This is a genomic window from Mesorhizobium sp. WSM4820 (assembly GCF_055811075.1).
Genome location: NZ_JBVVQN010000012.1, coordinates 56313 through 168859, shown reverse-complemented (window position 1 = coordinate 168859; position 112547 = coordinate 56313). Strand labels below are relative to the sequence as shown.

General features: G+C 62.9%; 107 protein-coding genes and 1 pseudogene (2 of these 108 cut by a window edge). 49 read left to right on the top strand and 59 right to left on the bottom strand.

Translation table 11 applies throughout. From position 1 onward, the window contains the following. Positions 1–1002, bottom strand: partial view of an ABC transporter substrate-binding protein gene (locus AC0L2R_RS20395; protein ID WP_473511125.1) — the 5' portion only. Its footprint begins 651 nt before the window's first position; only the first 1002 of its 1653 coding nucleotides appear in the window; it begins with the start codon at positions 1000–1002; the stop codon falls past the left edge of the window. Between the two features lie 722 nt (positions 1003–1724). Here AC0L2R_RS20395 and AC0L2R_RS20390 point away from each other — a divergent pair. From AC0L2R_RS20390 to AC0L2R_RS20380, 3 genes are read left to right on the top strand one after another with little or no spacing between them, the layout of a single operon-like run. Then, complete coding sequence (locus tag AC0L2R_RS20390) at positions 1725–2939, top strand: macrolide family glycosyltransferase (RefSeq protein ID WP_473511123.1); 1215 nt, start codon at positions 1725–1727, stop codon at positions 2937–2939. A 3-nt stretch (positions 2940–2942) separates the two neighbouring features. Further along, the gene (locus tag AC0L2R_RS20385; RefSeq protein WP_473511122.1) at positions 2943–3455 is read left to right on the top strand and encodes a hypothetical protein; all 513 of its coding nucleotides are present in this window, start codon (positions 2943–2945) and stop codon (positions 3453–3455) included. Continuing rightward, entirely contained in the window at positions 3452–4387 is a 936-nt protein-coding gene (locus tag AC0L2R_RS20380) for a hypothetical protein (RefSeq protein WP_473511120.1), read from the top strand. The genes AC0L2R_RS20385 and AC0L2R_RS20380 overlap by 4 nt, the downstream gene beginning before the upstream one ends. Positions 4388–4389: 2 nt before the next feature. Here AC0L2R_RS20380 and AC0L2R_RS20375 read toward each other — a convergent pair whose 3' ends face one another. Beyond that, entirely contained in the window at positions 4390–4593 is a 204-nt protein-coding gene (locus tag AC0L2R_RS20375; RefSeq protein WP_139172669.1) for a hypothetical protein, read from the bottom strand. 169 nt (positions 4594–4762) lie between these two features. Here AC0L2R_RS20375 and AC0L2R_RS20370 point away from each other — a divergent pair, with 169 nt between their 5' ends. The 3 genes from AC0L2R_RS20370 to AC0L2R_RS20360 are packed head-to-tail and all read left to right on the top strand — an operon-like array spanning position 4763 to position 8839. Beyond that, on the top strand, positions 4763–5419 hold the full coding sequence (locus AC0L2R_RS20370; RefSeq protein WP_473511118.1) for a (2Fe-2S)-binding protein: 657 nt from the start codon (positions 4763–4765) through the stop codon (positions 5417–5419). After that, positions 5419–7827 (top strand): xanthine dehydrogenase family protein molybdopterin-binding subunit, encoded by a 2409-nt coding sequence (locus tag AC0L2R_RS20365; protein WP_473511116.1) that lies wholly within the window; start codon positions 5419–5421, stop codon positions 7825–7827. Before AC0L2R_RS20370 ends, AC0L2R_RS20365 begins: the two co-directional genes overlap by 1 nt. A 22-nt stretch (positions 7828–7849) precedes the next feature. After that, a complete protein-coding gene (locus AC0L2R_RS20360) occupies positions 7850–8839 on the top strand; it encodes an FAD binding domain-containing protein (RefSeq protein ID WP_473511114.1) in 990 nt (329 codons plus the stop codon). A gap of 472 nt (positions 8840–9311) precedes the next feature. Here AC0L2R_RS20360 and AC0L2R_RS20355 read toward each other — a convergent pair whose 3' ends face one another. Both AC0L2R_RS20355 and AC0L2R_RS20350 read right to left on the bottom strand, forming a co-directional pair. After that, positions 9312–12494, bottom strand: a complete 3183-nt coding sequence (locus AC0L2R_RS20355) for an efflux RND transporter permease subunit (RefSeq protein ID WP_473490885.1) — start codon at positions 12492–12494, stop codon at positions 9312–9314. Further along, positions 12491–13702, bottom strand: a complete 1212-nt coding sequence (locus AC0L2R_RS20350; protein WP_473511112.1) for an efflux RND transporter periplasmic adaptor subunit — start codon at positions 13700–13702, stop codon at positions 12491–12493. Before AC0L2R_RS20350 ends, AC0L2R_RS20355 begins: the two co-directional genes overlap by 4 nt. 765 nt (positions 13703–14467) lie before the next feature. Between AC0L2R_RS20350 and AC0L2R_RS20345 the strand changes: the two genes are divergently transcribed. From AC0L2R_RS20345 to AC0L2R_RS20335, 3 genes are all read left to right on the top strand, one after another. Then, entirely contained in the window at positions 14468–16735 is a 2268-nt protein-coding gene (locus tag AC0L2R_RS20345; protein ID WP_473511111.1) for a 2OG-Fe(II) oxygenase, read from the top strand. 203 nt (positions 16736–16938) lie between these two features. Next, positions 16939–17223 (top strand): hypothetical protein, encoded by a 285-nt coding sequence (locus AC0L2R_RS20340; protein WP_091597632.1) that lies wholly within the window; start codon positions 16939–16941, stop codon positions 17221–17223. Then, positions 17213–17773 carry a type II toxin-antitoxin system VapC family toxin gene (locus AC0L2R_RS20335; RefSeq protein ID WP_473511110.1) on the top strand — a complete coding sequence of 187 codons (561 nt, stop codon included), beginning with the start codon at positions 17213–17215 and terminating at the stop codon, positions 17771–17773. The genes AC0L2R_RS20340 and AC0L2R_RS20335 overlap by 11 nt, the downstream gene beginning before the upstream one ends. A 290-nt stretch (positions 17774–18063) precedes the next feature. Here AC0L2R_RS20335 and AC0L2R_RS20330 read toward each other — a convergent pair whose 3' ends face one another. Both AC0L2R_RS20330 and AC0L2R_RS20325 read right to left on the bottom strand, forming a co-directional pair. After that, positions 18064–19278: an aldo/keto reductase gene (locus AC0L2R_RS20330; RefSeq protein WP_473511108.1), complete on the bottom strand. Its 1215-nt coding sequence runs from the start codon at positions 19276–19278 to the stop codon at positions 18064–18066. Positions 19279–19436: 158 nt separating this feature from the next. Then, a complete protein-coding gene (locus tag AC0L2R_RS20325; RefSeq protein WP_473511106.1) occupies positions 19437–20297 on the bottom strand; it encodes a helix-turn-helix domain-containing protein in 861 nt (286 codons plus the stop codon). A 290-nt stretch (positions 20298–20587) separates the two neighbouring features. On the opposite strand from AC0L2R_RS20325, the gene AC0L2R_RS20320 reads away from it, so the two are divergent. After that, positions 20588–21277, top strand: a complete 690-nt coding sequence (locus tag AC0L2R_RS20320; protein WP_473511104.1) for a hypothetical protein — start codon at positions 20588–20590, stop codon at positions 21275–21277. A 51-nt stretch (positions 21278–21328) separates the two neighbouring features. Then, entirely contained in the window at positions 21329–21544 is a 216-nt protein-coding gene (locus AC0L2R_RS20315) for a hypothetical protein (protein WP_287171293.1), read from the top strand. A 144-nt stretch (positions 21545–21688) separates the two neighbouring features. Here the strand turns inward: AC0L2R_RS20315 and AC0L2R_RS20310 are convergent, their stop codons facing one another. The 10 genes from AC0L2R_RS20310 to AC0L2R_RS20265 form a co-directional block, all read right to left on the bottom strand. Next, on the bottom strand, positions 21689–22705 hold the full coding sequence (locus AC0L2R_RS20310; protein ID WP_473511102.1) for a formate dehydrogenase subunit gamma: 1017 nt from the start codon (positions 22703–22705) through the stop codon (positions 21689–21691). A gap of 53 nt (positions 22706–22758) precedes the next feature. Continuing rightward, positions 22759–23355 (bottom strand): formate dehydrogenase FDH3 subunit beta, encoded by a 597-nt coding sequence (fdh3B, locus tag AC0L2R_RS20305; protein WP_027151217.1) that lies wholly within the window; start codon positions 23353–23355, stop codon positions 22759–22761. Positions 23356–23370: 15 nt separating this feature from the next. Continuing rightward, on the bottom strand, positions 23371–26283 hold the full coding sequence (locus AC0L2R_RS20300) for a formate dehydrogenase subunit alpha (protein WP_473511100.1): 2913 nt from the start codon (positions 26281–26283) through the stop codon (positions 23371–23373). A gap of 7 nt (positions 26284–26290) precedes the next feature. After that, positions 26291–26509, bottom strand: coding sequence for a formate dehydrogenase (locus AC0L2R_RS20295; RefSeq protein WP_029350210.1), 219 nt, complete (start codon positions 26507–26509; stop codon positions 26291–26293). A gap of 33 nt (positions 26510–26542) precedes the next feature. Further along, a complete protein-coding gene (locus AC0L2R_RS20290) occupies positions 26543–27214 on the bottom strand; it encodes a TorD/DmsD family molecular chaperone (RefSeq protein ID WP_473511098.1) in 672 nt (223 codons plus the stop codon). Positions 27215–27317: 103 nt separating this feature from the next. Next, positions 27318–28013 (bottom strand): DUF3306 domain-containing protein, encoded by a 696-nt coding sequence (locus tag AC0L2R_RS20285; RefSeq protein ID WP_473511096.1) that lies wholly within the window; start codon positions 28011–28013, stop codon positions 27318–27320. Next, complete coding sequence (locus tag AC0L2R_RS20280) at positions 28010–28522, bottom strand: DUF3305 domain-containing protein (protein WP_023797599.1); 513 nt, start codon at positions 28520–28522, stop codon at positions 28010–28012. Before AC0L2R_RS20280 ends, AC0L2R_RS20285 begins: the two co-directional genes overlap by 4 nt. Positions 28523–28535: 13 nt before the next feature. Continuing rightward, positions 28536–29552 (bottom strand): DUF6352 family protein, encoded by a 1017-nt coding sequence (locus AC0L2R_RS20275; protein ID WP_473511095.1) that lies wholly within the window; start codon positions 29550–29552, stop codon positions 28536–28538. Continuing rightward, positions 29549–30091 (bottom strand): DUF6505 family protein, encoded by a 543-nt coding sequence (locus tag AC0L2R_RS20270; protein ID WP_473511093.1) that lies wholly within the window; start codon positions 30089–30091, stop codon positions 29549–29551. The genes AC0L2R_RS20275 and AC0L2R_RS20270 overlap by 4 nt, the downstream gene beginning before the upstream one ends. Then, positions 30082–30819: a biotin/lipoate--protein ligase family protein gene (locus AC0L2R_RS20265; RefSeq protein WP_473511091.1), complete on the bottom strand. Its 738-nt coding sequence runs from the start codon at positions 30817–30819 to the stop codon at positions 30082–30084. The genes AC0L2R_RS20270 and AC0L2R_RS20265 overlap by 10 nt, the downstream gene beginning before the upstream one ends. Before the next feature lie 101 nt (positions 30820–30920). Between AC0L2R_RS20265 and AC0L2R_RS20260 the strand changes: the two genes are divergently transcribed. Both AC0L2R_RS20260 and AC0L2R_RS20255 read left to right on the top strand, forming a co-directional pair. Continuing rightward, positions 30921–32960: a 4Fe-4S binding protein gene (locus tag AC0L2R_RS20260; RefSeq protein ID WP_473511089.1), complete on the top strand. Its 2040-nt coding sequence runs from the start codon at positions 30921–30923 to the stop codon at positions 32958–32960. A 222-nt stretch (positions 32961–33182) separates the two neighbouring features. Further along, the gene (locus tag AC0L2R_RS20255) at positions 33183–34442 is read left to right on the top strand and encodes a GGDEF domain-containing protein (protein WP_473511087.1); all 1260 of its coding nucleotides are present in this window, start codon (positions 33183–33185) and stop codon (positions 34440–34442) included. A 9-nt stretch (positions 34443–34451) separates the two neighbouring features. Here AC0L2R_RS20255 and AC0L2R_RS20250 read toward each other — a convergent pair whose 3' ends face one another. Beyond that, entirely contained in the window at positions 34452–35738 is a 1287-nt protein-coding gene (locus tag AC0L2R_RS20250; protein WP_473511086.1) for a hypothetical protein, read from the bottom strand. 109 nt (positions 35739–35847) lie between these two features. Here AC0L2R_RS20250 and AC0L2R_RS20245 point away from each other — a divergent pair, with 109 nt between their 5' ends. Then, a complete protein-coding gene (locus AC0L2R_RS20245) occupies positions 35848–36054 on the top strand; it encodes a DUF6494 family protein (RefSeq protein ID WP_031254328.1) in 207 nt (68 codons plus the stop codon). Positions 36055–36096: 42 nt separating this feature from the next. On the opposite strand, the gene AC0L2R_RS20240 is transcribed toward AC0L2R_RS20245, so the two are convergent. After that, positions 36097–36972 (bottom strand): helix-turn-helix transcriptional regulator, encoded by an 876-nt coding sequence (locus AC0L2R_RS20240; RefSeq protein WP_128166296.1) that lies wholly within the window; start codon positions 36970–36972, stop codon positions 36097–36099. Between the two features lie 100 nt (positions 36973–37072). On the opposite strand from AC0L2R_RS20240, the gene AC0L2R_RS20235 reads away from it, so the two are divergent. Genes AC0L2R_RS20235 through AC0L2R_RS20215 form a run of 5 tightly spaced genes read left to right on the top strand, consistent with a single transcriptional unit; the run spans position 37073 to position 42485 of the window. Next, a complete protein-coding gene (locus AC0L2R_RS20235) occupies positions 37073–37765 on the top strand; it encodes an ABC transporter permease (protein ID WP_128173391.1) in 693 nt (230 codons plus the stop codon). 2 nt (positions 37766–37767) lie between these two features. After that, positions 37768–38490, top strand: coding sequence for an ATP-binding cassette domain-containing protein (locus AC0L2R_RS20230; RefSeq protein WP_128166679.1), 723 nt, complete (start codon positions 37768–37770; stop codon positions 38488–38490). Positions 38491–38537: 47 nt separating this feature from the next. Beyond that, positions 38538–39350 (top strand): ABC transporter substrate-binding protein, encoded by an 813-nt coding sequence (locus tag AC0L2R_RS20225; protein ID WP_473511210.1) that lies wholly within the window; start codon positions 38538–38540, stop codon positions 39348–39350. A 41-nt stretch (positions 39351–39391) separates the two neighbouring features. Further along, positions 39392–40522 carry a molybdopterin-binding protein gene (locus AC0L2R_RS20220; RefSeq protein ID WP_473511084.1) on the top strand — a complete coding sequence of 377 codons (1131 nt, stop codon included), beginning with the start codon at positions 39392–39394 and terminating at the stop codon, positions 40520–40522. Positions 40523–40529: 7 nt separating this feature from the next. Next, the gene (locus AC0L2R_RS20215) at positions 40530–42485 is read left to right on the top strand and encodes a molybdopterin biosynthesis protein (protein ID WP_473511082.1); all 1956 of its coding nucleotides are present in this window, start codon (positions 40530–40532) and stop codon (positions 42483–42485) included. On the opposite strand, the gene mobA is transcribed toward AC0L2R_RS20215, so the two are convergent. Further along, complete coding sequence (gene mobA / locus AC0L2R_RS20210) at positions 42482–43129, bottom strand: molybdenum cofactor guanylyltransferase MobA (RefSeq protein WP_473511080.1); 648 nt, start codon at positions 43127–43129, stop codon at positions 42482–42484. The genes AC0L2R_RS20215 and mobA overlap by 4 nt on opposite strands. Further along, positions 43119–44009, bottom strand: coding sequence for a formate dehydrogenase accessory sulfurtransferase FdhD (gene fdhD / locus AC0L2R_RS20205; protein ID WP_473511078.1), 891 nt, complete (start codon positions 44007–44009; stop codon positions 43119–43121). Before fdhD ends, mobA begins: the two co-directional genes overlap by 11 nt. Positions 44010–44190: 181 nt before the next feature. On the opposite strand from fdhD, the gene AC0L2R_RS20200 reads away from it, so the two are divergent. The 4 genes from AC0L2R_RS20200 to fdhF all read left to right on the top strand — a co-directional run bounded on the left by AC0L2R_RS20200 (position 44191) and on the right by fdhF (position 50498). Beyond that, positions 44191–45447 carry a molybdopterin molybdotransferase MoeA gene (locus tag AC0L2R_RS20200; RefSeq protein WP_023797618.1) on the top strand — a complete coding sequence of 419 codons (1257 nt, stop codon included), beginning with the start codon at positions 44191–44193 and terminating at the stop codon, positions 45445–45447. A gap of 130 nt (positions 45448–45577) precedes the next feature. Continuing rightward, positions 45578–45817, top strand: a complete 240-nt coding sequence (locus AC0L2R_RS20195) for a sulfurtransferase TusA family protein (protein ID WP_031254334.1) — start codon at positions 45578–45580, stop codon at positions 45815–45817. A 207-nt stretch (positions 45818–46024) separates the two neighbouring features. After that, positions 46025–47698, top strand: a complete 1674-nt coding sequence (locus AC0L2R_RS20190; RefSeq protein WP_473511077.1) for an NADH-ubiquinone oxidoreductase-F iron-sulfur binding region domain-containing protein — start codon at positions 46025–46027, stop codon at positions 47696–47698. A gap of 1 nt (position 47699) precedes the next feature. Further along, on the top strand, positions 47700–50498 hold the full coding sequence (fdhF, locus tag AC0L2R_RS20185; protein WP_473511076.1) for a formate dehydrogenase subunit alpha: 2799 nt from the start codon (positions 47700–47702) through the stop codon (positions 50496–50498). Between the two features lie 64 nt (positions 50499–50562). On the opposite strand, the gene AC0L2R_RS20180 is transcribed toward fdhF, so the two are convergent. From AC0L2R_RS20180 to AC0L2R_RS20155, 6 genes are all read right to left on the bottom strand, one after another. After that, the gene (locus tag AC0L2R_RS20180) at positions 50563–51312 is read right to left on the bottom strand and encodes a ribonuclease activity regulator RraA (RefSeq protein ID WP_473511074.1); all 750 of its coding nucleotides are present in this window, start codon (positions 51310–51312) and stop codon (positions 50563–50565) included. A 24-nt stretch (positions 51313–51336) separates the two neighbouring features. Continuing rightward, on the bottom strand, positions 51337–52500 hold the full coding sequence (locus tag AC0L2R_RS20175) for a mandelate racemase/muconate lactonizing enzyme family protein (protein WP_473511072.1): 1164 nt from the start codon (positions 52498–52500) through the stop codon (positions 51337–51339). Between the two features lie 82 nt (positions 52501–52582). Further along, the gene (locus AC0L2R_RS20170; protein ID WP_473511071.1) at positions 52583–53680 is read right to left on the bottom strand and encodes an ABC transporter ATP-binding protein; all 1098 of its coding nucleotides are present in this window, start codon (positions 53678–53680) and stop codon (positions 52583–52585) included. Between the two features lie 10 nt (positions 53681–53690). After that, complete coding sequence (locus AC0L2R_RS20165) at positions 53691–54581, bottom strand: carbohydrate ABC transporter permease (protein WP_023797625.1); 891 nt, start codon at positions 54579–54581, stop codon at positions 53691–53693. Continuing rightward, positions 54578–55537 carry a carbohydrate ABC transporter permease gene (locus AC0L2R_RS20160; protein WP_473511069.1) on the bottom strand — a complete coding sequence of 320 codons (960 nt, stop codon included), beginning with the start codon at positions 55535–55537 and terminating at the stop codon, positions 54578–54580. The genes AC0L2R_RS20165 and AC0L2R_RS20160 overlap by 4 nt, the downstream gene beginning before the upstream one ends. A 195-nt stretch (positions 55538–55732) precedes the next feature. Further along, positions 55733–57208, bottom strand: a complete 1476-nt coding sequence (locus AC0L2R_RS20155; RefSeq protein WP_473511067.1) for an ABC transporter substrate-binding protein — start codon at positions 57206–57208, stop codon at positions 55733–55735. 211 nt (positions 57209–57419) lie between these two features. On the opposite strand from AC0L2R_RS20155, the gene AC0L2R_RS20150 reads away from it, so the two are divergent. The 6 genes from AC0L2R_RS20150 (at position 57420) to AC0L2R_RS20125 (ending at position 64700) form a co-directional block, all read left to right on the top strand. Continuing rightward, positions 57420–58127, top strand: coding sequence for a GntR family transcriptional regulator (locus AC0L2R_RS20150; protein ID WP_027151244.1), 708 nt, complete (start codon positions 57420–57422; stop codon positions 58125–58127). 59 nt (positions 58128–58186) lie between these two features. Then, the gene (locus AC0L2R_RS20145) at positions 58187–59353 is read left to right on the top strand and encodes a mandelate racemase/muconate lactonizing enzyme family protein (RefSeq protein ID WP_473511065.1); all 1167 of its coding nucleotides are present in this window, start codon (positions 58187–58189) and stop codon (positions 59351–59353) included. A gap of 57 nt (positions 59354–59410) precedes the next feature. Beyond that, positions 59411–60760 (top strand): mandelate racemase/muconate lactonizing enzyme family protein, encoded by a 1350-nt coding sequence (locus AC0L2R_RS20140; protein ID WP_473511063.1) that lies wholly within the window; start codon positions 59411–59413, stop codon positions 60758–60760. 17 nt (positions 60761–60777) lie between these two features. Beyond that, the gene (locus AC0L2R_RS20135) at positions 60778–61977 is read left to right on the top strand and encodes a mandelate racemase/muconate lactonizing enzyme family protein (RefSeq protein WP_473511061.1); all 1200 of its coding nucleotides are present in this window, start codon (positions 60778–60780) and stop codon (positions 61975–61977) included. 86 nt (positions 61978–62063) lie between these two features. Then, on the top strand, positions 62064–62888 hold the full coding sequence (locus AC0L2R_RS20130; protein ID WP_473511060.1) for a 5'-3' exonuclease: 825 nt from the start codon (positions 62064–62066) through the stop codon (positions 62886–62888). A gap of 306 nt (positions 62889–63194) precedes the next feature. Further along, entirely contained in the window at positions 63195–64700 is a 1506-nt protein-coding gene (locus AC0L2R_RS20125; RefSeq protein ID WP_473511058.1) for an Ig-like domain-containing protein, read from the top strand. Here AC0L2R_RS20125 and AC0L2R_RS20120 read toward each other — a convergent pair. Beyond that, positions 64672–64929: a DUF6074 family protein gene (locus AC0L2R_RS20120; protein WP_473511056.1), complete on the bottom strand. Its 258-nt coding sequence runs from the start codon at positions 64927–64929 to the stop codon at positions 64672–64674. The genes AC0L2R_RS20125 and AC0L2R_RS20120 overlap by 29 nt on opposite strands. 113 nt (positions 64930–65042) lie before the next feature. On the opposite strand from AC0L2R_RS20120, the gene AC0L2R_RS20115 reads away from it, so the two are divergent. After that, positions 65043–65186, top strand: coding sequence for a hypothetical protein (locus AC0L2R_RS20115; RefSeq protein ID WP_473511054.1), 144 nt, complete (start codon positions 65043–65045; stop codon positions 65184–65186). 3 nt (positions 65187–65189) lie between these two features. On the opposite strand, the gene AC0L2R_RS20110 is transcribed toward AC0L2R_RS20115, so the two are convergent. Beyond that, positions 65190–66059, bottom strand: coding sequence for a LysR family transcriptional regulator (locus AC0L2R_RS20110; RefSeq protein WP_473511053.1), 870 nt, complete (start codon positions 66057–66059; stop codon positions 65190–65192). 236 nt (positions 66060–66295) lie between these two features. On the opposite strand from AC0L2R_RS20110, the gene AC0L2R_RS20105 reads away from it, so the two are divergent. After that, on the top strand, positions 66296–66451 hold the full coding sequence (locus AC0L2R_RS20105; RefSeq protein ID WP_473511051.1) for a YjiS-like domain-containing protein: 156 nt from the start codon (positions 66296–66298) through the stop codon (positions 66449–66451). Positions 66452–66496: 45 nt separating this feature from the next. Here AC0L2R_RS20105 and AC0L2R_RS20100 read toward each other — a convergent pair whose 3' ends face one another. The 7 genes from AC0L2R_RS20100 to bglB form a co-directional block, all read right to left on the bottom strand. Beyond that, a complete protein-coding gene (locus tag AC0L2R_RS20100; RefSeq protein ID WP_473511050.1) occupies positions 66497–67579 on the bottom strand; it encodes an ABC transporter ATP-binding protein in 1083 nt (360 codons plus the stop codon). An 8-nt stretch (positions 67580–67587) separates the two neighbouring features. Continuing rightward, positions 67588–68640, bottom strand: a complete 1053-nt coding sequence (locus AC0L2R_RS20095) for a carbohydrate ABC transporter permease (protein ID WP_473511048.1) — start codon at positions 68638–68640, stop codon at positions 67588–67590. Next, positions 68637–69662: a carbohydrate ABC transporter permease gene (locus AC0L2R_RS20090; protein WP_473511046.1), complete on the bottom strand. Its 1026-nt coding sequence runs from the start codon at positions 69660–69662 to the stop codon at positions 68637–68639. The genes AC0L2R_RS20095 and AC0L2R_RS20090 overlap by 4 nt, the downstream gene beginning before the upstream one ends. Positions 69663–69677: 15 nt before the next feature. After that, the gene (locus AC0L2R_RS20085; protein ID WP_473511044.1) at positions 69678–70940 is read right to left on the bottom strand and encodes an ABC transporter substrate-binding protein; all 1263 of its coding nucleotides are present in this window, start codon (positions 70938–70940) and stop codon (positions 69678–69680) included. Between the two features lie 79 nt (positions 70941–71019). Further along, positions 71020–73545 carry a hypothetical protein gene (locus AC0L2R_RS20080; RefSeq protein ID WP_473511043.1) on the bottom strand — a complete coding sequence of 842 codons (2526 nt, stop codon included), beginning with the start codon at positions 73543–73545 and terminating at the stop codon, positions 71020–71022. Continuing rightward, positions 73542–74378 (bottom strand): 5-dehydro-4-deoxy-D-glucuronate isomerase, encoded by an 837-nt coding sequence (gene kduI, locus AC0L2R_RS20075; RefSeq protein WP_473511042.1) that lies wholly within the window; start codon positions 74376–74378, stop codon positions 73542–73544. Before kduI ends, AC0L2R_RS20080 begins: the two co-directional genes overlap by 4 nt. Continuing rightward, the gene (gene bglB / locus AC0L2R_RS20070; RefSeq protein WP_473511040.1) at positions 74375–75463 is read right to left on the bottom strand and encodes a beta-galactosidase BglB; all 1089 of its coding nucleotides are present in this window, start codon (positions 75461–75463) and stop codon (positions 74375–74377) included. Before bglB ends, kduI begins: the two co-directional genes overlap by 4 nt. A 119-nt stretch (positions 75464–75582) precedes the next feature. Between bglB and AC0L2R_RS20065 the strand changes: the two genes are divergently transcribed. After that, entirely contained in the window at positions 75583–76626 is a 1044-nt protein-coding gene (locus tag AC0L2R_RS20065) for a LacI family DNA-binding transcriptional regulator (RefSeq protein WP_473511038.1), read from the top strand. 38 nt (positions 76627–76664) lie between these two features. Here AC0L2R_RS20065 and AC0L2R_RS20060 read toward each other — a convergent pair whose 3' ends face one another. Together AC0L2R_RS20060 and AC0L2R_RS20055 are read right to left on the bottom strand one after the other, a co-directional pair. Continuing rightward, positions 76665–77210, bottom strand: a complete 546-nt coding sequence (locus tag AC0L2R_RS20060; RefSeq protein WP_473511037.1) for a flavin reductase family protein — start codon at positions 77208–77210, stop codon at positions 76665–76667. A gap of 67 nt (positions 77211–77277) precedes the next feature. Then, the gene (locus AC0L2R_RS20055; protein WP_473511035.1) at positions 77278–78435 is read right to left on the bottom strand and encodes an LLM class flavin-dependent oxidoreductase; all 1158 of its coding nucleotides are present in this window, start codon (positions 78433–78435) and stop codon (positions 77278–77280) included. A 132-nt stretch (positions 78436–78567) separates the two neighbouring features. On the opposite strand from AC0L2R_RS20055, the gene AC0L2R_RS20050 reads away from it, so the two are divergent. Both AC0L2R_RS20050 and AC0L2R_RS20045 read left to right on the top strand, forming a co-directional pair. Further along, positions 78568–79245, top strand: a complete 678-nt coding sequence (locus AC0L2R_RS20050; RefSeq protein WP_473511208.1) for a GntR family transcriptional regulator — start codon at positions 78568–78570, stop codon at positions 79243–79245. 9 nt (positions 79246–79254) lie between these two features. Continuing rightward, positions 79255–80370 carry a Gfo/Idh/MocA family protein gene (locus AC0L2R_RS20045; protein WP_473511033.1) on the top strand — a complete coding sequence of 372 codons (1116 nt, stop codon included), beginning with the start codon at positions 79255–79257 and terminating at the stop codon, positions 80368–80370. 177 nt (positions 80371–80547) lie between these two features. Here the strand turns inward: AC0L2R_RS20045 and AC0L2R_RS20040 are convergent, their stop codons facing one another. From AC0L2R_RS20040 to AC0L2R_RS20010, 7 genes are all read right to left on the bottom strand, one after another. Further along, the gene (locus AC0L2R_RS20040) at positions 80548–81603 is read right to left on the bottom strand and encodes a 3-carboxy-cis,cis-muconate cycloisomerase (protein ID WP_473511032.1); all 1056 of its coding nucleotides are present in this window, start codon (positions 81601–81603) and stop codon (positions 80548–80550) included. Further along, positions 81600–82214: a protocatechuate 3,4-dioxygenase subunit alpha gene (gene pcaG / locus AC0L2R_RS20035; protein WP_473511030.1), complete on the bottom strand. Its 615-nt coding sequence runs from the start codon at positions 82212–82214 to the stop codon at positions 81600–81602. The genes AC0L2R_RS20040 and pcaG overlap by 4 nt, the downstream gene beginning before the upstream one ends. Continuing rightward, positions 82214–82972, bottom strand: coding sequence for a protocatechuate 3,4-dioxygenase subunit beta (gene pcaH / locus AC0L2R_RS20030; RefSeq protein ID WP_473511028.1), 759 nt, complete (start codon positions 82970–82972; stop codon positions 82214–82216). Before pcaH ends, pcaG begins: the two co-directional genes overlap by 1 nt. A gap of 2 nt (positions 82973–82974) precedes the next feature. Continuing rightward, a complete protein-coding gene (pcaC, locus tag AC0L2R_RS20025; RefSeq protein ID WP_128166359.1) occupies positions 82975–83373 on the bottom strand; it encodes a 4-carboxymuconolactone decarboxylase in 399 nt (132 codons plus the stop codon). Beyond that, on the bottom strand, positions 83370–84170 hold the full coding sequence (pcaD, locus tag AC0L2R_RS20020; RefSeq protein ID WP_473511206.1) for a 3-oxoadipate enol-lactonase: 801 nt from the start codon (positions 84168–84170) through the stop codon (positions 83370–83372). Before pcaD ends, pcaC begins: the two co-directional genes overlap by 4 nt. Before the next feature lie 5 nt (positions 84171–84175). Then, positions 84176–86068 carry a bifunctional sugar phosphate isomerase/epimerase/4-hydroxyphenylpyruvate dioxygenase family protein gene (locus tag AC0L2R_RS20015; protein ID WP_473511026.1) on the bottom strand — a complete coding sequence of 631 codons (1893 nt, stop codon included), beginning with the start codon at positions 86066–86068 and terminating at the stop codon, positions 84176–84178. A gap of 84 nt (positions 86069–86152) precedes the next feature. After that, entirely contained in the window at positions 86153–86839 is a 687-nt protein-coding gene (locus AC0L2R_RS20010) for a TetR/AcrR family transcriptional regulator (RefSeq protein ID WP_473511024.1), read from the bottom strand. Between the two features lie 175 nt (positions 86840–87014). Here AC0L2R_RS20010 and AC0L2R_RS20005 point away from each other — a divergent pair, with 175 nt between their 5' ends. The 6 genes from AC0L2R_RS20005 to AC0L2R_RS19980 all read left to right on the top strand — a co-directional run bounded on the left by AC0L2R_RS20005 (position 87015) and on the right by AC0L2R_RS19980 (position 92133). Continuing rightward, a complete protein-coding gene (locus AC0L2R_RS20005; RefSeq protein ID WP_091595713.1) occupies positions 87015–87923 on the top strand; it encodes a shikimate dehydrogenase in 909 nt (302 codons plus the stop codon). Between the two features lie 48 nt (positions 87924–87971). Continuing rightward, entirely contained in the window at positions 87972–88958 is a 987-nt protein-coding gene (dctP, locus tag AC0L2R_RS20000; RefSeq protein WP_473511022.1) for a TRAP transporter substrate-binding protein DctP, read from the top strand. Positions 88959–89031: 73 nt separating this feature from the next. Further along, the gene (locus tag AC0L2R_RS19995) at positions 89032–89550 is read left to right on the top strand and encodes a TRAP transporter small permease (protein ID WP_473511020.1); all 519 of its coding nucleotides are present in this window, start codon (positions 89032–89034) and stop codon (positions 89548–89550) included. Beyond that, on the top strand, positions 89547–90848 hold the full coding sequence (locus AC0L2R_RS19990) for a TRAP transporter large permease (RefSeq protein WP_473511018.1): 1302 nt from the start codon (positions 89547–89549) through the stop codon (positions 90846–90848). Before AC0L2R_RS19995 ends, AC0L2R_RS19990 begins: the two co-directional genes overlap by 4 nt. Positions 90849–90852: 4 nt before the next feature. Next, entirely contained in the window at positions 90853–91287 is a 435-nt protein-coding gene (locus AC0L2R_RS19985; protein WP_236390789.1) for a type II 3-dehydroquinate dehydratase, read from the top strand. A gap of 9 nt (positions 91288–91296) precedes the next feature. Next, on the top strand, positions 91297–92133 hold the full coding sequence (locus tag AC0L2R_RS19980; RefSeq protein ID WP_473511016.1) for a 3-oxoadipate:acetyl-CoA acetyltransferase: 837 nt from the start codon (positions 91297–91299) through the stop codon (positions 92131–92133). A 20-nt stretch (positions 92134–92153) separates the two neighbouring features. Here the strand turns inward: AC0L2R_RS19980 and AC0L2R_RS19975 are convergent, their stop codons facing one another. After that, positions 92154–93092 carry an NmrA family NAD(P)-binding protein gene (locus tag AC0L2R_RS19975; RefSeq protein ID WP_473511014.1) on the bottom strand — a complete coding sequence of 313 codons (939 nt, stop codon included), beginning with the start codon at positions 93090–93092 and terminating at the stop codon, positions 92154–92156. A 151-nt stretch (positions 93093–93243) separates the two neighbouring features. Here AC0L2R_RS19975 and AC0L2R_RS19970 point away from each other — a divergent pair, with 151 nt between their 5' ends. Continuing rightward, positions 93244–94119 carry a sigma-70 family RNA polymerase sigma factor gene (locus AC0L2R_RS19970; protein WP_473511012.1) on the top strand — a complete coding sequence of 292 codons (876 nt, stop codon included), beginning with the start codon at positions 93244–93246 and terminating at the stop codon, positions 94117–94119. Between the two features lie 249 nt (positions 94120–94368). Here AC0L2R_RS19970 and AC0L2R_RS19965 read toward each other — a convergent pair whose 3' ends face one another. Beyond that, positions 94369–94623: a nickel-binding protein gene (locus AC0L2R_RS19965; protein ID WP_128180888.1), complete on the bottom strand. Its 255-nt coding sequence runs from the start codon at positions 94621–94623 to the stop codon at positions 94369–94371. A gap of 25 nt (positions 94624–94648) precedes the next feature. Next, positions 94649–97732, bottom strand: coding sequence for an ATP-binding protein (locus AC0L2R_RS19960; RefSeq protein WP_473511010.1), 3084 nt, complete (start codon positions 97730–97732; stop codon positions 94649–94651). Between the two features lie 121 nt (positions 97733–97853). On the opposite strand from AC0L2R_RS19960, the gene AC0L2R_RS19955 reads away from it, so the two are divergent. From AC0L2R_RS19955 to AC0L2R_RS19940, 4 genes are all read left to right on the top strand, one after another. After that, positions 97854–98057 carry a hypothetical protein gene (locus tag AC0L2R_RS19955; protein WP_473511009.1) on the top strand — a complete coding sequence of 68 codons (204 nt, stop codon included), beginning with the start codon at positions 97854–97856 and terminating at the stop codon, positions 98055–98057. Positions 98058–98091: 34 nt separating this feature from the next. Beyond that, complete coding sequence (locus AC0L2R_RS19950) at positions 98092–98415, top strand: nitrilase-related carbon-nitrogen hydrolase (RefSeq protein ID WP_473511007.1); 324 nt, start codon at positions 98092–98094, stop codon at positions 98413–98415. Between the two features lie 854 nt (positions 98416–99269). Next, positions 99270–99839 carry an NADPH-dependent FMN reductase gene (locus AC0L2R_RS19945; protein ID WP_473511005.1) on the top strand — a complete coding sequence of 190 codons (570 nt, stop codon included), beginning with the start codon at positions 99270–99272 and terminating at the stop codon, positions 99837–99839. 38 nt (positions 99840–99877) lie between these two features. Continuing rightward, a complete protein-coding gene (locus tag AC0L2R_RS19940) occupies positions 99878–100366 on the top strand; it encodes a nucleotide disphospho-sugar-binding domain-containing protein (RefSeq protein ID WP_473511003.1) in 489 nt (162 codons plus the stop codon). 60 nt (positions 100367–100426) lie between these two features. Here AC0L2R_RS19940 and AC0L2R_RS19935 read toward each other — a convergent pair whose 3' ends face one another. Beyond that, positions 100427–101695: an adenylate/guanylate cyclase domain-containing protein gene (locus AC0L2R_RS19935; protein ID WP_473511001.1), complete on the bottom strand. Its 1269-nt coding sequence runs from the start codon at positions 101693–101695 to the stop codon at positions 100427–100429. Between the two features lie 651 nt (positions 101696–102346). Here AC0L2R_RS19935 and AC0L2R_RS19930 point away from each other — a divergent pair. Next, positions 102347–102955: a hypothetical protein gene (locus tag AC0L2R_RS19930; protein WP_473510999.1), complete on the top strand. Its 609-nt coding sequence runs from the start codon at positions 102347–102349 to the stop codon at positions 102953–102955. 551 nt (positions 102956–103506) lie between these two features. Here the strand turns inward: AC0L2R_RS19930 and AC0L2R_RS19925 are convergent. Together AC0L2R_RS19925 and AC0L2R_RS19920 are read right to left on the bottom strand one after the other, a co-directional pair. Continuing rightward, a pseudogene (locus tag AC0L2R_RS19925) lies at positions 103507–103707 on the bottom strand (sigma-54-dependent Fis family transcriptional regulator); the annotation flags it as partial. Positions 103708–103817: 110 nt separating this feature from the next. Continuing rightward, positions 103818–104402: a GNAT family N-acetyltransferase gene (locus tag AC0L2R_RS19920; protein WP_473510997.1), complete on the bottom strand. Its 585-nt coding sequence runs from the start codon at positions 104400–104402 to the stop codon at positions 103818–103820. Between the two features lie 196 nt (positions 104403–104598). On the opposite strand from AC0L2R_RS19920, the gene AC0L2R_RS19915 reads away from it, so the two are divergent. After that, the gene (locus AC0L2R_RS19915; protein WP_473510995.1) at positions 104599–105318 is read left to right on the top strand and encodes a DUF899 domain-containing protein; all 720 of its coding nucleotides are present in this window, start codon (positions 104599–104601) and stop codon (positions 105316–105318) included. Positions 105319–105455: 137 nt separating this feature from the next. On the opposite strand, the gene AC0L2R_RS19910 is transcribed toward AC0L2R_RS19915, so the two are convergent. Beyond that, complete coding sequence (locus AC0L2R_RS19910) at positions 105456–105872, bottom strand: GFA family protein (protein WP_473510993.1); 417 nt, start codon at positions 105870–105872, stop codon at positions 105456–105458. A 22-nt stretch (positions 105873–105894) separates the two neighbouring features. Then, positions 105895–106371, bottom strand: a complete 477-nt coding sequence (locus AC0L2R_RS19905; RefSeq protein WP_473510991.1) for an SRPBCC family protein — start codon at positions 106369–106371, stop codon at positions 105895–105897. A gap of 104 nt (positions 106372–106475) precedes the next feature. Here AC0L2R_RS19905 and folP point away from each other — a divergent pair, with 104 nt between their 5' ends. Continuing rightward, positions 106476–107309: a dihydropteroate synthase gene (gene folP, locus AC0L2R_RS19900; RefSeq protein WP_473510989.1), complete on the top strand. Its 834-nt coding sequence runs from the start codon at positions 106476–106478 to the stop codon at positions 107307–107309. A 91-nt stretch (positions 107310–107400) separates the two neighbouring features. Here folP and pqqE read toward each other — a convergent pair whose 3' ends face one another. The 4 genes from pqqE to pqqB are packed head-to-tail and all read right to left on the bottom strand — an operon-like array spanning position 107401 to position 110505. Further along, positions 107401–108522, bottom strand: coding sequence for a pyrroloquinoline quinone biosynthesis protein PqqE (pqqE, locus tag AC0L2R_RS19895; protein ID WP_128180874.1), 1122 nt, complete (start codon positions 108520–108522; stop codon positions 107401–107403). Next, positions 108519–108815, bottom strand: a complete 297-nt coding sequence (gene pqqD, locus AC0L2R_RS19890) for a pyrroloquinoline quinone biosynthesis peptide chaperone PqqD (RefSeq protein ID WP_287119370.1) — start codon at positions 108813–108815, stop codon at positions 108519–108521. The genes pqqE and pqqD overlap by 4 nt, the downstream gene beginning before the upstream one ends. Beyond that, positions 108812–109570 carry a pyrroloquinoline-quinone synthase PqqC gene (pqqC, locus tag AC0L2R_RS19885; protein WP_473510987.1) on the bottom strand — a complete coding sequence of 253 codons (759 nt, stop codon included), beginning with the start codon at positions 109568–109570 and terminating at the stop codon, positions 108812–108814. The genes pqqD and pqqC overlap by 4 nt, the downstream gene beginning before the upstream one ends. After that, the gene (pqqB, locus tag AC0L2R_RS19880) at positions 109567–110505 is read right to left on the bottom strand and encodes a pyrroloquinoline quinone biosynthesis protein PqqB (protein ID WP_473510985.1); all 939 of its coding nucleotides are present in this window, start codon (positions 110503–110505) and stop codon (positions 109567–109569) included. The genes pqqC and pqqB overlap by 4 nt, the downstream gene beginning before the upstream one ends. Before the next feature lie 220 nt (positions 110506–110725). On the opposite strand from pqqB, the gene AC0L2R_RS19875 reads away from it, so the two are divergent. After that, positions 110726–110863, top strand: coding sequence for a hypothetical protein (locus AC0L2R_RS19875; protein ID WP_023797673.1), 138 nt, complete (start codon positions 110726–110728; stop codon positions 110861–110863). A gap of 50 nt (positions 110864–110913) precedes the next feature. On the opposite strand, the gene AC0L2R_RS19870 is transcribed toward AC0L2R_RS19875, so the two are convergent. The 3 genes in view from AC0L2R_RS19870 to AC0L2R_RS19860 are tightly spaced (at most 10 nt apart) and all read right to left on the bottom strand, a layout consistent with a single transcriptional unit that may run on beyond the window. After that, entirely contained in the window at positions 110914–111471 is a 558-nt protein-coding gene (locus AC0L2R_RS19870) for a PQQ-dependent catabolism-associated CXXCW motif protein (protein WP_027151291.1), read from the bottom strand. 10 nt (positions 111472–111481) lie between these two features. Next, positions 111482–112345, bottom strand: coding sequence for a quinoprotein dehydrogenase-associated putative ABC transporter substrate-binding protein (locus AC0L2R_RS19865; RefSeq protein WP_473510983.1), 864 nt, complete (start codon positions 112343–112345; stop codon positions 111482–111484). Position 112346: 1 nt separating this feature from the next. Then, positions 112347–112547, bottom strand: partial view of a c-type cytochrome, methanol metabolism-related gene (locus AC0L2R_RS19860; protein ID WP_023797676.1) — the 3' end only. It continues 321 nt past the right edge of the window; 201 of the gene's 522 nt are visible here — the last part of the coding sequence; its start codon lies beyond the right edge, outside the window — the gene reads right to left on this strand; its stop codon occupies positions 112347–112349.

Genomic DNA, 112547 nt, shown 5'->3' with positions numbered 1-112547 from the left:
AACGGCATTGCGGACCTCCGCGTCGTCGAGCGGCGAATGCGGCTTAACGAAGAGATAGTACGGTATCATGCTCGGGGCGGCAGTGATCTCCAGCCCCCCCGGCAGGCTGGTGAGTTGCGCGAACGGATAGTCGATCGGCACGGCATCGATCGTACCGGCTTGCAATTGAAGTATCTGCTGGCTGATATCGGGCACGACCGAAATCTGGATCTGCCGGAAGAACGGTCGGTCACCCCAGTAGTCGTCGTTGCGCTCGAGCCCATAGCGCTGACCGCGTTTGAATTCCGACAGTTTGAATGGACCTGTGCCGATCGCATGCTCATTGAGCCAGGTCGTCGCAAAGTCGCTGTTGTCATGCTCGGCGAGCGCCGTCGGGCTGATGATCTTGGGTCCCCACGGACTGGAAAGGGTATCAAGGAGCGACGGCTGAGGATGACCCAGCGTGAGCACGACCGTCGAATCGTCGGGCGCCCTCATGTCCTTCACGTTGGCCAGGAAGTAGCTCAGGATCAGTCCACCATCGCGGCGGCGCTTGAACGACTGTATGACCGCCGCCGCATTGAATGGAGTGCCATCATGGAACTTGACACCATCGACTAGGTGAAAGGTGTAGGTCAGCCCGTCGTTCGAGATCTCCCAGCTCTTGGCGAGCAGACCAACGATCCTGGTCGAACCCGGCTCGTATTCGACGAGCCCTTCATAGACATTGTTGATTGCGCTGATCCCGCCGACCTCGAAACCGTTGTCCGGATCGAAAGTGCCGATATCGGCCACGTAGGGTATGCGCAGCACCTCTTGTGCGTAAACCGGCGCAATCCAGACCAGCAGACCGAGGGCGAGTCCCAGCATGCGCAGCCCGAAGCTGCGTTTGTAAGATCGCTTGGCCCGGTATGCGTATATCTCCATCAAGAATTCCCGTTGGCCTGGTACTTCACTACGGACTGCGGGAAGGCCACCCGCAGTCAATTCCTGGCCAACGAGGCATTCCACGCTCTTGTCCAAGTCATCGTCACCGATGCCATCAAGGTATTCTTGCGGCGCTTGGCATCGATGCGGACACTCGGACATTTTCGCCACGGTACCTCAGCCCGCTGATCGCGGTCTATGAGCATCAAGCAGAGGTCACCCTATCCCCAGGGTATAGATCGTAGCGCCCCGGACAGGTATGTGAACGCTTGCAGACGCGCATCCGCTAAGAACGCGCTTGCAACCGACTAAGCCCAGACGGGAACGCTGGCTGCTGCAGGAATTGACCGAGTCCTGGCAGGCCGCGTGGAGTGCTGACAGGACTGCCTATGTGTCGGTAGTCGAGTCGTAGCCGCGCTCCGGCGTGCCTCAAAAATTCACGGCGAACACAAAAATGCGGATGGGCGCCCAGTGCGACGAGAACTTGCCGGACCGGTATGCTCGCAATAGTGCCCGAGCAGGCCGGCAAGCTGCTGGCATTATGAGGCGGGCTGGTGGCGGTCCTCGATATAGCTTTTGACTTGCGCCATCCCATCCCAGCGGCGCCGGGCTTAGCCGTCGCACCCGACCGAGCAGAGCGTCCTAGAGGTAGGTCATAGTCTCCCATACTTCGGCATCGTCCAACCGATCCTACCGTTTGATAGGCTGGTGCCGCGGGTTCCACGAACATTGGCTGCATCGGACGGCGGCCCTTGCCGGTTTGGCAGGGGGTGCGTCCAGCCACCCCCTTGAATCTCCCGACCACCCCGGAGGCGTCGATGAGCACCGTCTCTTTCCTCAACATCGGCATGCACGGCTACATCAACCCGACGCTCGCGGTCGTGGCAGAGCTCGCCCGGCGCGGTCACACGGTGACCTATCACACCTCCCCTGCGTTTGCGGCCCAGATTGAGACCGTTGGTGCGAAGGTCTACCTCTACTCTGGGGGCGACCTGCCCTTGCCGGATCCGCCGATCCCCCTCGCGATGCTGGAAGAACTCGCTCGGACCGCCCTCGGCCTGTTGCCCGGCGTGCTCTCGGATCTGCGCGCCATACGGCCCGACCTGATCGTGCATGGGGCGGCCTGTCCATTGGGCGCGGTGGCCGCGCGTGAGCTCGGTGTGCCGGCGGCCGCCACGTTCACCACGTTCGCCTTCAACGGGCAGGTGCCCAGCCCCACCCGCCTCTCCCGTGACTTGGTGGCCGCCGCAGCCGCCCGTCCTCGCATCGGCTGGAGCTACGTTTGCGCGCGCTGGGCCCTGCACCGCGGCTACGACACCGGCGGGCTGCCCCTGATCGATCTGATGAACGCCCGCGAGCCGCTGAACCTGGTCTTCACATCCAGCGCGTTCCAGCCTGGAGCCGACGCGTTCGACCCCTCGTACCGGTTCGTCGGGGCGAGCGTCGGATCCCGCCTGACCGATCCGGGATTCGACGCCGCCCGGCTGGAGGACCCCGTGCTGTACGCTTCGCTGGGCACGGTGTTCGATGGGGGGCCCGCCCTGCTGCGGACCTTCGCGACCGCGCTGGCACCGCTGGGCGGCACCGTTGTCGTCTCGACCGGGTCCACGGAACCGGCAGACCTGGGTCCGCTGCCAGCCAACGTGCTGGCCCGCCGATCCGTGCCGCAGCTCCAGGTGCTGGACCGGGCGGCGCTCTTCGTGACCCACGGCGGCATGAACAGTGTCAACGAGGCGATGCGGACCGGGGTGCCGACACTCGTCGTGCCACAGGGGGCAGACCAGCCAATGGTGGCGCGGCGGGTTGTAGAGCTCGGTGCCGGCCTCGAGCTCCGCACGGACGACGCCACTGCAGAGACGGTGCAGGCGCTCGCCCGGAGTCTGCTGGACGAGCCGCGCTTCCGCGAGGCAGCAGCCGCACAGGGCGCCGCACAAAAGCAGGCCGGCGGCGCCCGGCGTGCCGCCGACGAGCTCGAGCGGTATCTCGACGACGTGCTCGGAGGCATCGCGACCGATCGAGCACAGGGGCGCTGAACCATGTCGACGACGGTCGCCGTACTACTGGTCCTCGCCGGGCTTTCCGAGAGTGCCGGGCGGGTGCTGCCCCTGGTGGCGCGCAGGCCCAAGCTGTCCCCGCGGCTCGTGGCCGGTCTGATGGTGACCGGCACCGTCGTCGAGGGCACGGTGATCGCGCTGTGGCCCCTTGCCACATGGACCGTCGCCGACCTGGTGCAGCCGGTCGTGGCGCCTGACGCGGCCCCGCTGCCCAGCACGACCGGGCTGGCCTGGACACCCGCCCTGGTCGCCCCGCTGCTCCTGGCCGCCGTCCTCGCGTTCCCGCTCCTCGGGCCGTTCCTGCACATGCTGCTTATGGCCGGTGTCGGAGCAGGGCTGGCCGGCCCACTCGCCGCGGCGTCGGGACTGGGCTGGTGGACCGCGGTCGGGTGCATCGCCGTCGCGGGGGTCGGGCTCGCGGTCACGGTCGAGGTTGTCCGGCGGCTGATCGCCAGGATCATCGCCGGCGCGCGGGAGCGGGAGTCGATCGTGTGAGCGAGCACCTCCTGCTCGTCGCCCTCTTGGCGCTCGGCCCTTTCCTGCTCGCCGAGGGCCTGCTCGCCCGCTACGAACTCATGGTCTATACCATCGGCCGGCGCGCACCGGCCGCCACGCTCCCACCGGAGGTGCCCTACGCCAGGGGGGCCGATCCAGGGCGGCCGCCGGACGCCTACGTGGTCTACCTGGACGGGATCGGCAAGCGCCGTCTCACCGATACGCGCGATGGCGGCCAGCTCGTCAAGGCCATCATCGCCGGAGCACCGGAGTTGCGCGTGCTGGGCCAGGTCCAGCCCTACTCGCCCCTGGCGGACCCGCTCGTAGGGCGCCCGGTGTGGGATTGGCTACGGCGGCACGTCGGTATTACACTGTTCCTGCACAACGTCATGCAGACCTTTGTGGCCGCCGATCGCCGATACCGCCCGCTGTACAACCGGGCAGTGGGTGCCCAGATCGTCGACCAGCTCCGGCTCGCAGGGTACGAGCCCGCTAGCGGCATACCGGTCGTCCTGCTCTGCTACAGCGGTGGTGCCCAGGTGGCCACCGGCGCGGTCGAAGAGCTGTTCGCCCAGCTCCGCGCTCCGCTGTTGCTGATCACGCTCGGCGGTTTCCACAACGGCGCCAACGACCTCACGCATGCGCTCCACCTGTACCGGCTCACCAGCGCGAACGACTGGATCGAGCGGGTGGGCATCGGACTCTTCCCCCAGCGTTGGCGCCTGTGGCGGCGCAGCGCCTGGAACCGGGCCCTGGACGCCGGGAAGATCACGGTGTGTTCGCTCGACCCGGCAACGCACGTCGGCCCGCAGAGCTACATCAGCCCTACGGCGCGGCTCGTCGACGGGCGCAGCTATCTCGATCGCGCTACCGAGATCGTGATTGAGATCATCCGGCGCGACTGCACAACGAAAATGCTCGGAGGGAGATAAAGCTACGAATCGAGGCTGAAACCTTCCTCGACGAGAGCTTGGTTGGGCCCACCATTTTTCTTTGTTATCAATAGGTTATAATGGGTGCTGCCAAGCCGATTTGGCAGCATTTGGCAGCGCGCCGGCAGCAACGAAAAAGGGCGGCCCGCGCCGCCCCGGTTTCTTTGCTGACGATCCGCAGCGGCGGCGCTGCCGCCGGCGATCATGGTAAGCCTCAAGCCGCTTTGTGCCCTCGACGGCATGCCCAGCGTCGCGATCGCCTCGACGGTCACTTCGTTGTGATGGCGTCTGGCACGAACCGATCGGTCCCCTAGCTTGGTGCTGATCCGATCACCCTAGTTTTGGTAACCGCTGTAGCAAATCCGGAGGTACAGCATGGCAGAATTGAGCCGCAGTCAAGTTCCGGGATCCACGAGATTGGGCATCTCTCGTCGGACGTTCCTGAAGCACGGTGGCACCTCGGCCGTAGGGGCGGCGTTGCTGGAAGCAGGGGCAGCGCAGGCAGCCGTTGATGGTTCTATGCAGGACGATGCCAACGAAGTGCTTGGCCCTGGTCTGATCCCGATCGATCTCACGATAAATGGACGACGGGTCCCGGTGCATGCGGAACCCGCCACCACGCTGGTCGACGTCCTCCGCAATCACCTCGGCCTGACCGGCACCAAAATCGGCTGCGATCGCGGAGCCTGTTCTGCCTGCACGGTCTGGCTCGACGGTCAGCCTGCCAGCAGTTGCATGACGCTGGCGCTCGACGCCCGGGGCAGGAACATCACCACGATCGAGGGGCTGGCCGAGGGCGGCAAGCTTCATCCGGTCCAGCAGGCGTTCATCGAGCATGACGCCCTTCAATGCGGATTCTGCACGCCCGGAATGGTAATGAGTTGCGCAGCGCTCATAGATCGTAAACCCGACGCCGGCATCGACGAAGTGAAGGCCGCGATAAGCGGTCACTTGTGCCGCTGCGGCACCTATCCGAACATCTTTGCGGCAGTGCTCGCCGTCGCCGGCGAGAATCGGAGGAGGGGCACCTGATGGCTACCGAAAATCAGGCACGGGCCGACCGGCCTTCGTTACGGTCCCAGTCCTTGCTCTACGGTATCGTCGGGCAGGAGATGAGGCAGGTGACTCGGCAGGTGCCGGACGATGAGCCGCCGCAGTTGCCAGTGAACGCCGAACTGCGCTCCATCGGCAAGTCGATCCTGCGGCTCGATGCCGTGCAGAAGGTGACGGGCGCGGCGAAATACACATTCGACGTGCAACTGCCGGGAATGCTCTACGCACGGCAGATCGTCTGCCCATGGCCGCATGCCAGGGTGATCTCGATCGACACCTCGGCGGCGGAGCGTCACCCCGGCGTCCGTGCTGTACATGTGCTCGAGACACTGCTGCAATCCGCCAGGCTTCGCGATCCGGAGGCCGAGGCCCGCAACAAATACCCGACGGTCCGCTTCGCCGGCCAGACCGTTGCCGCGGTCGCCGCCGAGACGCAGCGGATCGCCGACCAGGCGGCGAAGCTCGTTAAGGTCGAATACGAGCGCTTGCCGCATGTCACTGACCTCGATGCGGCAATGGACGATGAGGCACCGATCGTCTTTCCAGGACCGGTCGAGCAGCCATCAACGGCCGGCGGCGGCGGCGCACCGGAAGGCTTGCCGCAGAAGGGCAATGTGCGCGGTCCCAACTTCGGCATGCCGGGTATGACGCCCACGGGCGATATCGACCAGGGCCTGGCGGAGGCGGACGTGATCGTCGAGGCCGAATATCGCACGCAGGTTCAGACTCATGTGCCGATGGAAACACATGGCATCGTCGCGGATTGGCAGGATGACGGGCTGACCATTTATGCCTCCACGCAGCACACGCACAGCGTGCGCGATGAGGCCGCCGAATATTTCGATCTGCCCAAGAGCAAGATCCGGGTAATCAGCGACTTCACCGGCGGCGGGTTCGGCGCCAAATATGGGATCAACAATTTCGGCCTCCTCGCCATTCATTTGTCGCAAAAGGCCGGCGCGCCCGTGCGCATGATGCTGGACCGCCGTGAAGAGCATGTTTCGGCGGGCAATCGACCCAACAGCTTGCAGCGCGTACGGATCGGCGCCAAACAAGATGGCACCCTTACCGCCATCGACGTCATAAGCTGGGGCACTGGCGGCATCGCTGGGGGCGCCGGCATAGGCTTCTGCTACAATGCGCTATATCCGTGCCCGAACATGCGCACCGAGCAGTATGACGTGTTCACGAATGCCGGCCCGTGCGCGGCTTTCCGCGCACCCGGACAGGTGCAGGGCATCTTCTCGCTCGAGCAGGCGATGGACGAACTCGCGGATCGGCTGCAACTCGATCCGCTGATCCTGCGCGATCGCATCGACACAAAGCCCACCGACGACATGCTTGCACGGGCACATGAACGCAAGGTCGCGGCCGAGCGGTTCGGCTGGAGCCGCCGGCGTCCGCCGAACGCCGACGCCGGGCCGATCAAGCGGGGGATCGGCATGGCGCAGGCGCAGTGGGTGTATGTCGTCAGCCCTCCGACGACGGTGGAGGTGCGGGTCGCCGATGACGGGTCGGTCTCCGTCTACAACAGCACGCAGGATGTCGGCACCGGCACGCGGACTGTGCTTGCCCAGGTGGTTGCAGAGGAGTTCGGCCTCAATGCCGAGGACATCGGCGTCTTTATCGGCGACACGCGGTTCCCGTGGGGACCGCCGTCCGGCGGCAGCCGGGTGACTGCGTCGGTGACCGCGCCTGCCCGCAATGCGGCCTATGCGGCGGCACGCGACCTGGCCGCGCGCCTCGCACCGCTTTTCGACGACGCCGATCCCGATGACATTTTCTTCGCCGACGGCAAGGTGGGCGTCCGCGGCAAGGAAGGGGCCGCAAGGCCGCTCAAGGATGCAGCCAAGGAAGCCAAATTCGGCGAAATCTCGAAACTCGCCAAGCGGCACGACGACTATGAGGGATTTGCGGTGCCGGGAGAGCTCTCCATCAGCCGGCATGGGCTGGGCGGTGTCCAATTCGCCGAGGTGGCGGTCGATGTCGAGACCGGCGTGGTCAAGGTCGAGCGCATCGTCGCTGCCAGCGATTGCGGCAGGCCGATCAACCCCAAACTGGTCGAGAGCCAGGTGATCGGCGGCATCATCCAGGGTGTCAGCTACGCGATCTACGAGGACCGCATCATGGACGCGGCGAGCGGCCATCAACTCAACGCCAACGTCGATCAATACAAGATGGTCGGATCACGCGAGACTCCGGCGATCGAGGTGCTGCTCATGGAGCAGATCGGGGCGCAGTCGTCGACCGACGCGCGAGGCATCGCCGAGGCAAGCAATGTGGCGACCAGCGCCGCGATCGCCAATGCATTCTACAACGCCACCGGAAAGCGGATCCGCACTTTGCCGATGAACCCGGCAAATGTGCTGGCGACGCTCAGCGCCTGAGATCGGCCAGAAGGAGTCCATCATGGCCATGAACAGCTTCGAATGGGTGGATGCCACGACGATCGAGCAGGCAGCAGGTCTGCTTGCCGAAAGCACCGAGCAACGCCCCGTCATCGCCAAGGCGGGCGGGATCGACCTTCTGGACTTGATGAAGGAAGGGATTCTAGCGCCGATGCGACTTGTAAATCTGAAGACCATCCGCGGTCTCGACGAAGTCGACACGGAAAACGGGCTGTCGCTCGGCGCGCTTGTGACGCTGGACCGCATCGACAACGATCCACAGATCCGCGCGCGCTACTTGGCGCTGTCGGATGCTGCCGGACATGCGGCGACGCCGCAGGTCCGCAACGCCGCAACGATCGGGGGCAATCTGCTGCAGCGGCCGCGCTGCTGGTATTTTCGGCACGATCATTTCCATGGCGAAGGTGCAGATGAGATGGGGAGCAGGGGCGCTGACGAGAACCAGCATCACGCGATCTTCGACAACGACAAAAACGCGATGGTCCAAGCCTCGACGCCGGCAACGGCACTGGTCGCCTATGATGCAAGCGCCGAACTTGCCGGCGGCGCCAACGGCTCACGCGTCGTAAAGCTCTCGGATTTCTTCTTGCCACCCGAAATGCAGCGCGCTCACGATGCCAGGATCGAGACTGGCGAGGTTATGACGCGCGTAATCGTTCCGCCGCTGAACGCCGGGGCGAAGGCCGCCTACCGCAAGCAGACCGAGCGCGACAGCTACGACTGGCCGATCTGCGATGTGGCGGTGGTGCTGACGATGGAGGGCCAGACAGTGCAAAATGCTTCGATCGTGATGGGATGGGTCGCACCAACGCCTCGCCGCGCCGTCGAAAGCGAACGTCTCCTCATCGGCAACAGGCTTACCGACGACTTGGCGCGACAGGCGGCCCGTGCCGCGGTGGCCGGCGCTACCCCGCTGGCGAAGAACAGCTACAAGGTGCCTGTGCTGGAGACGGTCGTTCGCCGCACGATCCTGGCCGCTGCCGCGGGCTAGCGTCCTGGGGGCGTCCAAAATGGGTTCGGCAACTTCGCAGCCACACGCGGCGCCGGCAGTCTGCCGACGGTTGCGCTCCAAGGGCGCACCCGGGACAGGTTACGGGAGCGGCGTCGACTTCAACGCAGGCTACAGTTCGACCGCAACATTCTGGTGTACCGCCACGGCCGGCGTCGTCGGGCCTGATGACTCCTACGTCCATCCGCACGTATGCATAAGCGCTCGGATATGCTTCCTGAGTCCTTCAGAGCAGGATCAAGTTTCATGATATTTGTGGAGAAGGCGACAGCCAGCTGTTGTGGGTTTGATTAACTCAACTCTGGGTAGCAAGTCGTCTCTCTATGTGAGCGCCGTGACGACGGTTGGCACGCGGCTCACGGCAACCGGCCATTGAGCGTGCATGGTGTCACCGAGACTCAGGAACCCGCTGGTTCGGCTTCAGCCTGAATCCGGCGCCTCATCGGCTCGGCGTCTACTCGGCTGCGCCGCTCTCGGAAGCCAGGGTCGGGCCGGCTTCAGGCCGCCTGCGCCGGAATGTCCTGCGCAGAGCAACGTAGAAGACCGGCGTCAGGAAGAGGCCGAACAACGTCACGCCCAGCATGCCGGAGAACACGGCCGTGCCGAGCGATTGGCGCATTTCCGCGCCAGGCCCGCTGGCGATCACTAGTGGCACCACGCCCAGGATGAAAGCGAACGCCGTCATCAGGATCGGCCGCAGCCGCAGCCGGCAGGCCTCGACAGCCGCCTCGACGGCGTCAAGGCCGCGCTCCTCACCTTGGCGCGCGAATTCGACGATCAGGATCGCGTTCTTCGCCGCCAGGCCGATGAGCACGATCAGCCCGATCTGCACGAGGATGTTGTTGTCGAGACCGCGGAAGGCGACGCCCAAGAGGGCGGCCAGTACGCTGAGCGGGACGATAAGCACGATGGCGAAGGGCGTAATCCAGCTTTCGTATAGCGCGGCGAGCACCAGAAAGACGAACAGAACCGACAGGCCGAAGATGAAGACCGCCGTGTTGCCGGTCTGCCGCTCCTGGAAGGCGAGTTCAGTCCATTCGAAGGAAGTGCCCTGCGGCAGCGATTCGGCTGCGATCCCCTCCATCAGGTCGAGCGCCGTGCCCGTGGCGACACCGGGCGCTGCATTGCCCTGAAGCGGCACGGAGACATACATGTTGTAGCGCTGCACGAGCGAGGGACCGGTGACGTCGCGGATCTCGATCAGTGTGCCGAGCGGCACCAGGTCGCCGGCCGCCGAGCGCACCTTCAGCTTCAATATGTCGTCGCGATCGATGCGGAAAGCCTGGTCGGCTTGCGCCCGCACCTGGTAGACACGACCGAAGGCATTGAAATCGTTGACGTAGGCGGTGCCTAGATTGATCGACAGCGTCTCGAAGATGTTGGGGATCGGCACGTTCAGCATGCGCGCCTTGTCGCGGTCGATCGCCAGGAAGAATTGCGGGCTGGAGGCCGAGAAGGTGGTGAAGACGCCCATCAACCCGGGCGTCTGGTTGGCCTTGCCGGCGATTTCGTTAGCCAGCGCCAGAATCGGCCGCATGTCGGCGCTGTTGCGCTCCTGGAGCATCATCTTGAAGCCGCCGGAGTTGCCGATGCCCCGCACTGGCGGCGGCGGCAGCGCGATAATGAAGGCCTCCTGGATGCTTTGCAGGCTGCCAAACAGCGTGCCGATGATCTTGTCGGAAGTATCGCCGCTCTCGAGCCGTTCCTCGAAGCTCTTGAATGGCGCGAAGATCACGCCGGAATTGCTGGCGTTGGTGAATGTCGCGCCGTTGAATCCTGCGAAGGCGACGGCGTTGGCGACACCCGGGGTCCCGCGGATGATATCCGACGCCTTCTGGATGATTGCGTCCGTTCGGGCGAGCGAAGAGCCCTCCGGCAATTGCACGACGACGATCGCATAACCCTGGTCCATGTTCGGGATGAAGCCGCGCGGCACCGTCTGCAGCATGTGATAGGTCGCGTAGAGCAGGCCTGCGAAAACGAGCAGCATGGCGGCAAGCGCCAGGGTCGTGCCGACCAGTCTGTGCACCAGCCAGGCATAGCCGTCCGCCATCCTGTCGAACCCGTTGTTGAACCCGTTCGCCAGAGCGCGGCCGAACCTTGCCAGGAAGAAGTTCGAATGTTCCTCGCTGTGCGGCTTGAAAAGCACGCCGGCGAGAGCCGGCGAAAGCGTCAGCGAGTTGAATGCGGAGATTGCGGTCGAGACCGCGATGGTGATGGCGAACTGCAGGTAGAACTGGCCGGAAATCCCGGGAATGAAAGCCGCCGGAACGAAGACGGAGATCAGCACCAGCGAGATCGCGAGGACCGCGTTTCCCACTTCATCCATGGTCTTGTGCGCAGCGGCGCGCGGAGCGAGCCCCAGCCGGATGTTCCGCTCGATATTTTCCACAACCACGATGGCGTCGTCGACAACGATGCCGACCGCCAGCACCAGCCCGAACAGAGTGAGCATGTTGAGCGAGAAGCCGAAGGCGAGCAGCACGGCAAGCGTGCCGATCAGCGAGACCGGTATCGCCACGATCGGCACGATCGCCATGCGCCACGACTGCAGGAACACTATGATGACGATCACCACCAGCAGGATCGCCTCGGCGATGGTGACATAGACCTCGTTGATGGATTCGGCGATGAACTCGGTCGGATTGTAGATGATCTCGTAGGCCAGCCCCTTCGGGAAATCCTTCGAAAGCTCCGCGATGGTCGCCTGGATTTCTTCCGCCGAGGCCAAGGCATTGGTGCCCGGCCGCTGGAAGATGCCGAGCGCCACCGCGGCCTTGTTGTTGAGATAGGAATTGGTGACGTAGTCCCTGGCGCCGAGCTCTATGCGCGCCACGTCCTGCAGGGAGATCAAGCGGCCGTCCTCGGCCGACTTGACAATGACGTAGCGGAAGTCGCGTGCGTCTTCAAAGCGCCCTTGCGTGGTGACCGTATACTGGAAGGCCGAGCCGTCGCCAATCGGCGGCGCGCCGATCGAGCCGCCCGATACCTGGACGTTCTGGTCGCGCAGCGCCTCGACTACGTCGCCTGCGGTCATGCCGTAGGCGGACAGCTTTTCCGGGTCGAGCCAGACGCGCAGCGAATATTCGCGCTCGCCGAAGATCTGCACGTCGCCGACGCCGTCCAGTCTCAGCAGGACGTCGCGCACGCGCGAACGCGCATAATTCGAGACGTAAAGCTGATCATATGTGTCGTCGGGCGACAGCATATGGACGACCATCATCAGGTCGGGCGAACTTTTCGCCGTGGTGATGCCGAGCCGGCGCACCTCTTCCGGCAGGCGCGCTTCGGCGATCGAGACGCGGTTCTGGACCAGCACCTGCGCCGCATCGAGATCGGTGCCGGGGCGGAAGGTGATGGTGAGCGACATCGAGCCGTCGCCGGAGGAATAGGACGACATGTAGAGCATGTGCTCGACGCCGTTGATTTCCTGTTCGATCGGCGTCGCCACGGTCGCGGCGACCGTCTCGGCGTCGGCGCCCGGATAGGAGGCGCGCACCACGATGGTCGGTGGCGCGATTTCGGGATATTGCGCGACTGGAAGCTGCGTATAGGCGATGCCGCCGACGAGCACGAGCACGATCGACAGCACCGCCGCGAAGATCGGGCGGTTGACGAAGAAATGGGCGAAGTTCATTGCGTCTGCCCTTCGGCTTCAACCTTGGGCGGCAATTTGGTCATCTCGGACTTGACGGTGACGCCCGGCCGCACTCGCACCAGCCCGTTGACTACCACGGTCTCTTGGCCGGTGAGGCCCTCGCGGATAACGCGATAGCCGTCGATGCGCGGGCCGGTGCGGACCGGCTTGGCCGAGATCAGGCCTGCCTGGTCGACAACGAAGACGATGCGGCGGTTCTGGTCGGCGCCGATCGCCTCGTCAGGCAGAAGCACGCCCGGATGCGGCAACGAGCCGGGCACGTTGATGCGGCCGAACATGCCCGGCTGCAGCACGCCGTCCTTGTTGTCGAAGCGCGCCCTGGCCCGCATCGTGCCGGTAGCTTGGTCCAGACGGTTCTCGGCGAAGTCGAGCTTGCCCTTGAACGTCGCTTCATCACGGTCGGCGACACGGACGACAACGTCGACGCCGCCGGCGCCCTCCTGCATGACGCCGCCGCGCTCGCGGGCGTCGCGCGCATAAGAGAAGTAGGTCCGCTCATCGATGTCGAAATAGAAGTTGATCGGGTCGATCGAGACGATGGTGGTCAGCACGGTCTGGTCGGCCTGCACCAGATTGCCCGGCGAGATTAGCCGGCGGTCGACCCGGCCGGAAAACGGCGCCTTGATCTCGGTGAATTCGAGATCGAGACTTGCGTTTTCAAGTGCCGCCTCCGCGCCGTCCAGTTGCGCTTGGGCGGCGAGATATTCGCGGCGGCGGTCGTCCAGTGTCGAAACCGGTATGTTGCCTTCGCGCGACAGGGTCTCGGCGCGTTCGAACTGCATCTTGCTGAATTCGACCAGGGTCTTGGCCGAGTCGACCTGCGCCTGCGCCTGGTTCAGCGCCGCCTTGAACGGCCGCTGGTCGATGGTGAACAGGAGGTCGCCCTGCTTGACCAGCGTACCGTCCTGGAAATGGACCTGGTCGAGATAGCCGCCGACGCGGGAGCGTAGCGAAACCTGGTCGACGGCTTCGAAACGGCCGACGAACTCATCGTCCTCGACGATATCGCGCACCAGCGGCTTGGCTACCGTGACGACGGGCGCGGGAGGCGCTTCCTGCGCCTGTGCGGCCGGGGCCGCGAGCAAGCCGAGCGCCGCGAAGGCCGCGGCGGCGAGCCATTTTGCAGGGACGTTTCTGCTGGAGGGGGCGGCCAGAGAATCGTGGCGGAGACGTGCAGTGTGAACCATGGTTACCCCTCGTAATCGGTCCTTCATGCGAAGTCCGTAACATCTAGGCAGCTTGTGTGCCGCACAAATCAATTTTTTGTACTGACCACCACAACTGACAGCTTGCTATTGAACAAACATCGAACATCGTCAATCTTGACAAGGAAGCGGCTAACCGGGGAGCGCGAACGCACATCTCGCGTTTATCCGCTGCGTAGGCATCGCCATGTGCTCGAGCCAAAGCGGATCTGACAAGCCATTGCGCATCCCGACGTGCGGCGGTTCTGTCGGGAGGAACAGGGCCGCTCTCGCATAGAGGTCCGACCTGCTTCTCATTCTGCGGTTATAGGCGGCGATATAGGCTTCGATAAAATCGGCAGATTGGACATTTGCTACAGTCCGAAAACGCTATTGCACCATTGCACCACTCGCATAGCACTGGGACGTGACAACCGCACGTCCGCACGTCTCCTGCAGTTTGGAAAAAAGATCGTCGATAGGCGGCGCATGTATGGCGCGAACGAGGGTGAGGTCGAACAGTTCAAGCACCTTATCGGAAGCGTGCCCGGAGCGGCGGCTGCGCCGCGGAAATTCTCTATCGTGGCCCTCCATAGGGCGCTCCACAGCGCTGCTGGGCCGATTTTCGGGTTTTGATGAACGAGAAGGGCCATCTCTCAGATAAGGCAACGACAAGTATCGGGTGTCTTGCTGTGCAAAATTTCTTGAGAGGCCGACGGGCCGGGTCTAGGTAAGGTTTTCCATAGTGTTCATTTCCAGACTGTCGGGATGCCCATCTCGTCGATCGCCGCCGCCCTGCCTGATTGCCTGCGCTCGGTCGAGCGCCCCGGCGACTTCTGCGTCGGTGGCCTGCGGGAAATCTTCATGCCGACGATCGACGTGGAGAGCGTGGGCAGGATCGCCTTCCCGCTTCCGGAGGCGCAGGCCGAACGGCTGGTCGCCGTAGCCGATGCGGCACCCCATGGACGCGGCGAGGAGACGGTGCTCGATCGCGACGTGCGCAGAACCTGGCAGATCGACCCGCGCAGGATCCAGATCGGCGGGCGTAGTTGGGAGACGACGCTGGCCGAGCTCGTAACCGACGCTGCCCGCGGCCTTGGCGTCGAAGAGCCGGTCGAGGCGGAGTTCTACAAGCTTCTCGTCTATGACGCCGGCAGCTTCTTCCTTAATCACCGGGACACCGAAAAGACGCCCGGCATGTTCGCGACCCTGGTGATCGTACTTCCCTCTGCTCATCGTGGCGGCGAGCTGGTCGTGCGGCACCTGGGTCGAGAGGTGATGTTCGATCTGCACCCCGAAGATCCGTCGGAAATCGGATACGCCGCCTTCTATGCAGACTGCTTGCATGAAGTGCGCCCGGTCATCATCAGACATCGCCTGATCCTCGTCTATAATTTGCGCTTCCTCGGCAAGAGACGCACACTGCGGGCCCCCGACTATCGCGCGGTCGAGGCGCACGTCGCGGACCTGCTGCGCGGCTGGGCCGGCTCGGAGGACGAGCCCGACAAGTTGATCGTGCCGCTCGAGCATGCCTACACGCCGGCGGAGCTGTCGTTCGACACCCTCAAGGGGGCCGATGCGGGCGTGGCGTCGGTGTTGATCGAGGCGGCAGCGGCGGCGGAGTGCGATCTCCATCTTGTCCTGGTATCGATCGAGGAGAGCGGCAGCGCCGTGCACACCGGCAATTATCGCCGCAGGCGCTGGGATCGAGACGACGAGGGCGATGAAGAATTCGAAGTCGCGGAGGTTTTCGACAGCTCGCTGACCCTGTCGGCGTGGCGGCGTCCGGACGGCGGCGAGGTCGGGTTTCACGACTTTCCATTCAATGAGGAGGAGCTCTGTCCGCCCGATGCGTTCGAAGATCTGAGGCCCGACGAGCAGCATTTCCACGAGGCGACGGGCAACGAGGGCGCCTCTTTCGACCGTACCTATCGCCGCGCCGGTCTGGTGCTGTGGCCGCGCGCGCGGCGGCTCGCGGTGCTTAACCAGGCCGGCCTCGGGGCGACGCTGCCGTATCTCGAAGACCTGGCGAAGCGCTGGGAGACGAGCGACACCGCCGCCAAGCGACAGTTGTGGGGGGAGGGCGATGAGCTTTCGGGACACATGCTGCGCTCCTGGTCCCGTGAGACATGGCGCAGGGAGGACGATACCGATGCCGGTCGGATGCTCGACTTGCAGGTTCGGCTGAGCAATGCCGCGCGCATCGACGAATTTGTCGCGGAGTTGTCGGCCAACGGCCACTACGCCGCGTCCGATAACGACGCCCTCGTGCGCGCCGCCGCGCTCCTTCCACGACCGCGGGCCACGGACTTGCTGGTCGAGATCGTCAGACGCAATGCCGCGGCCCACCTCGGCGCCTGCGCCGATTTGCTGATGCGTTGCGTAGCGGCGCCGACCGAGTCCGCTGGCGACGCCGCGAAGATCGGCGCAGCTTTGATCGACGTCTTGCCGGGTGACCCGGCCAAGCGTGCCAAGCTCGACCCCTGGACGCGACCTGCGTCCGTACTGCCTGGCTTCGTCGTCGATCTCCTGACGGCGACGAGCAAGATCGACGCCGGGCTTGCAGCGCGCGCGATCGAGCACCTGCTGGCCTGGCCCCGGACCTACACGCCGGACGCGGTGCTCGTCCCGGCGGCACTGGCCTTCGCCAAGCGGGCGGAGAGCAGGGCATGGCCGGCCATCGGCCGGCTGCGTGAGGCGGCTCTCGACCATCTGCGCGGTCGCATCGCGCTGCCGCTGGAGGCCCCGCGGGACTGGTCGCGAACCAATCCGCTCAAATGCACATGCGACGACTGTCGCGCACTCGGCGCATTTCTGATTGACCCTCATCAACAGCAATGGCGCCTGAGGGCGGCCCAGAACCGGCGGACCCACGTCGAGGAGAGCGTCCGAAACGCCGTGTGCGACCTTGACCTCGCCACCGAAAGGCGCGGCAGCCCGCACACGTTGATCGCGACCAAGAACCAGGCCAGTTACGAGCGACGCGCCAAACAGCGCCGGCAGGATCTGGAACATGTATCGGCGCTTGGTGGATGAAGGACGATCTCGAGCACCTGGCGGCGGGAGAGTCCGAAGGACAGCCGCAAGGGTGAAGGGCCGCTCCGGATCAGTGTTCAGGGGAAGGTTTCAGACCGGTCCGAACTGCTGCGGGCGCGGCGGTGAGCGCGGATCAACAGTCCGCATCCGCGTCTTGAATCTGTTGGCCAGAATCGCTATTTTGTCTAACAAGGAGATCCTTGATGCCGTCCCATGAAACTCAGCCGCCACCGATTCAGGCAAGTCTGCGGCGGCGGACGGTCATTGATACGGCGCGGCAGCTCGGGCTGCTTGAAGGCGAGAATGGCCGGATCGGCGGTCGGATTCGACGCGACCTCATAGCGGCTGCCAAGGAAAAGTCCGGCATTACCACCGATACAGAACTACTGGAATACGCCTTGGCGAAGGTCGCGCTTGAGGACGACTTTGGGGTGAAGGTGGTCCGCCGGAAGGGCCGGGTCGCGAAAGAAATCGACCTTGAGTTTTGATCTGTCCCGTGCGCTGCGGCGGATCAAGCCGCAACGCAGCACAGATACTATCCAACGCCGCTCGGCCGCCGATCTGCCTATTCTTCGGAAGCCGATTTCAGCTGGCCTTGAGCTGTTGCTCGATAGCTGCGTCTATATCGACGTACTCCAAGGGCGTTCTCCCGTAAGCGTGGACGAACTGCTTGAGACCCGGATCGTCAATCACTCCACCGTTTGCCTGGCTGAGCTGACGCACCTGTTCGGCCGCCTCGATCCGTCGCACCCGGCCACGAAGACCGTGTTACGCGAAATCCGGCGTACCCTCGAAGACATACCAGGCCACCGGCTCTTTTCCCCATCGGAGACCGCCATGGGCGAGGCCGGAATGCTGGCCGGCTTGGTGACGTGTCTGTCAGGCGCTGCCCGCGGCGAGAGCCTGCTGAACGATGCGAGCTTATATCTCCAGGCGCTGGAACGCGGCTGGATTGTTCTCACACGCAATGTGCGCGACTTCGACTATTTCGATCAGCTTCTGCCAGCGGGTCGTGTTCTTTTCTATGAGCAGGGGTAGCCGGCTTGGGCCCATTGGGTGGCGATATGTGTCGCCGACCGACAAGTACCCGAGAATTTGCGGTTTCATGGCAAGCCGCGGAACCGGGCAGTACAATACGGGAAGATTTCCAATTCTGGCCCAGGAAAAAGACAATGAAATCAGTGCCGTGAACACGTCCTCCGTCCTCCGGGCCACCAAAGTCCATGAATCAACCACTTATGGTCAGTTTCGCTTTGAAGTGGGGCCAATTCAGATTCGCTATGTCCCACGACTCAGGTGCATTCACCTTGAGCAGGCGGTCACCCGGACTAAGCCTTGGGTGGGGCCTCCACGCCGGACATTGCGAGAACCGCAGGAGGAAGCCGAGCGCCTTCGATCTTGACCGCAGCCACGTCAGCATTGAGCTGATGCAGCTCGTCCTCCGTAAAGGTGATGGCAGCGGCCGCAATGTTCTCGTCGAGGTGGGCGGCCTTCGTTGTACCGGGGATCGGCACGATGAACGGCTTCTGTGCCAGCAGCCAGGCCAGCGCCAGCTGGGCGGGTTTGACCTCCTTGCGTTGCGCCCACGTCCGCACGACATCGACGAGCGCCATGTTGGCCGCCAAGGCATCCTCAGCCATGCGGGGAACCCAGGCGCGAAAGTCTCGCTCGGGGTCGTCGCCAAAGCGGGTTTCTGCCGTAATCGTGCCGGTCAGGAAACCATAGCCCAGCGGAGCCCAGCTCACGAAGCCGATACCCAGTTCCTCGCACAGAGGCAGCACGTCGGCCTCGGGACCACGCCAGACCATCGAATATTCGTTCTGGATGGCGGCGAGCGGCAGAATCGCGTGTGCGCGTCGGATGGTCTCAAGTCCCGGCTCCGAGAGCCCGAAATGCAAAACCTTGCCCTCGGCGACGAGATCCTTGACCGCGCCGGCGACGTCTTCGATCGGCACAAGCGGGTCGACGCGGTGCTGGTAAAGCACGTCGATGCGGTCGGTGCGCAGGCGGCGCAAGCTGCCTTCGACGGCGCGCTTGATGTGCTCGGGCCGGCTGTTCCGGCCCTCTCCGATCTTGCCGGTCTCAAGATCAACGTTGAACCCGAACTTACTCTCCAGAACGACGGTCTCGCGCAGCCCCTGCAGCGCATCGCCAACGATCTCCTCCGAAATGAAGGGTCCATACACTTCCGCCGTATCGATGAGGGTGACGCCTTGGTCTACCGCGCGCCTGATAAGCGCAACGGCGGCGGAGCGATCTATGCGGCTGCCGAAATAATCCTGGGCGGTGCGCTCGTCAGGGCCAGGTTTCCACTGGCATCCGAGCCCCACGGGAAACACTTCGAGGGCGCCCAGCTTGCGGCGCTGGCTCGCGGGTTGCGGGCTGGCCGTTTGCGCCGCCGCTTCGCCAAGCGAAGACAGCAGCCAGGGCGCAACGCCGAGACAAGCTGCCGACGCCAGAAATTGCCGGCGCTGCGGGTTGTCAATGTTCGAGGGAGACTGGTTGTTTGAGGGAGACTGGTTGACTCGGTGAGATTTCGTCATGTCACGATCCTTGGCTCGCCATGAGGCCGGCGCGGATGTTCGGTCGCCGGCCTCAAAGGGTGGTTTGCTGAAAATAGGCACGGCCGGCGCCGCGGACAGGGTCGATTCTTGCTCACTTCGTGGATCGCCGGGTTCAGGCGAAGCTGTCGCCCGAAGCCCTATCGGTGCCGGATGGACTGAGCCCGCGCCTGCCTGCCTATGTCCGATGGCGGCACGCCGTACTGCCGCCGGAACAGTTGACGAAAATGATGCAGGTTCGAGAACCCCGCAGCCGCAGCCGCCTGCGGCACGGTTGCCTGGGTCGACCGCAGAGCGTGAAACGCTCGATCCAGCCGACTTGCAGTTACAAAGCGATGCGGCGGCATGCCGAAGGTGTTGGCAAAACTGCGCGCGAAGTGAAACGGGCTGAGTGCGGCCGCCTCGGCAAGATCTCCCAAGGTCAGCGGTTTGTCGGCGGTGTCCAGCACCAGTTCCACCACACGCTGACGCCGCCGCGCGTCAAGCGTTCGCCGGATAAGATCGCGTCCACCGAAGTGCCGCCGCAGCACCTGGGCATAGGCGGCGCGAACCAGTGTCTCGGCCTCCATGTCCGACATCGGTATCCACCCGCGCAGGGCGGCGCGCAGTCTGGTCTGCACCGCCTGGATGATCGGGTCCTGCCAGCCATGCACGTCATCGAGATCGGCGTGGCCTTCGACACGCATGTCCCGCGCCATCTCGCGGCGCAGCCCGGTCGCCCCGGTGATTTCCAGAACGTCGGAGGGAGAGTCCGTCTCCAACCAGGCGATCGGCGTGTCGCCGCCAAGCCCGATTGTCATAGGCGGCACGGGCCGTGGCCTTGCAGTGCCATCGGCTACGCGCACAACGGCAGCCGCCTGGCCGGTGAAAGCCATGCCGATCGACCCGGGCGCCGACGTCGACTCGATCTCGCCGTCGCGCCATGCCGGCAAAAGGCAATGCGCCAAACGGAAGGTCTTGCTTTCCCGGCGGATGATCTCGGGTTGCGCGCGGCTGGTCATCCTTCGGCTTTTCCCGCTGATGTGGTGGGCGAAAACGGCCGCCTGAGCGGCTTCGCGGCTAAAGTACGCCGCTGATTTGCGGCATTTTTCCGTCCGCGGCCGATCGCCCTCGCGATGTCGACTGCCATCGGTTTTCCGTTGGCCTCGCGCATGTAGTCGTCAGTCATCTCATCGAGGACAGTGATGGCCGAATTGCGAGGCAGGCCTCGCAATCCCATGGATCGTTCTGGCACCTCTGACGTTATGTTGTCGCCGAGGCGGGTGATTTTCATCACGGAAGGAGCAAGGCGATGAAAAAAATGCTTCTCGCAGGGATCGTTGCCTTGTCGGCGTCGACGTCGCTGGCGCAGACGAGCACTGCCCCCGAGCCCGCGCCTCCAGCGGCTGCAACGCCTGCTGCCCAGCAGGCAGGCGGGCCTGCAAATCTCTGCCAGGAGCTCCTCGCCTTCATGAAGGCGCCTGCCGAAGCGGCCAGCCCGACCGCGGCTGCCCCGGCTCAGCAGTCTGGCACATCTTCCACCAGCGCAGCCGCGCCCGCCAAGCCCGAGACCGGGACGGGCTCGGCGCAGAAAATTACCGGGCAGGCTGGGGTTGCCAGCGATGCTCCACAACCGAGCAAAGAGAAGGTGGCCAGCGGATCGGCGACGAACGCGCCCCAGAAGGAAAGCAGGGCCGCGCCGGTGCCTCCCTCCGATACGTCGAGCACTCCCAAGGATTCCGTGATCAATGCCGCGAAAGCGGAGGAACTGGCCGCCGCCAACGACATTGCACAATGCCAGAAGACCGCGCGGGAAATGCGAGTGGCCGGCGTCGCCATGCCGCCGCCGTTGCTTGCACTGGCCGCACTCGACCTGCAGTATCAGCAAAAGTCCGGTGCGGCCCCTCAGGGATCTGGCAATCCATCTGTGACGGGGCGGGATCCAGCGCCGCAGACTCCAGCGCCGCAGACGCCACCGCCACAGACGCCACCGCCACAATGAGTGCATGACTGCGGAACTTTGAGCAGGTGAAAGGGAGAAGGCGGGATGGGTATGATCTTGACCGGAATTGTCGTTTCGATCGCGATTGCGATCGGGGCCGGCTATTTTCTTCTGAGCGCGCAGCAGCAACAGCCAGCATGGCAGGTCTACAGCAGCGAGAGCACTCGCGTCGGCGATCCGGGGCACAATCTGGTCGGTCAAAACTGGACGGGCGAACCGGGCGACAACTCTACCGCAGCCGCGGAGGGCGAGGAGACGCCTTCGTAGTATGAGATATTGGGGGCTAGCCCGGATATAGGCCTGCGCTAGCTGGCGTGGATTTCGAGGCACGCTCGCGCAATGAAGCCTACCAGCACGCCAAGAAAATGCCCGGACCAATGGCCCGGGCATTTCGATTGTGCGCAGAAGCTATTATTCGGCCGCTTCGGCCGCCGAGCGCGGCGGTATCGCACCTTTGGCCTCCTGTCTTTCGACCCAAAGACTATGATGCTCCTTCGCCCAGTTGATATCGACCGTGCCCGAGCCCATTGCTTCATAGGCGCCTTCCATGCCGAGCGTGCCGATATAGATGTGAGCGATAATAACAGCGATCAGGATTATGCCGACAGTCGCATGAACATACTGGGCCGTCTGCATGCCGTTTATGTCGGTGAATGCGAACGGGAACAGCATGAATATGCCGGATACCGAAAGCGCAATTCCACCGAGCACGACGGCCCAGAAGATGAGCTTCTGACCGGTGTTGAAACGTCCGGCCGGCGGATGCGTCCTGTTGGATTTGTCGAAAAAGCCGCCGCCGACCTTGAGCCAATGCGCGTCATGGCGATCGGGAAGGTTGTCCCAGGCCCATGTCACCAGCATGACCAATATGCCGAGCATGAACGCCCAGGAGACGAAGTCGTGGGCATATTTCGCCCAGATCGACCAGGTTGAAAATGCATCGGCCCCGATCAGCGGCATCAACAGACGCTTGCCGAAGATAAAGTTCAAGCCGGTGATGGCCAGGATGATGAACGCCGTGGCAGTCATCCAGTGGGTCAGCCGCTCCAGAGCACCGAAGCGCAAAATCCTTACGCTCGATTCGGGCGCCAGTGTACGGATGCGGCCCCTGTAGACATAGAACAGCGCCAGCAGCAGCAAAATTCCTGTTATCGCGATGCCGCCGATCCACGGCAGCCAGCCCTCGTGGAAGCCGCGGTAATCGCGGCCTTGCGGTTGCTCGAGCAAGCCGGCGGCGGTATTGGGCAGGGTGACGCGCCCCTCGATCTTCCGCAGCTCATCAAGAAGCTGCTGTTCGTTCACCGCCTGAGCGGTCGGGTTGCTCCCGGATGGGGCTTGCGCGTACACGGGCGCCGCGACCAGCAGCGTGAGCGTCATGAACGCCGCGATAGCCTGCGGAATCAGTCGACCAAGCCTGTTGTCCGGCATTTCTCCGTCCTCCCTGCTAGCTCCGTTGCGCGCGAGACGAGCCCAACTGCCTCCTACACGTCGATTGTTTCCCGATAGGCCGTCTGCCAGCCCCAGGCTCCCGAACCATAGCCACGCTGCGTCACACGCTCCTTGTAGATCGCCGCGATGATCTCCCCGTCGCCGGCCAGGAGCGACTTGGTTGAACACATTTCGGCGCAAAGCGGCAGCTTGCCTTCAGCCAGCCGGTTGGCTCCGTACTTGGCATATTCAATTTCGGTGGAATCACCTTCCGGGCCCGCGGCGCAGAAGGTGCATTTGTCCATCTTGCCGCGCGAACCGAAGTTGCCGACACGCGGATATTGCGGGGCGCCGAACGGGCAGGCGTAGAAGCAATAGCCGCACCCGATGCACAGGTCCTTGGAGTGGAGCACCACCGCGTCGGCCGTGGTGTAGAAGCAGTCGACCGGACAGACCGCCGCGCAAGGCGCGTCGGTGCAATGCATGCACGCCATCGAGACGGAGCGTTCGCCGGGCTTGCCGTCATTGATGGTGACGACGCGGCGCCGGTTGATGCCCCATGGCACGTCGTGCTCGTTCTTGCAGGCGGTGACGCAGGCATTGCACTCGATGCAACGATCAGCGTCGCAAAGGAATTTCATCCTGGCCATTTCTGTTCCTCCCGTTCACGCCGCAACGATTTGGCAGAGCGTGCACTTCGGCTCCTGCATGCCCGTCACCGGGTCGTAGCCGTAGGTGGTGATGCTGTTGACGCTCTCTCCCAGAACATATGGATCGGTGCCCTGCGGATAGTGGGCCCTGAGATCCTTGCCCTGGAACCAGCCGCCGAAGTGGAAGGGCATGAACGCGACGCCGCGGCCGACGCGCTCCGTGACCAGCGCCTTCACCCGCGCCTTCGCGTTGTTCTCCGCACCATTGACCCAAACCCAGGTCCCATCGCCGATGCCGCGTTCGGACGCGTCGGCCGGGTTGATCTCGACGAACATCTCCTGCTGCAACTCGGCCAGCCATCTGTTCGACCGCGTTTCCTCGCCGCCACCCTCATATTCGACGAGCCGGCCGCTGGTCAGGATCAGCGGGAACGTCTCGGCGATGCCCTTTTCCACCGCCGCCTGCTGCACGCTGAAGCCTATGTTCGGCAACCGGAACTGCGTGGCGTCGGGATAGGTCGGATATTTTGCGACCAGATCCACCCTCGGCGAATAGATCGGCTCGCGATGGGTGGGTACCGGGTCGGGCAGGTTCCACGCTACTGCGCGCGCTTTGCCGTTGCCGTAGGGATGGCAGCCATGGCTGAGCACGACGCGCTGGATCCCGCCTGACAGATCCGTCGACCACGAGACCTTGTTGATGTCGTCGCCGATCTTTTCGATCACGGCGCGTTCTTGCGCCGTCAGATCCTTGTCCCAGCCGAGTTTCTTGAGCACGGCCATGGTGAACTCCGGATAGCCGTCGGTGAGTTCCGAGCCTTGCGTGTAGGAGCCTTCCGCCAATAGGGTCTGGCCGTTTCGTTCGACGCCGAAGCGGGCGCGGAACGGGCTGCCGCCGTCCATGACATGCAGGCCGGTGCTGTAAAGATTGGCCGTACCCGGGTGGCGGATCTCAGGCTTGCCCCAACATGGCCACGGCAGGCCGTAATAGTCGCCGCCGACCTCGGGATCATCCTTCGGAGCCCGCATCGTCACCAGGTCGAACTTGTGCTGGTTCTTCATATGCGCCTTGAGCCGCTCTGGCGACTGACCGCAATAGCCCGTCGACCAGCTGCCGCGGTTCATCTCGCGCAGCACGTCCTCCGGCACCGGACGGTCGCCCTCGACGGCTATCTTCTTGAACATCTTGTCGGCAAGCCCGAGCTTCTTCGACAACAGATAGATGACCTGGTAGTCGTCCTTCTGCTCGAAGCTCGGCTTCACGATCTGCTCACCCCACTGGATGGCCCGATTTGAGGCGACGCGCGAGCCTGACGTCTCGAATTGCGTGCAGACCGGCAACAGATAAGTGTTGTCCTTTCGCCCCGCCTCCACCGCCAGCGATGCCCAGGTGGTGGGATGGGGATCGGCGACGACAAGCAGCTCCAGGCCTGTCAGGCCTTTCATCGAATCCGGGATACGGGTGATACTGTTGCTGGCGTGGCCCTGAATGAACATGGCGCGCATGCTGTCGCGCTGCGCTATCTTGTCCTTGGGCAGCGAGACGGAATCGAACCACCTTGTCAGCGGTATGCCCGGGGTTTCCATGGCATCCTTCGAGTCGAACTGGCTCAGCAGGTCCTCGTAGGGGATCTCCCAAACGCGCGACCAGTGCTTCCAGGCGCTTTCCGTCAGCCCGTAATAGAAGGGCAGGGTGACCACATCGAGCCCGATATCCGTCGCGCCCTGGACGTTGTCATGGCCGCGGAAGATGTTCGCGCCCGTCCCCGGCTTGCCAACATTGCCGGTGGCGAGACACAGTATGCAACTTGCGCGTGTATTGGCCGTGCCAACTGTGTGGTGTGTCTGGCCCATGCACCAGATCATCGTCGACGGCTTCTGCGTGGCGAATAGCTCGGCGACACGCTTCACCTGATCGCCAGGCACGCCGGTGATCTGTTCAACCTCCTCCGGCGTGTATTTCGCGACTTCCTTGCGGACCTCATCCATCCCGTAGACGCGCTGGGCGATGAATTCCTTGTCCTCCCAGCCGTTCTCGAAGATGTGCCATAGCATGCCCCACAACAGCGCTATGTCAGTGCCGGACCGGAACCGGACGTACTCGGTCGCATGGGCGGCGGTGCGCGTGAAACGGGGATCGATGACGATCAGATTGGCCTGGTTGAGTTCCTTGCCTTCCAGCAGATGCTGCATCGCTATCGGATGCGCCTCAGCCGGGTTGCCGCCCATGATGATCATGGTCTTCGAATTGCGGATATCGTTGAAGGAGTTCGTCATCGCGCCGTAGCCCCAGGTGTTGGCTACGCCGGCGACGGTCGTCGAATGACAGATGCGGGCCTGGTGGTCCTGATTGTTTGTTCCCCACAGCGCCGCGAGCTTGCGGAAGAGATAGGTTCCTTCGTTGGAAAACTTGGCCGACCCCATCCAGTAGACGGATTCCGGGCCGGACTTTTCACGGATCTCGAGCAGTTTGTCGCCAATCCCATTGATTGCGTCGTCCCAGGAGACACGCTCCCACTGCCCTGCGGTGAGCTTCATCGGGTATTTCAGCCGGCGGTCGCTGTGCACGAGTTCGCGCACGCTTGCGCCCTTGGCGCAATGGGAGCCGCGGTTGATCGGGCTGTCCCACGAAGGCTCCTGACCGGTCCAAACTCCGTTCTGGACTTCGGCGGTAACGGTGCAGCCGACCGCGCAATGCGTGCAGACGCTTTTCTTCAGTTCGATGGGCACGCCCGGCTGCGGCGGACTGATAGCCGCCGCCTTCTGAACGGTGCCGAGCTGGAACGACCCGAGTGCAGCCATTCCGCCGGCCGCGAGACCGGAACGGCGAAGGAAGGTTCGCCGGTCGATGGGAGCGGAGGCGACCGTGCCCATCAGTGTGTGCAATCTTGTGCGGCTCGCCTGACCGCTCTTGCGCTTGGTCAGCATGGCGCCCTCATTTCTTCAACGTCTCATAACCGTTCACACGGTAAAATGCCTTGACGTGCTCGGTCTCGCGGTAGCGAGCCCTCGTCTCCTCCTCACCAGGATCGTAAGCTTGCGCTTCTCCTGGGGTGAGCGTCACGGCGGCGGCGGCCACGGCGGTGGTGGATGCGCCGCCGAAGGCGCGAAGGAAATTGCGGCGGTTCATTGCCGTCTGTTGCTTTTCCTGCATCTGCCTTCCTCCCTATGCGTCGACGCGATCAGGTCACGAGCTTGGTCGCGCCTCCATGGCAAAGCCTTCGGCTTCGATGTCGATGAAAATCCGCCCCAATGCGCCGACCGCCCGGTAAAACCTGGCCGAGGCCGCGTTTTCCAGATCGGCCAAGAAACGGCTCGCCCACGGCGCGATGTGACGTTCAAAGAAGTCCCGCTCCTCGCCGGCGGGAACCACGAAATGGGTGGCGGCAAAGCCACTCATGATCTCGAACAGCGTGCCGAGATGATCTTCCGGGTCAAAATGACCGTCCGCGCGTTCAAGGCCGAGGCGCCTCATGTCCCCGCGCAGGCGGGCAAGCGGCCGTTCGTTGAGGAAGCCGGTCAGGTAGTAGGAGGCGTAGGGAACGAGTTCGCCGCGCCCGACCCCGATGAAGAGCTCGAAATACTCGCGACTGACGGCAACCGGAGAGGCCGAAGAAGCGGCCTGGCCGAGTGCGGCATGAGCCTTGCCGAGCGGGGTCTCGGCGTCGCCTCGCAACCCGGAAAGTCGCGCCATGAGGTTGGCATCCGGAGCGGCCAGGAGAAGCGTGGCGAGCAGCGCGTACTCATCCGCGCGTGCGCTGTTCACGTCGTTGACGTCAGCATCATCTACGCCGGAAACCAGAGCGTCAGCTCCGCACGACGTGCCGATTGCCTCCTCCAGGCGCAAGTCTGGGTTCATCTACTGACCTCGACCGTGCCCCTCAGCGAGTGGGTAAAGTGAATACTAGTGCCCCGCCCGGCAATTGCAACAGCGACTGTGCCAAAATGGCAACAAATCCAGATCAGCGCGGCATGGCGCCGCCATGGCGTCGCTGGCGATCGATCGGCGATGATTCCGCGGCGCCGGCGCCTTCGTCGCGGTCGATGGCGGTCCCGGCGCCGTCGGCCGAAGGAGATTCGGGGTTTGCCGGTTCGATCGAACTGTCAAGCGTGACAGAATCCGACCCATCGGCTGAGGCGTTCACGCCCTCGTCCGCGAAAACGGCGCTGGTCGCTGGCGCCTTCTCCGGCGCCTGCGAAGCCATGGCGGCGGGTGCCGGATCGGTCGGGTTGCCGCCGTTCGACAGGAAATCCACGACAGCTTCGCTGGATGCTTTCAAGGGGCCGAATCCCGCCATGGATCCAGGGCTGTTGAAGTCCCAGGCATATTCGGAAGGCCCGATATGATCACGAATTGCCGGATCGAGCGACCACATCTTGCGCAATGCGGCGCGCTTCAACATTTTGGGCACGCCTTTGCGCAGGAAGGCTGAGAGATCGCTTTGAGCGGTCAGATCCTCGAGGCGCGGGAGGGGCTCGGCGGGCTCGGCGGCCTCCGGCTCGACAATTGCTGGTGCAAGCTGCTCACCAGTATCGGCTGGCGCCGCAACTTCGTCAGGCGAAAGCTGATCGTTCTGCGGCCCCGCAGTCGAACTGTAACGCGCCGCCTGTTTCAGGCGCGACCAGCGGGCGAAGACATTGTCGCGTCCCGCGCTCATTCGGCATCATCCGTCGTTCCGGAACGAGGACCGCGCCTCGCCAGGGCATCAGGGTCCGCCCGATCGCGCTTGCGCTTGATGAAAGGACGCTCGACGTGATGCGTCTCGACAAAGGCGGCCAGCCATTGCTGAAGCTCGATCGGCATCGGCACGGCCTCGATGATGTCGGGGCCAGCCTCGGTCAGCGACTCGCCCTCGAAAGGGTCAGCGGTCACCAGGTGCAGCACAACTCCGGGTGGAGCATCGCTCGACCGGAGGGCGATCCACAGGCTAGGCCGCCCCGAACGGAGGTTGTCCCGGTACATGCCCGTGTCGCACCCGAAGAGCTCAAGCTTGAAAGTTCCGGCATAGAAGCGCGTCACGCCGTCTGATTCGTGCAGCACCGACCATGGCGCCGCGCTCGGCGCGCCCGCCAGCACGGCCACGGGAACCCAGACATGGTCGATCCACGGGTTGTCCAGAGCCCGTCGCTCGACGATCACCCCGACTTCCGCCGTCTCCCGCACCATGGCACCAATCCTCCTAGTTCACCGTCCCTGGGGCGCGAAACGGCAGGCCTGCGATGAGGTTCTGCGGCTTCATGCGGATCGTTCGGTCAGGGGTCATGGCCATTATGAGCCAGACGGGCCTGGCGCCCACCTGCGGCAGTACTTCGCCTGTGTCGGAGAAGGTGAGCCGGAACAGTGCAATCAAGCGCTGTGCAGCCTCCGGGTCAAGTTCATCGCCGGCCCAGAGCGTGTTGCCGATGCGGGTCGCTTCGGCGTCGAGGCCGACGAACCAGGCCCAGTCCTCGTCCTCGATCCGCTCCACCGGCTCGATCTCCACGTCCACCGCAAGTAGATGGCGAACCCAAATCTCCATTGCTGTGGCAAGGCCGCGCCGGGTCCGACTGCGCGCGCTGCCCAGCTTGAGCACCATATCGAAAGCGTCGCTCCTGGCGAAGTAACGCTCGGCATTGTTCTCGTCGAGTATCTCCAGTTCGGTGACGGCTGGGCCACCAAGCATGTTCAGGAGTGGCGAGGCATGGCGGTTCTGTTCATGCAGCTCTATGGTTTCGGCATCGGCGAGAAGCACGGCGCCCTCGTTAGACGTCACCCGTTGCGGCCGATAGAACAGCTCCGCGGCTCGCACGACGCAGGCGTCGTGCTGACCATCCAGCGCATTGCGCAGGACGACCTGCGCAAGCTGGTTCATGAACAGCGGCGGGATAGTTTCGGCCGAGCCGCGCGCCAGCGCGAGATATGCGGCCTCGAGTGAGGGAGCGGCCAACACATGGTCGCGAAAGGCGATCATGAACTCCCAGTTCTCGCGCGCATCCGGGTCCTCCAGGGCGGCGATCTCCTGCTTCGCGACCGGCCGGCGCGGATGATGCATCAAAAGCTCGTGATGCAGGCGCAGCTCCGCCGGGCAGGCCGTTTCGGGAGGGAGAAGCTCTGGCCGCGCAAAATATGCCTTCAGAAAGGAGTCGGTCACCAGCAGGCGCCCGGCCTCATCCCTGTCGAGAAGGTGATGACCTGAGGAAACCCAGAAATCCTTCACTTCTGCCTCCCGGCCAATGCAAGGAGATCGAACTTTTCCGTCGACGCGTCCTCGCCCTCGATTTCGACAAAGCGGAATGCCGTTGCCGGCTCCAGCCGGCTCGCCTTGCGATGCAGGGTGCGGAAACACTCCCGGGTGCCGGCCTGTTCGCTGGTGCGGTTGACCGCAATCAGCGTGTTTGGCGGGTGGTCGCACAGCGATTGCGCGAATTCTATCTCCTCTTCGGCGGCGGCGCGCGCCGTTTCGGTGTCCGGCGCACCGCATCGCACCACAAGCTGCTCGGCCAGCCGATCGACGGCCGCCGCGCGATCATGCACGGTCGCGTCCGTGACCACGACGAGGGTGGACCAGCCGAAGCTATCAATGCCGAGGAACCCGGCGCGGAACGCCTGCCGTTGCTTGCCGGAAAGCCTGGCCACATCGGCGCCGAAGAACAGGAAGGTGCCGGTCACCGCCCATTCGCCCGGTTCTGCAGCGCGCGAATAGACAAACGTATCCGATGGATCGAGGCGGATCGTTCGCGGCAGCTTCAAAGCCATGGCGTGCCCGTCATCGGATCGAGCCACGAGGGCCTGGCAAGCGCCTCGGGCAGGCTTCTTCGCTCGCGAAGCCCGTGAGAGGCCGTGTCGGAAATCAGCAGATCGCCGTTGCCGGCAAGCTCTGCATGCTCATCGCCCTTTCGTGGCAGCCGGTCGAGCCAGCGGCTGGCGATCGAACCGAAGCCGGTATCGCTCCATTCGTGGAATGCGGCCATCAGATGGCGGGAGAAGCTCGCAACGATCTCACCGGCATCGAGCGCCACGAAGCCGAGTTCGTCAAGCGCGCCAAGCAGCGGCCGCAGACCGGGCTCGCCGGCGCGGATGACAGCGGTGCGGATCATGCCGGAGAAGACGATCCAGTCGGGGATTTTGTTCTCCCGTGCCCCTTCCGGCCAGCCCAGGCGGGCGCCGCCGACGAGAACCCCGTCGACGCGAACAGTGTCGGGCCAGTCGAAGGTGATGGGCCGCGACGGCGGAGCATGGACCGCAAGCGCATCGGCAAGTGCGTTCATGCCGGCATAGATCGCGCGACGCGCATCCTCCAGCGGCTCTTCAGGCTCGAGCACCACTGCGAATTCGGCCAGATCGTAGCGGCGCACCCAGGCAAGCGTGCCTGCCCCTTCGTCTGCCGCAATCGCGCAGGCGTGCGCAAAGGCGTCACCGGCCTCTCTCAGCGGCACGAGGCTGTAAGGCGGTGGCAGTTGGATGTCGCTGACAGAGGGCCGCATAGGCCGATCCATATTTTGATGACGGCGACTGTAATGTCTTTATAATACTTCCAAGCAAGAGGCGCTACCGCGTGGACAAGGAAGATGCCACGGGAGTCGGAATGAGCCTGGACAAACGACGCACGGTCCTTGTCTGCTCCTGCGAGCGGAGCATGCCACGCTTCGGCGCCAGCGTCGCGCGCGGATGCAAGGGCGCACGGGTCGAGGCGGGGGACCAGTTCTGTGGCGCGGAACTCGACCGGGTGCGCAGCGCCCTGAGCGGCGGCGAAGCAGTCACCATCAGCTGCACGCAACAGGCGCCGCTTTTCGGCGACCTCGCCGAGGAACTCGGTTTCGCAGGCGATCTGGTTTTCGCAAACATTCGCGAGACGGGCGGCTGGTCGCAGGATGCTGCTGCTGCCGGCCCGAAAGCGGCGGCTCTGCTCGCCATGGCGGCCGAACCCGCTTCGTCACCCGCGCTCGTTACCCTTTCGAGCAATGGTGTCGTCCTGGTCTATGGCTGCGACGCGACGGCGATCGATGCGGGCCGGCAACTCGCCGAAAAGCTGGATGTCACTGTGTTGCTTAGCCGTCCGCGCGATATCGCGCCGCACCGGGTCTGGGATTTTCCCGTCATGCAGGGAACGATCCGGCAAGCGCGCGGCCATCTTGGCGCCTTCGAATTGACAGTCGACGATTTCGCGGCGCCCAATCCATCTTCGCGCGATCGGCTTGGCTTCGGGATATCGCGGGATGGAGCGGTCTCGAACGCCGACATCATCCTTGATCTCTCCGGCGGGGTTCCACTTTTCCCTGCTCATGAATTGCGCGACGGCTACGTGAAGGCCGATCCCGGCGATCGCGCCTCCGTCGCCGTTGCGATCGCAAGGGCAGCCGATTTGGTTGGCGAGTTCGACAAGCCGCGCTTCATCGATTTCTCCGCCGATCTGTGCGCCCATTCGAGATCGCGCATCACCGGCTGCACGCGGTGCCTCGATCTGTGCCCGACAGGGGCGATAGCGCCTGCCGGCGACCACGTCGCGATCGATGCGGAAGTGTGCGCCGGCTGCGGCAGCTGCGCGGCGGCATGTCCCACGGGTGCTGCCGCCTACGCCGTGCCGGATGCCGAGTCGCTGCTTCGGCGGCTGCGGACGCTTCTTGTCACCTATCGTGAGGCGGGCGGCCTGGATGCGATTGTGCTTTTCCATGATCTCGGCCATGGCGAGCCGCTGATCGACGCACTTGCCCGCTTCGGCGCGGGTCTGCCCGCAAATGTCCTGCCGGTCGCGGTGAACGAGATAACCCAGTTAGGGGTCGAGGCGTGGACCGCGCCGGTCGCCTGGGGCGCTTGCGCCGTAAGGGCGCTGTCGTCGGCCAAGCCAAGGCATGAGCTTACCGGAATTGCCGCAAACGTCGCAATCGCCAATCTTTTGAGCCGGTCTCTCGGTTATGGCGCGGAGGTCTGCGGATTGATCGAAGTGGACGATCCCGACCTCCTCGCCTCGGCGCTCGACCTGATTACTCCAGATGTTGCGTCGCGGCGCCCGGCGGCATTCCTGCCGCTCGGCAAGAAGCGCAGCTTGCTGACGAGCACCATGCTCGAGCTGCATCGAGCCGCGCCGACGCCGGTCGACCGCGTGGCGTTGCCTGCTGCAGCTCCGTTCGGCGGCCTGGACGTCAATGTCGAAGGCTGCACGCTCTGCCTCTCTTGTGTCTCGGCCTGTCCAACGGGGGCGCTTTCCGATAGCGAACAGCAGCCGGCTTTGTATTTTTCCGAGAGCGCCTGCGTGCAGTGCGGCCTTTGCGCCGCGACCTGCCCGGAGAAGGTCATCACCTTGACGCCGCAGGTGGATTTCCAGGCATGGGGTGCTCGCAGCCGGGTCGTGAAGCAAGAGGAGCCGTACAACTGCATCCGCTGCGCAAAGCCGTTCGGCACAAGGAGCACCGTCGAGCGGATCGTCGCCAAGCTCGAAGGCAAACACTGGATGTTTGCAGGCGAGAACGCACGGCGGCTCGACCTTGTACGGATGTGCGACAATTGCCGCGTCGATGCGGCGATGAATGAGGGCTTCGATCCTTATGCAGGCCCTGGTCGCTCGCCGCCGCGAACCACTGAAGACTATCTGCGGGAGCGCAAGGCCTCGAGCGACAAGGCGGTCTGAGCCCTCGGTCTGAGCCCTCGCTTTGGACTGCCCCTCGACATAGGTCGGGTGCACCGCCTTACCGGCGTCAAGCGGAGAGCCGGCTTCGAGGGTTGCAATCAACACGCAAATAAACGGTTTCAGCAATCAAATCTTAGGCATAGCGTGACATGCTTGCCGCTCGGCTGACCACCGGGTGGCTCGAATGGATGTATGGGAAAGGGGGGCTTCAGGGCCCGTCGATTGGTAGATCGAACGCACCTCGACAGGCAGGACGATCCTGCCGTCACGGCGGAAGTTGAGCGACTTCTGGCGCAGCGCACGCGCGACATCCGGCTCAAAGGCGAGATCAAGCGCCTGTTTCAGGCACGTGTCTGGTCGCAAACGGCCAAGATCATCCGCGCCTGGATGACATGGGTGGCGTTCCTGGATGTCCTGACGCTGGCGCTCAACCTGGTGATGCTTCCAAGGTCGATCGCGCTATCCATGCTCTTGCCTGGCGCCATCATCCCTCCCGTCGCTGCAGCCGTGGTCCTTGTCTGGCGAAAACGGCGCCCGTCCTGGGTCCAGGGGGTTTCCCTGATCACAGGCATGTTCCTCATCCTGTTGTCGATCGTATTGGTCGGCGCAAGCGCCGGCGGCGAGTTCTACGAACGGCACTTGAACATCATGCTGTTCGTAGCGATTACCGCCATCATCATCTTCGGCGTCCCTCAGGCATGGACCGTGACGGTCGCGGCTTTGGCTCTCGGTCTCTATCTCGTCTTCCAGGTGCAGAACCCGGGCCTTGAGATTGGCAATGCGGTGGCTGCCACGTTGTTTTTTGCCAGCGGCATTCTCGCTACGGTCGCCGCGCGGCGTACGATGACAATTCTGGCTCAGAAGACTTTTCTGTTCGAGCTTCGAGACCGACACAGGGTTGCCGAACTGGCAGAAGCGAACGATCGGCTGGAGCTTCTGGCGAGAACCGATCCGCTGACCGGCGTCGACAATCGGCGCCGGATGACGGAAACGCTCGACCACGTCTGGGGCGGTGGCGGCAAATGCCCCGGCGGCGCCGCCATGCTGATGTGCGACATCGACGACTTCAAGAAGCTCAACGATCGTCTCGGTCATGCCGAGGGCGATCGTTGCCTCATCGAGGTCGCCCGCTTGATCCGGGAGAACGTGAGGCGCGATCGCGATCATGTTGCGCGCTACGGCGGTGAGGAATTTCTCGTGCTGCTTCCAAGTGTGAACGAGCAGGAGGCCGCCATTGTAGCCGAGCGAATTCGCGAGTGTGTGGAAGCTGCTCGTCTTCCTAATCCTGGATCCCGCGTGTCCCGCTATATCACCCTCAGCATCGGCGTGGCGGTCCAGGCGCCGGACCAGGCCATTTCGCCGGAGCAGCTCCAGCGCCAGGCCGATGAAGCACTCTATATTGCCAAGCAGACTGGCCGCAATCGGGCGGTGTTCCACAGGCTGGAGTCATCGAGCCTTTTGGGCGCTCGGTCGATGCGGTGATGTCGAAGTTCAGTCGGTGCGTGTCTCGGCCTGAAGAAAGCGGATCAGGGCTGCCCGATCCTCGGCATTGCTGATCGTCTGTTCAGGCATCTTGGTGCCGGGGGTGTAGGCGTTCGGACCCAGCTCGAACAGCTCTGACACGGTTTCCGGTGTCCAGACGATGTCCATTTTCCGGAAAGCGGGCGAATAATGGTAACCCGGCACGGACGCTATCTTGCGCCCGAAAATACCATGCAGCGTCGGCCCGGCTCGATGGCCATCGTTCGGGTCGAGCGTATGGCAGGCAACGCAGGCGCGAAATACTTCTGCGTCCGGATTGCCTGCGTATCTGGCCATCGGATCGGTCCTGCCTGCTGTAGCGGCTCCAAGGCGCTCGCCCGTCTCGACGTTCCATTCCCGCACCAGATGGTCGGCGCCGCCAGCCAGAAGCGTCTTGCCGCCAGCCGCGAACGCAAGCGACCATACCGCCACGCCGGAGGTGTCGAGCGTGCGGATGGTGGAGAGGCTGATGGCGTCCAGCAACAGGATTCCATCACCGATGCCGGCGACGGCGAGATAGTTCGCGTCTGGGGTGGCGGCGAGAGCAATCACCGGTTTGCCCAAGACCGGAACTTCCACCTGCACTTTGCCGCGCCGGTCGAGCAGCCGCAGCTGCCCGTCAGCACCTGCGACGAACAGGCGGTCGCCGGACGCTCTTGCTAGCGCGTTGAGCGGCGTCGGCATGATGGCCCGAAGCGGAGCCGCCCCAGCCTGGCTCGGCCAAAAGATGACTGTCGCGTCATAGCCGGCGCTGACGAGGGTTGCGTCCGCCAAGAAGGCGAGCGCATTGACGTTTGCACGATGGCCTTCGAGGACGCGCGCTGGCCCACCGGCAAGCGGCCAGAGCCGGACGGTGGTGTCCCAGGACGCCGAAGCCAGCATCGATCCGTCGGGTGACAGTTCGAGGTCGGCGACAGGCCCGGTGTGGCCCTCCAGGATGCGGGCCGGCTCGCCTCGACCGATTTGCCAGATCGCGATGCGACCATCCGTACCGGCACTGGCAAAGCGCCCGTTCGGCAATGCAGCGACGGCAGTTACCTCACCTTCATGAAAGAGCAGCACGTCGCGTGCTTCGCCGGTCTCAAGCGACCAGATGATTGCCTTGGTATCAAAACTGCCGGTTGCCACCGTCTTTCCGTCCGGCGCCACGGAAATCGCCCGCACCGGACCGCCATGCCCGCGCAGTTCCGCACCATGTGCCGTCGCGCCGGCGAGGAAAACAGCAGCGAGCAAAGCTGTTGCGAGCGTCTTATGCATTGCGCATCATACGTTTCCGTGTTCCGCTGGCGGGCAGCGTCTTTGCCGGGGAACAGCATGCGATCGCGACCCGACCAGCCGCACAGTCCAAGCTATTAGAGGCAATCCTATGACTCAAAACATGGAAACCGATGCCTTCAACGTGTCGATGCGCAAGTTCCTGAAGCAGGTCGGCGTCACCTCGCAGCAGGCGATCGAAAAGGCCGTGGCGGATGCGGGACTGAAAGGGCAGGGGCGCCTGACCGTGAGGGCCGTGATCACGGCCGAACGCGCGGGTCTGCACCACGTCGTCGAAGGCGACATCGACCTTGGCTGAACAGGTTCGGCGGTGCGCCCGGCGCTCCATCGACACCCCACATCAATGGAAGAATCGGACCTGCCCGGCCGGGTCGGTGTCATAGCCCGTAAGTTCTGCGGCGCGCTGGGTGAAGCTGTCCTCGGCCATGAGGCGGATCAGCGCCTGGATCGAAGGCTGGAAATAGGTTCGCTGCCGCATCAGCAGATCGAAATTCTCCCACGCCAATGACACGAATTTGAGGCCGGCGGCGCGCGCGGCGGCGCGTGTGGCGATGCCGCAATCGGCCCTGCCGGTCCGGATCGCGGCAGCGAGTTCCGGCCCTGTCAGGCATGGCGGCTCGAGCCGGTTCAACCGCCTCTGGCTGGCGCCGGCGCGGGCGACCAGGACATCCAGCAGCATTTGGGCTCCGGCCCCGACCTGGCGCATCGCGATCTTGGCGCCGCTTTCTAGGACATCGGCCAGGCTGTTGAGCGATCGGGGGTTGCCCGGCGGCAGCAGCAGCCCTTGTTCGCGCCGCGTGAAACCGATCAGCACCGCATCGTGCAGCCGCGGCATGGCGCGCGCGGCCTCCACATTGGGGTCGGCGGCATCACCGTGGAAATGGATCGCCGCAGCGGCAATCTCGCCACGCAAAAGACGCGCAACGCCGCCTGCCGTCCCCTCGGTAAGCGAGGCGAGGCCAGAGCCCGCCTGGCGAAGGCTCCATTCAAGCAGGTCGTCCTGGCTGCCGCCGACTATGGGCGGCGGCTCGGGCGCAATCATTCCGTCGGGACGCGCCAATCCCGACAGAACCCACCGGTCGAGCTCGTTACGCGGAAACAGCCATTTGCCCGTCACTTTGCTGCACGGGATGCTGTTTTTGGCGACCAGCTCGTAAAGCTTGCGTTCGCCAAGGCGCAAATAGTCTGCGGCTTCTGCAGTCGTCAGCAAATCCATCCTGCAATCTTATGCATATTCCTGCGTAGGTTCAATTGTTTGACGAATGCGGAGTAAATGCAGCAGAAATAGCAGGACGACGCAGCGCAGGTGAAAGGGTATGTCAGAAGGCCTAAATGCATGGCAGCTTATCGCGAGTGGCGACGCGACGCTGATCTCGATAGTGCGGCTTTCGCTGACCATTACCCTGGCCGCCGTTGCAGTTGCGGCCGTCGTGGGACTGCCGCTCGGGGCGTTGCTGGCACTGACCCGTTTTCCGGGACGTTCCGCGCTCGTCGTGCTTGTCAACGGCTTCATGGGCCTGCCGCCCGTAGTCGTCGGCCTGACCGTTTACCTGCTGTTGTCGCGATCAGGGCCGCTCGGCGCGTTTGGCCTGCTGTTCACACCGGCCGCCATGGTCATCGCGCAGGCGCTTCTCGTCCTGCCGATTATCGCGGCTCTGACGCGCCAGACCATCGAGGATTTGTGGCGCGAATATCGCGACGAACTGACGGCGATGGGCGTCGGCCCGACAGGCCGGGTGGCGACGCTCTTGTGGGACAGCCGTTTCAGCCTGATCACCGCAATGCTCGCCGGCTTCGGCCGGGCGGCCGCCGAAGTCGGCACGGTCATGATCGTCGGCGGCAATATCGAGGGCTTTACCCGAACCATGACCACCACGATCGCGCTCGAAACATCAAAGGGAGACCTGCCGCTCGCGATCGGGCTCGGCGTCATCCTGATCGGCCTCATTCTTGCCATCAATGCCGCTGCCTGGGGCCTGCGATTGTGGTCGGAGCAACGGGTGGCTTGATGATGCGGGCCGCGCTGACCGACCTTCCTCTCGTTCTGGACCGGGTCTCGCTCAGCGCCGGCGCCACGACCATGCTCGACCGCCTGAACCTGGCGATTGCTCCCGGTGCGCCGACACTGGTGCTCGGTCCCAATGGCGCGGGCAAGACGTCACTGCTTCGGGTTTGCATGGGACTTGCCGCGCCTTCCGCAGGAACTGTGAGCTGGGGTGGGCGCACCGATCGCGGCCTCGGCCGCCGGGCAATGCTGCTCCAGAAACCGGTGATGCTGCGCCGCTCCGTCGCCGCCAACGTGGCTTACGGACTGGCGCAAGCTGGCTGTCCGCGCCATCGTCGCGCGACACGCACCGAGGAACTTCTCGATCGTGTGGGCCTTCTGGGCCTGGCGGCGCGACCTGCGCGGCGCTTGTCCGGCGGCGAGCAACAGCGCGTGGCGCTTGCCCGCGCACTGGCGCGCGAACCCGAGGTCCTGCTGCTCGATGAGCCCACCGCCAGCCTTGATCCCGCTGCAACCCGCCATGTCGAAGAGATCATCCTCATGGCCTCCCAATCGGGCACCAAGATCGTCATGGCTTCGCACGATCTCGGTCAGGTGCGACGGCTCGCGGGAGATGTCGTCTTCCTCGTTCGCGGCCGACTGTGCGAGCACGCCAGCGCCGGTGATTTTTTCGATCGCCCCGCATCCGCAGAAGCTGCAGCCTTTATCCATGGGGAACTCGTTCTTTGACTGCGGAAATGGAGCTTCCAGTGCTGAACCGTCGGCAGTTTACCGCAATTGCGGTCATTTTGACCTTCCTCGCCTCCAGCGGCGCATCGGCCAGCGCACAGGAACAGTCGATCGTGGTGGCCTCGACGACGTCGACGCGGGATGCCGGCCTTTTCGACCACATACTGCCGTTGTTCACCACGAGGACCGGTATCGAGGTGAGGGTGGTCGCGCAGGGAACCGGCCAGGCGCTCGACGCCGGCCGCCGGGGAGACGCAGACGTGGTCTTCGTCCATGCCAGGGCGCAGGAGGAGAAATTCGTCGAGCAAGGTTTTGGCGTGAGACGCTTCGATGTGATGTACAATGATTTCGTCCTGATTGGGCCCAGAAGCGACCCGGCCGGCATCAAGGGTTCGCCGGATATCGCAGTCGCCTTGACATCGATCCAGAGCAAAAAAGCTGTTTTTGTTTCCCGCGGCGACAAATCCGGAACCCACTTTGCTGAACTCGGACTCTGGAAGGCGGCAGGTGTCGATATCGCGGCGGTGGGGGACCCCTGGTACAAGGAGATAGGGCAGGGCATGGGCGCTGCACTCAACACAGCCAGCGCCATGGATGCCTATGTGCTTTCCGATCGCGCCACATGGCTGGCGTTCAAGAACCGCGGCGAACTGGAGATCGTGGTCGAAGGCGACAAAAAGCTGTTCAACCAGTACGGCGTCATCCTGGTGAACCCCGCGAGGCATCCGAACGTCAAGGCCGAAACCGGCCAACGCTTCATAGATTGGCTGATCTCGCCGGAAGGACAGCAGGCGATCGGCGCGTACACCATTGACGGCCAGCAACTCTTCTTCCCGAACGCTGAGCAGCAGCGCTCCTGAAGTCGGTTGCAAAGCGGTTCGCATCTGCCCCATCATCGGACATGATGAGAATGCAGCCTTCCATCGGCGCGCTGACCGGTCTCGAAGCGGCTCTCGCCGCACTCCTCGACGGAGTGGAGCCGGTCGCGCCCACTCTTTTGCCGCTTGACCAGACGCCTGGGAAGATCGGCGCCGCCATGCCGCCCCTGGCACGCGCGCAGCCGGTCCGCGACACGGCAAAGACAGATGGCTGGGCGTGCCGCGCGCTCGATCTTGCCGGTGCGTCGGCCTATTCGCCGCTGCCGCTGATGGCATTTCCGGTCTGGATAGAAGCAGGCGGCGCCATGCCGGAGGGATGCGATTGCGTTCTCGAGGCCGATCTCATCGATTGCAGCGGCCCGATGCCCCAGGCGCTCGATGAAGCAGCTCCGGGCCAGGGCGTGCGACGCGCTGGCGAGGACATGGCGGCGGGCCGACCGCTGATCATTGCTGGGCACAGGCTGTCGGCCGCGGACCTCCTGACCGTGCGAAGTGCAGGGATTGGTGAAATTGCGGTGCGGATGCCGCAGGTGCGCCTGATCGATATCGCCGCCCCAACGAGCGATACTTTCACGGGCCATCTTGTCGCCGACCTCGCAAGAGCTTCTGGCGCGACGGTGTTCGATATCGAAACGGTTTCGCGCGACGCCAAATCCGTCGCCCAGGCGCTTGGCAATGCAGCCGGCGATCTGATCATCCTGATTGGAGGCACTGGTGCGGGGCGCGCCGACGCTACAGCCGACGCGCTTGCCGCGCGTGGGGCGCTCATCGCCCACAACATAGCGCTACAGCCCGGCCGAACCGCGGCGATCGGACGGCTCGATGCGGTCCCGATCATTGCTCTGCCCGGCGCGCCCGATCAGGCTCTTGCCGCCTTTCTGGCGCTGGTTCAGCCGGCTATCGATCGCCTGACGGACAGGAGCGCCCGGCGACAGACGGTCCTGGCGCTGGAGCGGAAAATCTCGTCCACGGTCGGACTGGCCGAGATCGTCCTGCTGAAGCAGGAACAAGACAGATGGCGGCCGCTTGCGATAGGAGATTTTTCGCTGGAGGCGATCCGCCTGGCGGATGCATGGCTTGCCATTCCAGGGGGCAGTGAGGGTTGGGCCGCGGGAACAGCTGTCGGCGCCTTTGTGTTCGACGATCCCAGATGAGTCGGTGATGACCAGATCCACCCGCCCAGATACCGGCCAGGAGCATACCGGCCAGGAGCAGTTCCTGACGGTCCTGTCGCGCGACGAGGCGCTCGCCCGTTTCGAGGCGGTGCTATTTCCCAGGACGACCCCGACCGAAGAACTGATGCTGGCGGATGCGCTTGGGCTGCCGCTTGCCGATGATGTCACGGCTCCGATCGACGTGCCGCCCTTCGACCGTTCGAACGTCGATGGTTTTGCCGTGCGCGCCGCCGACATGGCCACCGCGTCGGAGGCGCTTCCTGCCAGGCTCCTGCTCAACCGCGAAACCATCGCCTGCGGTGTCGCCCCGCAAATCCCTGTGCTCGCAGGCACCGCCACCTCGATCGCGACGGGCGGGCCGGTGCCGCGCGGCGCCGATGCCATCGTCATGGTGGAGCACACACACCCAGCCGAAGGCGATGCCATCGAGGTCAGGCGCGGAGCCTCGCCCGGCCAGTTCATCTCGCATGCCGGATCCGACATTGCCCGCGGTGAGGTTCTGCTGCGCGCCGGAACGGTGATCGGCTCGCGTGAAATCGGCATGCTTGCCGCCTGTGGAATTGCGCTGGTGACGGTGGCGCGCAAGCTGCGGGTGGCGGTTTTGTCGACCGGCGACGAACTTGTCCAACCAGGCGACACCCTGCGACCCGCCGGCATTTACGACGCCAATGGCGCAATCGTCAGCGCCGCGATAACCGAAAATGGGGGCCAGGCGAGCTTTCTCGGCGCCTATCCGGATGACGAAGCCACACTCGAAGCCGCCATGCGCGAGGCGCTGGCGGCGCATGACGTGCTGATACTGTCGGGTGGGACGTCCAAGGGCGCGGGTGATGTCAGCCACCGCATCGTGAACCGTCTCGGCGCGCCCGGCATCGTTGCCCATGGCGTGGCGCTGAAGCCGGGAAAGCCGCTTTGCCTCGCCGTCTGCGACGGCAAGCCGGTCGTCGTGCTGCCGGGATTCCCGACTTCGGCCATGTTCACCTTCCACGACATGATCGTACCCGTGCTGCGCCGCATGGCGGGCCTGCCGCCTCGGACCGAAGCGAAGGTCGCTGCAAAGGTCCCACTGCGCATTCAGTCCGAACTCGGCCGCACGGAGTTCGTGATGGTATCGCTGGTCGAGGGTGAGCAGGGACTGGTCGCCTACCCCACAGGCAAGGGCTCGGGGGCGATAACGTCCTTTGCCCAGGCCGACGGCTTCATCAGCATCGAAGCTCTAGCCGACAATATGCCTGCCGGAAGCGAGGCGTCGGTGACGCTGTTCACGCCGCACGTCCGTGTTCCCGATCTCGTGGTGATCGGCAGCAATTGCACCGGCCTCGATCTTGTCGTGGGCATTCTGTTTCGCGCCGGCCTGACGGTGCGGTCCATCGCGGTCGGCAGCCTGGGCGGCCTTGCCGCGGCCAAGCGGGGCGAGTGCGATATCGCGCCCATCCATCTCTTCGACACCAGGACGCAAAGCTACAATGCGCCGTTCCTGAGCGAAGGCCTCGAACTCGTGCCGGGATGGCGACGCATGCAGGGCATCGTCTACCGACCGGGCGACCTGCGCTTCCACGGGACCGACCCAGAGGAGGCGGTGCGAGCCGCACTCGCCGATCCCAATTGCATGATGGTCAACCGCAACCAGGGCTCGGGTACGCGCATCCTGATCGACCAACTGCTTGGTGCGGCGCGTCCCGACGGATATTGGAATCAGCCCCGCTCGCACAATGCCGTCGCGGCGGCCGTGGCGCAGAACCGAGCAGACTGGGGCGTCACCATTGCGCCGGTAGCGCACTCAGCCGGGCTCGATTTCATTGCTTTGAAGGAAGAGCATTATGATTTCGCGCTGGTCTCTGCCCGCAAACAGCGACCCGCGGTGCAGGCCTTCCTTGCCGCGCTCGCTTCGCCTGAATTCAACGAGGCGGTCGAGCGCATGGGTTTTTCCCGACCGGGTTAAGGGTCGGCAAGGTGCCCAACCAGCCGTTCGGCCTCGGCAAAATCTTCGACCGTGTTGACATTGAAGAAGGGATCCACCGGCTTGTCCGGCCAGGACTGGGTTGCAACCTTGTAGCGAGCCGTCCACAGGTCGATCTTGCGAACGCCCTCTTCGACCAGTGCATGGCGTAGCGCATCTCGCATCGCCACTTGCCACAGCCCGATGACAGGATGCGTCCGACCCGCTGACATCGCCACCGCTAGATCCGCAGCTTTCGCCATGCGCGCCCGATGCAGCCGTTCGACGAGGTCGCGCGGCAAGAAAGGACAGTCCGCTGCGACGCTGACGATCCATTCGACATCGGGCCTGTTCGCCGCGGTCCAGTCGAGGCCCGCAAGCACACCGGCAAGCGGGCCCGGATAATTCTCGACCGGGTCGGCGACGACTGGTAGGCGAAAGCGGTCGAAGCGGGCAGGGTCGCCATTGGCGTTCAGCAACAGCCCGTCGCATTGCGGGCTGAGGCGCTCGAGGACACGCTCGAGGATGGTGAGTCCGTCGATCCGACGCATCGATTTGTCGCCACCACCCATGCGCCGGGCGAGCCCGCCGGCGAGAACGACGCCCAGGGTCGGCACCTTCTCATTCGCCATCGGCTCATTCGCCATCGGCAGCTCCCTTGCGTCTGTGACGCGGTGCTTCCTCGTCGACGGAAGCGAGGTCCTGGTCGAAGACGATGCGGTCCGCGCCCGATAGCACGGCGAACCGCTTGCCGCGCGCCCGACCGACCAGCGTCAGGCCGGCCTGACGCGCCAGATCTACTCCCCACGCGGTGAAACCCGAGCGCGAGACGAGGATCGGAATGCCCATTCGAACCGTCTTGATCGTCATTTCCGACGTCAGCCTGCCCGTCGTGTAAAGGATCTTGTCAGCGGCATCGATGCCGTGGCGATACATCCAGCCGGCGATCTTGTCGACGGCGTTGTGGCGCCCGACGTCCTCCATGTAGCAGATCGGCGTGCCTTCCTTGCAAAGCACGCAGCCATGAATCGCGCCAGCTTCAAGATAGAGCGACGGCGTCGTATTGATCGTGCGGGTCATTTGGTAAAGCCAGGAGGTGTGCAGCGCGGCTGGCGGCAGAGTGATATCGAGCGCCTCGAGAAGATCGCCGAAAGCGGTCCCCTGCGCGCAGCCTGAAGTCTGCGTCCGTTTTCTAAGCTTCTGCTCGTAATTTGTGTTGCGCTCGGTACGGACGACCACGACCTGCACGTCGTCGTCATATTCGACCTCGGTTACGACGTCGTCAGATTTAAGCATGTTCTGATTGAGGAGGTAGCCCAGCGCCAGATATTCGGGATAGTCGCCGATCGTCATCATCGTGACGATCTCCTGGGCATTCAGATAGAGCGTCAGCGGGCGTTCAACGGGGACGCGGATTTGAATAGCGGCGCCCGTATGATCGATGCCGCTGACCTGTTCGGTCAATCGGATGTCATCCGGGCTCGGCATGATGATGGCGGGGTCTGGTCTGGTTTTCATCTGTTGCATGGCGCTCTCTTGAAATTGCAATCCCGCTCGCCGGAGTGGACGCGTTACCTCCGGCTTGACCTGCACTATATAGCCTGTTCAAACCGATGCCGGTCCACAAAAGCGCGCACAGGCGCAGACTGGGTTTGCCGGATGGCGCCGAGCTGCCGGCTCGGCCAGATCCATAGAGGCTGAAGGCTCGATGGCGCAACTTTCAGATGACTGCTTCGCTTTCGGCGGCCCGATGCGATCGCTCGATGATACAGCCGCACTGATTGCTTCACGGCTGACCGTTGTCGACGAGACCGAAACCGTCCAGCTGGCGATTGCCGATGGGCGCGTCCTGGCGAGTGATCTGGTGGCGCCGCTGCCCCTGCCGCCTTTCACCAACTCAGCCGTCGACGGCTATGCACTGCGCGGCGACGACCTGCCGGGAACCGTTGAAAAAGCCTTGCCGGTGAGTGGCAGGATCCAGGCTGGGATGGCGCCGGATCGGCACGCCGCGCCCGGACAAGCCATACGCATCTTCACCGGCGCTCCGCTGCCGGAGGGGGCAGACACGGTCTACATGCAGGAAGATGTCCGTGTCGACGATACCGGCAGGGTCATTCTTCCGCCCGGCCTGAAAAGAGGAGCCAACGTGCGGCCGGCGGGCGAGGACGTCGCAGCAGGCAAGGTGGTCCTGCAGGCCGGCCAGCGCATGCGCCCGCAGGATGTTGCGCTCGCCGCGGCGCTCGGCATGACGCAGATCGATGTGCGGCGCAAAGTTCGCGTCGCGATCTTCTCGACCGGCAACGAGATCGTCGCGCCGGGAAAGGTCCGGGGACCGGCCCAGCTTTTCGATTCGAACCGCTTCATGCTGATGGCCATGCTGGCAAGATTGGGCTGCGAGACCACCGATTTGGGCATTCTGATCGACGACAGCAGGCTGATCGCGGATGTGCTGAGCAAGGCTGCGCCAGGACAGGACCTGATCCTGGCGTCCGGCGGGGTCTCGACCGGGGAGGCCGACTGCGTCAAGGCCGCCGTCGAAAGTGTGGGCACCCTGGTCTTCTGGCGGGTGGCCATAAAACCCGGCCGGCCGGTCGCCATGGGGGTGATCAGGGGAACAGCCTTCATTGGGCTGCCCGGCAATCCGGTGGCGAGCTTCGTCACATTCGCCCATATTGCGCGCGCCGCGATCTTTGCACTGGCCGGCGCACGGCAGCAGCCACCAATTTCGCGGCCGGTGCGGGCCGCCTTCTCCTACCGCAAAAAGCCGGGGCGACGCGAATATGTGCGGGTAAGCCTGCGTGGGACGCAGGATGGCACATATGAAGCCGTCAAATTCCCGCGCGAGGGCGCTGGCATGCTGTCTTCTTTGGTTCAAACGCACGGCCTTGTCGAACTCGGCGAGGAAATAGCCGAGGTCGAGCCGGGCCAGACCGTTCAGTTCCTTGCCTATTCGGACCTGTACTGACGAACGCCGTCGAGCCGGTGGGCATGCAGTATGCCAAAATGCGGTGCGACGCCTGGCCGCTCTCAACTGCAGTATACCCTGGGTCGGCGACCGTTGACGACCGGTAAGCGGTCCGCCATGGTGCGCCACCATGACGACGAGACAGCTCGATCTGACGGGATTGAAATGTCCCTTGCCGGCGCTGAAAACCCGCAAGGCGCTCAGCGGCATAAGCCCAGGCGAGCGCCTTGAGGTCCGTTGCACCGATCCGCTGGCAGCCATAGACATTCCCAATCTGATCAACGAAATGGGCGACCGCCTGGAGGCGATGCAACGGCAGGGAGACCACATCGTTTTTTTGATCGAGAAGGCGCAAGCTGCCCCGGTATAGGCCGTGCGACAAATCAGGGCGCAGATCAGTTCTGTCGCGGCGCCCCGGCCATGCTAAAATTGTCAAACCGGCATTTGGTTCAACTTGTCTGCCAAGTCGATTTGTGTGCCAAGTCCTTGATCCAAGGTGCGCCGGGCTGAGGGAGCTCACAACCACATTGGTGGCGGGAGCCGCCTTCCTCAGACGAAGGGTCCGGGAGGAGAGAGGATGACAATGCAGCAACGGCGATCTCCCGATCGCGGACCCAAAGGGCGGGCGCTGGATGATGTTGCCCTGGCCGAGGTCCGGGAACTTCTTGGCCATCGCGAACGGCGCCGGGATCTGTTGATCGAATTCCTGCATCTGATCCAGGACCGCTACGGTTGTCTGTCGGCCGCGCATCTGCGAGCGCTTGCCGAAGACATGCGCCTGTCCCAGGTGGAGGTTTACGAGGTCGCGACCTTCTACGACCATTTCGATATCGTCAGGGAAGGCGAGGCGAGACCCGCGCCGCTGACAATCCGGGTGTGCGAATCGATAAGCTGCATGCTGGCGGGCGCCGAACACCTGATTGGCGAACTGGCCGCCAAGGCCGACCCAAACACGGTCCGCGTCATGCGTGCGCCCTGCATGGGCCGCTGCGCCGCAGCGCCCGCGGCGCGCATTGGCGACCGTGAGGTCGACCAAGCCAGCAGCCATATCCTCATCGATCTGGCTCGCTCGGGCGATACGAAAGTTGTCGTGCCCGATTATGTTGGCCTCGATGCCTATCGGGCCGCTGGCGGCTATCAGCTTCTCCGGAAGGTGAAGGCGGGCGAGACCGGCATTGACGCCATCATCGAGATCATGGAGCACGCCGGTCTGCGCGGTCTCGGCGGCGCCGGCTTTCCGGCCGGCAAGAAATGGAACTTCGTGCGCGGCTATCCAGGGCCGCGGCTGATGTCGATCAATGGCGACGAAGGCGAACCTGGCACTTTCAAGGACCGCATCTATCTTGAAAAGGATCCGCACCGCACCTTCGAAGGCGCGATTATCGCCGCCCACGCGGTCGAGGCCGAGCGCATCTATTTCTACATGCGCGACGAATACCCTGCCGTGCTCGCCATTTTGCGCGCCGAGATCGCGGCGCTCGAGGCAGCCGGCATCGTCAAGCCCGGTTTCATCGACCTTCGGCGCGGCGCCGGCGCCTATATTTGCGGCGAGGAAAGCGCGATGCTGGAAAGCATCGAGGGCAAGCGCGGCATGCCCCGCCACCGGCCTCCCTATATTGCCGAAGTCGGACTTTTCGGACGCCCGACACTCAACCACAATGTCGAGACGCTGTGGTGGATTCGCGACATCGTGGAGAAGGGACCCGAATGGTTCGCCGCGCAGGGCAAGCCCGGCCATCAGGGAATTCGCTCCTGGTCGGTTTCCGGGCATGTGAAGGAGCCGGGTGTCAAGCTGGCCCCGGCTGGCGTCACCGTGCGCGAACTGATCGAGGATTATTGCGGCGGCATGGCAGACGGGCATGAATTCAAGGCCTATCTGCCAGGTGGAGCCTCGGGCGGCATCCTTCCGGCGTCGATGGGCGACATTGAACTCGATTTCGGCGGCGAACTCGCCAAACAGGGCGCCTTTGTCGGCTCACATGCGGTGGTCGTGCTTTCGCAAGCCGACAACATCAGGGATGTGACCCTCAATCTCATGAATTTCTTCAAACATGAGAGTTGCGGGAAATGCACGCCGTGCCGGGAAGGAACCGAAAAGCTGGTAACGCTCTTGAAAGAGAAGGGCGTGCCGAATGAGACGGCGATGCGCGACCTTGAAACAGTGATGCGCGATTCCTCCATTTGCGGTCTCGGCCAGGCGGCGCCCAATCCGGTCAATCACCTTTTGACGCATTTTAGGGATGATCTTTGAAATGGCAGATGGCGTCATTTTCACCCTCGACGGCAAGACGGTCACAGCCGCTGACGACGAGACGATCTGGGACGTTGCAAAGCGCGAAGGCACCAGGATACCGCATCTGTGCCATGTCGACATGCCCGGCTATCGGCCAGACGGCAATTGCCGCGCCTGCATGGTCGATGTCGAGGGCGAACGGGTGCTTGCCGCCTCCTGCATCCGCAAGCCTTCCGCCGGAATGGTGGTGAAGACGGATACCGAACGGGCTACGAAATCGCGCCAGATGGTGTTCGAGCTTCTCGCCAGCAACATGCGGCCGGCGGCCGACGGCCCGGATCAGCAGTCGATGTTCTGGCAGTGGGCTGGTTCGATGGGCATTTCCGGCGCTCGCTACAGCTCGAAATTCGCCACCGATGATGTCCGGCCAGAATTCGACATCACCAATCCCGCCATTGCCGTCAATCTCGACGCCTGCATCACTTGCGGCGCCTGTGTCCGGGCCTGCCGCGAGGTCCAGGTCAACGATGTGCTCGGCATGGCCGAGCGCGGCAATCATTCGCTTCCCGTCTTCGACATGCACGATCCGATGGGCCTGTCGACCTGTGTCACCTGCGGTGAATGCGTGCAGGCCTGCCCGACCGGCGCGCTCTACGAAAAGTCGCTGATGGATGAGGCAGGCAAGACCCGGGTCATCCAGGAATTCGACAAGGTCGTCGACACGCTGTGCCCGTTCTGTGGCGTCGGTTGCCAGACCAGCGTTGCGGTCAAGGACAACAGAATAGTCCAGGTCGATGGCCGCAATGGCTATGCCAACGAGAACCGGCTCTGCGTCAAGGGTCGTTTCGGCTTCGATTATGCGATGTCGCCTGAACGCCTGACCAGGCCGCTGATCCGCCGCGACGATGCGCCGAAGTCGGGCGATGCCGATATGCGCGGCGTCGATCCACTGACCGTTTTTCGCGAGGCTAGCTGGGAAGAGGCGCTTGCGCGTGCCGCCGGCGGGCTGAAGACGATCCTCAGGGATCATGGCGGGCAGGCGCTGGCCGGTTTCGGCTCGGCGAAAGGCTCGAACGAAGAGGCGTATCTGTTCCAAAAACTGGTGCGCCAGGGTTTTGGCACCAACAATGTCGACCATTGCACGCGGCTTTGCCACGCATCTTCGGTGGCGGCGCTGATGGAAGGCGTCGGTTCGGGTGCGGTTTCGGCACCCTTTAACGACGCGCTGAAGGCCGAATGCATCATCGTCATCGGCGCACGGCCGACCACCAACCATCCGGTCGCCGCGACCTATTTCAAGCAGGCGGCCAAGCGCGGCGCCAAGCTGATCGTCATGGACCCGCGCGGCCAGGATCTGATGCGCCATGCGTCGCATTCGCTGCGATTCAAGGCTGGCAGTGACGTGGCCATGCTGAACGCGCTGATCCACGTCATCGTCGAGGAAAAGCTCTACGACGAGCAGTATATCCAGGCCAACGCTTCCGGATTCGAGGCCCTGAAGGCCAAGGTGAAGGATTTTTCGCCCGAGGCGATGGCCGAGGTCTGCGGCGTCGAGGCGAGCGTGCTGCGCGACGTCGCCCGCACCTACGCGACCGCCGAGCGGTCGATCATCTTTTGGGGCATGGGCATTTCCCAGCACACACACGGAACCGACAATGCGCGCTGCCTTATCGCTCTGGCACTGATCACCGGACATGTCGGCCGGCCGGGAACAGGCCTGCACCCACTGCGCGGCCAGAACAACGTGCAGGGCGCATCCGATGCCGGGCTCATCCCGATGTATTTTCCGGACTACAGATCAGTCGAGAATGTCGACATCCGCGGCCAGTACGAGAATTTCTGGGGCCAGACGCTCGACCCGAAACGGGGCCTGACGGTCGTCGAAATCATCGACGCCATCCATGACGGCGAAATCAAGGGCATGTACATACTGGGCGAGAACCCGGCCATGTCCGATCCGGACCAAACCCATGCCCGGCAAGCACTGGCCATGCTCGACCATCTGGTGGTGCAGGACATCTTCCTGACCGAGACCGCCTGGCACGCAGATGTGGTGCTGCCGGCCTCGGCGCATGCCGAAAAGCTCGGCACCTACACCAACACCAACCGGCAGGTGCAGATCGGCCGGCCGGCGCTCGACATGCCGGGCGAAGCCCGCCAGGATTGGGAACTGATAGTCGAACTGGCGAGGCGCATCGGTCTGGACTGGAATTACGGCCATGTCTCGGATGTTTATGCGGAAATGGCTGATGTGATGCCGTCCTTGAAACATATCTCCTGGGACCGCATCGAACGCGAGGGATCGGTTATTTATCCGGCCGACGGTCCCGACAAGCCTGGCAATGAGATCATCTTCTCGTCCGGATTCCCGACTGCGGACGGACGCGGCCGCATCGTGCCGGCCGATTTGCTGCCGCCTGACGAAGTGCCCGATGAAGAGTTTCCACTGGTGCTCACCACCGGCCGCCTGCTTGAGCATTGGCACACCGGCTCCATGACCCGCCGGGCGGGCGTGCTGGACGCGATCGAGCCACAAGGCATCGCTGCGATGAACCCTTACGAGATCAAGCGGCACGGCCTGCGCCAAGGAGAGATGATTGCGGTCGAGACCCGGCGCGGGACGGTAGACGCCATCCTGCGCGCCGACCGGGAGGTCGCCGACGGCATGGTGTTCATGCCGTTCTGCTTCAACGAAAGTCCGGCCAACATGCTCACCAATCCGATGCTGGACCCCTACGGCAAGATCCCGGAGTTCAAATACTGCGCCGCGCGAATTGCGCCGGCGGCGAGGGCCGAAGCTGCCGAAGCTGCCGAATAAACCAGTACCGCGCGCCATCTGTGAACGGTTGCCCGCTGCCGCCCGCCACGGGGTAATCCATGCGCTAACCGGGGTTCTCCAAGCGGTTTGTCTTGCGCCACTCCTCGTACTCCCCGCGGGCATCGTCATGCAGCGGATAGTAGCGTTGCAACGGCCCGCCCTCCATCAGCTTCACTCGCGAGAACTCCTCCCAATCGTGATGCTTCTGTGATTCTTCGATTACCGCCGGGGCCATTGCGACAGGAAGCACCACCACCCCGTCGTCGTCGGCGACGATGATGTCACCGGGGATCACCGTGACACCGCCGCAGGCAATCGGAACGTTGACGGCATTGGGATAGATGCTGGTCTGGACGTGATAATTCGGCGTCCAGCCGCGCAGCCATAGAGGCAGATCGAGCTTTTCAACATTGGGCCGGTCGCGCATGCATCCATCGATGACGATGCCGGCGCCGCCCCTGCCTTTGAAATACGTCGACATCATATCGCCGAAGACGCCCGAGCTCATGTCGCCGCGCGCGTCGACCACGACCACATCGCCCGCCTGCGCGTGATAAAGCACGTGCCGATGCAGCTGCGTCTCCGGATCGGCATATTCTCCCTCGGTGAAGAGGTCCGGCCGTTGTGGCATGAACTGCAGCGTCAGCGCCGGCCCGACGATCGACTTGCCGTGGTTCTGCGCCACCGGTCCGACCATGTGCGGATTGCGAAAACCCATGTGGCCAAGCGTGCCGGCAACCGTCGCGGCGCCGATCCCGCTCAGCGCGTCGATCAGGTCTTTTGGCGGCCGCGTGATGTCGGGAGCATGTGTCATGGTGGACTCCGGTTGAATTGGCAACTACCAGTTCGTAACAGAACCGTCGCGGCGCTTAAGGTGAGGCGCTTCCCAGAAACGAAAGCTCGCCGCCTGGATCGCCGCCTCGTTGACCTCGACGCCGAGCCCCGGCAGGTCGCCGACCGGATAGTCGGTCCCGTCGAGCCGTGGTCGCACGGGGAAGAAGTCGGAATTGTCGAAGCCAAGCTTAATTTCGGGTTCCCTGGTCTCGAGCCACGCGAAGTTGGCTACCGCGGCGGCGAGATGCACGGTCGCGGCCGTGCACACCGGACCAAGGGGATTGTGCGGCATCAGGTCGACATAGTGCGCCTCGCTCCAGCCAGCGACTTTCATCGCCTCGGTAAGCCCGCCGACATTGCAAACATCGAGCCGGTTGAACTGATGAATGCCGCGCTCGATGTAGGGCAGGAACTGCCACTTGCTGGAAAACTCCTCGCCGATGGCAAAGGGGATGTCGGTCATCGTACGCAGCGATTCGTAGGCCTCCGGTGTCTCGTCCCGGATCGGCTCCTCGAGGAAATCAATCACGCCGCGGCCGAGCTTGTTGCAGAAGCTCGCCGCCTCGGCCACCGACAGCCGATGATGATAATCGATGCCGAGGACGACGTCGTCGCCCAGCGCCTCGCGCGCCCTGTTAAGGATGCTGGCGGTAGCGCCGATCGACTCGCGCGGCTCGAAGATGTCCCTGCTGTTTTGCCCGGCGGGGAAGAAGCGGATCGCCTGCCACCCCTGTGCGCGCAACTCGCGGGCGCGTTCGATGGCAGCGTCACCTTCGGCCTCGTCTCCGGTCGAGGCGAAGGTGGGGATGCGGTGGCGCTGCTTGCCGCCTAGCAACTCGTAGACCGGCACTCCCAGCGCCTTGCCCTTGATGTCGTGAAGGGCGATGTCGATGGCGGAAATCGCCGCCTGCAGAACACGTCCGCCTTCGAAGTACTGGCTGCGATAAAGCTCCTGCCAGGTCCGGCCGATCTGCATCGGGTCGCGGCCGATGAGAAACTCGCGATAGTGCTCGACCGCGCCGGCCACCGCCTTCTCCCGACCACTCAAGCCGCTCTCGCCCCAGCCGAAGATGCCCTGGTCGGTCTCGACCTTGACGAGCATCTGGTTGCGCGTTCCTACCCACACTGGATAGGGCTTGATCGCGGTAATCTTAAGCTTCTCAGTCATCCACGCCACGTTCCAAACGCATCCCCCTGTTTCAGTTGGCGCCCTGTTTCAGTTGGCGCCCTGTTTCAATTGGCGCCTTGTCTCAGTCGGCCTTGAGGGCCATTTCGGTTTCGGCGTCGAACAGATGCATCCGCTCCTGGTCGAACTCGAGCCAGATCTGTTCATCGGGCGCGACGGCAATGTTCGGCGGCACGCTGATGTTGACGATGGCGCCGGACAGGAACGCCTGCACGAAGGTGATGTCACCGGTCGGCTCCACCGTGTAGGCCTTGGCCGGAATAGCACCGGGGATCGCGCTGTTGCGCAGCTTGATCGTCGAGTGACGTGCGCCGAGCACGACTTTCCCGGTCGTCGCCCTTGCGACCTTCCGGGCGTTGCGCGGCGAGAGCTCAAAGCTCCAGCCCTCCGCGCTGGTCAACACAGCGTTGCCGTTTGCCGTCGATGCCTGCAGCGGAATAAGGCTCATCGCCGGGCTGCCTATGAAGCTGGCGACGAACATGTTGACGGGATGGGCAAAGACCTGCGCCGGTGAATCATATTGCTGCAGGTAGCCGCCGTTCATCACCGCCATCTTGTCGGCCATGGTCACGGCTTCGAGCTGGTCGTGCGTCACATAGATGATCGTCGCCTTGAGGTCCTGGTGGAAGCGCTTGATCTCGGACCGCATCTGCACGCGCAGTTTGGCGTCGAGGTTGGAGAGCGGCTCGTCCATCAGGAACACGGCGGGGTCGCGGACAAGCGCACGGCCCAGGGCCACCCGCTGCTGCTGCCCGCCCGAAAGTTCGCGCGGCTTGCGCTCGAGCAGGTGCGTCATGTCGAGCACTCGCGCCGCTTCCTTGACCTTCTTGTCGATCTCGTCCCTGGGCAGTTTGCGCATCTGCAGCGGGAACGCCAGGTTCTTGTAAACAGATTTCTGCGGATAGAGCGCGTAGTTCTGGAACACCATGGCGATGTCCCGGTCTTTGGGGTCGAGGTCGTTGACCACCCGGTCGCCGATGACGATGTCGCCCGATGTCATCGGGATCAGCCCCGCGACGAGATTGAGCGTGGTTGTCTTGCCGCAGCCTGAAGGGCCGACGAGCGCAACGAACTCGCCGTCATTGACCGTCAGCGACACGTCGTTGACAGCCTTGAAGCTGCCATAGGACTTGACGAGATCTTTGAGGACCACGTGGGCCATCGGCAACTCCCTAGTGCTTGACCGCGCCTTCTGTAAGGGCGCGTACGAAGTATCGTTGCAGGACGAGGAACAGCACGACGACGGGCACGCTCATCATGAAACTGGCCGCCATCAGGCCCGGAAAGTCCGTCGTATTTTCCGAGAAGAAGCGCTGGATGCCGACCGGCAGTGTCAACTGGTCGTTCTTGGTGAGGAAGGTGTAGGCGTAGATGTACTCGTTCCACGCGCCGATGAACGAATAGATCGCGGTGGCGATGATCCCCGGCGTCGAGAGCGGCATCACAATCAAGATGAAGGCCTGGAACCGCGTTGCCCCATCGATGCGCGCCGCCTGCTCGAGCTGCACCGGAATGTTGTCGTAAAAGCCCTTGAGCAACCATATCGCCAGCGGCAGGCCGAAGGTGAGATAGGTGAGAATCAGCGAGCCATGCGTGTTCATCAACCCGAGCAGGCGCATCAGGATGAACAGCGGCACGAGAAAGATCACCGCCGGGAACATGTTGCGCAGCAGCACGGCGAAGAACAGGAAGTTCCGGCCGGGGAAACTGAAGCGCGAAAACGCGTAGGCCGCAGGGACGGCGACGATCACCGAGAGGATTGTCGTGACGGTCGACACGAAAAGGCTGTTCCAGAAGAAGCGGAGGAAGTCCTGGCCGACGCTGTTCTGGGGATCGAGCAGCTTCTCGTAGCTGGCGAGGGTAGGTTCGTCCGGCCACCATTGCGGCGGGAATTGCAACGCCGCGAACCCGGACTTGATCGAGGTGATCAGCATCCAGATCATCGGCACCGCGGTGTAAAGCAGCATGAACGCGAGGAAGATGCGCCCGGTCCACCGCCATCCGTCGACGCGCATCCGGCGACGGCTCAGGGCTCGCGGGGCGGTCTCGGCAGTCGTGCTCATGCGCTCCCCTCCTGCCGCTCGTTACCGCTTAGCGCACGGACGTAGAAGTAGCCGAGCGTCATCAGGGTGAGGAACAGGAGCACCGAATAGGCAGATGCCACGCCCCAGCGCTGCCGGCCGAAGGCGAGCTCATAAATGTGGGTGATCCAGATATGCGATGCGTTGGACGGCCCGCCGCCGGTCATGATCCAGGGGATGATGAAGGAATTGAAGTTGGCCACCGCGAGCAGCAGGATCGTCACCGTCGAGACGTTGCGCAAGTGCGGGAAGGTGACGTGCCAGAAGCGCTGCCAGGCGCTGGCGCCGTCGACCTGCGCGGCGCGCAGCAACTGCTCGGGCACGGTCTGCAGGCCGGCCATCATCATGATCATGGCAAACGGAAACTCGCGCCAGATATTGACGACGATCAGGGAAGGCAGAACCGTGTTGACGCTGTCGATGAAATTCGGCGGTCGGTCGGCCAATCCGAGGCCGACCAGCACCGCGCCGATGATCCCGAAGTCCGAATGATAGATCCACTTCCAGATATAGGAGGCGGCGACCGCGCTGATGACCCAGGGAATGATCAGTATCGCGCGCAGAACACCGCGGCCGACAAACTCGCGGTGGAGTGCCAGCGCGGTGGCAAACCCCAGGACAAAGGCAATCAAAGTCGAGCCCAGCGTCCAGATCAGAGTGTTCCAGGTGACTCTCCAGAACACCTCGCTGGTGAGGATGGTCGTGTAGTTGTCGAAGCCGATGAAGGTCTTGTCGCGAAGCTGCAGGCCAGGCGGCGTCTTGAAGAACGACAGTTCGATCGTGTAGTAGATGGGGTAGGCGATGACGATCAGCATCACGACGATCGCAGGCAGCACGTACGCGTAGTCGGCGCGATGCTCCCAGATCTGGCGTAACGCGCCGGACCTGCCGGATTGCAATCTTCGGCGAGCCTCGGCCTTGCCGGTCACGATCGTCACTGTGGCGCGCCCTTATTTCTTCTGAACGAACCGGCTGCACTATCGGTGCAGCCGGTCAGGCCTGGATTAAAGCGCGTCGCGTTTGATCGGCCTCACGCGACGCGCTTTAGGTTGCTATTTTATGCATGTCGTTATCGCAAAACCGCTGCACACCCTCGGGTCCAGGCCCGAGGGCATGCTTTTGCGCGACATGCATTAGAGTCCGCCCATCAGGTCTCTTACCCTCTTGGCCGCGTCGTCCGCTGCCTCGTCGACGGTCATCGCTCCGGTCAGGGCATTCTGCAGCATGTCCGGGACGATGATGTTCATGATCTCGGGAGCCTGCGGCAGCGCCGGGAACGGGATGCCGTATGGCAGCATCGAGGTCGTCACGTCGAGGAACTTGATGTTGTCCAGGCGTTCCTTCATCCATTTGGTCTTGAAGCCGTTAAGGTTGCCGGGGTTCGAGCCGGCATAGGCCATCTTCAGCGACCATTCAGGGCTCGTCCACATGCAGACCATCGCCTTGGCAGCCGGCTCGTCGACCTTGCCGCCCTCGACATATTCAGGCTTCAGGATGTGAATGTTCGAACCGCCGAAAACGACTGCGCGCTTGCCGTCGGGGCCAGTTGGAATCAGGCCGTAGCGCATGTTGTCGATGACGGTCTGCGCCTTGTCCTTGTCGGCGCCCGTCGCCTTCTTCTGCAGGTCGAGCATGACGTCGTAGTCGGACGGGTGCGAGATCATCATGCCGAGCTGGCCGGCGAGGAACAGGGGCTGGTTATCGGCCTGCTGGTTGGTGAGCGCGGAAACCGGAACCGACTTGTCGCGAACATACATGTCGTACGAGGCTTGCAGGGCGGCCTTGCTCTGCGGGCTATCGAGCTGGACATCCTCATAGGTCGGGTTCGCGGTGGCTTCGTCGAAGACGCCGCCGCCATGGGCCCACAGCTGCGGCATGAAGCGGTACGGCGTATTGCCGGCATTCTTGCGAGCCACGAGGCCGTAGCCGGCAATGCCGAGCTTGTCGTGGATCTGCTTGGAATACTTGACGACGTCGTCCCAAGTTGCCGGAGCCTTGTCCGGATCGAGGCCCGCACGCTTGAAAATGTCGGCGTTCCAGATGAACGCCATCGTCTCGTTGTTGGTTGGAATGCCGTAAGTCACTCCCTCCCAGGTCACGGCCTTCATGGCGCCGGGCCAGAAGTCCTCGGTGGAATACCCGACATCCTCGGGTTTGAGCGGCTCCAGGTAGCCTTTTGAGGCGAACTCGGTACCACCCAGGATTTGCAGGCGGACCGCCATCGGCGCGGCATTGCCGAGGAGCGCCGTGCGGAACTTGTCAAGAAGGTCGTTATAGGTGAGGGCTTGTTCCTCGAGCTGGATGTTCGGATAGGTCTTGCGGAAGGTCTCGAAGAAATCCTTGTAGTACTGGCGCAAAAGGTCGGGGTCGCCCTCGAACACGCCCTGATACCAGAAAGTCAGTCGCCCCTTGTAGTCGAGCGGGGTGACCTTGGCGCAATCGGCCGCGGTGTCAAAATCCTCTGTGCCCGCAATGGTGCGCACATATTCCGGCGACCACTTGCTGAGGTCGACGGGCGCTCCGAGCGCCGATGTCGACATCAGCGATGCCATCAAAGCAGTGGCGACAGTGCCGCGCAGGACCGCACTGCCGAGCGTAATCCTCGTCATAGGTATCCTCCCTGGTTCTCCATGCCGCCCTGCGCCGAGGCAAGGCGGTCTAGCTCGTTCGACCGCGGGACGCTTTCTGTTCTATGTATCCCTTCGATCATTTTGTACGTTTTCAGATCGTGGATTGCCTGTCAACGCGCTGGATCGTACATTGTTTGTGAAATCCGTGTGTGATATCGGGCAGGGTATGTGTTGATCAGGGGAGCCGGTCTTGGCCGAAATAGATGATTTTAAAGCCATGCCACCGGTGGAGACTGACCCCATGGCCTCCAGCGAGGGCGCCTCGCTTTATGAACTGATCAGGGAAGACATCATCGAGGGACGGCTCGCCGCCAACGAACGGCTCGTGGTCACCGATCTCGCCCGGCGTCACGGCACCTCGACAAACCCCGTGCGCGAGGCCCTGCAGCTCTTGCGCGGGGAGGGCTTTGTCACCTTTCTCCCCAACCGCGGGGCGCGCGTCCGACCCATAGATCAGGATTTTGTCCGGGATATCTATGAAATCGGTGTTTTGATCGAGCCGGCGCTGACTCGATGGTTTGTGAACATGGCGACCGGCGAGGACATCGCCGAACTCGAACGTCTCCAGGGCCTGATTGAAGAGAACAACTTTGCCGACACCTTCAGGCACAGCGAACTCGATACCGCTTTCCACACCGTGATGTACCAGCGGCACTATAACCGCCATGCTGCCGAACTTTGGTGGAAGCATCGCGAAGTGCTGCGAGCCGTGAGCCGGCGTTTCAATTTCACGCTGGCGCGGCGTGCCGCGATCATTCGCGAGCACCGCGAACTCATCGCGCACGTAAAAGCGGGAGAAGCCGACAAGGCGGCCGAACTCGTTTCCCGCCATGTCGAGGGTTCCGGCCGGCATATCCTCGAACAGATGCGCGCGCGCAACGCCGCTCGGGCCGGATAGGAACGAAGGTCCAGTCTCGAACACCGTTAGCCCTAAGCATTTCAGATAAAGGGATTGAGATGAAAATCACGAGCATTCGGCCGTGGCTGATCAAGTCCGATGCTTCTTATTGGGGAGAGTTCCTGTTCGTCGAAGTGACGACCGACGAGGGGGTGAGTGGCTGGGGAGAGATCACCACCACGACAAGGCTCGCCAACCGCGCTCTCTGCACGATCCTGCGGCAGATCGGCGTCGCCGTGACAGGCGAGGATCCAGCGCGTATCGAGCATCTCTGGCACAAGATCTTTCGCAGCTTCACCTATATGGGCAGCCGCGGCGCCGCCGTCGAATGCGTGAGCGCCATCGATATAGCCCTCTGGGACATCCGGGGCAAAGTCCTCGGCAAGCCGATTCATGAGCTGCTGGGCGGACCAGTACGCGATGAAATCGCGCTCTACACCCATCCCAACCAGGCCAAATTCACCAGCAAGGAGGCTGTGGTCCGCGAAATTCTGGACATCGTCGAGTCCGGACACACTGCGCTCAAGTTCGATCCTTTTCCCCACCAGGGTCGCAGCGCCGATGGCCTGTCCCGCGAACAGCGGGACGGCTACCTTGATGGCAGCATGACCCGCAAGGACGAGCGCGAAGCCGCCGAACTCACGGCGCTGATCCGCGAAACGGCGGGGCCTGACGTCGACATTCTCATCGACGCGCATGGCCGCTTCGACGTTCCCACCGCCATTCGCCTCTGTCGGAGCCTCGAGGAAGCCGGCCAGATCGACTGGTTCGAGGAGCCCTGTCCGCCCGAAAGCCTGAACGCCCTCAAGCAGGTGCGTGAAAAAGTCAGTGCCGCCATCTCGTGGGGCGAGCGCGGCCACACGAAGTGGGATTTCGTGCCGATACTCGAGAACAGGCTCGCTGACTACATCATGCCTGATATCACCTGGACCGGCGGCATTACCGAGCTCAAGAAGATTTCTGCCCTATGCGAAGCCTACTACATCCCGGTCTCGCCACATGACGCCGCGGGACCGATCAACGTGGTTGCGGGAGCGCAGGTGATGATGACCGTTCCTAACTTCTACAGGCTCGAAACGTCGGAGTGGAACCTGGGCAAATACGATCACCTCATCGACAGACCGCTCGATGTCTCGAACGGCAGCCTCAAGCTGACGCAGAGGCCTGGTCTCGGTATTGAGATGGACCGCGACTACCTGCAGGCCCACGAGATCGAGCTGGCCTAGCAACGCTCCATGCCGGCGCGGCGTGCGGGCGACAAGCCACCAGAACGAGGACAAGTCATGGCAAAGACGGCCGACGAGGCGCTCAATCGGGTGAACGCAAACTCCAAGCCATCCGAGCTTCGCATCACCGATATGCGGGTAGCCGAAATCGTCGGCGCGCCGTTCACCTCGACCCTGCTCAAGATTTACACTAACCAGGGCGTCGTCGGGCTTGGCGAGGTGCGCGACGGCGCCAGCGCCACCTATGCGCTGATGCTGAAGAGCCGGCTGCTTGGCGAGAACCCTTGCAACATCGATCGCCTGTTTCGCCGGATCAAGCAGTTCGGCGGGCACGGCCGGCAAGGCGGCGGCGTCTCGGCGGTCGAAATCGCGTTGTGGGATCTCGCCGGCAAGGCCTATGGCGTGCCCATCTACCAGATGCTCGGCGGCCGGTTTCGAGAGAAGGTGCGCCTCTATTGCGATACCGACGCCACTGTGCCGGCCGAGACCGGCAAGCGCCTCAAGCAGCGCATGGCGCTCGGCTTCACGTTCCTCAAGATGGATCTGGGATTGATGCAGATCGCCGATGTCCCCGGTGCGGTCGTGTCTCCTGCCGGCTCTCTTGATGGGTATCGCGTCCAGCCCGGCCGCGGCCAGGTCAAGTCCCTTGAAGAGCGGCGCGCCCGCAACGCCGCCTACGATTTGCACAACGTCCCCCACCCGTTTACCGGCCTCCACTTTTCCGACAAGGGCCTCGACTTGCTTGAGCAGTACATTGCCGAGGTTCGCGAGGTTATCGGCATGGATATTCCGCTCGCCATCGACCACGTCGGCCACATCTCGCTGCAGGACGGTATTCGCCTCGCCAGGCGGATTGAAAAATATGTGCCGGCCTGGCTCGAGGATGTGATCCCATGGCAGTACACCGAGCAGTACCGACAACTGCAGGACGCCACCACGGTGCCGATCTGCACCGGCGAGGACATTTATCTCAAGGAGGGCTTCGAGCCTCTGCTCAAGAGCGGCGGCCTCTCCATTATCCACCCGGACCTGCTCACCAGCGGGGGCGTCCTCGAAACCAAGAAGATCGGCGACATGGCGCAGGACCACGGCGTCGCTATGGCCATCCATATGGCAGAAAGTCCGATCGCGGCAATGGCCGCGGCACATGTCGCGACTGCGACCGAAAACTTCATGGCGCTCGAATACCACTCTGCCGATGTCGACTGGTGGGACGATATCGTCACCGGCGTTGCCAGGCCGCTCGTGAAGGACGGCTTTATCACCGTTCCCGACAAGCCGGGCCTGGGGATTGACGACGTCGTCGACGAGGTGATCTCGCAGCATCTGCAGCCGGGTGTCACCGGCATCTGGCAGCCCACGGATCACTGGGACAACGAGTATTCCTGGGATCGCACCTGGAGCTGAGGCGAAAAGAACCGAAGATGAAGATCACCGATCTCCGTTGCGCCGTCATCGGCAAGCATCCCATCGTTCGCATCGTCACCGACGAGGGCTTTTATGGCCTGGGCGAGGTCGAGTACACCAAGCCCTACCTCAAGCCCTGGGTCCTGCATTTTCGCGAGGCGCTGATCGGCGAGGACCCGACCGACGTCGAGCGGGTGATGCTGAAGATCCGCCAACGCGGCTCTTTCAAGCCCTATGGCGCGGCGGTAAGCGCCATCGAGCATGCGCTGTGGGATATTGCCGGCAAGGCCGCAGGCGTGCCGGCCTACAAACTGCTCGGCGGCAAGGTGCGCGACCAGGTGCGCGTCTACAACGGCTCGATCCGCAGGAAACGCACGGGCGACCGGCCACAGGATTACGCCGCTGACGTCAAATGGATGATGGAGCAGCCGCAGAACTTCTTCATGATCAAGCAGGGAATCTCGTTCCACTCCAACATGAAGGACACCATCGAGGGCTTCCATTACGGCGTGACGCAGAAGCAGGCCGGCTATCACGGTGCCATGGATCAAGGTGTGATCAGCGAGCGCGGTTTCAATCACATGCTCGATTGCGTGATCGCGATGAAGGAAGTACTGGGCGACAAGGTGAGCCTGGCGCTCGACTGCGGCCCGGGCTGGATGCTGCCCGATGCGATCAAGTTCGCTCGCGCGGTCGAAAAATACAATTTGATGTGGCTCGAGGACATGCTGACCGGCGACTATGTGCCGTGGGTCAATCCGCAGGCCTATCGGGAGCTGACCACCTCGACCTCGACGCCAATCCATACCGGCGAGCAGATTTACCTCAGGCACAATTTCAAGGAACTGATCGAGACGCAGGCGGTGCGCGTCATCGGCCCCGATCCTGCCGATATCGGCGGCATTGCCGAGCTCAAATGGGTCGCCGAGCACGCCCATATGCACTCAATCCTGATGGCGCCGCACGGCACGGCGAACGGCCTGCTTGGCCTCGGCGCGTTGATCAATGTCTGCGCCACCTTGCCCGCCAACTACATCGCCTTCGAATATCCGAGCGCCTCCGACCCCTGGTGGGAGGACCTCGTAATCGGCCTGCCGTCGCAGATCGTGACGGACAGCATGGTGGACCTGCTGGAAGCGCCGGGGCTGGGCCTCGATATCGACGCCGAAGCAGCCCGAAAGTATCTCAGGGAAGAGGATGCGGGCTTCTTCGACTAACCACCCCTGGGTGCCAGCCAGCGGCCTGGCTTGCAGATGGATTGGCTTTGCAGACTGGGCCGGATGCTGTTTCCCTAAGGATCGCAATGATCGTTCATCTGATAGACGGCACATACGAACTGTTTCGCCACTTCTATGGCCAACGCCGGTTCAACAATGGCCAGGACAAGCCGTTCGGCGCCGTCGTCGGCGTGCTGAACACAGTGCTGGAGATGATCGAGAACGGCGCCACACATGTTGGGGTGGCCACCGATCATGTAATCGAATCGTTCAGAAATCAGCTCTGGCCCGGCTACAAGACCGGGGATGGCATCGAGCCGGCATTGCTCGCGCAGTTCCACCCGCTCGAGGAAGCCCTGGCGGCGATGGGAGTGGCGGTCTGGCCGATGATCGAACTGGAAGCCGACGACGCGCTGGCATCCGCCGCACACAGCGCGGCTGCCGATGAGGGCGTGCAGAAGGTGTGCATCTGGACGCCGGACAAGGATCTCGCGCAGTGTGTGCGCGGCGACCATGTGGTCCAGGTAGACCGCAGGACCCAGAAAATTCGCGATGCCGCCGGCGTACGCGAGAAGTTCGGAGTCGAGCCGGCGCTGGTTCCAGACTTCCTCGCGCTGGTGGGGGATGCCGCCGATGGCTACCCGGGCCTCGAAGGCATCGGCCAGGTCTCGGCCGTCCGGCTGCTTGGCCGCTACGGCCCGCTGGAAAGCTTTCCGCCCGAAGCCCTCGGCAAGCGGAGAGAACTCGCGCTTTTGTTCAAAAATCTCGCGACGCTGCGCACCGACGCTCGGCTGTTCGATAATGTCGAGGAGCTGCGCTGGCACGGGCCGACCAAAGCGTTCGAGATGTTCGTTATCCAGCTAAATGACGCCCGGCTCCTCACCCGTGCGCTCAAGGCTCGCCGTTGCTGACCTCGCAGTCGGCCATCCAATCTGCCAAGAAGTGAAGTGCATACGTCGCCGGTCTCGCAACGCGCGTCCTGTGAGGCCCCATGGATCCTAATGTTTGAGGCAACGATCCCCTTTGTGAGGCTCGCAGCTTCAAAGCCAAGGCCCGTGTGAAGAGAGAACCTCCCGCGGCCGAGAAACAGAATTAACCACATTCGAAGAAGGCGCAAGGCGGTTGGGTTTGTCACCGATCCGTCTCGCGTAACATGTTACTGCTGGAATTGGGGGCATCCGCAGCACGTCCAGGCGCAAGGGCAAGGAAGAGACAGGATGCCGACCTTAAGCAATGGCAGCGAACTTATCGTATGGAACGAACCCGAGAATCCCAATCCGACCCCTGACTCGGTCCTTTTCAGCATTACGGAAACAGACGGCGACGTGGTCGGACCGATAGGCGCAAAGCCGGATTTCCCTTACGGTGGGATCGAACTGGCTTCGGTCGACGTCTTCGACGGCTTCTTCACCATCACCAGCTTCACCCACGAGGGCAGGACCGAAACCTGGACGACCGTGGAAACGCAGGTCTTCGACAATGAAGGCAATTTTCTCCGCACCGTGTCCGACCAGGCGGCCTTCCAGTCGGTCCGGATCGTCTCGATCAGCGCCGACAGCCCCGACGACCTCACGGTGACATGGATCGGGGCGAACGAATATTTCGGCGGCGAAAACACCCAATACGGTCAGCACCAGATCATCTTGAAAGGGGGTGTGCTTCAGCCCGACACCTTCGTTAATCACGCGCCCACCGTTGCCGACCTGGACTTGTCGATTTCGCAGGCGCAATCTCTCGACGACGTCAAGTTCAGCGCGACAGATGCCGACTACGATCTCTTGAACTTTATCGTCTTGGACGGGCCGGACAGCGGCACCCTGGAGCAGGAGACGAGTTTCGACGGTAACCACTACCCGTTTCACCAGGGTCATTATGGCACTACCCTGCACTATCATGCGGATTTTCTGAGCGGAAACCTGTTCGACTACACACCGCAGGCCGGCTTCATCGGCACCGACAGCTTTACGGTTTACGCTACGGACGGCCAGGGCAACAGCAATGTGGCGACGATTACGATCACAGTCACTCCGCCGGCCGAATCCATTACCCTGACCGACGCCAAAAACATCGCGAGCTACGCAAGCCATGATCATGCCGTGCTCGTCGCCGCTCTGGGCGGTGGCGACCGCATCAGCGGCACCCCGTTCAACGATACGCTCGACGGCGGCGCCGGCCACGACCAGCTGTTCGGCGGCGCGGGCGCGGACGACATTATTGGAGGCGCGGGCACCGATTGGCTGAAGGGCGGCGCTGGCAATGACGAGATCAGCGGTGGTGAGGGCGCAGACGGCGTCCGCGGTGACACTGGCGACGATGTCCTCGACGGCGGCGCCGGCTCCGACGACATGCGAGGTGGTGCTGGCGACGACATCCTCAATGGCGGCGCCGGCCGCGACCGGCTGGCCGGCGAGGGGGGCAGGGATGTCTTCGTGTTCGACGCACTTGGGCCGGCGAACTACGACAGGATAGAAGACTTCAATGCGCTCGACGATGTGTTCTGGCTGGACAGCTCCGCATTCGTCGGGCTGTCGGCCGGCTCGCTTTCCGCTGCGGTTTTCGTCGTCGGCAAGCACGCCATCGATGACAACGACCACATCATTTACGACAAGGAGACCGGCGATCTGCTGTTCGATGTGGACGGGGCAGGAGGAGCGGCGACTGTCAAGTTTGCCGCCGTGGACCCGAGCACATTGCTCACAGCGGACGACTTCTTCGTGTTGTAGGGCGGGTGGCTATATCGTCCAAGACAGCATGAAGAAGCGTTCCGACTTCCTGTTCGGCCAGCCCGGGTGCAATTCCTGATTCGGATAATTGAACGAGAATTGCCTTGGCGGTGTTGCGCCAGAAGGCGTTCGCGTCCTCCCCGTTCTTGGACTCCAGGATCAGGGCGATCCCTTCGACCAATTTCCGCCGCCGATGCAGCGGAAATGCGCTTATGTTTGAATCGCACATCGATCACCTCACCCCTTCAGTCACGCGAATAAGCATTGGCGGGTTAGAAAATTTGGTTAACAGCGCTCTTTTTGACGGCGGTCAGCCATGGAGCAAAGCGTCCGCTGGGCTCGATGGTCGGTGCCGCGAATGGCGGCTGGACGCATCGGCATGGCGAGTTCGTGTCCCTGTTGAAGTATTACGGCCTAGGCCTGACGGCGCAGGAGTCCGGCATGAGTGCCAGCATGCGGCTCAGCTGGCGGCCGATCGACGCCTGAGGCTTACCGGATCGGCGTCTCGCCGCGAAACAGCGGCTGGTGCGCCCGCATCAAGGCGGTAATCCGGTCGGCGACTTTTCGCACCGGCGGCGAGTGACGTTCCTCGTGGTGGGTGACGATCCATTGGTCGGTTTCCAGCTCGGGGATAGGCTGAGCGACGCGAACCAGCCGCGGATCGCTGTCACCGACGAAGCACGGAAAGATCGAAAGGCCGGCGCCGGCGGCCACAAGTTCGCGCACCGAATGGGTATTGTTGCCGCGCACGGCAATGCGGTCGCCGTGATGGGCTTGCAGCCAGCGCGCCGAGGCAATGTTTGCCGCTTCGCCGGTGGCGCCGACGAACAACCCGGCGGCGATGCCGTTGATCAGGCGGCGTCCGGAATAAATGGCGTAGGCGACCTTGCCGCTCTGACGGCCGGCCAGCCACTGCTCGGTCGGGCGCTCGCTGCGTATGCCGATGTCGGCGGCACGGCGGCCGATGTCGACACGATCGGTGGTGGTGACGAGCTCCACCCTTATGCCGTCATCGACCGTCCAGATCTCGCCGATATGGGCGGAAACGAAGGCTGAGGTCCATGGCCCGGCCGAGACGCGGACAATGCGGTCGGGCAGGTTTCCCTCGCGCCAGCGGGTCAGCGACTGCATTGCTGCCTCGACGTCTTCGGCGCGCCGCAGCAGTTCTTCACCGATCGGGGTCAGCCGGTAGCCTGTCTGCTGGCGCACGAACAGCGGTTCGCCGATCTGCTTTTCGAGCGCGGTGACGCGTCGTCCAAGGGTGGCTGCGCTGAGGCGCGTCGTTCCCGTCGCTGCGCTCAAGCCACCCAGCCGCGCAATGTCGAGAAACAGCCTCAGATCGTTCCAGTCGATATCCATTTTGCAGAAATGAAAAACTCCTTGCGAGCGTGGCTGTAGCGCGAAGCGGGCATCACGCGCAAGTATGGAGGCATTGGAGGCGTTGGACAATTCTGCCTGGAAGCGACAGTGACAAGCGCCTCGGCCGGCCAAGAAGCCAGCGAATCCTTGCGAAACGCGCATGCGCTTCGCGCAGATGCTTTGCGTTTTCGACCAACCCAGGCGCGCGGGCTTTCTGCGCGCCAAAGGAGACGATCATGTTCGAAAAACTTCGACACCGTTTCGCCCGCTGGCTTGCCTATCGCCAGACGCTTGCGAGCTTGAGGCAGGCCCCAGACAGCACACTGGCGGATGCTGGCATTTCTCGCGAAGAGATCCGCGAGCATGCCCGCCACGCCAGCCTGCATCGTTGAGGAGGCGGGGCAGATGATGACGCCCCAGACGGGGCTAACCAACTTCTAACTCACAGCGATGCGCAGGCCGGTGTCATCGAAAAGATGCAGATGGCTGGTATCGAACTTCAGATCCACCGTGTCGCCGGAAGCCACCGGATATTGTCCGGCGACAACCGCCAGCATGGTCTGGCCGCCGCTTGTCTTGGTGTGGACGATCGTCTCGGAGCCGAGGGCTTCGACCAGCGCGACGCGGGCCGCAACGTCTCCCTTGCCGGCATCGGCGAGGCTGATGTGATGTGGCCGCAGCCCGAGCGTCACGTCGCCATTGGCCGCGCTGACGTTCCCGTCGATCTCGAATCCGGCTGAACCGTCCAACGTGAGGCTTGATCGGCCAGCGCCCCCGGGTGCCACCTTTACCGGCAGGAAGTTCATACGCGGTGCACCGATGAAACCGGCGACGAACAGATTGGCCGGATGGTTGTAGAGCTCGAGGGGCGTGCCGATCTGCTCGATGCGGCCGGCGCGCAGCACGACGATGCGGTCGGCAAGCGTCATCGCCTCGATCTGGTCGTGCGTGACATAGACCATCGTCGCCGACAGCCGTTCGTGCAGCGCGGCCAGTTCGGCGCGTGTCGAGATGCGCAGTTCGGCGTCGAGATTGGACAGCGGCTCGTCAAGCAGGAAAGCGGTTGGATTGCGCACGATGGCGCGGCCGATCGCGACGCGCTGGCGCTGGCCGCCGGAGAGCTGGCCGGGGCGCCGGTCGAGATATGGCGCGATTTCCAGCATCCGCGCGGCTTCGGCGATGCGCCCATCGATTTCGGCGCGCGCCATACGGGCGTTCTCCAGTCCGAAGGCCAGATTCTGGCGCACGCTCATGTGCGGGTACAGCGCGTAGGATTGGAACACCATCGCCAATCCCCTGTCGGCGGCCGGAACGGTGGTCACGTCCTTGCCGTCGATCGCGATGACGCCGCCTGTCGGCCGGTCAAGCCCGGCGATGAGCCGCAGCAGCGTGGACTTGCCGCAGCCGGAGGGGCCGACGAAGACGATCAACTCGCCGTCAAGGATGTCGAGATTTATGTCGTGCAGCACGCCGACCTTGCCGAAAGCCCTCGATACGCCGGTGAGTGTGATCTGGCTCATGGTAGCCTCTATTTCAGACCGGAGCCGGCAATGCCGGTGGTGATGAAGCGCTGAAGGAATATGAACACCAGCACGACCGGGATCATGGTGACGACAGTCATGGCCAGGATGTAATGCCATTGCACATTGAGTTGGCCGGCATAGGTGTTGAGACCAACCTGCAGCGTATAGACCTCCTTGCGCGACAGGACGATCAGCGGCCAGAGGAAGTCGTTCCAGCGCCAGACGACGGAAAAGATCGCCAGCACCGCCAGCGCCGGGGCGGTCAGCGGCAGGATGATGCGCCAGTAGATCTGCCATTCCGACGCCTTGTCCATGCGCGCTGCATCGATCAGCTCGTCGGGGATCGTCAGCATGTACTGGCGCAGCATGAAGACGCCCGTGGGCGTCGCCACTGTGGGCAGGATCACGCCCCATAGCGAATTGAACAGTCCCATTGCCGAGATGACCGAATAGAGCGGCACCAGAATTACGGAGAGCGGCACCATCAGCGTCGCGACGATGAGCATCATCACAGCGGAGCGTCCCCGAAAATTGTACTTCGACAGTGCGAACGCGGCCATCGAATTGGTCAGGAGCGTAATCAGGGTGGCGACCACGGTGACGAAGACCGAGTTGCGCAGATAGAGGAAGAAGTCGAAGGCGAGGAAAGGCTGGACATAATTGTCGAGCGCGAAGGCGATGCTGCGCTTGGGTGTACGGTCCCGGATGTTGACGCGTATGATCTCGCCCGGGTTGGCGGGGTCGACCATCTGCGCGACGGTGCCGAGGCGGCGCACTTCGGCGAGCACGCGCACGCTGCCGTCGTCATTGCGCACTTCGAAGAGCTGCAGCGGCTCCTCATACCCTTCCACGACAGCTTCGGCGGTGACATAGGGCAAAACAGTCGGCGGGAACTCCGCCAGCGCCGCAGGCGTCTTGAACGACGAGTTGACCAGCCAGAGCGCCGGGCCGAACATGACAAGCAGCCCGCCGATCAGCCAGAACCAGGTGAAAACGTCGGTCCAGTGCCAGCCGGCGCCGCCGCGCCGGCGAAACAGAAATTCCGCAACCCTGCTCATCGCATTTTGCCCCGCTGCTCGTTGCGCCTTGCGATGCCCAGTTGGATCAAGGTCAGCACGACCAGCACCGCTCCCATGAGGATCGAGGCCGCGGAGGCGAGCCCCGGATTGCGCAGCATCGAGGCGAAGCCGACCTCGTAGATGTACTGCGTGAGGAACAGCGTGCTGGTCCCGGGACCGCCTCCGGTCAGCACATAGATCTCATCGAATATCTGCACGGCGCGGATGAGTGTCAGCACCAGCACGACCAGGAGGTTGGGCGCCAGCAAGGGCAGCGTTATGCGCCAGAAGACGCGCAAGGGCCTCGTGCCGTCCATCTCGGCGGCCTCATAGAGGTCTTTCGGAATGGCCTGAAGGCCGGCGAGAAGGATCAGCGCATAGAAGCCGACATGGGCCCAGACCGACACCATGATCGCGGCGGTGAAGGCCCAGTTGCGCTCCACCAGCCAGTTGACCGGGGTTCCGCCCGCCTCGAACACCATCAGGTTGAGCAGTCCCTGCCGCTGCAGGATCCAGCGCCAGATGAGACCGACCACGACCGGCGACAAAAGCACAGGGAAGAAGAACACGGCGCGCCAGAAACTGCGCGCACGCAACTCACGGTTGAGTACGAGTGCGGTGACAAGCGCCACGGCGACCATCATCGCCACTTGCAGCACGACGAAGGCCAGGGTGTTCCAAACCGCGATCCAGAACAGGTCCTCCGTGCAGCTCTTCGGGTCGAGATAGCTGCCGCAACTGAACAGCCGCCCATACTGATCGGCGCCGACGAAGGTGCGCTCGCCGAGGAACAGCGCCCCGCCACCGGTCATCGAATAGAGGATGTTGATGACCAGCGGAAACAGCACGAAAATGCCGAACACCAGCATGTTCGGCGCCAGGAAGAACACGGCCATGCCATTGCTGCCCGTGCGCCGTTGCAACATGCGCAGTGGCGCATCGAAAACATTCGCAAGCCAGCCGACCGGCGCCAGTATCATGGCGCCGGCGCGGGTTGCTATGCCGTTTCGGACGTCTCCCATGACACTGCCGCGACGCTACTTCGATGCCTCGGCCACCTGTGCCTTGATGTCCTCGTCGATGCGGACGAAAGCCTCGTCGAGCTTCAGCTCGCCGGCCATGACCTGACTGATGCGGGTCACCAGCGCGCCATAAACCGGAGTTCCCCATTTCCATGCCGGCAGGGCGGCGGCATTCGGCGCGATCTTGCCCGATGCCTTCAGGAAGGCTTCGAGCGACGCCTTGACGTTTTCGTCATCGGTCTTGTAATCGATCTTGCCGGCGAGAACGCCCTTATGTGCGGGCAGGAACAGGGTGCGCTCGGTGAATTCGCGCATAATGTCCTCGCGGCCCAGGAAGTCCATCACCTTGCCGACTTCAGCGGCGTTCTTGGTGTATTTGACGGCGACCAGCGCGGCGCCGCCCGGCATGCCGGTGCAGGCGGCGGTGCCGCACGGCGAGCCCGTCGCCACCCAGTCGAAGTTCTTGCCGATCTTGCTGGCCAGGTTGGCAACCTGCCAACTGCCCGAATAATAGTAGGCAATCTGCCCATTGATGAAGTCGTCGGCCCCGGCGCGATAGGTGGTGCCCGACGCCGACACCCAGATTTCCTTGTTCATGCGGCCGTCGGCAACCCAATTGACCAGCTTTTCGGCGAAGGCTTTCGTGCCGGCGTCAATCGGCGCCGGCAGTCGATCACCGCCGATGTAGTTGGCGCCATAAGAGATGTTCGCCGCCGAGATACGATGGCCGCTGCGGTCGATGGCAAAGGCTGCGTTGAGCTGCTGGCTCTGCTGCACCTTGCCGGCGGCATCGACCCAATCGTCCCAGGTTGCGGTGTCGGCCGGGATCGGCACGCCGGCCTGTTCGAAAAGCGTCTTGTTGACGAAGCCGCCGGTCAGCGTGATCTGGGTCATGAAGCCTGGAATGACCTTGGAACCGTCAGGGCGCATCCAGTCGAACTGGTCGCCGAAATTCGTCTGCCAGTATGCTGGATCGGCAACCACAGGCGTCAGGTCGAGCCAATGATCGGCGAGTTCCTTGATATTGGTGACGCGGGCGATATCGGGACCCCGTCCTGCCTCGAGTTCGACCGGAAGCTGCTCCTGGACAACCTTGTAGGCGACATTGTCGAGAATGACGTTGATGTCCGGATTGTCTTTCATGAAGCGGTTGAGCAGGTCCTGTATGACCTCACCCTCGACGCCGTCCGAGTACCACATCACGCGAACGTCGCCTGCGAACGCGGTCGACGACAGAAGGCCCGCCGAAAGGCCCAGGATTATCGAATTCATTCTCATGGTTCACTCTCCTCCGCTTTTGCGGTCTTCACCGCTTGATTGTCGCTGTCCGAGCTGCTTGTCCTGCTCCTTTTGATCCTCACCTGGTTGCGATGGCGTCGGCTGCGAACAACGTGGCTTCACCCGTGACCTGCCAGTCGGCCGGATCGACGACACGGTCCTCAGCCTCCATGCGGCCATCCGGATGGAACAGCACGTCGCCATATTCCGGATCATTGACATGCAGAAGGCCGTTGTTTCCGTGGCCGACCGCGAGCTGAGAAAACCGCGCCTCGAATTCCTCCAGCGACCCGTATTGCCGGCGCCGGCCCAAGCGGATGATCCATACGGCTTGATGGCCCGGCACGCGCAACTCGTTTCCAGCGGTCGGCCCGCGGCCGACGACCTCGAAGGCGCTGTCGGCCTTCAGCATCGCGAGCCCATCGCCGCCGCGCGCCGAAGCGATATGTTCCTTGACCCACGCTTCGTCGAACGCGCTCTGTGGGAACCAGGCATGGGTAAAGTCGGGCTGCTCGGCAGCGCAGCTGAACAGCACAACTGCCAGGTCGCGGTATTGATGCACGCGCGGCAGAGATCCGGAGCCGCCCCAGTAAGACGGACGGCCATAGCCCGAATGAATCGTCTCGCCCGGATGGTTGATCCATATCTGCGCGTCGGGATTGCCGCCGAGGCGCAGGTGCAGCACCGTTTCTTGATAACCCCATTCGTTCCAGCGATAGGCTGCTGCGCTTCCCATGGCGAAATCGCGGGTCTTGTAGTGGTAGAGCTTGGCGATCCGGTTCTGGCCCTGCGCGAAGCACCATTCCTGCGCGTCGTCGCCGGCCATGCAGGCGATACCGGTCAGTTCTTGCGGGACGTGGAGCCCATGGTCGCGCAGGCAGAGCGCAAGCTGCGGCAGGGCGTGGAAGCGCATGCCGTAGAAACCTTTGCCCCACAGCATGCGTGCAATGCCGGAAAGTTCCAGCGAACGGGCGGCGCGCAGCGTGTGTTCGTAGGAGCGGCCCTGCGCGCCGGTAAGCATGCCCTGCTGAGCCGAGCGGGCGACGATCTCGAGCAGGCGGTTGATCGCAGCCCCGGCGCGCCGGCGGACGTCGGCGTCTGGCCCAAGCGCGTACAGGATCGTCAACCCCTTGAGATCGATCGGGAAATAAGGCGCGGAGTTGAATTCCGCCATCTCCCATGCCTCGAAATGATCGAGCCAGGCGCGCACGCGCGCAAGGCCCACGGTCGACTGCTCCGCGCCGGTGCGCCCCGAGCGGACAAAGCGGGCATCGGGCAAGAGATGGCCGCCGAGATAAGCCGCGGTGTGAAACAGAAGCGCGTGGTTTTCGGAAAAGTACCACTGCACGTCGTTGCCCGGCTCATCCATCCAATAGCGATAATTGAGGATCGCCTCGTCAATGCGGTGACATAGATCGACCGCGATCCTGTCGCCATAGGCACGACGGCACCAGAGCAGTGGAACCAGGATGAAATCGGCGCAGTCGTGGCAATCTTCGATCGCCGGCAGTGCAGCAGCAATGATGGCGTCGGTTTCGGCGCCGCCGCGGCCGGTCGCCAGCCGCGCCAGCGCCCGCACGGTATCGGCCTCCGCGAAGTTGGAGACCTGTTCCAGGGCTTCGCCGATCCTGTCGGCAAGGATGGCAGGGGCGCGGCCCTGACGCGCCGCATGACAGATTTCGACGCCGAAGACCCGCTGGGCAACAAAGCTTGTAGATGAGAGCGATACGGCAAAATGCCGGAAGTCGGCGGGAAGGTCTTCCGCTGCGGCAATCGTGATGCGTCTTGCCCCCGCTTCGATGCGGCGGCGGAAGATCACGGGCGCCTCGATCGACATGAAGTCGCCCTCAATCACAACAGCTACATCCATCGCAACCGGCAGCGCGACATCCGTCACCAGCGCCACTTCGCCGCCGGAATAAAATGGATGCTCGAAATGCATTGCGTCGAGAGCGGCTTCCATGGCCGCAGCGACGTCGCCTTTGACGGTCGTGGGCAAGACCTGTTCGGCAGCTGGGCCCCGGAGATAGTCGAGTTGGAAGAAATAGCGTGCGTCACGCTCGGCGAGATCGTCGAACCAGATGCTGATCTCGTTGGCGCTGGCGACGAGATCGACCTCGAAATCCTGGGAAGCCTCGAGATTGCGCCCGTAGGGCGCCATCCAGCCGGCCTCTATTCCGTTGACGAACAAAACGGCGCCGCCGCAGGTGCGCAGCCGCAGCAGCGCCCGCCCGTCCGAGCCTGCGTCGAGCACGGTACTTGCCCAGGTGGCGACCACGGTCGGGCGGAACCAGAAGCCCGACAGGTCGACGCGCGGCGAGCCGAACGGAAGCCAAACACGGTCTGGCTCGAACGCGCCCTGCGGCGTGGGCCGTTTTCCGCGGCGTTCGGCGGCAAACTGGGTTCGGCAGGGATATTCGTGCGGGATGAAATTCTTGTGCTTGGTCAGGAAGAAGAAGGGATCCATCTCCCCTTGCATCGGCTGATCTGCAACATCGTAGCGCTGCTCAGACGTCGGGCCGACGAGCCAGTAAACGACGGGGCCGCCGAGCGCGAGCGGCCGGCGCAGCGCAAGATCGTGCGTAATCGGTTCCACGGTGTTCATCGCAGCGTCTCAACGGGCACGGGCGACACGTCGTTATAGGCCTGGTTCTCGCCCGTCATGCCCCAGACGAAGGCGTAGGGCCCGGTTCCGCTGCCCATATGGATAGACCAGGCCGGCGAGATGACACAGTCGCCATTGGCCACGATCAGATGGCGGGTATTGTCCGGCCGTCCCATCAGATGGATCACCCGGTCTTCCGCCGCGAGATCGAAATAGAGATAGGCTTCCATGCGCCGCTCATGCAGATGAGGAGGCATGGTGTTCCAGACGCTCCCTGCAGCAAGATCCGTGATGCCCATCAGCAGCAGACAGGAAGGCGCGACTTCCGGATGAATGTACATGCGCAATGTGCGCTTGTTGGCGCGTCGCTCCTCGCCGAGTTCGAGCGGCTTCGCCTCGGATCTCGTGATCAGCCGATGTTTGATGTCTGCGCCGGCCGGAACCGAGTTCATATAGAACCAGGCGGGGTGCGCGGCGCTGTCGCTTTCGAGCGTCACTTGTTTCGCGCCGCGCCCGACATAGAGCACATCGCGGTTGGCGAGCGCGAAGCGCTGCTGGTCGACGCTCACCGTTCCTGCGCCGCCGAGATTGGCGATGCCCATCTCGCGCGCGGTGAACAGATGCGGCGTGCCGACGTCCGCGCCATCGCCGAAACTCAGCGGCTCTCCGGTTGGGCACGCGCCGCCGACGATCATGCGGTCGACATGGGTGTAAGCGAAGGCGATACGGCCGGGCTCGAACAGCCGCTCCACCAGAAACTCGGCGCGCAGCCGCTCCGTCCCGTAGCCATCGATGTCGCCCGGACCGGCGCCGAAGAGAACGCGCATCGTCATGCCGCTGCCTCGTCAGCTTCGGCATGGATCATCCCCTCGGTGAGGCAGAGGATCGCCAGGGCCTGGCCGTAGCCGGTAGGCTGGATCGGGATGTCGCGGTAGAACTGGAGATCATGGCCCATGCGGGTGCCATAGGAAACGTTTCCGAGCACGCCGTTCTCGTCGATGCTGGCCAGCACCGCGTCGAGTGCGCGCCGGCCCGCTGGACCGCACGCCTTGGGCCCGAAGCCCAGGCGCGCAGCTTTCATGAGACCATAGCCGATGCCGGCGGTGGCCGACATCTCCTCATAGGAGGTCGGGTCATCGAGCAAAGTGTGCCATGCTCCCGATGGCGCCTGCAGGCGCAGCAGCGCTTCGATCTGCGCTTCCAGCACGCCGAGCAGATAGGCTTCGACTGGCTTGCCGACACCACCGTTTTCGATCAGGTCGAGGATGCCGACTGTGATCCAGGCGTTGCCGCGGGCCCAGAGAGCGCCGGCGAAATTATGTCGGCCGGCAAATGTCCAGCCATGGAACCACAAGCCGGTTTTCGGGTCGGCGAGATAGCGCGCATGGACGAGGAACTGGCGAACAGCCTCGTCGATGCATGCTTGCCGGCCGGCCGCGCGGCCGTGGAAAGCGAGGAACAGGCCGGCCATGAACAACGTGTCGTCCCACAATTCGTCGTCGTTGATCTTGTCTGAGACATTGTGCTGGAACCCGCCCTCGGGCGTGCGAGGCATGTCGCGAAGCAGCCTTTCGGCCCATTGGCAGAGAGGCGTTTCCCAGCGCGGATCGCGTGTCTCGCCCCAGAGCAATGCCAGCGCCATCATCGGTGCGGTGGTGTTGATGTTCATCGGCGGCAGGCCCGCGCTTAAATGGCGCTCGTACCAATCTTCGATTGTCTTCAAAAGTTTCGGGTCGCGATTGTGCCGCCAGAGGCAAACCAGGCCGTAGAGGCCCACGCCCTGCGGCCATTCCCAGGAATCGAAGCTGATGTAGTCGCCGGCCGTGCCGTCGAGGTTGGGCTCGTCGAAACGGCCGTCATGGCGCAGGCCAGTCATGCCGCGCACGAGCAGGTCGAGCTTTGAGCGCATTTCTCTCATGGACGACGCCACCACTCCTCCCAAGTTTGCGCGATGTCGGGCAAATGGGTGCCACAAGTTTTTTTATTGCGCAATCTGAAATTTTTTTGCAGCATGCAGGCCTGGCGAGGAAACAGCCGATGGTCGTCAAGGTCGGAAGCGGGAAGCGCGGCACGCCCAGCCGGCGCGTGCGGCTCGAAGACGTCGCCGCGCGCTGTGGCGTATCCGTCAGCACGGCATCGCGGGCGCTTGCCGGCGGCAAGGGCGTGCGCGGCGACCTCCGGTCGGCGATCATCGAAACCGCCAGGAAGCTGAATTATACGATCCCCACTTCGATCGCCGGCCGCAAGGTGATCCTCGCCGCAAGCAACGCTGCGATGATCGACTATGGCCGCAACCAGTTCACCTTCTATGTGCTCGACGGACTGAACGAGCGTGCAAAAACTCTCGGTGTCGAGCTGGTGCCGCGCTCGATCGCCGACGCCGATGATCAGATCGCGCTGCTCGATGACGCCAGGCAAGACAAGAGCGTCGTCGGCTGCCTGTTTCTGACGCTTGACGACGAGGCGGTGCTGACGCTGACCGGCGGTTTCGGCAAGCCGATCGTGCTCATAAACGGCGACGACCCGGCGATGCACCATTCGAGCCTGACGCCATGCAACCGCTCGGCGGCGCATCTCGCGACGCAGCACCTGCTCGACCTCGGCCACCGGCGCATCCTGTTCCTGATGCGACGCGGGCGGCGCACGATCGAGCGCCGCTTCGAGGGCTGGCAGGATGCACTGCGAGAGCGCGGCCTGGCGGCCGGCGAGCTGGCCGTGGAGGTGGCGGATTGGCTGCCGGACCTTGCGGCCGAAGCGATCGCGCGGCGCATCGAGACGCGCGGCCTCGACTTCACAGCTGTGCTCGCCGCGGGCGACAGCCTCGCTATCGGCGCGATGATGGCGATCCGGAAGTCGGGTTACGAGGTGCCTGCCGACGTCTCGGTCATGGGCATGGATGACCTTCCGCAGGCGGCTTTCCAAAACCCGCCGCTGACGACGATGCATATCCCGATGCGCGAGATCGGCGCGGCGTCGCTCGACCTGCTGCTCGCCGATCTCGGCGGGGACCTGCCGCCGCGCCGTATCGAATTCGCCTGCCATATCGTGCAACGCCAGTCGACCGGCCCGATTCGCGCCTGAGACGTATGGTTCACACGGCTGTCCGGGCCAGGCCATCACTACATCGATGGGGTCACGTTCGAACCGTCTTCGAAGCGTCCGTAACCTCCGCCGAAGAAAAGCAGAGGTTCGCCGTCTCGCAACGTCGCGGCAGTTACGCGGGCAACGACGATCAAATGGTCGCCGCCCTCATGCCCGGATATCCGCATGCATTCGAACCGCGACAGGCAGCCACCCAGCAGCGGCACGCCGGCATCGTTCAGGTCGTGCGGGAGGCCGTCGAAGGCTTGACCGACGCGAGCGAAGCGCTGGCTCAGCTCGATCTGCTCCGCGCCCAAGACATGAACCGCGAAATGCTCGCAACCTGCGAAGGCGGCAAAGCGCCTCGAATGCCGGCCGATCGACCAGAGCACGATCGGCGGGTCGAGGGACACCGATGCAAAGCTGTTCGCGGTGATGCCGACGGGACCATCAGGCGTCATCGTGGTGACGACGGTGATACCGGTCGCAAACCGGCCGAGTGCGTCGCGGAACTCGCGCTTGCGGTCGGGGCCGGGCACGAAGCTTTTCATCGGTTGCTGCTCGGGGTTGAGGAAGTGGTACATCAGGCGCCCGCCTGGCCAAGGGCTGCGGTGGAAGCTTCAATCTCGTTGAGGCGCATTCGCATCATCATCATCGCCGCTCCCCGGTTCCGAGCGGAGTCGGCGGGGTGATTTCCGGCACCCGGCCATAGGCATGCGGCAGCGAGCAGGTGTTGATGTTCGGCAGCACGCGCTTGCCGAAGGACATGGCCTCGTCGAGATGCGGATAGCCGGAGAAGATGAAGGCGCGGATGCCCATTTTCCGGTATTCCTCGATCTCACACATGACTTGATCGGTCGAGCCGACGATCGCGGCGCCGCAACCGGAGCGTGCGCGGCCAACGCCGGTCCACAGATGCCGCTCGACATAGCCTTGTGCGTCGGCGCCGGCGCGGTTCTTTGCCTGGTGCGCGACGCCCAGGGATGTCGCGTCCAGTGCGCGGCCGCGGATAACGCTGCCCTGCTCGTCGTCGAGTTTCGAAACCAACTCCTCGGCATATTCGCGGGCTTCGGCTTCGCTGTCGCGCACAATCACGTGGACGCGCAGGCCATAATCCAATGTGCGGCCATGGGCGGCTGCACGCTCGTGAACATCACGCATGCGGTGCGCCAACACGTCCTTCGCCTCCGGCCACATCAGATACACGTCACACTGCGCGCCGCAGAGTTCGAGCGCGTCGGGCGAATAGCCGCCGAAATAGAGCAGCGGCCCGCCATTCTGTTGATAGGGCTTTGCGGGGTCGGCGGTTACTTTCCCGAATTGGTAGACCTCGCCCTGATGGTTGATTTCGTCGCGCGTCCAGGCCTGACGCAGGATCTCGATGACCTCGCGCGAACGCTGATAGCGGAAACGGCTGTCGGCGACTTCACCGGGAAAGTCGGAAGAGATGACGTTTATAGTCAATCTGCCCTTCAGCATGTGGTCGAGCGTTGCGAGCGTGCGCGCCAGCATGATCGGTTGCATTTCGCCGCAACGCACCGCCGCGAGAAGGTTGATCGAATGGGTTATCGGAGCGCAGCCCGCCACGAAGGACAGAGTATCCTGGCCAACCTGATAGGACGAGGGACACAGGATACTGCGAAACCCCAGTCCTTCGGCTGTCTTGACGATGTCGGAGCAATGCTCCCAACTCGACCGCAGCGTACCATCCGGTACGCCCAGATAGCGGAAATCATCGGAACACAAAGCGGAAAACCACGACACTTCAGCAGCATCGAGATCTGCGGACGTCACCGGAACGACCGTCAATGTCGGCACTCCCTTTGTTGTCAGAGACTGGATTTCCCTGTTGCATATCATTCGTGATTGTGTAGATCAATAGTGTATCAATTTTGCGTTGGAGACAATGTGAGCACGTCCAGAAACGCCTACGCGCTTCCGATGCATCAAAAGGTCAGCGAAATGCTGATTCGCGAGATTGCGGCCGGGCGGATGATTGAGGGCGAGAAGCTTCCGCCGGAGCGCGACATGGCTGCGGGGCTCGGAATAGCGGTCGGTACTTTGCGCAAGGCGCTCGGTGATCTCGAGCGCAAGGGCTTGCTCAGTCGCATCCAGGGTTCCGGCAACTACGTACGTTCGCAACCTGACGTGGCCAGTGTCTATTCCATGTTCCGGCTGGAACTCCTGGAGGGAGGCGGGCTGCCGACGGCGCGCGTTCTGTCAGTCGATCGGCTGGCGAAACCGATGGACCTGCCGGTGTTCGGGTCGAGCAGCGAGGCCCATAGAATAAGGCGGCTGCGGAGCCTCAGCGGCAAGCCGGCGGCGCTGGAGGAGATCTGGCTCGACGGTTCCCGTGCGGAGACGGTTGCTATCGAAGAACTGTCGGATTCGCTCTATCTCTACTACCGCAAGGCGCTCGGCTTCTGGATCTTGCGTGCAGAGGACCGCGTCGGGGTCGGCCAGGTGCCGGGATGGGCGCTGCCTGAATTCGGCCTCGCGCCGGGCGCCGCCGCCGGCTTCATCGAGCGTACCGGCTGGATGCAGGACGGCGCCAGTGCGGAGTTTTCCAGGACCTGGTTTGATCATGGCGTCGCACGCTATGTCGCGCGGCTGCGATAAGGAACGGTTATGGCGAAGCACATTTCCTACGGCATCATCGGCTGCGGCATGATGGGGCAGGAGCATCTTCGCAATATCGCGCTGCTGCCCGATGTCGGCGTCGCTTCGATCTTCGAGCCCGACGCGACGATGCGCGCCCGCGCGGCAGACCTTGCCCCGCATGCATCGATCGCCGGCTCGGTCGCGGAGGTGGCGGCCGATCCGCGCGTCGACTGCGTGCTCATCGCCAGTCCGAACTATGTGCATTTCGCGCAGCTTAGGGAAGTCGCTGCTGTCCGTGCGCTGCCCATCCTGGTCGAGAAGCCGCTTTTCACCGATCCGGTCGACGCAGCCGCGGTGAAGGCGTTCGCCGCGACTTTCACCGCACCAGTCTGGGTCGCGATGGAATACCGCTATATGCCGCCGGTCGCTCGATTCATCGAGCAGGCGCAGGACGCCACCGGCGGCATCCGGATGCTGACAATCCGCGAACATCGCTACCCGTTCCTGGACAAGGTGGCCCACTGGAACCGCTTCAACCGTCGATCGGGAGGCACGTTCGTCGAAAAATGCTGCCATTTCTTCGATCTCATGCGGCTGATCCTGAAATCGGAACCGGTAAGAATCATGGCGTCGGCCGGACAGGAAGTGAACCATCTCGACGAGCATTATGATGGCGAAACACCCGATATCTGGGATTGCGGCTACGTGCTGGTCGATTTTGCCAGCGGCGCGCGCGCCATGCTGGAACTGTGCATGTATGCAGAGGGCAGCCGCTACCAGGAGGAGATCAGCGCCGTCGGTGCGCGAGGTAAAGTCGAATGCGTGGTGCCGGGTCCCGGCCGCTTCTGGCCAGCTCATCTCGGTGCGGCGCCGACGCCGCAGTTGATCGTCAGCCCGCGCTTTCCGCAGGGACCGTACACCGTTGAGATCCCGATCGACCCACAATTGTTGACGGCCGGCGATCACAACGGCTCGACCTTTTATCAGCATCAGCGGTTCTGCGCCGCCCTGCGGGGCGAGGGGCCGGTTGAGGTGACGCTGGATGATGGCTGGAAAGCTGTCGCCATGGGTATGGCCGCACAATTGTCGGCAAACCAGGGCACGGCCATTTCCAACCCACTCGACGCATCAGTGACCACTTGATCTTGCTGACCAAGTGGTAGCGGAGACGGCTAAATCGCAAGATCCACGGCGTGAGCCGCCTAAAGCGCGTCGCGTTTGCCCCGGCCTCATGCGACGCGCTTCAGGTTGTTGTTTTTATGCATGTCGTTGTCGCAAAACCGCTGCACACTTTTGCGCGACATGCATTGGTGGGATCAGTCAACCCTTGCCTCCGATTGCCGCTATGGTTCGGACCAGCCTGTCCGCGACACAGGTCGATGCTCCAGCCGCCATGAGCATCTGCGGCAGGATCAACCATTCCAGCGTCCAGGCTGCACCAGAGCGCTCTTGCTCATGGATCAGCGCATGATGCATTCCCGACAATTGGACTGCGTTGTAGCGGGCAAGCGTCACCAGCATCTCGGCGTCGATGGGATTGCGCTTGTGCGCCATGGCGGACGACGAACCGCCGCCCGCCCGTTGCAACTCGTCGCCTGCCTGCGCCATCAGCGCAATGTCCTGCCCGAATTTGCCGAGGCCGCCCGTCACAAGCGACAGCCAGCTGGCCAGTTCAGCGATGCGGTCGCGCTGGCTGTGCCATTGCGGCGCGTCGCCGAGGCTTAGCTGCCGGGCCAGCGCGGCACGGAGGGCGGCGCCCTTGTCTGCAAACTTCTCGAGTGTCCCGGCGGCGCCGCCGAACTGGACGACGAGAACCGATCCCCGCACCGATTGAAGCCGCTCATGGTGGCGCACGAGCGGTTCGCGCCAGCTTGCGACGCGGTCGGCTACGGAAATCGGAGTCGCTGCCTGCATTCGGGTTCGGGCCATCAGCGGGCGATCGCCAAACCGATGGCCGAGATCGGCGAAGGCGACCACCAGAGCCGAAAGCCGTTCTTCCAACAGGTCGATACAGGCGCGAATTCTCAGGATCATGGCCGTGTCGATCACGTCCTGGCTGGTCGCACCGAAATGCACATGCTCCGAATGCGGCTCTCCGACAGCATGCCTGATCTGCCGCACGAGTTCCGGCACCATGACGCCGTCGCGCGCCGTTGCGTCCCCTAGGGCCCGGATTTCCGGCCGGAAGTTGTCGAGGACGCGCCCGATTACGCTTGCTGCAGCCGCCGGGACGATGCCGAGCGCAGCTTCTGCGTCGGCGAGCGCCTTCTCGAATTGCAGCATCGTCGCAAGTTCGGCCTCGACGCCGAGCAGCGTCGCCATCTTCTCATCGCCGAGAAGCCCGGACAGGAGGGGATTGTCGAATGCTGCGATCATATGTCGAAGAAGACCGTCTCGTTGATGCCTTGGAGATGGATGTCGAACCTATAGATGTCGCCATCGCGCGGCGCGACCAGCGTTGACATCCGCTCTTTCTGCTCAATGCGCATCAGGACGGGATCCTCGGCGTTGGCGGTTTCCTCGTCGCCGAAATACATGCGGGTGTGAAGGCCGATGTTGATTCCACGCGCGACGATCCAGACCGTCAAATGCGGCGCCATCTTGCGGCCGTCAAAAAACGGCACGCGACCGGGTTTGATGGTCTCGAACAGGCATTCGCCCGTCGTCATGTCGGTGGGCAGCCGGCCCCAGCCGGTAAAATTCGGGTCGGCGGAGCCGCGCAGATCCGAGGGCGAATTGTAGATGCCGGCTGCGTCCGCCTGCCAGATCTCCACGAGCGCGTTGTTCAGCGGCGAGCCGGCGCCGTCGATCACCCGGATGTTGACCCTGATGCGTTCGCCCCTGGTCTTGTCGTTGACCATCGCGGTGCCAAGGTCGCGTTCATAGACGCCCGAGATACCGGCGAAGTTGGGCGTCAGCCCGATATGGACGTAGGGTCCCGCGGTCTGCGAGGCGCTTTCCTTCAGCCGGCCAAGAGCCTGGACCATCAGTTGCCCTCGATGCGGTTTTCGAACAGCGTCGAGCGGCGGCCGCGCAGTACAATGTCGAATTTGTATGCCCGCGCATCCATCGGTACCGTTGCCTCCATGTCGAGTGCGGCGGTGAGGCCTTCAATAGCGCGGCGGTCGTTGATGGTCCGCACGATCGGACACCTCCAGATCATCGGGTCGCCCTCGAAATACATCTGGGTGATCAGGCGCTGCGCGAAGCCGTGCCCGAAGATCGAGAAATGGATGTGCGCTGGACGCCAGTCGTTGGGTCCGTTGGGCCAGGGATATGGCCCCGGCTGGATCGTGCGGAAACAATAGGAGCCATCCTCGCCGGTGATCGTGCGGCCGCAGCCGCCGAAGTTCGGATCGAGTGGCGCGCGATAAGTCTCCTTCCTGTGTCGATAGCGTCCGCCGGCGTTGGCCTGCCATACCTCCAGCAACGCACCAGCGACGCCGATGCCGCGCTCGTCGAGCAGGCGGCCATAGACGAGGATGCGTGGCCCGAACGCGCTTTCGCCCGGCCCAGCAAAATTGTGTATGAGGTCATTGTCCAGTTCACCGAGAATACTTTGGCCGAAGACCGGCCCCGTAAGCTCCGACAGCGTGTTGTCGAGGGAAAGAAGCGGCCGTTGCGGCGAGCGCAGAACGGACGTCTTGTAGGCCGGCGTGAAGGCCGGCGGATGCCAGTTGCGGTCGCGCGGAAAGAAGGCGCCGATTTCCGGCGTGCGGTTGGCGGGAAAGCGCGACTTGGTCATGATTAGCCGGCCTGAGCGTCGATTTCGTCGAACGTCTTCCTGGCGATCTTCATCGCATGATTTGCCGCCGGCACCCCGGCATAGATTGCCACATGCAGCAGCGCCTCGCGTATGTCGTCGCGCGTCGCCCCGGTATTGACGCTGGCGCGGATATGCATCGCAACCTCTTCGTCCTGCTTCAGCGCGGCGAGCAGCGCGATGGTGATCATGGAACGCTCGCGCCTGGTGATGTTCGGCCGCGACCAGACGTGGCTCCATGCAGCCTCCGTGATCAGTTCCTGGAAAGGAATGTCGAATTCGGTCTTGGCCGCCTCTGCGCGGTCGACATGGGCGTCACCCAGCACTGAACGGCGCGTCGCCATCCCTTCGACGTATCGGTCGCCGTGTCGTGGCTTGCTCATTTGCGCTCTCTTGGCATGTCGTTCAGGAAGCCACAGATCAGCCCGGCCAGCCTTTCCGGCTGCTCGACGCATGGGATGTGGCCCGCACCGGCAATGATCTCGAACCGTGCGGCGGGGATTGAGCGGGCCAGCGATTCCACCAGTTCAGGCGGCGTCGATCCGTCCTGATCGCCGACAATGCAGAGTGTCGGCACGTTGATCGCGGCGGTCGTCGCGGTGAAATCGGCGTCGCGGATCGCCGCGCAGGCAGCAGCGTAGCCGGCCGGATCCTGGCGCGTCAGCATCGTTTTATAACCCGCCAGTTCCTCGCCGCGATTGTTATGGAAATCCGGCGTGAACCATTTTCGCATCACGTCGTCGGCAAAGCTGGCGATGCCCTCCGACAGGGTCGCATTGATGCGCCCGTTCCACATCTCGGCTGTGCCGATTTTCGCTGCCGTATCGCAAAGGATCAATCCCTCGATCAAATCCGGCCGCGTCTTGTAAAGGCATTGCGCAATGACGCCGCCGATCGAAAGCCCGCAGATCACCGCGCGCTTTACGCTGAGATGGTCGAGCAGCCCTGCAAGGTCCGTCGCATGGGTCTCGATTGTTTGCGGCGCGCCACCCAGTTCGCTCAGGCCGTGTCCGCGCTTGTCGAACGCAACGGATGTACAGTCGTCGGCCAGCCTTCGCTCGACCTCGTTCCAGATGCGCATATCCGTGCCGAGCGAGTTCGCGAAGACGACCGTCGGCCTGCCAGTTTTGGGACGATGCCGGTAGTGGATCGTCGCGCCATTGATGCGAGCAAAGTTCATACTTGTCATAGCTTTGGCATTCCTTTGGGCCGCATCAGCCGTTTTTGCGCGGCGATGCGGAATGGTGCGTTCGGCGCACCATAGCCTGCATACGCGCCGCGCCGTTCAACGAACTCGATAATGAATCCCTCTCCGAATGTCGGCGCATAGAGCTGAAAAAATTCGCCGTTGTCGTCGCGGTCATAAAGGATGTTGGCCGAGCGTAACCGATCGGCGACCTCCGGATCCAGACCGAAGCGCGCTTCTACGTCGTCGTAGTAGTTCATCGATATCTGAAGCGGTTCGAAGCCGTTGGCCTGCAGCTTCGCCGCCGTCGCAAAGATGTCATCCGTCGCGAGTGCCAGATGCTGGACGCCGGAACCAAAGGTTTCAGCGATGAAATGGCCGGCCAGGGTGCGGTGACTCTCGGCACCGTTCAGCGTGAGGCGGAAGCGCTTGTCCAGACCTTCGATGACCTGGCTGCGCACGAGGCCGGCCGGATCGACGATGTCGACCATCGGGGTCTTGGTCGTCCTGAAGATCGAGACATAGAACAGCAGCCAGCTCGGCATCTCCTCCTGTGCCATGGTCTGCCCGACATGATCGATACGGGTGAGGCCGACGCCATTGCCGGAACTTGCCGACGTGACCGGCGTGAACTCTATGTCCCAGACCTTCGCCAGGTCGGTCTTGGCATCGAGGAAGTAGATCAGTCCGCCGCCGACGCCGCGGATCGCCGGGATCGACAACTCGCCGGGCCCGACCCGCTGGTGAAAGATCTCCGCGCCGAGTGCCTCGGCGCGCGCCACCGTGGCGGCGGCGTCCTCGACCTTCAGGCCCATTGCGTATGCCGACGTGCCATGGACAACAAAGGAAGAATGGGCAAAGCCCTGCCGCTCGGTATTGATGACAATATTGATCTCGCCCTGGCGGTAGAGCGTGACCTCCTTCGAGACGTGCCGACCGGCCTCGAAAAAGCCGAGCATGCGCAACAGCGATCCAAGCTGTCCGGCGTCCTGGCGATCGGCCGCGAACTCGATGAACTCGACCCCTCCAACTCCGATGCGGTCGGGCATGGGCGGGATAGCCATGTCAAGTGCCGGTTCTTCACGCCGCACCTGATCCATCAACCATACGAGCGAACGCCGTCCGTCGACGGAGATCGCCTTTGCCGACCCGCCACGGAACTGGTCGTTGAAAATCTCGAGCGACAGATAGCCGTCATAACCGGTTGCGGCGACCGCCTGCATGAACTGTCGCACCGGCAGATCACCTTCGCCTGGCATGTTGCGGAAGTGCCGGCTCCAATAGAGCAAGTCCATTTCGATCAGCGGCGCGTCGGCGAGTTGGACAATGAAGATCTTGTCCGCGGGTATCGAACGGATCGAGCCAAGTTCAATCCTGCGGGCCAGCGTGTGGAAGGAATCGAGAACCAGCCCGACGTTCGGATGGTCGGTCCTGCGCACGATTTCCCACGCATCGCGATGATCGTTGACGTGACGCCCCCAGGCCAATGCCTCATAGCCGACGCGCAGACCGCGCTTGGCGGCGCGCTCGCCAAGCTCGTGAAAATCCGCCGCCGCCCGGTCGATCCCGCCAAGCGAGACCGGCGACACCGACGAGCATACCAGCATCAGGTCGGTGCCGAGTTCCTGCATGACGTCGAACTTGCGCTCGGCACGATCGAAGGCGCGGTTGCGCTGCGGCTCCGGCAAACCCTCAAAATCCCTGAACGGCTGGAACAGCGTTATGGTCAGACCTGCGTCACCAGCCATTCGGCCGACGTCGCGCGGCGAGCCGTCAAAGGCGAGGAAATCGTTCTCGAAGATTTCGACACCGTCGAAGCCCGCGGCGGAAATTGCCGCGAATTTCTCCGCCAGGTCACCGGCGATCGACACCGTCGCGATCGACGTCTTCAAACGCGCCTCCTCCCTGGTTTTGTTATGAACGAACCAGTTCGTACATAAACTAAGGCAACGCTGCCGGCATCGCAAGTTCGGCGCTCAGCGTTCTGCGGGAGCTTCGTCCTTGGCGACAAAACGCAACAGCATCTCCACGCTGTTGCGTTTGAGCCGCTCGAGTTGTGCCGGCGCGCCGAAGTCGCGTCCGAAGATCATCGAAAAGGTGGTGCGATTGGAAACGTTGAAGAAGCACAGCGCGCTTATCTGCCAATGGAGTTCGACCGCGTCGAGTCCCGGCCGGAACACGCCCTCTTCGACACCGCGTGAATAGATGCGAGAGATATAGTCGATCGCAGTCACGTTCAGTTCGCGGATCGCATCCGATTGTTGGAGGTATTGGCCGTGATGGATGTTCTCGATCATCACCATGCGGATGAATTCCTCGTGTCGGTGATGGTGGTCGAAGGTGAACTCCACCAGGCGCGTCAGTGCCGCCACGGGGGGCAGACCTTCGATATCAAGTTGAGCCTCGCCCTCGCGCACCTGACGATACGCGTTCTCGAGCGCGCGCAGGTAGAGGCCTTCCTTGTCGCCGAAGTAGTAGTAGATCATGCGCTTGCTGAAGCGTGTGCGCGCTGCAATCTCGTCTATGCGCGCGCCCGACAAGCCGTTCAGGGCAAACTCCTTGGAGGCGATCTCCAGGATGTTGCGGCGCGTGCCCTCAGGGTCCTGGATACGCGTCGTGCTCGCGTCCGGCTTCGGCTTTCGTTCTTTCTTGATAACGGCCATGCAGTTGAGTTCCCGCCCCGGCGTGCCGGCATTTGACTAAACTAACCAGTTAGTACATTATTCGCAAATCGCGACAGGCTCATTTTACCGGCGCGTTTTGCGTGAACACAAGGGCGATCCGGGAATTGCCGCATTTGGGCTGGGAGGCGGCCCGCACAGGGAGGAATTTCGCGAGATGGACGACAGCCTTGTCGACCTCCTTTGCCGTCTTGCCGACGAGCACAAGGGCGCCGCCGGCGGCGACAACGAAAAGGTCGTGATTGGCCTCGTCGGACGCGGTATTCAGTCCTCGCGCACTCCCGGCATGCACGAGCGTGAAGCCCGGCGCCTCGGCATCGGCTATTCGTACCTTTTGCTCGATTTCGACAGGCTCGGATTGCCAGACGCGGCGATCGGCGACTTGATCGCGGCGGCGGAAATTGCAGGCTTTCACGGCCTCAATATCACGCATCCGTTTAAACAGGCTGTCATTCCCGTCCTCGATGCATTGTCGCCGGAAGCGCGCGTGATAGGCGCGGTGAATACGGTCGTCTTTGCTGGCGGACGCAAGGAAGGCCACAACACCGACAGCTGGGGTTTCGCGGAGAGTTTTCGCGAAGCGATGACAGGCGCATCGATGGGCTGTGTCGCAATGTTCGGCGCCGGCGGAGCGGGCGCCGCAGTCGCAAACGCGCTGATGCAAATGGGCGTTGGCCGGCTGTTGGTCCTCGACAGCCAACCCGGTCGCGCCTCGGATCTTGCGTCGCGCATGGGCGCCTTGTTCGGCGGTCGCGTCGAGACGTGGCCGGACCCGGCCGCAGCCGTGCGCATGGCAAACGGCATCGTCAACACGACCCCGGTGGGCATGGCGAAATACCCCGGAACACCGTTCGACACGGCTCTTCTGACAGCCGAAAAATGGGTCGCCGACATAATCTACTTTCCGACCGAAACAGAGTTGCTGGTCGCAGCCCGTACGATCGGCTGCAGAACGCTGCCGGGCATCGGCATGGCGATCCATCAGGCCGTCCGCGCGTTCGAACTCTTCACCGGGCGCAAGGCCGACCGCCGCGCCATGGCAGATCACTTCGAGGCCGCCGCATGAAGGCAATGACGTCTATAACCATATGAAGACCATAGGGAGGAAATCGACATGAAAGCTGAAATCAACCGACGCCTGTTTATGGTCGCCGCCGGCGCACTCGCCGCCGCGACCGCCGTTCCCGCCTTCGCCCAGGACAAGCCGAAGCTGCGTTTCTCGGCCGTGTTCTCGGAACAGGACATCCGGGCCGAGATGATGAAAATGTTCGCCGACGCCATCAAGGACGACTTTGCCTTCGAGGGTTATTACGGCGGCAACCTGTTCAAGCAGGGCACCGAACTTGTCGCCATCCAGCGCGGCAACCTCGAGATGGGCAACGTCGCCCCGCAGGACATCTCCAAGCAGATTCCGGCGTGGTCCATCGTCACCGCCGGCTACCTGTTCCGTGACGCCGCGCACGTGAAGGCGTTTTTTGCCAGCGATGCCGGCGCGGAGCTGAAGCGGATGGCCGAGGACCAGCTCGGCGTGAGGGTGCTCGGCCCTACCTATTTCGGCCTGCGCCAGGTCGGCCTGAAGCCGGACAAGGAAATCAAGACTCCCGCCGACATGGCAGGCATCAAGCTGCGCATGCCGGGCGGCGACGCCTGGCAATTCCTCGGCCAGGCGCTCGGTGCGAACCCTACGCCAATGGCCTATGCCGAGGTCTATACCGGCCTGCAGACAGGCGCAATCGACGGGCAGGACAATCCGTTGCCCAACGTCGAGAACATGAAGTTCTACGAGGTCATGTCGCAGATCGTGCTTACCTCGCACCTTGTCGGATTCGACCTTCTCAGCATCTCGAAAAAGGTGTGGGACGAGATGGGGGCCGAGAAGCAGGCAAAGGTCCAGGCCGCGGCGGACAAGGCGATCGACTTCTCGACAGAGAAACACCTGACGCGCGAGAAGGAACTCGTTGAAACATTCAAGGGCAAGGGCCTGAAGATCTACGAACCCGATGTCGCAGCATTCCGCAAGCATGTGCAGGAGCAATATCTTGCCTCCGACCTGGCCAAGGAATGGCCTGCCGGGATGGTCGACAAGATCAACGCGCTTTGACGCGACGAACGCGCCGGCCGGTCCGCTTGCGACCGGCTGGCCGATTTGGCCAGACGCTCGTCAGGGAGGCATCATGAACCCGGGATTGAGAAAGGTCGGCGGCTGGCTCTACCGGCGCGCCGAGAACGCGATCGCCATCGCCATCGGCGCCATGTTCGCCGCGTTTCTGCTGCAGGTTGCTTTTCGCTACCTTCTCAACTGGCCGACCGGCTGGAGCAACGAGCTCACCGTCGTACTCTGGATCTGGGTTGTGCTGTTCGGCGCAGCGTTCGTCGTTCGTGAAGAAGAGGAAATCCGTTTTGATCTCCTCTACGCCACAGTCGGTCCGGACATCAGGCGGGTAATGACGCTTGCCTTCGCAATCGCTCTCGTCGCGCTCTATGGCTGGTCCTTTCCGGCTGTCTTCAGCTACGTGACCTTCATGAAGGTCGAGAGCACCGCCTACCTCAAGATACGCTTCGACTGGCTGTTCTCGATCTATCTCGTCTTCGTGGTCGCCGTGATCGCCCGTTACCTTTGGCTGGCGTGGCGTGCTCTGCGCGGCGGAGCACCGGCGGAATTCGACCCCACGAAAGCGAGCTCCGGCGTATGAATCTCGCGAGTCCCTTTTCGCTGTCAGTCGTTGCGATCACAGCGCTGGCCCTGCTTGGCCTGCCGATCGGTCACTCGATGATCGCCGGGTCGATCCTCTATCTCTGGCTGGCAGGGCTCGACATGGGCACGTCGGCCGAGCAACTCCTCAACGGGCTCTACACAAGCTACATTCTGCTTGCCGTACCGATGTTCATTCTCGCCGCGGAGTTGATGAACGCCGGGACCATGACCGACCGGCTGCTGCAATTCTGCAACGCCGTCGTCGGCCGTTTCCGCGGCGGTCTGGCGCAAGTCAACGTGCTGCAGTCGATCATCTTCGCCGGTATGTCCGGCTCGGCCATCGCCGACGCCGCGGGCACCGGCAAGATGATGCAGCAACTCATGACCAAGGATGGCAAGTACCCGGCGAGCTATGCCGCTGCGCTGACAGCCGTCACCTCCGTCGTCGGCCCGATCATTCCTCCGTCGATTCCTCTGGTCATCTACGCGCTGATCTCGGATGCATCCATCGGCTACCTGTTCATTGCCGGTATCGTGCCGGGCCTTCTTCTCGCCCTGTCGCAGATGATCATCGTCGCCATCGACGCGCGCCGGAAGAACTTTCCGGTCGAGAAGCCGGTGCCGCTCAGGGAATTGCCGGGGATCACCTTGCGCGCATTTCCGGCGCTGATGCTGCCAGTCGTTCTGCTGGTCGGCATAAGGGGCGGCGTGATGACCCCGACCGAGGCCGCGGCGGTCGCCGCCGGCTACGCGCTGCTCATCTCGGTCGCGATCTATCGCAGCGTGACGCCGGGCCAACTCTACCATGCGCTTCTCAACAGCGCCCGCACCACGGCCTCGATCGGCATGCTCATCGCCGGCGCCCTGGTGTTCAACTACGTTGTCACGGTCGAGAACATTCCGCAGTCCCTGTCGGTGATCCTGAAGTCCTGGGATCTTTCGCCGATGGGTTTCCTGATCCTGGTCAACATCCTGCTGCTTATCCTGGGCTGCGTGCTGGAGGGCACGACCATCCTGCTGGTAATCGTGCCGGTGCTGATTCCGACGGCGCAGGCGCTCGGTGTCGACATGGTGCATTTCGGCGTAATGGTCGTCGTCAACATCATGCTCGGGCTCGTCACCCCGCCCTACGGGTTGCTGCTGTTCATCATGACCCGCATCGCAGAGGTGCCGCTGCGCGACCTGGTGCACGACGTAATGCCGTTTCTCTACGCCATGATTGCCGCCCTGATGCTGATCACCTTCTTCCCATCGCTGGTGCTGTGGCTGCCGCGCCTGCTGGGCTATCAAGGATAGGACCATGACCAAGCCAATCTTCGTCCTCAACGGCCCAAATCTCAACCGGCTCGGCATGCGCGAGCCGGAGATCTATGGCAGGACGACGCTCGCAGAAATCGAGGCGATGTGCCGTGACGCCGCCGGCGACCATCCGATCCGTTTTCACCAATCGAACATCGAGGGCGAAATCGTCAACTGGGTGCATGAGGCGATCGACGACGGCGCGGGCATTCTGATCAATCCTGCGGGTTTGAGTTTTATTTCGATCCCGGTGCTCGATGCGCTCAAGATGTTTCCGGGCCCGATCGTCGAACTGCATATCTCGAACATCCATCGCCGCGAGGAGATCTATCATCGGTCGCTGGTATCGAAGGTCGCCACCGGCGTGATCGCGGGGCTCGGCGCCGCGGGCTATCCGCTCGCGATCCGCTGGCTCATGGACCAGATAGACGGATAGTGTATCGCCATGCCTGAACCCTGCATCATCGCTGTTGCGATCACCGGCTCGCTGCCGCGCAAGGAAGACAATCCTGCGGTGCCAATCAGCGTGGCCGAACAGATCGAGTCGACCCAGGAAGCCTTTGAAGCAGGTGCGTCGCTGGTGCACATCCACGTGCGCAATGACGATCAGAGTTCATCGTCTGAACCAACGCGCTTCGCTGCTGTTCAGGCGGGGGTGCGTAGGCATTGCCCCGGCATGATCGTCCAGTTTTCGACCGGCGGGCGCGGTCGTGATCCGGCCGCGCGTGGCTCGGCACTTTATCTGAAACCGGACATGGCCTCGCTTTCGACCGGTTCGGTCAACTTCCCATCCATCGTCTACGAGAACCATCCCGCCCTGATCGGTGATCTCGCAACCGCGATGAAGGCAAATGGCGTGCTGCCGGAGATCGAGATCTTCGACCTCTCGCACCTTCACACTGCCAGGCGGCTGGCCGACGGTGGGCTTATCGGTGAGCGCCCGCACATCCAGTTTGTCATGGGCGTGCAAAACGCACTGCCTGCGCAGGAGAGATTGCTCGATGTGCTCCTCACGGAAGCGAAACTCCTGTTTCCACAATCCACCTGGACAGCGGCCGGAATAGGCCGCAACCAGACGATCGTCATGGAATGGGCGTTGGCGCGCGGAGCAGACGCAGTGCGCACCGGACTTGAGGACAATATCAGGATCACCAGGGAACGCCTGGCGCGCAGCAACGCCGAGCTTGTTGAAATCGCGTCGGCCTCAGTCGGGAAGTTTGGCCGGCGTGTGGCCACAGTCAACGAGGCGCGCCAAACGCTTGGTCTGGCGTCAGGATCCTAATTCCTGGGCCTTCGTCACGACTAGGCCGCCTCCCGATGGTTGAATGCCGGCAGAAATTCGGCGCGAAGGAAATCGTCGATCGAACTCGTGGCCCGTATGCTGGCCTGTGCGGTCGGAGCTCGCAAAAGGCCGAAACGGCTGAACGTGTCCCAAGTATCGTTAATTAGTGTCGAGAAATCACGCTGCATGCCTGCCAAGACCATTGCCTCGATATCGTCCTGACGCAGAGCTTTTCGAACTGCAATGTTGCGCCCGGCGATTTGCGAGAGCCGCTCGGCGATTAGGCGCATGGTTAGCACCTCGCGCCCATGCAACTCGACGGAAGTATTCCCCTCAAAGTCCAGGGCCAACAGGCGCTGCAGAGCAGCTTCGCCGATGTCCTTCGAATGCGCCATGTCGAACTGAGCGTCTGGGTCGAGCGGCGTCACAAGTGCGTCGGCTGCTTGGGAGGCAGGAAGAAAATAAAATAGGTTCTCGAAGAATTTTGGCGCTCGTAGATGCAAGATGTTGACACCCTTGAGCTTGTTCAAGATGTGCTCGACGTCACCGTGGGTGAGGATGAAGCCGCGATGCCGATCATCATGTGCCCCAATCGTGCTGAGAAACACCACGGCAGGTAGGCTCGTTGCTTCGGCTGCCTGAGCGTAGACAGAGCCTGTATCTGCAAACTCGCGACGAAAATCACGAGCGTCGTGACCTCCTGGAACGACAAGGTATGCTGCGTCGGCGCCGTCGAAGCTACGACGCATGAAGAGTTCGTCCGAAAGCTCGCCGACAAACCCCTCGGCTCCGAGTTCGACGAGTGGTTTCAGGCGATCGGCATCCCTGCCCAGCGCGCGAACGAGATGTCCTGCCTTTAAGAGGACTCGCGCAATATGGCTTCCAGTCCGACCTGTTGCAGCAGTGATGACATAGGTGCGTTTGACTTCCTTATTCGGCGACATGTCCTGTACCTCCATGACTCTTTGCTCCGATGAGCACACTGAAAAGAGGCGCAAGCAGCGCGAAAGGATTCGGTGGACAAAAAAATATGCAAATGCCGCATCGTTTCAGTCGGATAATCGCTCTTTAAAAGGGCCGGCCAACACAGATGCAAAGACGGTGATCCAAATGTCCAGTTTCGAGTCCGAAGGCGATTTCAGGCAATGGCTTATTGAAATGCGGCCACGGCTACACCGGTATTGCGCGCGCATGGCCGGTTCTGTGATCGACGGTGACGACCTTGTCCAAGACGCAATCGTCGGCGCGCTCTCGGCTGCCAACAGATTCGCGTCGATCGAGCATCCAGACGCCTGGCTGTTCCGCATCGCCCACAACGCCGTTCGCAAGGAGATGAGAAAACGGGCCTTGCGGAATCTGATGCCTCAGGAGGATCTGGAAATGGTCGAAGACAGCCGAAGCGACACCGGGAGCCGCATTGCTGTTGCTGCAAGCGTCCGCTCCTTTCTCGCTCTCGTCCCCTCTCAACGTGCCGCAGTGGTCCTGAAGGACGTGCTAGGCTACTCGCTCGAGGAGATATGCGAGGTTACGGACGCGACCCTGCCCGCAGTCAAGGCATCGCTCCACCGCGGCAGGGAAAATCTCAGACTGCGGGCCGATACACCACCTGCTACGATCGGGTGGGCGGATTCGAAAAATCGGAAACTGCTCGACGCTTATGTCGACCGATTCAACGCCCACGATTTCGCGGCGGTGGCAGATATGCTGGCCAACGACGTCAAGCTGAGCTTGGTGGGCAACTCCGAGATGGAGGGTGCCACGGCGGTCAAGACTTACCTTGGCAACTACAGCCGGCAGTCGGACTGGCGTGTTCACTCCGGCTTTGTCGATCTGCAGCCTGCGGTGTTGTTTTACAGCAGGACCAGCACTGAGCGGCCTACACACTTCGCGTTGATCAACTGGCACTTGGGCAACGTGATCAATATCCGGGACTATCGCTACGCACGTTACGTTCTCGAAGGTGCGGAGGTGGTCGTTTCGTCTTAGCAGAGTTGGTTGTTCTGACGACTACAACGCGATTGGCCGTGAAACCAGCGAGGACCACGGCGAGCACTAAATAACACTACGGAACCACTTCGTCAGGCCGGTGAGGCGCACCAGAATCTCCGGGCTGTGCCGCTAAGAACGATTTCTTGGCTAACGCTTACCGCTAGTAAAGACTTCGTTCCCAGAGAGATCGCCAAGGAACGAGTACTATCGGCGCCTCAATCTGGTCCGGCTGGAAGGGCTGGGAGCTCACGGCTCGCCCAGCACATCGGCGGCCCAAGCTCGCTCAAACCTGGCTTCGGCCTCGTGCTGGACGTTTCGAACGCTGGCAATGTCAGCGGCTTCGTATTCGCAGATCATGCGCAGCCGGTCGGATGACCAGTAACTACGGATCCAGCGGACATCGTAGAGGTCGAGGCACGGCGCCATCCGCGCCTCCACCGCGTCGAGTTCTTGCTGGGTGAACGGGGCTTCAAACGTCCGCTCGACGATTATGCGAGGCATGGTGCTCTCCTGTTCGATGGCTCGTTCAAGTTTGAGGGCCCGGCGTGGGTGCCGCCGTTGGAACGCTGCGGGCCGGTTCGGCAGGATGGTGCAAAACTGCTCGCGCCCTCGCGCTGAAATCCTCAAGCTCGATCGACGCCCGGCAATCGTCGTCGATTTCCGCTGCCGAAGAACTGTTGGCGGCCGCGCTGAGCAGGGCCTTGGCAATGGCGATCTCGCAGCGCCGGCGGATTTTTGAGGCGACTGTCAGTGCCTCGCTGGCGTGGAGCCGGACTTGCTCCATTCGGCCGGCACGACAATAAAAACTCGCGGCGCTGTTGAGAGCGTAAGCCAGGTAAGACTTGTCGTCGGCAGCACGAAGCCGCGCCAAGGCACTCTCCAGTGCCTCATCGGCTGCATCAGCCGCCGTCATGAGGGCAGCAAGCGCCTGCAGGGCATCGACGAAAGGCGTCTCCTCCCCAATCCGTGCGGCAACCGACCGGAGCTCATCACAGCGGGCGTGCATGTCGGCATATCGTGCCATTTCGAAATGAAGCGTCGCCAGCCAGGTCAGGCATTTGTACTCGCGCCAGCGGTCTTCGCTTCGGCGCGCCAGGGCAAGAGAGCGCGCAAGATGCACGGCGGCTTGATCCTGCCGCCCGTCCCATCGCTCCAGCAGCCCGCTGGCCCAATGCAGTTCGCACAACTCTGTACCAAGCGACTGCGCGATATCGCCGGCCTCCGCGATCAATTCGCGCGCGCGAGCGATTTCGGTCTCCAGCTCAAGCAGGCAGCGAGCCGTGTTGGCGAGCTGATGCGCCTGGATCTTGCGGTCAGCGTTGCGCCCTATCTCGGCCGCACGAAGCGTGCTGGCCTCGGCCTGCTCTATTTGTCCGGCCTGCTGATGGAGAATGGAAAGCAGATAGTGCCCTGTCGCCGCGGCAGCCTGCAGCCCTTGTTCCTCCGCTGCGGTGGTCGCGTCGGCGATCTCGTCTTCAATGGGCGGAAGTGATCGCAATCCGGGACCAGTCGCGGCAAGAACGCGGATCTTGAGCAGCGCAATCCGGGAAACCAGCTTCTCCGGCGCTTCCGGCAGCCGCGCGACATGCCGCAGCCCTCGCTCGGCCAGGCCGGCGGCCTCGGCATTGGCGAAGAGCCGAAGCGCCCGCTCGCCCGCGACGATGCAAGCTCGTGTTGCCATCTCGTCATCCTCGGCGAGCACGGCGTGATGAACGAGATCGGCCGCAGCATCACCGCCGCGCTCCGCCGCCGGTCGAAGCGCGCGCGCGATATGTCGATGCAACAGCTTGCGCCTGGGATGGGACAAGCTGCGGTAGGTGACTTGCCGGACGAGGTCGTGGGTGAAGTCATAGGCGTCGCCGCCTGCCGGCCGCACCAGCCCGCGCCGCTCAAGCTCCCCCAGTGCCGTCAGAAGCCCGGCAGCATCAAACGGCCCCAAGCGCGCAAGATCCTGCGGCGTGAAGGTGCGGCCATGCGCTGCAGCCCAGACCAGGGTTTCGCGCACCTGGTCGGTCAGCCCAGCCAGTTGTCCTTCTATCAGGGCTTTCACGGTACGGCCGGGGCCGGGATCCCCGCGCAGGTGAGCGCGGGCAAGTTCAAGCGCAAACAGCGGATTGCCATCGCTCGCGGCGACGATTTGAGCGGCGTCGAGAGCCGGGTCGAGCCGCCGGACCAGCTCTGCCGTGTGCTCGGCGCTCAACGTATCGAGCTCGATCTCCGTCAGTCGGCCATCGCGGACGAGTGAGCGCAGCACCCGCGACACTGCAATGTTGTCTTCGACTTCTCCAGAACGTGCTGCGCAGGCGATGACCAGACCGGGGGCTGCCTCCGTCCGGCGAGCAACATAGTGAAGCAGCGACGCGGACGCATCGTCGAGCCACTGGACGTCGTCGAGGGCAATACCCACCGGCTCGTCGGCGGCGAGCCCGTAAAACACGTCGACAATGGCGTCGAACAGCTGAGTGCGATCCCCGACCCCGCCTTCGCCGCCTCCAAGCTCGGGGAGCAGCGGGCCGAGAACCGAAGGCAATCCATGGCGCGGTCGCTGCCGCTGGACCGAGCGCAGGAGATCGATCCAGATACCATAGGATCGTGCCGTCTCGGCTTCGAATGCGCGCGCGCTGAAGGCGCGCCCGCCGGCAGCGGCCACCCGTTCGCTGAAATAGCCTAGCATGTGGCTCTTGCCGACGCCGGGCTCTCCAGTCACATGGATGACATCCTGGCCGCTGACGGCTGCCATCCCGACGAGGCGATCGATGGTTGTACGCTCGGCGTCGCGCCCAACCATTGGCCCGGAAGCCGCAGGCCGCAGGGCGTCATCAAGGGGTCGCCTGGCTGCACCGGAAGGTGCGGCTCGGGCACCTGCGATTGGGGTCGGTCGCAGCGCCTGTCTCGCCGCCTTCAGTTCCTCGCCTGGCGGCGCGCCAAGCTCGGCTTCGAATATGCGATGCGCCCGCTCGTAATGAACGAGCGCGTCGTTGGTCCGGCCCAACTTCCCAAGCAGCCGGACCACCGCAGCATGACCGGCTTCGGATAGCGGGTCGGCCGCAACAAATGCGTAGGCATAGGGCAGGGCATCCGTCGGGACGTCTTCCAGTCGCGCGATAAGCGCGGCGAGAACCCTGAACCGGAGCTGGCTCATCGCCTCCCGCTCCGCTATGCACCATTCCTGGTAGCGGTAACAGAGCGGCAGATCGAGCCCGTCGAGGAACTCGCCTCCAAACAGCGCCACAGTCTCGGTCAGCACCTCGGTGGTCGCGGCGGAGACGCTGCTTGCGGCAAGCGAGCGCACGACCGCATGGTCGACCAGCGCATCGCCAAGCTCGATGCCGACCCGCTCACGATCCGCCACGAGCCGAGCTCTGCTGCCGTCGCCGAGCAGCGCGCGAATCTTGCTGAGGCTCCAGCGCAACTCGGCGCGCGGATCGTCCGGTCCGTCCCAGAACAGATCGCAGAGCCGTTCACGCCGGTGCACCTGACCGGTGGCAATAAGATAGCCAAGAAGCGCGCGCGTTTTGCGGGAGGCGGGTAAAGCAAGGGCCTTCCCGTCGGCGCCGACAAGCTGGAGCTCGCCGAGCAGACGTACCCGGAGCGGGATAGGACGTTGCATTCCTGGCCTGCCTGCGCTGCCTCGAGATAATTCGACGCCGGTTTCCACGGGCGCTCCCACGATTGTCGGCAAGTTTAGCCGTGAACACGGTCTTGCGAAACAGCCCTTGAGGAGCCAGCCGATGACAACGACAACGGCGACGAAACCATTCGATCCTGAACACAAGGAGACGACCCTCGACCAATGGCGGGCTGCCGCCGCCGCCAACCGCGAAGCCGCCATCAACAAAGCGATCGAAGCCGCTGATGTGGCGCCACACTGGTCGTCTTTTCCTAACCATGGATACCGGGATATCCGACTGGGGTGTGAAGGCTGGGGGGACTGAAGTGGGAACATGCATCGGGAGTAGAGAAACCGCCATGCAAGCAAAAATTGCCGTCGTTCAGAAACCGCCGGTCTTTCTCGATCGCGAGGCGACCGTCGCCAGAGCCCTCGAGGCGATCGACGAAGCCGCCGATGCCGGCGCCACCCTGGTGATCTTCCCTGAAGCTTGGATACCCGGATATCCGACGTGGGTCTGGCGGCTGAAGCCCGGCACGGATATGGCGTTGTCAAGCGAGCTTCACGCCAGGCTGCGCAGCAACGCCGTCGACATCGAGCGAGGTGATCTTGAGCCTCTGCAGCAGGCCGCCAGCCAGCGTGCGGTGACGATTGTCGTCGGCCTGAACGAGATCGATAGTTGATTCTCGGGCACGACGCTGTTCAACACCGTGGTCGTGATTGGACCGGATGGCACGCTCCAAAACCGACATCGCAAGTTGATGCCGACCAACCCCGAGCGCATGGTTTGGGGAACGGGCGTGCGAAGATTCAAATGTGCTACAGGGTCATATCTCCGCTCGGATGGGCTAGGCAGAGCTATCCCAAGGGGTCAGGCCTTTGCGTGGATCCATTATTAAACGTGATGGACTGTCTATCGGTGCGCGACATGCCCGGGTTCGTCATTTGCTCGTTCGACCCAGCGTGCCGACCAAAGACACGCGTAGAACGCTATGTTGAGGGCGCGCGTTCAGTCGACTGCATCAAAGCTGTGAATGACCGATACCGCGGTTTAGAATCTCCCCGCGCTGGGTGTACCGGCGACAGGCAAGAGACACAGCCGTTGTTCGCTGCTCAAAGCGGCATCCTCTGACGTTTTGCGGGAGGTCACCCCATGCTCGCAACGGGTCTACCATAGACCTTCGCATCGCCTGACCGACACTGCCGTTCGATAGTCGCGCGGACCGAGGCGGCGCAATCTCCTCCGCAGACACTAGGTGGCCATCCATGGAGGCGCATGCCAACCCACGGGGGCCAGCGGCGGAGGTGGCCATAAGGCCGTGGGTAAGGCGATCAGCAGGAGACAAACATGAGCTTTGGACAACACCTCACACTCCGGTAGGCCGGAGCCTGACGAGTTGGTTCCGGCGCGCTACGCGCTGCGGAGCCGTTAGCGGCGACCCGATTAAACGGGCTGAACTCGTGAGCCCGCAATTGATAGCCTGATGGCCGCGCAGAAGCGGGCGTGGCTGAGTTGAGAACTGAAAAGGATCATTAAATGGCTAAATTTGAGGTCGGCTACGTTATTGGTAGCCTTGCGTCTCAATCTATCAACCGACGGCTTGCGCTCGCGCTCGTCAAACTCGCTCCTTCGAATTTGAGGCTCAGGGAAATCCCCATCCGGGATCTGCCGCTCTACAGCTACGATTATGACTCCAATTATCCAGAGGTCGCAAATCGCTTCAAGAGTGCCATAGCTGATACCGACGCCGTCCTTTTCGTTACACCAGAGTACAATCGTTCGATACCCGGCGCGTTGAAGAACGCGATAGATTGGGCTAGCCGGCCGTACGGGCAGAATGCGTTCACGAGGAAGCCATCGGCGGTGATAGGAACGTCTCCCGGTTTGATTGGCACCGCCGTCGGCCAGCAGCACTTGCGCACTGTCCTCGGCTTCTGCGATTCGCCGCAGATGAACGCGCCGGAGGCTTACATCCAGTTCACGCCGGACCTTATCAGCGATGATGGCGAAGTGTCGCGCGAATCCACAGCCGAATTCCTGAAGACCTTCATGGTGGAATTCAGTGGCTTCATCGAACGGGCACGTACCGTGCCGGTTCCCGCCTGACCGATCCGGGGTTCGACGCCGCCCGGCTGGAGGACCCCGTGCTGTACGCTTCGCTGGGCACGGTGTTCGATGGGGGGCCCGCCCTGCTGCGGACCTTCGCGACCGCGCTGGCACCGCTGGGCGGCACCGTTGTCGTCTCGACCGGGTCCACGGAACCGGCAGACCTGGGTCCGCTGCCAGCCAACGTGCTGGCCCGCCGATCCGTGCCGCAGCTCCAGGTGCTGGACCGGGCGGCGCTCTTCGTGACCCACGGCGGCATGAACAGTGTCAACGAGGCGATGCGGACCGGGGTGCCGACACTCGTCGTGCCACAGGGGGCGGACCAGCCAATGGTGGCGCGGCGGGTTGTAGAGCTCGGTGCCGGCCTCGAGCTGGGGTCTCAGAAGGCGCCTATCGTGACCCTTCGAATATCCCGGAAAGGGCCGCTGCATCAGACATTTAAGCGTTCCGGTGCCCCGGGGTTAATTTTCGGCGCGCTTTCACATTCAGAGACGATGGTTGATCAGAGTCCGCGGGTTGGAACATGAGAGACTACTGATCTGAAGTTCCGGAGTTCCGGGAATTCATGCTTGTCCACCTTCCTCTGACTAGCCCCGCCCCTGCCGGCGCCGCGGACCAGGCAAAGGCTGCGAGCGTTCCAGGCTCAGGCTGGGATCAAGGGTAAAGAGCTCCTGCGCGCGTCCGACGCCACGCAACGCGAACCGGCCGACTGAAACGAGCTTTTTGCGCTCCTCGCCGAGTAGCAGCTCGGCGAATTCCGATGAGCAAAGCATATTGCGACCGGCCGACTCGCACATGGAGCTGATCCGGCTGACCTCATTGACCGGCGGGCCGACAACGGTGAAATCGAGACGGTCCGGAGTGCCGATATTGCCGTAGAAGACCCCGCCGGCATGCAGGCCCAAGTGAATGTCGGCGACAGAAAGGCCATCGTTTTTGCGGCGTTTGGCAAGCTGCAGCAGCCGTGTGCGCATGTCGCGTTCTGCCTCCACCGCGGCGCGACAGGAATATTCGGGCCGCGAACTGGTGAAGATGGCCAGGACTCCATCTCCGATCAGTTTCAGCACATCGCCGCCGGCGGCCTTCACTGCGCCGATGACCGCTTCGGCGTAGTCATTGATCAACGGCACGAGTTGATCGTTTTGAACCGACTCGGACAGGTTCGTATAGCCAGTAATGTCGGAGAACCAGAGTACGGCGTTGATCCTCTTCACCGAGCCGTGGCGGATGCCGCCGCTCAGCACCTGGCGACCGGGACCCCGGCCGAGATATGCCTCGACCAGCGTCTTGGTGAGCCTTGTCTGCGCAGCCGAACGAACCGCCAATCCCAGATGCGGTGTAAGCCGGGACAGAACAGCGACTTCCTCCTCCGAAAATCCACCCGGGCGCGCTGTGGTCCAGCGGGCGTAGAATGCATCGACATCCTCGACCCTCATCGCCTGCCGGATACGATAGACGATCGCAAGGTAGTCCGTCTGGCCGGCATCGCGCAGTTCCTCGATCGCCGGAAAGCCGCGCGTTTCGCCTGCTTCGAGCCGGCAGCGTAGGGTCAGTTCACGTCGCCGCAACATTTGCAGAAACGGGCTGCGCTTCCACAACTCCGCTCCCTTGCCCTCACGGCTCGACGGGTATTCTTCTTCGCGGAAGCTGATCGACTCGTCCTCGTCCCAGAAGAAGGCGCGTGCCTCGTGCATCGGGTGCAGCGTGTCGATCATCACAAACGCCTTGCCCAGCGGCAGCCCTGCTTCGACGCAACGCTCGCAGAAGGCCTGTACAAGCGATTCCTCGCTGCGGATGCCAAGCAGCCCAGCCTCCGCGAGCCAGGTGGCAATTTCATCGCAATCGCTGATCTTCATTGCCGACGATAGCTTCCCATTGCACCGCAAAAACGGCGCCACGGTGTTTTATATCACATGCGTGGTCAGCGGAGCACAAGCACGTCACCCGATGACAAGCTGATTCCCGCCGGCCCCCTCGAACACAACCTGACAGCCGGCAGGAAGGCGAGCCTCGACGAAGTTTCGAAACAAGGCGCGGATATGTTCCGGTCGCTGACCACCAACCAGGCAGAACGACAGTCGAGCTGTGGCCGATGAGGGTAGAACCGATCGTTCGCCGGGGCCTATATTGCCGCCCACGATGCCGTTGAAGTCGATGCCAGGACGCCCCACATCAACTCGACCGTGCCGTATCCGCCTTCATCATATCCTCCGGTTACCGAAACGCCGGCCAGAGCCTCAGTGAGATCCAGAGCTTCCCACTGAACACCCGACATTTAGCCCGACGGGCGGCTGGAGCGGCGGCGATGGAACGCTATGAGGCTGCAAACATTTACCCCCGAGATCCGCGCGTTCACCTCAGTCGGTTTCGAGACCCTCGCAAGCATAAAGGATCCAGGATCGATAAAGCTGATTGAGTCCAGGCGGCGAAGCCATTGATGGCTCGAGAGCAGTCCTTGCGCCTACGATTGGCGTTTGCCGCCGCGCCAGTCCGCGAAAGGGCCGGCCATGGCGGCAAAGCAGCGCAGTAAAGCCCCGATCCCCAAATACCCGCTCTGGATCACTCTGCCCTATACGCTTTTTGTCGCCGTGCTCACGCCGGTATACTGGTTGCGATACGGCCCCGGCAATTTCCTGTGGTTCTCCGATATTGCGCTCTTTGCCGTGCTGATCGCGTTGTGGACCGGCAGCCGACTCCTCTATTCGATGATGACAGTCGGCGTTCTGCCGCTCGAGTTCGCCTGGTTGGCGGACTTCGTGACCGGCGGCAAGCTGACCGGGCTCGCTGCCTACATGTTCGATCCAAGGGAGCCCGCATATGCGAGGACGCTGTCCGGCTTTCATTTGTTCATGCCGGTCATCATTATTTTCATGCTGATCCGGCAAGGCTACGACCGCGGCGCGTTCAAAGCGCAGACCGCTCTCGCCTGGGTGGTACTGGTTGCAAGTTACTGGTTCACCCGGCCCGACGAGAACATCAACTGGGTGCACGGGCCTGGTCCGGAGCCGCAGAGGATCTTGCCGCCACGCATGTATCTCGGCCTGTACATGGTGCTTTTGCCCCTGGTCGCCTACTTGCCGGTCCATCTCGTATTGAAACGGCTGTTCCGGCCGTAGCTGGCCATGCGGAGACGACCGGCGAATTCCAATGCGCTGCGCGTCCAGGCTTCCATCCCCGGCCAGCGCATTAGTCTGATGATCTTGGGCGGGGCGCAGGCGAATTGTCTCGGTGAACGGTTTTGGGGCTCGTCCTGAGTGGATCGCTGCCGTTTAGCATCCTGATCGCATCGAGGAACAACGGCTCCCTGCGTTCGTTGGCCTTCGGCGAGATAAGGAGCCAAATCATGCAAAGAGACCAGAAACGGAATCGCAAGGACGATTCTCCCAACATCTCTAAAACCACGGGCGTTGACTCGAGACATGAACGACAAAAAGCTCGTCCCGACGCCGATGATCCGACTGACCCGGAAGAGGTATGGAAGAGTTCCGAGACGACACCCCAGCGCGAAGCGAAAGAAAAAAACGTCGGAAGAACCAGACGGGCGTGTCGCCGATGCGGGCGACGTCGGTGGCGGTCAGCCTTCGCCCTACGAGACGGAAGTGCAGGCGGACAGCGTTGCCCAGCAGACAGACCGCAACAGGCAGACTGGTGAGAAGCCGAAGCCATCCCAGGAATGAAAAGCCTCGTCATCCACAGGCGCACCGCGCCGTTCGACCGGCACGCCGTCACGATCGGCGAGCAGGACGCAGCATCCGACATCGCCCACCGCAAGATAGAGCCGGGCCAAGCTCGATTGGGCGGCCCGGACGAGCGGTTCAATGCGTTGCCGGGCCTCTCCCAATTCCGCCTCTGTCAGATGGCGTGGCGGGCCGAGCACGGCAAAAAGTCCACTGTCACCGAAATGCCCTTCACCGAAATACCCTTGCGCCGACACCACGGGATGGCGGCATGACGCTTCGCTCGTCTGCTCTACCTGGCTCAACGCGGTCGCCGCAGCATCGGGACTTGCGTCGGCGATGACCCGACCTGGATGGCGCCGAGCGGTTCGAAGCCGTGGCGCCGGTAGAACGGAATGTTGCGCGGGTTCGAGGATTCCAGATAGGCGGGCGCGTGATCGCGATCGCACTGCGCGAGCGCGTATGCCATCAAGGCGTCGCCGAGACCTTCGCCCTGATGCGCCGGGTCGACGCCGATCACGGGCAAGTACCAATGCGGTTCGGCCGGATGGTACTTGGCCATCTGCTCGAATATGGCGGCGACTTCAGCGGCAAGTGAGGGCGCAACCGTGCTCTCGACAAGCGCACCAAGCCCTTTCTCGTCGGGATGCACACCGGGCGACAGCCACAGCGCCGTCCCGACATAGCCATCGGTGCAAAAGCCGCTTCCGTTTGAGAATGCCCTGGCCCCGAACGCGCGGACCAGTCGCGGCATGGCCGCAAGGTACTGGTGTGCATGCGGCCAGGTCCATCGCGCCATGGGATCGGCTGCAAACGCCAGCACGATTGTTCCGATCGCCGGATCTTCATCGGCCGCGGCCATAACCCTCACTGTCGGCGATTTCATGCTGCCCTCCAAACGACGCAAATGGTTCGACGAGGCGCCCGCGCCGGCAACGGGCGCCGCAACAAGCGGGCAGGGATCAGACAGTCCCGCCCCACATCTGGCTACCATATTTCGCCTCCGGCGTTAGGTTTAACGCCTGACGCAACAAGTCGTTTCGAGAAACGGAAGGAAATCCCCGAGGAAGGAGACAGCAGCGATGAGGAAACACAAGACCGGAACACGCGAGGAATGGCTCGGAGCGCGGCTCGCACTGCTCGAGGCGGAGAAACGGCTCATGCGGCAGAGCGACGAACTGGCGCGACAGCGACAGGAACTGCCGTGGGTTCGGATCGACAAGGAGTATCTGTTGGAGACCGAGGAGGGCAGCGCCTCGCTCGCCGACCTCTTCCAGGGGCGCTCGCAACTCTTCGTCTATCATTTCATGTTCGGTTACGGATACCGGCTCACCGATGAGCGCCAAGGATGCACCGGATGCTCGTTGATCGCCGATCACTTCGACTGCGTCATCCCCCACCTGAACGGCCGCGACATTACCCTCGTTTGCGAATCGATCGCCCCGTTGCCGGAGATCCAGGACTACAAGCAGCAAATGGGCTGGCGCTTCCCGTGGGTTTCGTCGCTCGGCAGCGATTTCAAATACGACCTCGGCGCCGCCTTCACCGAAGAGCAGCAGAGAGACGGCGCCGACTACAACTATCAGCATGTCGACAGGGCCGAGCCGCAGAAGGAGGGAATGAGCGTCTTTGCGCTCCAGGACGGTGCCGTCTACCACACCTACTCGACCTACGCCCGTGGCACCGAGGCGTTTATGGGGGTCTACCGTTTCCTCGACCTGGCTCCGTGGGGAAGGAACGAGGACGGGCTCGAGTTCCCCCAGGCGTGGTGGCGCCGCCACGACGAGTACGGCAATCGCTGAGTGTCAAGGGCACGACCGCGAATTACGGTGACGATGCACTATTTTCCTTCTGCCTGCCGTGCCTCGATCCGTAATGCCGCGGTGGGCGGCAGATCCGCCTCCTGAAGATAGTGCGCGTCCGCCCTCCCGCCGGGCCGTCAACCTGATGGCATTTTCTCGAACGTCGTCAGCCCAGTTTCCATCTTGTCCCAGGGGAGGGCCCGGATACCGTACGTCACCACGGTCGGATTGAAGCGGCCCGGATCGTCGAGGCTTGCGGCATGGACCGTGATCACGTCCGGCATGGCGGCGTATGTCAGGTGTGTCGGCGTTCCGCAGACCGGGCAGAAGGAATGGATTTTCTCATTCCCGTTGTCCGCCGCGACACGCCAGTCCGTCGTCACGCCGGTGATCGTCACGTCCGCCCGCGACGCAAACGTCAGGTAAGATCCATGACCGGTGCCGCTTCTTTTCTGGCAATCGTGGCATTGGCAGTGGTTTTCGAAGATCGGGGCTGCCTTTGCCTCGTAGCGGACCGCGCCGCACGCGCATCCGCCGGTGTAGAGAGTGCTCATCTGCTCGGTCCTTTGTTCTGGATCAGGCCGCCAGTTCGGACGCGCGCGGCCTGGCGAAGACATCGATCGCCTGACCGGTTTCGAGGAAGGATTTCAGGCTGGAAAGGACGATCGGCCAACCCTTTTTGATGCCGTTCGCCATGCCGCTGCCGGCTTCGAGTTCGTCATGGCTGACGGTCAGCCGGACCATGGCCTCGTATTCCTCGAGCTCGAAGGTCACCCGGCTGTAGCTCGCCGGATCGGACGCCTGCGAAGCGTTTGCCCAGGTGATGACGAGACGGGTCGGCGGCGACACCTCGACGACCTTGCCGACGAGCTCGACGGTCCGTTCGTCATTGGCGCGGATGTGCTGCCAGTTCGAGCCGGGCTTCCAGTCGGAGACGTTCTCGTGGCCCCAGTAGCGCCGTGCGAGGTCCGGTTTGGTTATCGCCTCGAACACCTTTCCCGGTGTCGAGACAATATAGGTCGTGTAAGTAAAGCTGATCGTTTCCCTGGTCATTGCTACGCTCCTTTTGTTTCGCGAGCATAGGTAGACGGGGAAACCGGGTTCGTGTGAGTGACAATCTTGTCGCGAATTGCATCTGATATGAAAAAGGTTGACGCATGACGCGCTGGCAGCTTGCTCGTGGACGGCATCTCGATCTTGGCGCGCAATCGTTGCTGATGGGGATTTTGAACGTCACGCCGGACAGTTTTTCCGACGGCGGAGAATTCGACCGGCCGGAGCGGGCGCTGCAGCAGGCGCGGCGCATGATCGGCGAGGGCGCGGCGATCATCGATGTCGGCGGCGAATCCACCCGGCCCGGCGCCGGCGCTGTTTCGGCGCGCGAGGAACAAGCGCGCATCCTGCCGGTCATCGAGGCGCTGTCGTCCGACGGCGACAGCCTGGTTTCGGTCGACACCTACAGGGCCGAGACGGCGCGGCTGGCGGTCGCGGCGGGCGCGCATATCGTCAACGACGTGCATGGCCTGCAGCGCGAACCCGACATCGCGCAGGTCGCGGCGGAAACCGGCGCCGGTCTCGTTATCATGCACACCGGGCGCGGCCGCGAAAAACTGGCGGATGTGATCGCCGACCAGTTCCTGTTCCTGAACAGATCGCTGGAGATCGCGCGCGACGCCGGCATCGTGGACGAGCGGATCGTGCTCGACCCCGGCTTCGCCTTCGCCAAGGACGGCGAGGAAAACCTCGCGCTCATGGCTCGCTTCGGTGAGTTGCGCGCGCTCGGTTTTCCATTGCTCGTCGGCACGTCACGCAAGCGCCTTGCCCGTCACCTGGTCGGCGGAAGTGACGAGGGGCGAGACGTCGGCACAGCGGCAACAAGCGTTATCCTGCGGCTGAAAGGCGCTGCGATCTTTCGCGTCCACAACATTGCCGTCAATCGCGACGCACTGGCATTCGCCGACGCGGTGCGCGAGCGCGAGACCGGGGAATAATGCGTGTCGCCCAAAAGCATGCCCTCGGGCCCTGACCCGAGGGTGCGCAGCGGTTTTGGGATAACGACACGCATAAAAACAAGAAGGCGCGTCAGGCGGGCTCGGTGACGACGCCAATCCGCCGATAGACGAATTGTTCGTCGTTCGAAGGAACTGCCGCAGCACGCTGGGCTTCGTCGATCAGCATGGCCATGCGCGCATGGATCGGCGATTTCGCGCAAGCCGGGTCCGTCGCGGCGGCGTCGCCGGCAATCGCCATCGCCTGGCAGCGGCAGCCGCCCCAGTCGATCTCACGCCGTTCGCAGCTGCGACAGGGCTGCTGCATCCAGTCGGTGCCGCGAAAGGCGTTGAATGCCGGCGAATCGGTCCAGATTTCGGCCAGGCTGCGCGGGCCGAAACGCTCAAAGCTGAGCGACGGGATGGTCTGTGCGGCATGGCATGGCAGCACGGTGCCGTCCGGCGCCACCATGAAGGCATCGCGCGCCCAGCCGCCCATGCACGGCTTGGGATAGATGGCGAAATAATCCGGCGTGACGAAATCGATGTTCATGATGCCGGTGAGCCGTTCGCGCGCCGCCGCGACGATCTCTGCCTGACGGTCGACCGCAGCACGCTCGGGCATCAGTTGATCGCGATTGGTCAGGGCCCAGCCGGCATACTGCACGTTGGCGATCTCGAGCCGCTCCGCGCCGAGCGAGAGCGCCAGGTCGATGAATTCCGGCACTTCCTCGATGTTGTGGCGATGGATCGGCGCGTTGATGGTAAGCGGCAGGCCGGCTGCGCGGGCGCGGCGTGCCGTCTCCAGCTTCTTTTCGTGGCCGCCTTTGTGATTGCCGATGCGGTCGGTGGTCGCCGGCCGTGCGCCTTGAAAGCTCAGCTGCAGATGGTCGAGCCCGGCTTCGGCAAACGCCTCGATGCGGCCTTCGGCGATGCCGACGCCGGCGGTGATCAGGTTGGTGTAGACGCCGCGCGCCGAAAGCCCGGCGATCAATTGCTCGAGGTCGCGGCGCAGCGTCGGTTCGCCGCCCGACAGATGCACCTGGAGAACGCCGAGATCGGCGGCCTGCGAGAACAGGTCGAGCCAGGTCTGCGTATCGAGTTCGCGATTGGCTTTCAGCAATTCGAGCGGATTGGAGCAATACGGGCATTGCAGCGGGCAGCGATGCGTCAGTTCCGCCAGCATGCCGATCGGAGGGAGAAGGGGCTCGCTCATAGTTTTACCAGCAGCTTGTCCGACCATTCTTGCAGGAAGGCAATGACGTCGGCCGCCACGGCCTCCTGTTCGGCGTCATAATCCGCCGCAAGCTCGGCGATGATGTGGCCGACCGTGGATCGCCCGTCGCAGCGGCGCAATATATCGAGGCTGATGTCATTCGGCCAAAATATTTTTTCCGGTGAAAGCACGGCGAACGCCTGCCGCACGGGATCGTACTGTATGCGCACGTGCTTCGGCAGCGACGGCACTGATCGTGACGAAACCAAAGCTCTTTCGCGCAGCGCCATCATTGGGCTGGCTCCGGACGGAAGGCGCCGGGCGGGATGTTTCCGGGCTCGCCATAGGCGTGTTGAAGCGCGTCGAGCATGGCCCACAGTATATCGCATTTGAACACCAGCGCATCGATCGCCTGCTGCTGGCGTTCCGCCGTGTCGGCATGGCCGAGCACGTAAGCGAGGGCGAAGTCGGCGTCGCGCGAGGCCTGTTCGGGCCGTCGGCTGAAATAGGCCAGCGTATCCTCGGTGATGTAATCGTATTTGGCCAGCATCGCCGGGATCCGTTCGCCGATGATGAGCGGCGAGAACATCTCGGTCAGCGACGATGCGACCGCCTCGAACAGCGTCCGGTTCGTGCAAAAGGCGAGGTAGGCGCCGACCGCGAAACGTGTCGCCGGCAGCGCCAGCCTTTCGCTCTTCACGTCATCGGCATCGAGGCCGAGCGAGGTCGCCAGATGCAGCCAGCGCGCGATGCCGCCGCTCCAGCCGTCCTCGCCGTCATGGTCCTCGATGCGTTTGCGCCAGGCAGCCCGAAACGCCGGATCCTCAGCATGTGCGAGGATCATGGCGTCCTTGCGCGGGATGACGGCCTGGTAGCAATAGCGGTTCAGCGCCCAGGCCTGCATCTCGGTCCTCGACAGCACACCGCTGGTCATCCTGTGATGGAAAGGATGGCGGTTGTGATAGCGCTCGGCGCCGACCTGCCGCAGCACGGCTTCGAGCTCGCTGGAGGACAGGCCGTTCCTGGCCGCGTCGTGGAAATCACTCAAAATTCCATCTCCATCCCATCTTGGGCGACTTCCCAGCCAGCCGCTTTGACCGCTGCGTGCTCGGCCGAATTCTCGTCCAGAACCGGATTGGTGTTGTTGATGTGGACGAAGACACGGCGGCCGATCCCCACATCGGCCAGGCCGGCGATCGACCCATCGTCTCCCGACATTGCCAGATGCCCCATGCGCGCCCCGGTCTTTTGGCCGACGCCGGCGGCGATCATCTCGTCGTCGGTGTAGACCGTGCCATCGAACAGGACACAGGCGGCATCGGCCAGGCGCGTGCGCAGGGCCGCATCGATGCGCGCGCAGCCTGGGATATAGAAGACGGAGCCGTGACTGCCGGCACCAGCGATGCGGACGCCGATCGTGTCGCCGGCGTCGGAACTGAAATTGGCATCCGGCCGGCTTCTTTCCTCGAGATAGAGGGCTATCTTGCCGGGCACGGGAAAACTCTCGACAGTCACGCCGGTGTCGTGGCCGTCTGCGTCGCAGATCGCCAGTTCTTCCGCCGGCGGCAAGGTGCGTCGCGGCACGAGCGCCGGATCGAGGACATTGAAGATCGAATTCGCTTCCAGCGTCGCCAGCACCTGTGTCGTTGCGTAGATGGCGAAGGGCTGCCGCTCACGCAGGCTGAGCAGGCCGGCGACATGATCGACATCGGCATTGGTCAGCACCACCGCGCGGATGGGCGTCGAACGCAACGGCGCATCATGCGCGGGCTGCAATTCAGGCGTTTGCGCAATCTGCTGGCGGATATCGGGTGAGGCGTTGAAGAGAACCCAGCCGGCCCCATCCACTGATGCGGCGATGCTTGATTGGGTTCGCGAATGCACGCCAGCCATCCCGGTGCGAGCCGCGCGGCTCAGGCGATAGTTGCAATTCCACTGCGGAAAGCCGCCGCCTGCCGCCGAGCCGATGATCTTCAAGCGCATTGCAATGCCCGCTCTGCGGCTTGTTCAACCAACAGCAAATTTTCGACCGCGAATGGCTTCGCGCCCGCATTGAACGCGTCAAAGCCTTTCACGGAGACCTGGCGCGGCAAGACAGTGCGTGTCCCCGTTGCCGGGGACACGCACCTCTGCGGCCTACTTCTTGGGAGTAATTTCAGCAGGCAGATACCGCGAAATCTCGAAGCCCGCAGCAACTTGGCACATGGTCGGTTTTGTCCAGCTCTTCTTCATGGCATATCTCCTCTTCTACCAGCCCGAAGGGGCCGATCCTTTTCTCAGTCAACCATTGCTGGGCACCATTGCAATGGCTCGTCCATCAGCTCTCAAAATGGACAAATGAAACGGCAGGTTCTGAAAAGTCGAAAAACAAGAAAATAACAATGCGCATGCTCAATTGCTAATCACATATGGCTTCCTTTCCTCCAGCGGAAGGTTGGCACGTTCCCATCCATCGGCGCCGGGCGGATACCAGATCACCGAACTGTAGCCCCATTCGATGGCCCGCTTCGCGGCATTCCACGACATCCAGCAATTCGTCATGCAATAGAACAGAATGGCACGCGACTTGTCGGGACCGGCTTCGGCCGCGAGGCCTTGGCGAAAATAGTTGGCGGTCTCCTCGGAGATAGCGCCGTAACCGACATTGGCCAGCCAGGTGCTGCCTGGGATGTCCTTTCTGATCTTGGCTCTCCAAATCGTTCCTGCCGGCAAATTGGCCGGCTTCGGCGTGTTCGGCATGACGTCGAAGAACACCGCCTTCTTCTCCCGCCACAGCGCCTCCGCCTCCGCCGTCGTTACGACCTTCGCGCCCTGCAGCGTCTGCGGCACCGGCGCCCGATATTCGTCCATCCGGTAGCCGCCGGGCTCGGCGATATCGCCCGCCCACATCGGTTCGGTCAGACCGAGAAGGCCCGCGGCGACCAGCAAAATCGTCTCCTTTCCCTTCATGCGTTTCTCGTCATTGCGTGATCGGATTATCGTGTTCGTCGATCAGCGGCACATCGTAGTCCAGCAGGATCCTGGTGATCTCCGCCTGGTTTTCCCTGATCACCCGGTTGAGCGTCCGCTTCCATTCCTGGTCGGATGGACGCACGCCCATGGTGATGCGGTATGACATGCGCGAGCCGGTTTTCTCCTTCACCAGCGGAACGATCGTGAAATCGGCGCCGAGTTGCTTGGCATAGTAGCCGGCCATCGGTCCCCACATGACCGCCGCATCGATCTTGCCGGCGAGCATGTCCTTGATCATGACTTCCCCCATGGAAGGGGTGAGGCGGGTATCCACCGCCAGCGGATAGATCTTTGCCGTTCGCATGAGCTTGTTGGCGGCCATGTTGGCAGTCGGCGGTGTGCTTTCGACGACGCCGATCCTCTTGCCAGTGAGTTTCGGATCCTCGATGGTCTCGACGCCCTCCATGCCGTTGCCCTTCGGGTGCACCAACACATAGGACGAGCGATAGTAGGCGTTGGTGTTCTGCACCAGTTCATCGCCCTGGGCATAGCCCATGATGATGTCGCATCGGTTGGCGGCCAGCGTGTTGCGCACGAAGCCGGCGACAAGAGGAAACCATGTATAGGCGACGGACTTTCGGCCGGTTTTCGCGGCAACCAGGTCGGCCAGCCGGTTTTCGAAGCCTTCGCCGCTCTCGTCGGTGAACGGCATGTTCGAAGGATCGGCGCAGACGCGCAGAATGTCTGGGTCGACCAGTTCGCCCGCGGCACCAAGGCCGGCGTCCTGCGCCTGGGCGTTCGCAGGCAGCAAGGCGAGTGCGCCGAGCATCGGCAGGACAAAACACAGCTTCAACGCGTCATGGCCAATCATATCATCCACCCATGCAGGATGCTTCGGCATCCTTCGCTGCCTGTGGCTTGTCTGCTTTCTTCGGCGGCCTGCCGCGCGGCGCCGCACCGTCGGCGCGGGCACGCAGATAGACGTAGAGGTCATCCATGTAGCAATAGACGTTTTTGTTGTCGCCAAAGGCAGGCATGACATTTTCCTTGCCGCCGCCGACATTCTTGCGGCC

Bases quoted from the DNA above. Each gene is read 5' to 3' on its own strand.
- AC0L2R_RS19960 (WP_473511010.1), bottom strand. From the start codon at position 97,732: ATGCAACGTCCTATCCCGCTCCGGGTACGTCTGCTCGGCGAGCTCCAG.
- AC0L2R_RS20170 (WP_473511071.1), bottom strand. From the start codon at position 53,680: ATGGCCCACGTGGTCCTCAAAGATCTCGTCAAGTCCTATGGCAGCTTC.
- AC0L2R_RS19935 (WP_473511001.1), bottom strand. From the start codon at position 101,695: ATGAAGATCAGCGATTGCGATGAAATTGCCACCTGGCTCGCGGAGGCT.
- AC0L2R_RS19930 (WP_473510999.1), top strand. From the start codon at position 102,347: ATGGCGGCAAAGCAGCGCAGTAAAGCCCCGATCCCCAAATACCCGCTC.
- pcaH (WP_473511028.1), bottom strand. From the start codon at position 82,972: ATGACCAAGTCGCGCTTTCCCGCCAACCGCACGCCGGAAATCGGCGCC.
- AC0L2R_RS20080 (WP_473511043.1), bottom strand. From the start codon at position 73,545: ATGAACACCGTGGAACCGATTACGCACGATCTTGCGCTGCGCCGGCCG.
- AC0L2R_RS20320 (WP_473511104.1), top strand. From the start codon at position 20,588: ATGAAAAAAATGCTTCTCGCAGGGATCGTTGCCTTGTCGGCGTCGACG.
- dctP (WP_473511022.1), top strand. From the start codon at position 87,972: ATGAAAGCTGAAATCAACCGACGCCTGTTTATGGTCGCCGCCGGCGCA.
- AC0L2R_RS20260 (WP_473511089.1), top strand. From the start codon at position 30,921: ATGAGCCTGGACAAACGACGCACGGTCCTTGTCTGCTCCTGCGAGCGG.
- AC0L2R_RS20390 (WP_473511123.1), top strand. From the start codon at position 1,725: ATGAGCACCGTCTCTTTCCTCAACATCGGCATGCACGGCTACATCAAC.
- AC0L2R_RS20375 (WP_139172669.1), bottom strand. From the start codon at position 4,593: ATGATCGCCGGCGGCAGCGCCGCCGCTGCGGATCGTCAGCAAAGAAAC.
- AC0L2R_RS20040 (WP_473511032.1), bottom strand. From the start codon at position 81,603: ATGATCGCAGCATTCGACAATCCCCTCCTGTCCGGGCTTCTCGGCGAT.
- AC0L2R_RS20385 (WP_473511122.1), top strand. From the start codon at position 2,943: ATGTCGACGACGGTCGCCGTACTACTGGTCCTCGCCGGGCTTTCCGAG.
- AC0L2R_RS19950 (WP_473511007.1), top strand. From the start codon at position 98,092: ATGCAAGCAAAAATTGCCGTCGTTCAGAAACCGCCGGTCTTTCTCGAT.
- mobA (WP_473511080.1), bottom strand. From the start codon at position 43,129: ATGGCGAATGAGCCGATGGCGAATGAGAAGGTGCCGACCCTGGGCGTC.
- AC0L2R_RS20215 (WP_473511082.1), top strand. From the start codon at position 40,530: ATGACCAGATCCACCCGCCCAGATACCGGCCAGGAGCATACCGGCCAG.
- AC0L2R_RS20045 (WP_473511033.1), top strand. From the start codon at position 79,255: ATGGCGAAGCACATTTCCTACGGCATCATCGGCTGCGGCATGATGGGG.
- AC0L2R_RS19905 (WP_473510991.1), bottom strand. From the start codon at position 106,371: ATGACCAGGGAAACGATCAGCTTTACTTACACGACCTATATTGTCTCG.
- pqqD (WP_287119370.1), bottom strand. From the start codon at position 108,815: ATGATGGCGCTGCGCGAAAGAGCTTTGGTTTCGTCACGATCAGTGCCG.
- AC0L2R_RS20325 (WP_473511106.1), bottom strand. From the start codon at position 20,297: ATGACCAGCCGCGCGCAACCCGAGATCATCCGCCGGGAAAGCAAGACC.
- AC0L2R_RS20350 (WP_473511112.1), bottom strand. From the start codon at position 13,702: ATGGTTCACACTGCACGTCTCCGCCACGATTCTCTGGCCGCCCCCTCC.
- AC0L2R_RS19965 (WP_128180888.1), bottom strand. From the start codon at position 94,623: ATGCCTCGCATAATCGTCGAGCGGACGTTTGAAGCCCCGTTCACCCAG.
- pcaG (WP_473511030.1), bottom strand. From the start codon at position 82,214: ATGGTCCAGGCTCTTGGCCGGCTGAAGGAAAGCGCCTCGCAGACCGCG.
- AC0L2R_RS19875 (WP_023797673.1), top strand. From the start codon at position 110,726: ATGGTCGGTTTTGTCCAGCTCTTCTTCATGGCATATCTCCTCTTCTAC.
- AC0L2R_RS20140 (WP_473511063.1), top strand. From the start codon at position 59,411: ATGGCAAAGACGGCCGACGAGGCGCTCAATCGGGTGAACGCAAACTCC.
- AC0L2R_RS20180 (WP_473511074.1), bottom strand. From the start codon at position 51,312: ATGACACATGCTCCCGACATCACGCGGCCGCCAAAAGACCTGATCGAC.
- AC0L2R_RS20105 (WP_473511051.1), top strand. From the start codon at position 66,296: ATGTTCGAAAAACTTCGACACCGTTTCGCCCGCTGGCTTGCCTATCGC.
- AC0L2R_RS20370 (WP_473511118.1), top strand. From the start codon at position 4,763: ATGGCAGAATTGAGCCGCAGTCAAGTTCCGGGATCCACGAGATTGGGC.
- AC0L2R_RS19870 (WP_027151291.1), bottom strand. From the start codon at position 111,471: ATGAAGGGAAAGGAGACGATTTTGCTGGTCGCCGCGGGCCTTCTCGGT.
- AC0L2R_RS20115 (WP_473511054.1), top strand. From the start codon at position 65,043: ATGGTCGGTGCCGCGAATGGCGGCTGGACGCATCGGCATGGCGAGTTC.
- fdhD (WP_473511078.1), bottom strand. From the start codon at position 44,009: ATGCAACAGATGAAAACCAGACCAGACCCCGCCATCATCATGCCGAGC.
- pcaD (WP_473511206.1), bottom strand. From the start codon at position 84,170: ATGAACTTTGCTCGCATCAATGGCGCGACGATCCACTACCGGCATCGT.
- AC0L2R_RS20315 (WP_287171293.1), top strand. From the start codon at position 21,329: ATGATCTTGACCGGAATTGTCGTTTCGATCGCGATTGCGATCGGGGCC.
- AC0L2R_RS20270 (WP_473511093.1), bottom strand. From the start codon at position 30,091: ATGGCTTTGAAGCTGCCGCGAACGATCCGCCTCGATCCATCGGATACG.
- AC0L2R_RS20065 (WP_473511038.1), top strand. From the start codon at position 75,583: ATGGTCGTCAAGGTCGGAAGCGGGAAGCGCGGCACGCCCAGCCGGCGC.
- AC0L2R_RS20120 (WP_473511056.1), bottom strand. From the start codon at position 64,929: ATGTGCGATTCAAACATAAGCGCATTTCCGCTGCATCGGCGGCGGAAA.
- AC0L2R_RS20130 (WP_473511060.1), top strand. From the start codon at position 62,064: ATGATCGTTCATCTGATAGACGGCACATACGAACTGTTTCGCCACTTC.
- AC0L2R_RS20340 (WP_091597632.1), top strand. From the start codon at position 16,939: ATGCCGTCCCATGAAACTCAGCCGCCACCGATTCAGGCAAGTCTGCGG.
- AC0L2R_RS20245 (WP_031254328.1), top strand. From the start codon at position 35,848: ATGACTCAAAACATGGAAACCGATGCCTTCAACGTGTCGATGCGCAAG.
- folP (WP_473510989.1), top strand. From the start codon at position 106,476: ATGACGCGCTGGCAGCTTGCTCGTGGACGGCATCTCGATCTTGGCGCG.
- kduI (WP_473511042.1), bottom strand. From the start codon at position 74,378: ATGACGATGCGCGTTCTCTTCGGCGCCGGTCCGGGCGACATCGATGGC.
- pcaC (WP_128166359.1), bottom strand. From the start codon at position 83,373: ATGAGCAAGCCACGACACGGCGACCGATACGTCGAAGGGATGGCGACG.
- AC0L2R_RS20060 (WP_473511037.1), bottom strand. From the start codon at position 77,210: ATGTACCACTTCCTCAACCCCGAGCAGCAACCGATGAAAAGCTTCGTG.
- AC0L2R_RS20235 (WP_128173391.1), top strand. From the start codon at position 37,073: ATGTCAGAAGGCCTAAATGCATGGCAGCTTATCGCGAGTGGCGACGCG.
- AC0L2R_RS19995 (WP_473511020.1), top strand. From the start codon at position 89,032: ATGAACCCGGGATTGAGAAAGGTCGGCGGCTGGCTCTACCGGCGCGCC.
- AC0L2R_RS20365 (WP_473511116.1), top strand. From the start codon at position 5,419: ATGGCTACCGAAAATCAGGCACGGGCCGACCGGCCTTCGTTACGGTCC.
- AC0L2R_RS19955 (WP_473511009.1), top strand. From the start codon at position 97,854: ATGACAACGACAACGGCGACGAAACCATTCGATCCTGAACACAAGGAG.
- AC0L2R_RS20280 (WP_023797599.1), bottom strand. From the start codon at position 28,522: ATGGTGCGGGAGACGGCGGAAGTCGGGGTGATCGTCGAGCGACGGGCT.
- AC0L2R_RS20345 (WP_473511111.1), top strand. From the start codon at position 14,468: ATGCCCATCTCGTCGATCGCCGCCGCCCTGCCTGATTGCCTGCGCTCG.
- AC0L2R_RS20355 (WP_473490885.1), bottom strand. From the start codon at position 12,494: ATGAACTTCGCCCATTTCTTCGTCAACCGCCCGATCTTCGCGGCGGTG.
- AC0L2R_RS20155 (WP_473511067.1), bottom strand. From the start codon at position 57,208: ATGACGAGGATTACGCTCGGCAGTGCGGTCCTGCGCGGCACTGTCGCC.
- AC0L2R_RS20230 (WP_128166679.1), top strand. From the start codon at position 37,768: ATGCGGGCCGCGCTGACCGACCTTCCTCTCGTTCTGGACCGGGTCTCG.
- AC0L2R_RS20190 (WP_473511077.1), top strand. From the start codon at position 46,025: ATGACAATGCAGCAACGGCGATCTCCCGATCGCGGACCCAAAGGGCGG.
- pqqB (WP_473510985.1), bottom strand. From the start codon at position 110,505: ATGCGCTTGAAGATCATCGGCTCGGCGGCAGGCGGCGGCTTTCCGCAG.
- AC0L2R_RS20220 (WP_473511084.1), top strand. From the start codon at position 39,392: ATGATGAGAATGCAGCCTTCCATCGGCGCGCTGACCGGTCTCGAAGCG.
- AC0L2R_RS20295 (WP_029350210.1), bottom strand. From the start codon at position 26,509: ATGCAGGAAAAGCAACAGACGGCAATGAACCGCCGCAATTTCCTTCGC.
- AC0L2R_RS19980 (WP_473511016.1), top strand. From the start codon at position 91,297: ATGCCTGAACCCTGCATCATCGCTGTTGCGATCACCGGCTCGCTGCCG.
- AC0L2R_RS20165 (WP_023797625.1), bottom strand. From the start codon at position 54,581: ATGAGCACGACTGCCGAGACCGCCCCGCGAGCCCTGAGCCGTCGCCGG.
- AC0L2R_RS20005 (WP_091595713.1), top strand. From the start codon at position 87,015: ATGGACGACAGCCTTGTCGACCTCCTTTGCCGTCTTGCCGACGAGCAC.
- AC0L2R_RS19975 (WP_473511014.1), bottom strand. From the start codon at position 93,092: ATGGAGGTACAGGACATGTCGCCGAATAAGGAAGTCAAACGCACCTAT.
- AC0L2R_RS20010 (WP_473511024.1), bottom strand. From the start codon at position 86,839: ATGGCCGTTATCAAGAAAGAACGAAAGCCGAAGCCGGACGCGAGCACG.
- AC0L2R_RS20285 (WP_473511096.1), bottom strand. From the start codon at position 28,013: ATGAGCGCGGGACGCGACAATGTCTTCGCCCGCTGGTCGCGCCTGAAA.
- AC0L2R_RS19920 (WP_473510997.1), bottom strand. From the start codon at position 104,402: ATGAAATCGCCGACAGTGAGGGTTATGGCCGCGGCCGATGAAGATCCG.
- AC0L2R_RS20195 (WP_031254334.1), top strand. From the start codon at position 45,578: ATGACGACGAGACAGCTCGATCTGACGGGATTGAAATGTCCCTTGCCG.
- AC0L2R_RS19990 (WP_473511018.1), top strand. From the start codon at position 89,547: ATGAATCTCGCGAGTCCCTTTTCGCTGTCAGTCGTTGCGATCACAGCG.
- AC0L2R_RS20085 (WP_473511044.1), bottom strand. From the start codon at position 70,940: ATGAGAATGAATTCGATAATCCTGGGCCTTTCGGCGGGCCTTCTGTCG.
- AC0L2R_RS19945 (WP_473511005.1), top strand. From the start codon at position 99,270: ATGGCTAAATTTGAGGTCGGCTACGTTATTGGTAGCCTTGCGTCTCAA.
- AC0L2R_RS20050 (WP_473511208.1), top strand. From the start codon at position 78,568: ATGCATCAAAAGGTCAGCGAAATGCTGATTCGCGAGATTGCGGCCGGG.
- AC0L2R_RS20265 (WP_473511091.1), bottom strand. From the start codon at position 30,819: ATGCGGCCCTCTGTCAGCGACATCCAACTGCCACCGCCTTACAGCCTC.
- AC0L2R_RS20310 (WP_473511102.1), bottom strand. From the start codon at position 22,705: ATGCCGGACAACAGGCTTGGTCGACTGATTCCGCAGGCTATCGCGGCG.
- AC0L2R_RS19970 (WP_473511012.1), top strand. From the start codon at position 93,244: ATGTCCAGTTTCGAGTCCGAAGGCGATTTCAGGCAATGGCTTATTGAA.
- AC0L2R_RS20290 (WP_473511098.1), bottom strand. From the start codon at position 27,214: ATGAACCCAGACTTGCGCCTGGAGGAGGCAATCGGCACGTCGTGCGGA.
- bglB (WP_473511040.1), bottom strand. From the start codon at position 75,463: ATGAGAGAAATGCGCTCAAAGCTCGACCTGCTCGTGCGCGGCATGACT.
- AC0L2R_RS20360 (WP_473511114.1), top strand. From the start codon at position 7,850: ATGGCCATGAACAGCTTCGAATGGGTGGATGCCACGACGATCGAGCAG.
- AC0L2R_RS19865 (WP_473510983.1), bottom strand. From the start codon at position 112,345: ATGATTGGCCATGACGCGTTGAAGCTGTGTTTTGTCCTGCCGATGCTC.
- AC0L2R_RS20175 (WP_473511072.1), bottom strand. From the start codon at position 52,500: ATGACTGAGAAGCTTAAGATTACCGCGATCAAGCCCTATCCAGTGTGG.
- AC0L2R_RS20240 (WP_128166296.1), bottom strand. From the start codon at position 36,972: ATGGATTTGCTGACGACTGCAGAAGCCGCAGACTATTTGCGCCTTGGC.
- AC0L2R_RS20145 (WP_473511065.1), top strand. From the start codon at position 58,187: ATGAAAATCACGAGCATTCGGCCGTGGCTGATCAAGTCCGATGCTTCT.
- AC0L2R_RS20135 (WP_473511061.1), top strand. From the start codon at position 60,778: ATGAAGATCACCGATCTCCGTTGCGCCGTCATCGGCAAGCATCCCATC.
- AC0L2R_RS20095 (WP_473511048.1), bottom strand. From the start codon at position 68,640: ATGAGCAGGGTTGCGGAATTTCTGTTTCGCCGGCGCGGCGGCGCCGGC.
- AC0L2R_RS20110 (WP_473511053.1), bottom strand. From the start codon at position 66,059: ATGGATATCGACTGGAACGATCTGAGGCTGTTTCTCGACATTGCGCGG.
- AC0L2R_RS20300 (WP_473511100.1), bottom strand. From the start codon at position 26,283: ATGCTGACCAAGCGCAAGAGCGGTCAGGCGAGCCGCACAAGATTGCAC.
- AC0L2R_RS20200 (WP_023797618.1), top strand. From the start codon at position 44,191: ATGGCGCAACTTTCAGATGACTGCTTCGCTTTCGGCGGCCCGATGCGA.
- AC0L2R_RS20090 (WP_473511046.1), bottom strand. From the start codon at position 69,662: ATGGGAGACGTCCGAAACGGCATAGCAACCCGCGCCGGCGCCATGATA.
- fdhF (WP_473511076.1), top strand. From the start codon at position 47,700: ATGGCAGATGGCGTCATTTTCACCCTCGACGGCAAGACGGTCACAGCC.
- AC0L2R_RS20250 (WP_473511086.1), bottom strand. From the start codon at position 35,738: ATGCATAAGACGCTCGCAACAGCTTTGCTCGCTGCTGTTTTCCTCGCC.
- fdh3B (WP_027151217.1), bottom strand. From the start codon at position 23,355: ATGGCCAGGATGAAATTCCTTTGCGACGCTGATCGTTGCATCGAGTGC.
- pqqE (WP_128180874.1), bottom strand. From the start codon at position 108,522: ATGAGCGAGCCCCTTCTCCCTCCGATCGGCATGCTGGCGGAACTGACG.
- AC0L2R_RS19910 (WP_473510993.1), bottom strand. From the start codon at position 105,872: ATGAGCACTCTCTACACCGGCGGATGCGCGTGCGGCGCGGTCCGCTAC.
- AC0L2R_RS19985 (WP_236390789.1), top strand. From the start codon at position 90,853: ATGACCAAGCCAATCTTCGTCCTCAACGGCCCAAATCTCAACCGGCTC.
- AC0L2R_RS20125 (WP_473511058.1), top strand. From the start codon at position 63,195: ATGCCGACCTTAAGCAATGGCAGCGAACTTATCGTATGGAACGAACCC.
- AC0L2R_RS20330 (WP_473511108.1), bottom strand. From the start codon at position 19,278: ATGACGAAATCTCACCGAGTCAACCAGTCTCCCTCAAACAACCAGTCT.
- AC0L2R_RS19915 (WP_473510995.1), top strand. From the start codon at position 104,599: ATGAGGAAACACAAGACCGGAACACGCGAGGAATGGCTCGGAGCGCGG.
- AC0L2R_RS20100 (WP_473511050.1), bottom strand. From the start codon at position 67,579: ATGAGCCAGATCACACTCACCGGCGTATCGAGGGCTTTCGGCAAGGTC.